Annotated in this window: 108 protein-coding genes and 1 pseudogene (2 of these 109 only partly in view); 45 read left to right on the top strand and 64 right to left on the bottom strand. The window is 70.7% G+C overall.

From position 1 onward, the window contains the following. The 3 genes in view from ABD830_RS32215 to dmpG are tightly spaced (each overlapping or abutting the next) and all read left to right on the top strand, a layout consistent with a single transcriptional unit that may run on beyond the window. Positions 1-284, top strand: partial view of a 2-keto-4-pentenoate hydratase gene (locus tag ABD830_RS32215; protein ID WP_344995773.1) — the end only. 481 nt of this gene lie to the left of the window's left edge; only the last 284 of its 765 coding nucleotides appear in the window; its start codon lies off the left edge, out of view; its stop codon occupies positions 282-284. Next, complete coding sequence (locus ABD830_RS32210; RefSeq protein ID WP_344995770.1) at positions 281-1,195, top strand: acetaldehyde dehydrogenase (acetylating); 915 nt, start codon at positions 281-283, stop codon at positions 1,193-1,195. The genes ABD830_RS32215 and ABD830_RS32210 overlap by 4 nt, the downstream gene beginning before the upstream one ends. After that, positions 1,192-2,193 (top strand): 4-hydroxy-2-oxovalerate aldolase, encoded by a 1,002-nt coding sequence (gene dmpG, locus ABD830_RS32205; protein WP_344995767.1) that lies wholly within the window; start codon positions 1,192-1,194, stop codon positions 2,191-2,193. Before ABD830_RS32210 ends, dmpG begins: the two co-directional genes overlap by 4 nt. 718 nt (positions 2,194-2,911) lie before the next feature. On the opposite strand, the gene ABD830_RS32200 is transcribed toward dmpG, so the two are convergent. The 3 genes from ABD830_RS32200 to ABD830_RS32190 are packed head-to-tail and all read right to left on the bottom strand — an operon-like array spanning position 2,912 to position 5,684. Further along, entirely contained in the window at positions 2,912-3,667 is a 756-nt protein-coding gene (locus ABD830_RS32200; RefSeq protein ID WP_344995764.1) for an ATP-binding cassette domain-containing protein, read from the bottom strand. After that, on the bottom strand, positions 3,664-4,695 hold the full coding sequence (locus tag ABD830_RS32195) for an ABC transporter permease (RefSeq protein ID WP_344995761.1): 1,032 nt from the start codon (positions 4,693-4,695) through the stop codon (positions 3,664-3,666). The genes ABD830_RS32200 and ABD830_RS32195 overlap by 4 nt, the downstream gene beginning before the upstream one ends. Beyond that, entirely contained in the window at positions 4,692-5,684 is a 993-nt protein-coding gene (locus tag ABD830_RS32190) for a sugar ABC transporter substrate-binding protein (protein WP_344995758.1), read from the bottom strand. The genes ABD830_RS32195 and ABD830_RS32190 overlap by 4 nt, the downstream gene beginning before the upstream one ends. Before the next feature lie 116 nt (positions 5,685-5,800). Between ABD830_RS32190 and ABD830_RS32185 the strand changes: the two genes are divergently transcribed. Continuing rightward, the gene (locus ABD830_RS32185) at positions 5,801-6,436 is read left to right on the top strand and encodes a TetR/AcrR family transcriptional regulator (RefSeq protein WP_344995755.1); all 636 of its coding nucleotides are present in this window, start codon (positions 5,801-5,803) and stop codon (positions 6,434-6,436) included. Between the two features lie 137 nt (positions 6,437-6,573). Here the strand turns inward: ABD830_RS32185 and ABD830_RS32180 are convergent, their stop codons facing one another. Continuing rightward, positions 6,574-7,446, bottom strand: coding sequence for an HpcH/HpaI aldolase/citrate lyase family protein (locus ABD830_RS32180; protein WP_344995752.1), 873 nt, complete (start codon positions 7,444-7,446; stop codon positions 6,574-6,576). Beyond that, positions 7,443-8,630, bottom strand: coding sequence for a CaiB/BaiF CoA transferase family protein (locus ABD830_RS32175; protein ID WP_344995749.1), 1,188 nt, complete (start codon positions 8,628-8,630; stop codon positions 7,443-7,445). The genes ABD830_RS32180 and ABD830_RS32175 overlap by 4 nt, the downstream gene beginning before the upstream one ends. Positions 8,631-8,725: 95 nt before the next feature. Between ABD830_RS32175 and ABD830_RS32170 the strand changes: the two genes are divergently transcribed. Both ABD830_RS32170 and ABD830_RS32165 read left to right on the top strand, forming a co-directional pair. Further along, on the top strand, positions 8,726-9,352 hold the full coding sequence (locus ABD830_RS32170; protein ID WP_344995745.1) for a GntR family transcriptional regulator: 627 nt from the start codon (positions 8,726-8,728) through the stop codon (positions 9,350-9,352). A gap of 122 nt (positions 9,353-9,474) precedes the next feature. Beyond that, complete coding sequence (locus ABD830_RS32165) at positions 9,475-10,176, top strand: HAD family hydrolase (protein ID WP_344995742.1); 702 nt, start codon at positions 9,475-9,477, stop codon at positions 10,174-10,176. A gap of 42 nt (positions 10,177-10,218) precedes the next feature. Here the strand turns inward: ABD830_RS32165 and ABD830_RS32160 are convergent, their stop codons facing one another. Beyond that, complete coding sequence (locus ABD830_RS32160) at positions 10,219-10,992, bottom strand: inositol monophosphatase family protein (RefSeq protein WP_344995739.1); 774 nt, start codon at positions 10,990-10,992, stop codon at positions 10,219-10,221. 94 nt (positions 10,993-11,086) lie between these two features. Further along, a complete protein-coding gene (locus tag ABD830_RS32155; RefSeq protein ID WP_344995736.1) occupies positions 11,087-12,016 on the bottom strand; it encodes an RNA polymerase sigma-70 factor in 930 nt (309 codons plus the stop codon). Positions 12,017-12,165: 149 nt separating this feature from the next. Here ABD830_RS32155 and ABD830_RS32150 point away from each other — a divergent pair, with 149 nt between their 5' ends. Continuing rightward, a complete protein-coding gene (locus ABD830_RS32150) occupies positions 12,166-13,515 on the top strand; it encodes an FAD-binding oxidoreductase (protein ID WP_344995733.1) in 1,350 nt (449 codons plus the stop codon). Between the two features lie 111 nt (positions 13,516-13,626). Next, the gene (locus tag ABD830_RS32145; protein WP_344995731.1) at positions 13,627-14,367 is read left to right on the top strand and encodes a GntR family transcriptional regulator; all 741 of its coding nucleotides are present in this window, start codon (positions 13,627-13,629) and stop codon (positions 14,365-14,367) included. Here ABD830_RS32145 and ABD830_RS32140 read toward each other — a convergent pair. Continuing rightward, positions 14,311-14,958 (bottom strand): DedA family protein, encoded by a 648-nt coding sequence (locus ABD830_RS32140; protein ID WP_344995728.1) that lies wholly within the window; start codon positions 14,956-14,958, stop codon positions 14,311-14,313. The two genes, ABD830_RS32145 and ABD830_RS32140, sit on opposite strands and share 57 nt — an antisense overlap. A 65-nt stretch (positions 14,959-15,023) precedes the next feature. Further along, a complete protein-coding gene (locus tag ABD830_RS32135; RefSeq protein ID WP_344995726.1) occupies positions 15,024-16,013 on the bottom strand; it encodes an aldo/keto reductase in 990 nt (329 codons plus the stop codon). 639 nt (positions 16,014-16,652) lie between these two features. Between ABD830_RS32135 and ABD830_RS32130 the strand changes: the two genes are divergently transcribed. Genes ABD830_RS32130 through ABD830_RS32095 form a run of 8 tightly spaced genes read left to right on the top strand, consistent with a single transcriptional unit; the run spans position 16,653 to position 26,389 of the window. After that, positions 16,653-18,542 carry a glycoside hydrolase family 127 protein gene (locus tag ABD830_RS32130; protein ID WP_344995723.1) on the top strand — a complete coding sequence of 630 codons (1,890 nt, stop codon included), beginning with the start codon at positions 16,653-16,655 and terminating at the stop codon, positions 18,540-18,542. A gap of 20 nt (positions 18,543-18,562) precedes the next feature. Continuing rightward, positions 18,563-20,269: an ABC transporter substrate-binding protein gene (locus ABD830_RS32125; protein ID WP_344995721.1), complete on the top strand. Its 1,707-nt coding sequence runs from the start codon at positions 18,563-18,565 to the stop codon at positions 20,267-20,269. Continuing rightward, the gene (locus ABD830_RS32120) at positions 20,270-21,184 is read left to right on the top strand and encodes an ABC transporter permease (RefSeq protein ID WP_344995718.1); all 915 of its coding nucleotides are present in this window, start codon (positions 20,270-20,272) and stop codon (positions 21,182-21,184) included. Then, positions 21,184-22,179, top strand: coding sequence for an ABC transporter permease (locus tag ABD830_RS32115; RefSeq protein WP_344995715.1), 996 nt, complete (start codon positions 21,184-21,186; stop codon positions 22,177-22,179). The genes ABD830_RS32120 and ABD830_RS32115 overlap by 1 nt, the downstream gene beginning before the upstream one ends. Next, positions 22,176-22,976 carry an ABC transporter ATP-binding protein gene (locus ABD830_RS32110; protein WP_344995712.1) on the top strand — a complete coding sequence of 267 codons (801 nt, stop codon included), beginning with the start codon at positions 22,176-22,178 and terminating at the stop codon, positions 22,974-22,976. Before ABD830_RS32115 ends, ABD830_RS32110 begins: the two co-directional genes overlap by 4 nt. Further along, positions 22,973-23,785, top strand: coding sequence for an ATP-binding cassette domain-containing protein (locus ABD830_RS32105; protein WP_344995709.1), 813 nt, complete (start codon positions 22,973-22,975; stop codon positions 23,783-23,785). The genes ABD830_RS32110 and ABD830_RS32105 overlap by 4 nt, the downstream gene beginning before the upstream one ends. Further along, positions 23,782-25,071, top strand: a complete 1,290-nt coding sequence (locus ABD830_RS32100) for an alpha/beta fold hydrolase (RefSeq protein ID WP_344995707.1) — start codon at positions 23,782-23,784, stop codon at positions 25,069-25,071. The genes ABD830_RS32105 and ABD830_RS32100 overlap by 4 nt, the downstream gene beginning before the upstream one ends. Continuing rightward, entirely contained in the window at positions 25,064-26,389 is a 1,326-nt protein-coding gene (locus ABD830_RS32095) for an aminopeptidase P family protein (protein ID WP_344995704.1), read from the top strand. Before ABD830_RS32100 ends, ABD830_RS32095 begins: the two co-directional genes overlap by 8 nt. A gap of 28 nt (positions 26,390-26,417) precedes the next feature. Here the strand turns inward: ABD830_RS32095 and ABD830_RS32090 are convergent, their stop codons facing one another. The 3 genes from ABD830_RS32090 to ABD830_RS32080 form a co-directional block, all read right to left on the bottom strand. Continuing rightward, entirely contained in the window at positions 26,418-27,236 is an 819-nt protein-coding gene (locus ABD830_RS32090) for an ACT domain-containing protein (protein ID WP_344995701.1), read from the bottom strand. 98 nt (positions 27,237-27,334) lie between these two features. Beyond that, a complete protein-coding gene (locus ABD830_RS32085; protein ID WP_344995698.1) occupies positions 27,335-29,416 on the bottom strand; it encodes an alpha-galactosidase in 2,082 nt (693 codons plus the stop codon). Positions 29,417-29,527: 111 nt separating this feature from the next. Beyond that, positions 29,528-30,214, bottom strand: coding sequence for a hypothetical protein (locus ABD830_RS32080; RefSeq protein ID WP_344995695.1), 687 nt, complete (start codon positions 30,212-30,214; stop codon positions 29,528-29,530). Positions 30,215-30,344: 130 nt separating this feature from the next. On the opposite strand from ABD830_RS32080, the gene ABD830_RS32075 reads away from it, so the two are divergent. From ABD830_RS32075 to ABD830_RS32065, 3 genes are all read left to right on the top strand, one after another. Next, positions 30,345-30,929, top strand: coding sequence for a TetR/AcrR family transcriptional regulator (locus tag ABD830_RS32075; RefSeq protein WP_344995693.1), 585 nt, complete (start codon positions 30,345-30,347; stop codon positions 30,927-30,929). 211 nt (positions 30,930-31,140) lie between these two features. Continuing rightward, positions 31,141-31,464 (top strand): STAS domain-containing protein, encoded by a 324-nt coding sequence (locus tag ABD830_RS32070; RefSeq protein ID WP_344995689.1) that lies wholly within the window; start codon positions 31,141-31,143, stop codon positions 31,462-31,464. A 24-nt stretch (positions 31,465-31,488) separates the two neighbouring features. Beyond that, on the top strand, positions 31,489-32,907 hold the full coding sequence (locus ABD830_RS32065; protein WP_344995686.1) for an RNB domain-containing ribonuclease: 1,419 nt from the start codon (positions 31,489-31,491) through the stop codon (positions 32,905-32,907). A gap of 51 nt (positions 32,908-32,958) precedes the next feature. Here the strand turns inward: ABD830_RS32065 and ABD830_RS32060 are convergent, their stop codons facing one another. Further along, entirely contained in the window at positions 32,959-33,129 is a 171-nt protein-coding gene (locus ABD830_RS32060) for a hypothetical protein (RefSeq protein ID WP_344995683.1), read from the bottom strand. 886 nt (positions 33,130-34,015) lie between these two features. Here ABD830_RS32060 and ABD830_RS32055 point away from each other — a divergent pair. Then, positions 34,016-34,426: a hypothetical protein gene (locus tag ABD830_RS32055; protein ID WP_344995680.1), complete on the top strand. Its 411-nt coding sequence runs from the start codon at positions 34,016-34,018 to the stop codon at positions 34,424-34,426. 190 nt (positions 34,427-34,616) lie between these two features. Here the strand turns inward: ABD830_RS32055 and ABD830_RS32050 are convergent, their stop codons facing one another. Then, complete coding sequence (locus ABD830_RS32050) at positions 34,617-36,416, bottom strand: ABC transporter ATP-binding protein (protein ID WP_344995677.1); 1,800 nt, start codon at positions 36,414-36,416, stop codon at positions 34,617-34,619. Positions 36,417-36,822: 406 nt separating this feature from the next. Here ABD830_RS32050 and ABD830_RS32045 point away from each other — a divergent pair, with 406 nt between their 5' ends. Continuing rightward, the gene (locus ABD830_RS32045) at positions 36,823-37,011 is read left to right on the top strand and encodes a hypothetical protein (protein ID WP_344995674.1); all 189 of its coding nucleotides are present in this window, start codon (positions 36,823-36,825) and stop codon (positions 37,009-37,011) included. Between the two features lie 119 nt (positions 37,012-37,130). Here ABD830_RS32045 and ABD830_RS32040 read toward each other — a convergent pair whose 3' ends face one another. The 7 genes from ABD830_RS32040 to ABD830_RS32010 form a co-directional block, all read right to left on the bottom strand. Then, the gene (locus ABD830_RS32040; protein WP_344995671.1) at positions 37,131-39,866 is read right to left on the bottom strand and encodes a DEAD/DEAH box helicase; all 2,736 of its coding nucleotides are present in this window, start codon (positions 39,864-39,866) and stop codon (positions 37,131-37,133) included. Positions 39,867-39,972: 106 nt separating this feature from the next. Then, on the bottom strand, positions 39,973-40,860 hold the full coding sequence (locus ABD830_RS32035; RefSeq protein WP_344995668.1) for a diacylglycerol/lipid kinase family protein: 888 nt from the start codon (positions 40,858-40,860) through the stop codon (positions 39,973-39,975). Positions 40,861-40,876: 16 nt separating this feature from the next. Then, positions 40,877-41,761 (bottom strand): twin-arginine translocase subunit TatC, encoded by an 885-nt coding sequence (tatC, locus tag ABD830_RS32030; protein ID WP_344995665.1) that lies wholly within the window; start codon positions 41,759-41,761, stop codon positions 40,877-40,879. A 35-nt stretch (positions 41,762-41,796) separates the two neighbouring features. Beyond that, the gene (gene tatA, locus ABD830_RS32025; protein ID WP_344995662.1) at positions 41,797-42,129 is read right to left on the bottom strand and encodes a Sec-independent protein translocase subunit TatA; all 333 of its coding nucleotides are present in this window, start codon (positions 42,127-42,129) and stop codon (positions 41,797-41,799) included. Positions 42,130-42,158: 29 nt separating this feature from the next. Beyond that, the gene (locus tag ABD830_RS32020) at positions 42,159-42,359 is read right to left on the bottom strand and encodes a hypothetical protein (RefSeq protein ID WP_344995659.1); all 201 of its coding nucleotides are present in this window, start codon (positions 42,357-42,359) and stop codon (positions 42,159-42,161) included. Beyond that, positions 42,356-43,321 carry a helix-turn-helix transcriptional regulator gene (locus ABD830_RS32015; RefSeq protein ID WP_344995656.1) on the bottom strand — a complete coding sequence of 322 codons (966 nt, stop codon included), beginning with the start codon at positions 43,319-43,321 and terminating at the stop codon, positions 42,356-42,358. The genes ABD830_RS32020 and ABD830_RS32015 overlap by 4 nt, the downstream gene beginning before the upstream one ends. A 66-nt stretch (positions 43,322-43,387) precedes the next feature. Further along, positions 43,388-44,341, bottom strand: coding sequence for a helix-turn-helix transcriptional regulator (locus ABD830_RS32010; protein ID WP_344995653.1), 954 nt, complete (start codon positions 44,339-44,341; stop codon positions 43,388-43,390). Between the two features lie 38 nt (positions 44,342-44,379). On the opposite strand from ABD830_RS32010, the gene ABD830_RS32005 reads away from it, so the two are divergent. After that, positions 44,380-45,447, top strand: a complete 1,068-nt coding sequence (locus tag ABD830_RS32005; protein ID WP_344995650.1) for a DUF3866 family protein — start codon at positions 44,380-44,382, stop codon at positions 45,445-45,447. Here the strand turns inward: ABD830_RS32005 and ABD830_RS32000 are convergent. From ABD830_RS32000 to prcB, 9 genes are all read right to left on the bottom strand, one after another. Next, on the bottom strand, positions 45,393-45,872 hold the full coding sequence (locus ABD830_RS32000; RefSeq protein ID WP_344995647.1) for a DUF3291 domain-containing protein: 480 nt from the start codon (positions 45,870-45,872) through the stop codon (positions 45,393-45,395). The genes ABD830_RS32005 and ABD830_RS32000 overlap by 55 nt on opposite strands. 16 nt (positions 45,873-45,888) lie before the next feature. Then, positions 45,889-46,545 (bottom strand): helix-turn-helix transcriptional regulator, encoded by a 657-nt coding sequence (locus tag ABD830_RS31995; RefSeq protein WP_344995644.1) that lies wholly within the window; start codon positions 46,543-46,545, stop codon positions 45,889-45,891. 9 nt (positions 46,546-46,554) lie between these two features. Next, entirely contained in the window at positions 46,555-46,908 is a 354-nt protein-coding gene (locus ABD830_RS31990; protein WP_344995641.1) for a hypothetical protein, read from the bottom strand. Between the two features lie 15 nt (positions 46,909-46,923). Further along, entirely contained in the window at positions 46,924-47,841 is a 918-nt protein-coding gene (locus ABD830_RS31985; RefSeq protein ID WP_344995638.1) for an FKBP-type peptidyl-prolyl cis-trans isomerase, read from the bottom strand. Positions 47,842-47,898: 57 nt separating this feature from the next. After that, a complete protein-coding gene (locus ABD830_RS31980) occupies positions 47,899-48,810 on the bottom strand; it encodes an FKBP-type peptidyl-prolyl cis-trans isomerase (RefSeq protein ID WP_344995635.1) in 912 nt (303 codons plus the stop codon). Between the two features lie 104 nt (positions 48,811-48,914). Continuing rightward, positions 48,915-50,273 carry a Pup--protein ligase gene (gene pafA, locus ABD830_RS31975; RefSeq protein ID WP_344995632.1) on the bottom strand — a complete coding sequence of 453 codons (1,359 nt, stop codon included), beginning with the start codon at positions 50,271-50,273 and terminating at the stop codon, positions 48,915-48,917. A 114-nt stretch (positions 50,274-50,387) separates the two neighbouring features. Further along, on the bottom strand, positions 50,388-50,921 hold the full coding sequence (locus ABD830_RS31970) for a hypothetical protein (RefSeq protein WP_344995629.1): 534 nt from the start codon (positions 50,919-50,921) through the stop codon (positions 50,388-50,390). 342 nt (positions 50,922-51,263) lie between these two features. Beyond that, positions 51,264-52,061, bottom strand: a complete 798-nt coding sequence (prcA, locus tag ABD830_RS31965; RefSeq protein WP_344995626.1) for a proteasome subunit alpha — start codon at positions 52,059-52,061, stop codon at positions 51,264-51,266. Positions 52,062-52,081: 20 nt separating this feature from the next. Then, complete coding sequence (gene prcB / locus ABD830_RS31960) at positions 52,082-52,930, bottom strand: proteasome subunit beta (RefSeq protein ID WP_344995623.1); 849 nt, start codon at positions 52,928-52,930, stop codon at positions 52,082-52,084. A 195-nt stretch (positions 52,931-53,125) separates the two neighbouring features. On the opposite strand from prcB, the gene ABD830_RS31955 reads away from it, so the two are divergent. After that, positions 53,126-54,493 (top strand): extracellular solute-binding protein, encoded by a 1,368-nt coding sequence (locus tag ABD830_RS31955; RefSeq protein WP_344995620.1) that lies wholly within the window; start codon positions 53,126-53,128, stop codon positions 54,491-54,493. Between the two features lie 166 nt (positions 54,494-54,659). Next, the gene (locus ABD830_RS31950; protein ID WP_344995617.1) at positions 54,660-55,724 is read left to right on the top strand and encodes a DNA polymerase IV; all 1,065 of its coding nucleotides are present in this window, start codon (positions 54,660-54,662) and stop codon (positions 55,722-55,724) included. Here the strand turns inward: ABD830_RS31950 and ABD830_RS31945 are convergent. Both ABD830_RS31945 and ABD830_RS31940 read right to left on the bottom strand, forming a co-directional pair. Further along, the gene (locus tag ABD830_RS31945) at positions 55,697-56,695 is read right to left on the bottom strand and encodes an endonuclease VII domain-containing protein (RefSeq protein WP_344995614.1); all 999 of its coding nucleotides are present in this window, start codon (positions 56,693-56,695) and stop codon (positions 55,697-55,699) included. The two genes, ABD830_RS31950 and ABD830_RS31945, sit on opposite strands and share 28 nt — an antisense overlap. Before the next feature lie 32 nt (positions 56,696-56,727). Continuing rightward, positions 56,728-56,937, bottom strand: coding sequence for a ubiquitin-like protein Pup (locus ABD830_RS31940; RefSeq protein WP_344995612.1), 210 nt, complete (start codon positions 56,935-56,937; stop codon positions 56,728-56,730). Between the two features lie 146 nt (positions 56,938-57,083). Between ABD830_RS31940 and ABD830_RS31935 the strand changes: the two genes are divergently transcribed. Then, positions 57,084-57,488 carry a hypothetical protein gene (locus tag ABD830_RS31935; protein ID WP_344995610.1) on the top strand — a complete coding sequence of 135 codons (405 nt, stop codon included), beginning with the start codon at positions 57,084-57,086 and terminating at the stop codon, positions 57,486-57,488. A gap of 70 nt (positions 57,489-57,558) precedes the next feature. On the opposite strand, the gene dop is transcribed toward ABD830_RS31935, so the two are convergent. The 4 genes from dop to ABD830_RS31915 all read right to left on the bottom strand — a co-directional run bounded on the left by dop (position 57,559) and on the right by ABD830_RS31915 (position 63,513). After that, positions 57,559-59,073 (bottom strand): depupylase/deamidase Dop, encoded by a 1,515-nt coding sequence (gene dop, locus ABD830_RS31930; RefSeq protein ID WP_344995607.1) that lies wholly within the window; start codon positions 59,071-59,073, stop codon positions 57,559-57,561. Positions 59,074-59,159: 86 nt separating this feature from the next. After that, positions 59,160-60,257: an acyltransferase family protein gene (locus ABD830_RS31925; RefSeq protein WP_344995604.1), complete on the bottom strand. Its 1,098-nt coding sequence runs from the start codon at positions 60,255-60,257 to the stop codon at positions 59,160-59,162. A 436-nt stretch (positions 60,258-60,693) separates the two neighbouring features. Then, positions 60,694-62,457 carry a proteasome ATPase gene (arc, locus tag ABD830_RS31920; protein ID WP_344995601.1) on the bottom strand — a complete coding sequence of 588 codons (1,764 nt, stop codon included), beginning with the start codon at positions 62,455-62,457 and terminating at the stop codon, positions 60,694-60,696. 204 nt (positions 62,458-62,661) lie between these two features. Further along, complete coding sequence (locus ABD830_RS31915) at positions 62,662-63,513, bottom strand: tRNA (adenine-N1)-methyltransferase (protein WP_344995598.1); 852 nt, start codon at positions 63,511-63,513, stop codon at positions 62,662-62,664. 55 nt (positions 63,514-63,568) lie between these two features. Between ABD830_RS31915 and ABD830_RS31910 the strand changes: the two genes are divergently transcribed. Both ABD830_RS31910 and ABD830_RS31905 read left to right on the top strand, forming a co-directional pair. Then, positions 63,569-64,660: a GNAT family N-acetyltransferase gene (locus ABD830_RS31910; RefSeq protein WP_344995595.1), complete on the top strand. Its 1,092-nt coding sequence runs from the start codon at positions 63,569-63,571 to the stop codon at positions 64,658-64,660. Positions 64,661-64,837: 177 nt separating this feature from the next. Next, positions 64,838-65,335 carry a hypothetical protein gene (locus ABD830_RS31905; RefSeq protein WP_344995592.1) on the top strand — a complete coding sequence of 166 codons (498 nt, stop codon included), beginning with the start codon at positions 64,838-64,840 and terminating at the stop codon, positions 65,333-65,335. A gap of 206 nt (positions 65,336-65,541) precedes the next feature. Here ABD830_RS31905 and ABD830_RS31900 read toward each other — a convergent pair whose 3' ends face one another. Further along, positions 65,542-67,029 carry an FHA domain-containing protein gene (locus tag ABD830_RS31900; protein WP_344995590.1) on the bottom strand — a complete coding sequence of 496 codons (1,488 nt, stop codon included), beginning with the start codon at positions 67,027-67,029 and terminating at the stop codon, positions 65,542-65,544. A gap of 345 nt (positions 67,030-67,374) precedes the next feature. Then, the gene (locus ABD830_RS31895) at positions 67,375-68,469 is read right to left on the bottom strand and encodes a site-2 protease family protein (protein ID WP_344995587.1); all 1,095 of its coding nucleotides are present in this window, start codon (positions 68,467-68,469) and stop codon (positions 67,375-67,377) included. Between the two features lie 157 nt (positions 68,470-68,626). Between ABD830_RS31895 and ABD830_RS31890 the strand changes: the two genes are divergently transcribed. From ABD830_RS31890 to ABD830_RS31875, 4 genes are all read left to right on the top strand, one after another. Further along, a complete protein-coding gene (locus tag ABD830_RS31890; RefSeq protein WP_344995585.1) occupies positions 68,627-69,487 on the top strand; it encodes a RecB family exonuclease in 861 nt (286 codons plus the stop codon). Between the two features lie 181 nt (positions 69,488-69,668). Beyond that, complete coding sequence (locus ABD830_RS31885) at positions 69,669-70,862, top strand: sensor histidine kinase (RefSeq protein WP_344995582.1); 1,194 nt, start codon at positions 69,669-69,671, stop codon at positions 70,860-70,862. Between the two features lie 68 nt (positions 70,863-70,930). Next, complete coding sequence (gene iscB / locus ABD830_RS31880) at positions 70,931-72,043, top strand: RNA-guided endonuclease IscB (RefSeq protein ID WP_344995579.1); 1,113 nt, start codon at positions 70,931-70,933, stop codon at positions 72,041-72,043. A gap of 100 nt (positions 72,044-72,143) precedes the next feature. Beyond that, positions 72,144-72,827 (top strand): response regulator, encoded by a 684-nt coding sequence (locus tag ABD830_RS31875; protein ID WP_344995576.1) that lies wholly within the window; start codon positions 72,144-72,146, stop codon positions 72,825-72,827. 194 nt (positions 72,828-73,021) lie between these two features. Here the strand turns inward: ABD830_RS31875 and ABD830_RS31870 are convergent, their stop codons facing one another. The 8 genes from ABD830_RS31870 to metH all read right to left on the bottom strand — a co-directional run bounded on the left by ABD830_RS31870 (position 73,022) and on the right by metH (position 84,496). Continuing rightward, entirely contained in the window at positions 73,022-74,005 is a 984-nt protein-coding gene (locus tag ABD830_RS31870; RefSeq protein ID WP_344996050.1) for an ABC transporter ATP-binding protein, read from the bottom strand. 38 nt (positions 74,006-74,043) lie between these two features. Further along, the gene (locus ABD830_RS31865) at positions 74,044-75,072 is read right to left on the bottom strand and encodes an ABC transporter ATP-binding protein (protein ID WP_344995573.1); all 1,029 of its coding nucleotides are present in this window, start codon (positions 75,070-75,072) and stop codon (positions 74,044-74,046) included. Next, on the bottom strand, positions 75,069-76,082 hold the full coding sequence (locus tag ABD830_RS31860) for an ABC transporter permease (protein ID WP_344995570.1): 1,014 nt from the start codon (positions 76,080-76,082) through the stop codon (positions 75,069-75,071). The genes ABD830_RS31865 and ABD830_RS31860 overlap by 4 nt, the downstream gene beginning before the upstream one ends. 93 nt (positions 76,083-76,175) lie before the next feature. After that, positions 76,176-77,942 (bottom strand): ABC transporter substrate-binding protein, encoded by a 1,767-nt coding sequence (locus ABD830_RS31855; RefSeq protein ID WP_344995567.1) that lies wholly within the window; start codon positions 77,940-77,942, stop codon positions 76,176-76,178. A gap of 56 nt (positions 77,943-77,998) precedes the next feature. Continuing rightward, the gene (locus tag ABD830_RS31850) at positions 77,999-78,997 is read right to left on the bottom strand and encodes an ABC transporter permease (RefSeq protein WP_344995564.1); all 999 of its coding nucleotides are present in this window, start codon (positions 78,995-78,997) and stop codon (positions 77,999-78,001) included. Positions 78,998-79,263: 266 nt separating this feature from the next. Then, positions 79,264-79,740 carry a cellulose synthase gene (locus ABD830_RS31845; protein ID WP_344995561.1) on the bottom strand — a complete coding sequence of 159 codons (477 nt, stop codon included), beginning with the start codon at positions 79,738-79,740 and terminating at the stop codon, positions 79,264-79,266. Between the two features lie 500 nt (positions 79,741-80,240). Continuing rightward, positions 80,241-80,885 carry an HAD family hydrolase gene (locus ABD830_RS31840; protein ID WP_344995558.1) on the bottom strand — a complete coding sequence of 215 codons (645 nt, stop codon included), beginning with the start codon at positions 80,883-80,885 and terminating at the stop codon, positions 80,241-80,243. Positions 80,886-81,031: 146 nt separating this feature from the next. Next, complete coding sequence (gene metH / locus ABD830_RS31835) at positions 81,032-84,496, bottom strand: methionine synthase (protein WP_344995555.1); 3,465 nt, start codon at positions 84,494-84,496, stop codon at positions 81,032-81,034. A 130-nt stretch (positions 84,497-84,626) separates the two neighbouring features. On the opposite strand from metH, the pseudogene ABD830_RS54380 reads away from it, so the two are divergent. The 5 genes and pseudogenes from ABD830_RS54380 to ABD830_RS31815 form a co-directional block, all read left to right on the top strand. Next, positions 84,627-84,794 (top strand): annotated as a pseudogene (locus ABD830_RS54380) (universal stress protein); the annotation flags it as partial. A gap of 121 nt (positions 84,795-84,915) precedes the next feature. Next, positions 84,916-85,086 carry a universal stress protein gene (locus tag ABD830_RS54375; protein ID WP_425567192.1) on the top strand — a complete coding sequence of 57 codons (171 nt, stop codon included), beginning with the start codon at positions 84,916-84,918 and terminating at the stop codon, positions 85,084-85,086. Positions 85,087-85,318: 232 nt separating this feature from the next. Continuing rightward, positions 85,319-86,173 (top strand): PAC2 family protein, encoded by an 855-nt coding sequence (locus ABD830_RS31825; RefSeq protein WP_344995552.1) that lies wholly within the window; start codon positions 85,319-85,321, stop codon positions 86,171-86,173. A 194-nt stretch (positions 86,174-86,367) separates the two neighbouring features. Further along, entirely contained in the window at positions 86,368-86,859 is a 492-nt protein-coding gene (locus ABD830_RS31820) for a hypothetical protein (protein WP_344995549.1), read from the top strand. 80 nt (positions 86,860-86,939) lie between these two features. Next, positions 86,940-87,902, top strand: a complete 963-nt coding sequence (locus ABD830_RS31815) for an NAD-dependent epimerase/dehydratase family protein (protein ID WP_344995546.1) — start codon at positions 86,940-86,942, stop codon at positions 87,900-87,902. Here ABD830_RS31815 and ABD830_RS31810 read toward each other — a convergent pair. From ABD830_RS31810 to ABD830_RS31765, 10 genes are read right to left on the bottom strand one after another with little or no spacing between them, the layout of a single operon-like run. Then, entirely contained in the window at positions 87,866-88,438 is a 573-nt protein-coding gene (locus ABD830_RS31810; protein ID WP_344995543.1) for a cysteine hydrolase family protein, read from the bottom strand. The genes ABD830_RS31815 and ABD830_RS31810 overlap by 37 nt on opposite strands. A 2-nt stretch (positions 88,439-88,440) precedes the next feature. Beyond that, on the bottom strand, positions 88,441-89,403 hold the full coding sequence (locus tag ABD830_RS31805; protein WP_344995541.1) for a UDP-glucuronic acid decarboxylase family protein: 963 nt from the start codon (positions 89,401-89,403) through the stop codon (positions 88,441-88,443). Next, complete coding sequence (locus ABD830_RS31800) at positions 89,400-90,272, bottom strand: glycosyltransferase family 9 protein (RefSeq protein WP_344995539.1); 873 nt, start codon at positions 90,270-90,272, stop codon at positions 89,400-89,402. Before ABD830_RS31800 ends, ABD830_RS31805 begins: the two co-directional genes overlap by 4 nt. Continuing rightward, positions 90,263-90,937, bottom strand: a complete 675-nt coding sequence (locus ABD830_RS31795) for an SDR family oxidoreductase (protein ID WP_344995536.1) — start codon at positions 90,935-90,937, stop codon at positions 90,263-90,265. The genes ABD830_RS31800 and ABD830_RS31795 overlap by 10 nt, the downstream gene beginning before the upstream one ends. Further along, entirely contained in the window at positions 90,934-92,283 is a 1,350-nt protein-coding gene (locus tag ABD830_RS31790; RefSeq protein WP_344995533.1) for a PfkB family carbohydrate kinase, read from the bottom strand. Before ABD830_RS31790 ends, ABD830_RS31795 begins: the two co-directional genes overlap by 4 nt. Continuing rightward, entirely contained in the window at positions 92,280-92,828 is a 549-nt protein-coding gene (locus ABD830_RS31785) for a D-sedoheptulose-7-phosphate isomerase (protein WP_344995530.1), read from the bottom strand. The genes ABD830_RS31790 and ABD830_RS31785 overlap by 4 nt, the downstream gene beginning before the upstream one ends. Positions 92,829-92,830: 2 nt before the next feature. Beyond that, on the bottom strand, positions 92,831-94,018 hold the full coding sequence (locus ABD830_RS31780) for a glycosyltransferase (RefSeq protein WP_344995527.1): 1,188 nt from the start codon (positions 94,016-94,018) through the stop codon (positions 92,831-92,833). After that, positions 94,015-95,190, bottom strand: coding sequence for a glycosyltransferase family 9 protein (locus ABD830_RS31775; RefSeq protein ID WP_344995525.1), 1,176 nt, complete (start codon positions 95,188-95,190; stop codon positions 94,015-94,017). The genes ABD830_RS31780 and ABD830_RS31775 overlap by 4 nt, the downstream gene beginning before the upstream one ends. Then, complete coding sequence (locus ABD830_RS31770) at positions 95,187-96,305, bottom strand: glycosyltransferase family 2 protein (RefSeq protein ID WP_344995522.1); 1,119 nt, start codon at positions 96,303-96,305, stop codon at positions 95,187-95,189. The genes ABD830_RS31775 and ABD830_RS31770 overlap by 4 nt, the downstream gene beginning before the upstream one ends. After that, on the bottom strand, positions 96,302-97,933 hold the full coding sequence (locus ABD830_RS31765; protein ID WP_344995519.1) for a carbamoyltransferase family protein: 1,632 nt from the start codon (positions 97,931-97,933) through the stop codon (positions 96,302-96,304). Before ABD830_RS31765 ends, ABD830_RS31770 begins: the two co-directional genes overlap by 4 nt. Positions 97,934-98,106: 173 nt before the next feature. Here ABD830_RS31765 and ABD830_RS31760 point away from each other — a divergent pair, with 173 nt between their 5' ends. The 3 genes from ABD830_RS31760 to ABD830_RS31750 are packed head-to-tail and all read left to right on the top strand — an operon-like array spanning position 98,107 to position 99,893. Continuing rightward, positions 98,107-98,697 carry a D-glycero-alpha-D-manno-heptose-1,7-bisphosphate 7-phosphatase gene (locus ABD830_RS31760; RefSeq protein ID WP_344995516.1) on the top strand — a complete coding sequence of 197 codons (591 nt, stop codon included), beginning with the start codon at positions 98,107-98,109 and terminating at the stop codon, positions 98,695-98,697. Then, positions 98,694-99,614, top strand: a complete 921-nt coding sequence (locus tag ABD830_RS31755) for a glycosyltransferase (RefSeq protein ID WP_344995513.1) — start codon at positions 98,694-98,696, stop codon at positions 99,612-99,614. The genes ABD830_RS31760 and ABD830_RS31755 overlap by 4 nt, the downstream gene beginning before the upstream one ends. 30 nt (positions 99,615-99,644) lie before the next feature. Continuing rightward, positions 99,645-99,893, top strand: a complete 249-nt coding sequence (locus ABD830_RS31750) for a WhiB family transcriptional regulator (protein ID WP_344995510.1) — start codon at positions 99,645-99,647, stop codon at positions 99,891-99,893. Position 99,894: 1 nt separating this feature from the next. On the opposite strand, the gene ABD830_RS31745 is transcribed toward ABD830_RS31750, so the two are convergent. Beyond that, on the bottom strand, positions 99,895-100,356 hold the full coding sequence (locus ABD830_RS31745) for a peptide deformylase (protein WP_378520780.1): 462 nt from the start codon (positions 100,354-100,356) through the stop codon (positions 99,895-99,897). Between the two features lie 250 nt (positions 100,357-100,606). Between ABD830_RS31745 and ABD830_RS31740 the strand changes: the two genes are divergently transcribed. Both ABD830_RS31740 and ABD830_RS31735 read left to right on the top strand, forming a co-directional pair. Continuing rightward, positions 100,607-101,773, top strand: a complete 1,167-nt coding sequence (locus tag ABD830_RS31740) for a uroporphyrinogen-III synthase (protein WP_344995504.1) — start codon at positions 100,607-100,609, stop codon at positions 101,771-101,773. Further along, positions 101,770-102,513, top strand: a complete 744-nt coding sequence (locus tag ABD830_RS31735; protein ID WP_344995501.1) for a sirohydrochlorin chelatase — start codon at positions 101,770-101,772, stop codon at positions 102,511-102,513. The genes ABD830_RS31740 and ABD830_RS31735 overlap by 4 nt, the downstream gene beginning before the upstream one ends. 85 nt (positions 102,514-102,598) lie before the next feature. Here ABD830_RS31735 and mshC read toward each other — a convergent pair whose 3' ends face one another. The 5 genes from mshC to ABD830_RS31710 are packed head-to-tail and all read right to left on the bottom strand — an operon-like array spanning position 102,599 to position 106,522. Next, complete coding sequence (gene mshC / locus ABD830_RS31730; protein WP_344995498.1) at positions 102,599-103,822, bottom strand: cysteine--1-D-myo-inosityl 2-amino-2-deoxy-alpha-D-glucopyranoside ligase; 1,224 nt, start codon at positions 103,820-103,822, stop codon at positions 102,599-102,601. 10 nt (positions 103,823-103,832) lie between these two features. Further along, complete coding sequence (locus tag ABD830_RS31725; protein ID WP_344995495.1) at positions 103,833-104,480, bottom strand: NRDE family protein; 648 nt, start codon at positions 104,478-104,480, stop codon at positions 103,833-103,835. A 33-nt stretch (positions 104,481-104,513) separates the two neighbouring features. Then, on the bottom strand, positions 104,514-105,281 hold the full coding sequence (locus tag ABD830_RS31720; RefSeq protein WP_344995492.1) for an SCO1664 family protein: 768 nt from the start codon (positions 105,279-105,281) through the stop codon (positions 104,514-104,516). Then, positions 105,278-105,826: a DUF3090 domain-containing protein gene (locus ABD830_RS31715; protein ID WP_344995489.1), complete on the bottom strand. Its 549-nt coding sequence runs from the start codon at positions 105,824-105,826 to the stop codon at positions 105,278-105,280. Before ABD830_RS31715 ends, ABD830_RS31720 begins: the two co-directional genes overlap by 4 nt. A 9-nt stretch (positions 105,827-105,835) precedes the next feature. After that, positions 105,836-106,522 carry an MSMEG_4193 family putative phosphomutase gene (locus ABD830_RS31710; protein WP_344996047.1) on the bottom strand — a complete coding sequence of 229 codons (687 nt, stop codon included), beginning with the start codon at positions 106,520-106,522 and terminating at the stop codon, positions 105,836-105,838. 154 nt (positions 106,523-106,676) lie between these two features. Between ABD830_RS31710 and ABD830_RS31705 the strand changes: the two genes are divergently transcribed. Both ABD830_RS31705 and ABD830_RS31700 read left to right on the top strand, forming a co-directional pair. After that, the gene (locus ABD830_RS31705) at positions 106,677-107,624 is read left to right on the top strand and encodes an aldo/keto reductase (protein ID WP_344995487.1); all 948 of its coding nucleotides are present in this window, start codon (positions 106,677-106,679) and stop codon (positions 107,622-107,624) included. 136 nt (positions 107,625-107,760) lie between these two features. Beyond that, positions 107,761-108,576: a hypothetical protein gene (locus ABD830_RS31700; RefSeq protein WP_344995485.1), complete on the top strand. Its 816-nt coding sequence runs from the start codon at positions 107,761-107,763 to the stop codon at positions 108,574-108,576. A gap of 263 nt (positions 108,577-108,839) precedes the next feature. Here ABD830_RS31700 and fabI read toward each other — a convergent pair whose 3' ends face one another. Together fabI and fabG are read right to left on the bottom strand one after the other, a co-directional pair. After that, on the bottom strand, positions 108,840-109,604 hold the full coding sequence (gene fabI, locus ABD830_RS31695) for an enoyl-ACP reductase FabI (RefSeq protein WP_344995482.1): 765 nt from the start codon (positions 109,602-109,604) through the stop codon (positions 108,840-108,842). A gap of 1 nt (position 109,605) precedes the next feature. Next, entirely contained in the window at positions 109,606-110,301 is a 696-nt protein-coding gene (gene fabG, locus ABD830_RS31690) for a 3-oxoacyl-ACP reductase FabG (protein WP_344995479.1), read from the bottom strand. Between the two features lie 77 nt (positions 110,302-110,378). On the opposite strand from fabG, the gene ABD830_RS31685 reads away from it, so the two are divergent. Further along, on the top strand, positions 110,379-111,872 hold the full coding sequence (locus tag ABD830_RS31685; protein WP_344995476.1) for a TldD/PmbA family protein: 1,494 nt from the start codon (positions 110,379-110,381) through the stop codon (positions 111,870-111,872). Further along, positions 111,869-113,146, top strand: the 5' portion of a protein-coding gene (locus ABD830_RS31680) for a metallopeptidase TldD-related protein (protein ID WP_344995472.1). The gene runs 93 nt beyond the window's last position; only the first 1,278 of its 1,371 coding nucleotides appear in the window; it begins with the start codon at positions 111,869-111,871; the stop codon falls past the right edge of the window. The genes ABD830_RS31685 and ABD830_RS31680 overlap by 4 nt, the downstream gene beginning before the upstream one ends.

Raw genomic sequence — 113,146 nt, 5'->3', positions numbered from 1 at the left:
TGCCGCTGACCGCGTTCGAGCCGGTCGAAACCACTATGCGGATGTACGCAGGCGACGCGCTAGTCTCCCAGGGCACCGGCGCCGCCTGCCTCGGCGACCCGCTCAACGCACTGCTGTGGCTGGCCCGCACCGCCCGCGACTTCGACGATCCACTACGCGCGGGCCAGGTGATCCTGTCCGGCGCCTTGGGACCAATGGCCCCCATCTCCCCCGGTGTCACCGTAAGGGCAGAAATTTCTGGACTCGGCACGGTGTCTGTGACCTTCGAGGACGATCCTTCATGAACAACACCAAAGTGGCTGTGATCGGCTCCGGAAACATCGGCACCGATCTAATGATCAAGGTGCTCCGGCTCTCCGCCGCCCTGGAGATGGGCGCCATGGTCGGCATCGACCCGTCCTCGGATGGCCTCGCCCGCGCCCGCCGTCTCAAGGTGCCCACCACCCACGAGGGTGTGGACGGCCTGATCGCCATGGACGGCTTCGCCGACATCGACATCGTCTTCGACGCCACCTCTGCCAAGGCCCACATCGCCAACGCCGCCAAACTGGAGCCCTACGGCAAGACCCTCATCGACCTCACTCCCGCCGCCATCGGCCCGTTCGTCGTCCCGCCGGTCAACCTCGATGCCCACCTCGGCGCTGACAATCTCAACATGGTCACCTGCGGCGGCCAGGCCACCATCCCCGTCGTGCACGCCGTCTCCCGCGTCACCCCTGTCACGTACGCCGAAATCGTCGCCTCCATCGCCTCGAAGTCGGCCGGGCCCGGTACCCGCGCCAACATCGACGAGTTCACCGAGACCACCTCCGCCGCCATCGAGAGTGTCGGTGGCGCCGCCCGTGGCAAGGCGATCATCATCCTCAACCCCGCCGACCCGCCACTCATCATGCGCGACACTGTCTTCTGCCTGACCGGCGACGCCGACCACGACGCCATCAGGGCCTCGGTTGAGGAGATGGTCGCCGAGGTCGCCAAGTACGTCCCCGGCTACCGCCTCAAGCAGGAGGTGCAGTTCACCCCCATCGACGAGCCGGTCACCACGCTCACCCTCGAGCCGGTCACCACCCGCGTGTCAGTGTTCCTGGAGGTGGAGGGCGCCGCCCACTACCTGCCCGCCTACGCCGGCAACCTCGACATCATGACCTCGGCCGCGCTGCGCGTCGCCGAGCGCATCGCAGGAGCGCACGCGTGAACCTCTACATCCAGGACGTCACCCTGCGGGATGGCATGCACGCCGTACGCCACCGCGTCTCCCCCGCTGACGTCGGCCGCATCGTCACCGCCCTCGACACCGCCGGCGTGGACGCCATCGAGGTCGCCCACGGTGACGGCCTGGCCGGCGCGTCGGTCACCTATGGCCCCGGCAGCCACACCGACTGGGAATGGATCGAGGCCGCCGCAGCCAACATCAAACACGCCAAACTCACCACTCTCCTGCTCCCCGGGATCGGCACCATCGCCGAGCTCAAGCACGCCTACTCCATGGGCATCCGCTCCATCCGCATCGCCACCCACTGCACCGAGGCCGACGTCGCCGCCCAGCACATCGCCACCGCCCGCGAGATCGGCATGGACGTGGCCGGCTTCCTCATGCTCAGCCACATGGCGCCCCCAGCCGAGCTCGCGCGCCAGGCCAAACTCATGGAGTCCTACGGCGCCCACTGCGTCTACGTCACCGACTCCGGCGGCCGCCTCACCATGGAGGGTGTGCGCGACCGCGTCCGCGCCTATCGCGACGCTCTCGACCCCGGCACCCAACTCGGCATCCACGCCCACCAGAACCTCTCCCTCGCCGTGGCCAACTCCGTCGTCGCCGTCGAAGAAGGCGTCACCCGCGTGGACGCCTCCCTGGCCGGGCACGGCGCAGGGGCGGGCAACTGCCCCATCGAGCCGTTCATCGCCGTGGCCAACCTCAACGAGTGGAAGCACGGCTGCGACCTGTTCGCCCTGCAGGACGCCGCCGACGACATCGTCCGCCCGCTCCAGGACCGCCCGGTCCAGGTTGACCGCGAAACGCTCACCCTCGGCTACGCCGGCGCCTACTCCAGCTTCCTGCGCCACGCCGAAGCGGCCTCCCGCCAGTACGGCATCGACGTGCGCACCATCCTGCTGGAAGTGGGCAGGCGCCGCCTTGTCGGCGGCCAGGAGGACATGATCGTCGACATCGCCCTCGACCTGCTCGGCAAGTGAGGTTTGATTCCTCAACACCTCCGGCGACCACCCCACGGGCGGTCGTCCTCGGATGGTGTCGGTATCGGCGAGGCGGAACCTGCCCAGCCGTACGGAGGCACCCCATGCCGACCGGGCGATGGGGCACTGGGTGGCGACCTTGTCCCGGCACCAGGAGCCCACGGTCCGGTGGCCGATGAGGGCTCAGCGGCGGAGGACGCGGCAGGCGAGCTGGAGGGCCAGGTGCGTGGCGGCGTCGTCCAGGTCGAAGCCCACCGACGCACGACGTAGGCCGGGGCGCGCAGGGCGCCTGGCCGTCCGGCAGGTACGACAGCGGGTTCGCCGTGGTCTCCGCGATCCGGCCCGCCTCGGGGCAGAGGGCCGCGTTGCGGATGGCGCCCTGCTCCCGTTCGCGCAGCCCCGGCGTCCCGAACTCGTACGACAGCGTGATCCGCGCGCAGCTCCTCGAGGGGCGAGCCGAGTACTGGCCGCACCATAGGCGGTGCCCATTGCGACGGACCGGTGCATGCCGCAGGGCGGGCCAACGATCTGTGCGGCCCGCCCTGCGGCTCGACTCAAGGGCGTAATAACGGTCCTGGGGGCACCGCCGCGGGCGCGTACATCAAGTACGCCCTGATCTGCCGCACGGTGACCTCCCGGGTGCAGGTACATGTAAGGGATTTGTGCCTTTTTGCGCCCCCAGTCCACCGCCAGAAATCGTCAAGTTCTGGCCAAAAATTCACTCCCGCCGCAGCTCGTGCGCCAGCTCCTCCAGCTCCGCCCCGCCCGCCATGAGGGAGGTCAGCTCCTGCGGGGTGATGTCGGCCCTGCCGTACTCGCCCAGGCTGGCGCCCCGGTTGAGCAGCAGGAACCGGTCCCCCACCGGGTAGGCGTGGTGGGGGTTGTGGGTGATGAACACGACGCCGAGCCCGCGGTCGCGGGCCCTGGCGATGTAGCGCAGCACGACGCCGGCCTGTTTGACGCCGAGCGCGGAGGTGGGCTCGTCGAGGATGAGGACGCGGGCGCCGAAGTGGACGGCCCTGGCGATGGCCACCGACTGCCGCTCGCCGCCGGACAGCGTGCCGACCGGCTGGTCCACATCGCGGATGTCGATGCCCATGGCCCGCAGCTCCTCGCGCGCCACGCGCCGCGCCTGGGCCACGTCGAAGGCGAGGCCCTTCCGGGGTTCGGAGCCGAGGAAGAAGTTACGCCAGACCGACATGAGCGGGATCATCGCCAGGTCCTGGTAGACCGTGGCGATGCCGCGGTCGAGCGCGTCGCGCGGACTGGCGAAGCGCACCTCCTGCCCGTCCACCAGGAACGTGCCCGCGTCGTGCCGGTGCACCCCGGCGAGGATCTTGATGAGCGTGGACTTGCCCGCACCGTTGTCGCCGAGCACGCAGGTGACCTCGCCGGCGCGCACGCCCATCGACACCTCGCGCAGCGCCAGCACCGAGCCGAACGTCTTGCCGATGCCCCTGGTCTCGAGTATCAATGCTTCACCTCCTCGGCGTACCGCCTGACCAGGCGGTTGGCCAGCGTCGCCAGCAGCAGCATCGCGCCCAGGAAGAACTTGAACCAGTCGGCGTTCCAGCCCAGGAAGACGATGCCCTTGTCGGCCATGCCGAAGATGACCGCGCCGATGGCCGCCCCGACGGCGGAGCCGTACCCGCCGGTGAGCAGGCAGCCGCCGATGACGGCGGCGATGATGTAGATGAACTCCTGCCCGATACCGATGTTGGCCTGGACGGACGTGTAGCGCAGCGCCAGGATCGAGCCGACCAGCCAGGCGGCGAACGCCGTGGTCATGAAGAGCGCGATCTTCGTACGGGCGGCGGGCACGCCGACCGCGCGGGCGGCCTGCTCGTTGCCGCCCACCGCGAAGATCCAGTTGCCGGCCTTGGAGCGCATGAGCACCCAGGTGGCCACGGCGGTCGCCAGGACCCACCACAGGATCGCCACCCGGAACGAGGTGCCGCCGATCTCGACGGTCCCCGCGAAGACCGCGTTCGCGCCCTCGAACCCGGCGGCCCGGCGCAGGCCGCTGACCTGCACGGTCCCGGTGATCGCCTTGGTGACGCCGAGGTTGACTCCTTGGAGCATGAGGAACGTGCCCAGCGTGACGATGAAGCTGGGCAGCCTGGTCCTGGTGACGACCAGGCCGTTGGCGAACCCGATGCCCAGCGCCACCACCAGCCCGACCAGCATGGCCGTCCACACGTCGAACCCGAAGCGGGTGGCCAGCGTGACGAGGATCAGCCCGCTCGTGCCGGTCAGCACGCCCGCCGACAGGTCGAACTCGCCGCCGATCATCAGCAGCGCGACCGCGACCGCCATGATGCCGAGCGTGGCGGCCGGGTCGAGCCAGTTCGCGATGCCGGCCGGCGACCGGAACACCGGCGACTGGGAGGCGAAGAACACGAACACCACGACCAGGCCGACCACCGCGCCCAGCTCGGGCCTGATCAGCAGGCGGCGGGCCAGGCCGACGTCGGTGACCCGCTCGTCGGCCGCGATCGTCATCGCGTGCCCGCCTCGGCCAGCTTGGCCACCTGGTCGGCGTTGTCCTTGGTCACGAAGCCCGGGCCGGTGTTGACGGGCAGCCCGCCGCCGACGGCGTTGAGGTTGTTCTTGTACAGGTTGAGGAACGTGATCGGCAGGTAACCCTGCAGGTACTGCTGCTGGTCCACGGCGAACAGGATGTCCCCGTCCTTGATCGCGGACACCACGTCGGCCGACAGGTCGAACGTGGCCAGCTTCACCTGCGACCCCGCGTCCTTGATCGCGTCCCTGGCGGCGACCGCGACGGCCGGGTTGAGCGCGAGCACGCCGTTGACCTGCTTGTCCGACTGGAGCTTGGCGGTGACCTTGGAGGTGACGTCGGCCAGGTTGCTCACATCCACCTGCAGCCGCTCGACCGTGCCGCCCAGCGTCTGCTCGGCGCCCTTGCAGCGCTGGTCGAGGCCGACGTTGCCGGCCTCGTGGATGACGCACAGCAGCTTGGTGACGCCGGCGGCCTTGAGCTGCTCGCCCGCGCCGCGCCCGGCCACCTCCTCCGACTGGCCCACGTGGGTGATGGCGCCGAACGCCTTGGACGAGTCGGCGCCCGAGTTGATGGTGATGACCGGGATCTTGGCCGTGACGGCCTTGCCGATGGCCTCCTTCAGCGCGTCGGGGTTGGCCATGGAGACCACGATGCCGTCCACCTTCTCCGAGACGGCCTGGTCGATGAGCTGCGACTGTTTGGCGGGGTCGCCGTCGCCCTGGTAGGTGACCTTCACGCCGTACTGCTTGCCCGCGGCCTCGGCGCCGTTCTTGACCACGTCCCAGAAGGAGTCGCCCGGCGAGGCGTGGGTGATGACGGCGTAGGTGGCGCTCGCGGGGGCCTCCTGTCCTTGGAGCGCGGCGGCGGAGCTCGCCGGGGCGCTCTGCGCGCTCTGCCCTCCCGAGGAGGAGCAGCCGGCGACGGTGAGCGCGCCCAGCAGGGCCAGCACGATCGGGGTACGTCTCATAGGACACCTCCAAGACCAACGGGCTCGCCCCGGTTGTACCCCAATATCATCTCTATGTATAGACATGCTGACTATCCCCCATAGAACGGAACCATACGTTCCGATATGATGGGGATATGACGAGCGCACCCATGAGTGGCCGCAAGGCGCAGGCGGCCCGCAACGACGAGTTGATCCTGCAGGCGGCGCGGGCGGTCTTCACCGCCGATCCCGGCGCGCCCATCGCCGCCGTGGCCGAGAAGGCGGGCGTCGGGATCAGCGCACTCTACCGCCGCTACCCCAGCAAGGAGGCACTGCTGCAGAAGCTGTGCGGCGACGGACTCAAGCTCTACATCGAGGTCGCAGAGCGGGCTCTGGCCGACGACGGCGACCCCTGGGAGGCGTTCGCCGGCTACATGCGCGGCATCGTCGACGCCGACACCAATTCACTGACGATCAAGCTGGCGGGCACGTTCACGCCGACCGAGGAGCTGGGCCGCGACGCGGTCAGGGCCTCGGAGCTGGCCACCGAGGTCCACCGCCGTGCCGTGGCGGCCGGCGTGCTGCGGCCGGACGTGACGGTGGCGGACATCGCGCTGCTGTTCGAGCAGATGGCCTCGATCAAGCTCGGCGGCGAGGAGCGCACCTCCCAGCTGCGCCACCGTTACCTGGCCCTGGTGATGGACTCGCTGCGGATCCCACCGGTCCACCGGGACCTGCCGGGGCCTGCTCCGGTGGACGAGGAGCTGTCGGTCCGCTGGTACCCGTCCTAGTCCTCGCCGGCCTTCCAGCAGCCCGGTCGCCTGGGTTGTTGCACACGAACACCGTCCCCGCCCGATTGGCGGGGTCGCGGTGACCGCACTGGTCCCCACGCCTGCCCGGCGATCATCCTCGCGCCGACTTGGTCTTTTCATGAGATACCGCTGAACCGGTCGCTCGCACGCCCGGGCGGTTCGGCGCTTGGGGGCGGATCGGCCAGCCGGTGGGCCAGGGCGAGCGTGCGGCGGGCCCTGGCCACGATGGGGGCGTCCACGAAGCGTCCGTCGGGCAGGGCGACCGCGCCGGCGCCCGACCGCTCGGCCTGTTCGGCCGCCTCGACGATCTCGGCCGCCCTGGCCGCCTCCTCCTCGGAGGGGCGGAACGCGCGCCTGATCACGGGGATCTGGCGAGGATGGATCGCGGTCCTGCCGAACAGGCCGAGCGCGCGGCCCGCCAGGCAGGAGGCGAGCAGCCCGGCCTCGTCCTTGACGTTCGGGAAGACGGACATGGGCAGCGGCGGCAGTCCCGCCGCGGCGGCGGCGAGGACCACCTGGAGTCTGAGGTGGTCCATGGCCCGCTCGTCGGTGACGGCCAGCTCGGCGGCGAGGTCCTGCTCGCCGAGCGCGACGCCGGCCACCTTGGGGTGCGCCGCGATCTCCCGGGCCGCGAGGATCCCGGCCGCCGACTCCAGCAGCGCGTACGCGGGGGCGCCGGTGACCGCGTCGAGCACGGCGGCCGACTCCACCTTGGGCAGCCGCACGCCGTCGGCGAGGTCCCCGACGGCCTCGAGGTCGGCCCGCCCGCGCTCGGAGCCCAGGTCGTTGACGCGTACGTGCACGGCGACGCGGGCGTCCGGGCGGGCGCGCAGGTAGGCGACGGCGTTGGCGCGGGCCTCGTCCTTGCGGGCGGGCGCGACCGCGTCCTCCAGGTCGATGATGACCACGTCCGCCCCCGAGCCGACGGCCTTGTCGAACCGCTCGGGCCGGTCACCGGGCACGTACAGCCAGGTCACGGGGGTGTTCACGCGATCACCCCGGCCTCGCGCAGGGCGGCGATCCGCTCGTCCGGGTAGTCGAGCTCGCCGAGCACCTCGTCGGTGTCGCGCCCGAGCCGCCGCCCCGGCCAGCGGATCTCCCCGGGCGTGTCCGACAGGCGGAAGAAGACGTTCTGCATGGTGAGCGGGCCGAGCTCCTCGTCGGGCACCTCCTGGAACGTCCCGAGCGCCGCGTACTGCGGGTCCTCGGCGATGTCACTGACGTCGTAGATGGGTGCGACGGCGGCCTGCACCTCCTCGAAACGGGCGATGACCTCCTCGGCGTCCCGCTCGGCGATCCAGGAGGCGACCGCCTCGTCCAGCTCGTCCACGTGCTGCACGCGCCCGTGCCCGCTGGCGAACCACGGCTGCGCGACCAGGTCGGGCCGCCCCACCAGGGTGACCACCCGCTCGGCGATGGGCTGGGCGCTGGTGGAGACGGCCAGCCACCGCCCGTCGCGGGTCCGGTACGTGTTGCGCGGCGCGTTGCTGCTGGACCGGTTGCCGGTCCGCCGCGGCACCACCCCGAGCGCCTTGTACGCGGTCATCTGCGGCCCGAGCAGGCCCATGATGGGCTCGATGATCGCCAGGTCGATGACCTGCCCGCGGCCGGTCCGCTCACGGGCGCGCAGGGCCACCATGATCGCGTACGACATGGCGAGACCCGCGATGCCGTCGGCCAGGGCCAGCGGCGGCAGCGTGGGCGGCCCGTCGGGTTCCCCGGTCATGGCCGCGAACCCGCTCATGGCCTCGGCCAGCGTCCCGAACCCCGGCTGCTTGGCCATCGGCCCGAACTGCCCGAACCCGGTCATCCTCGCCACGATCAGCCGCGGATTGACCTTGAGGAGGTCTTCCGGGGCGAGGTTCCACCGCTCCAGGGTGCCGGGGCGGAAGTTCTCGATCAGCACGTCGGACCGCTCGGCCAGGCGGCGCAGGATCTCCTGCCCTTCGGCCTGCGACAGGTCCACGGCCGCGGTGCGCTTGTTGCGCGAGAGCGTCTTCCACCACAGCCCCACCCCGTTCAGGGAGGCGCCGTGCCCGCGCGAGGGGTCGCCGCGCCGGGGGTGCTCGATTTTGATCACGTCGGCGCCGAAGTCGCCCAGCATCATCGCGGCGGAGGGACCGGCGAACAGCGTCGCCGCGTCGATGACCCGCAGGTCGGCGAGGCTCGTCATGGGTATGTAACTTATAAGAAATATGTCATAGGTCAACCAGCTGACCGATCTGCGAGACACTTATGGGCATGTCTCCCACGGAGCCGCGGCCGCCCATGAGCAAGGCCGATTACGTCTACAGCGTGCTGCTCGACGAGATCCGTACCGGGCGGATCCCGGGCGGCACGGCGCTGCGGGCCGGGGAGGTGGCCCGCCGGCTGGGTGTCTCGGTCACGCCCGTGCGCGAGGCGCTGCGCAGGCTGGAGAAGGACCGGCTGATCAGCTACGAGGCGCATCACGGCGCGACCGTCGTGGACCTCGGCGACGAGGCCCTGGCCGAGTACTACGGCCTGCGCGCGGTGGTCGAGGGTCTGGGGGCGCGCCTGGCGGCGGAGAAGATCACCCCCGAGGAGCTGGCCGGGCTGCGCGAGCTGCACGCCGCGATGGCCGACGACGCCGCGCACGGCCGGCACGACCGGCTGGGGGATCAGAGCAGGCGCTTCCACCTGCGCATCGTGGACATCGGCGGCCCCGCCTTCCTGGGCGAGCACGCCAGGTCGGTGCGCAACAGCTTCCCCGTGCCCGCCGAGGCGTCGCTGTGGCTGGACGACACCCAGGTCAAGGCGCAGCTCGAGGCGCACGAAGGCATCCTGGCCGCCCTGGAGTCCGGCGACGCCGAGACCGCCGAACGCATCATGATCGATCACGTGCGCCGGGCCGGGGACTTCCGCAAGCAGCACTGACTCCCGGGCGCGGGGCCGCTTCCTCCTAAGATGGGCAGCATGTCCCTTCCCCACCGGAGCCTCGCCGACGGCCGCCGCCATAGGAGCGCCGCCGCCATCTCGTCCACCCCCGGAGGCCGGCCGTGACCGTGGCCCTGCCGGGCATCAAGGGCGTGCTGTTCGACCTGGACGACACGCTGCTCGACCACCGGGGCGCCGCCGACGCCGCGATCGTCGCCTGGGTGTCGGCGCACTCGCCCGGCCACCCGCGCCTGGACGAGGTGGCCGTGCTCTGGGCCGGGCTGGAGGGGCCGTACCTGGCGATGTGGCACGCGGGCACGTGCTCGCTGCAGGAGCAGCGGCGGCTCCGCCTGCGCGCGCTCTGCCAGGAGCTGGCCGTGCCGGCGCCCGTCGATCTGGACGCGGCCTACGCGGACTTCTCCGAACGCTACCGGCAGAACTGGACGGCCCACCGCGACGTGACGCAGGCGCTGGCGGAGCTGGACGGGCTCACCCTCGGGGTGCTGACGAACGGGACGCAGCGGCTGCAGGAGGCGAAGGTCCACGCGATCGGGCTGGCCGGGCTGGTCGGGCCGGTACTGACGGGCGAGGTGCTGGGCGGCCACTTCAAGCCGTCGCCCGCCGCGTACACGGGCGCGGCGGCGGCGCTCGGGCTGGCGCCGGAAGAGGTGCTGCTGGTGGGCGACGACGTGGACAAGGACGTGACGGGGCCGGCGCCGACCGGGATGCGGTCGGTCTGGCTCGACCGGCTCGGTGCCGAGCCCGCGCCCGCCGGCTTCCCCCGCATCACCACGCTGGCCGAGCTGGCCCCGCTCATCCGCTGACCCTGTGGCCCAGGCAGGCGCCACCTCACCCCAGCGGCCACCTCATCTGGGCGCCACCTCGGCCAGCACCGAGCCGTCCAGGTCGAACCCGCCCACATGGGCCAGATAGTCGCCCTGGACCAGCGGATCGCCGAGGTAAACGCCGCCGGCCTGGCGCACCAGCAGCGCACCCGCCGCCACGTCCCAGGGATGGGCCCGGGTGCCGTACGCGGCGTCCGACCAGCCGGCGGCCACGTGCGCGAGCGTGAGCGCGGCGCTGCCCGGCCGGCGCACGGCGGAGAACGACGCCAGGAACCGCCCGTAGCGCCGCAGCGCCACCTCCGCGTCCACCTCCATGTCGCGGGGCGTCGGGTAGCTCGTCAGCAGCATCGCCTCCCGGTCGCTCGAGGCTCCCCCGCTGCGCAGCGGCGTGCCGTTGCACCAGGCGCCCTCCGTGGTGGCGCTGAACTCGTCCTCGCGTACGGGGTCGTACACCACACCGGCCACCAGTTCGCCGCGCACGGCGGCGGCGATGGACACGCAGAAGAACGGCAGCCCGGTGGCGAAGTTCGCGGTGCCGTCAATGGGGTCGACGTACCAGACGAGGTCTCCTGAGCCGGTGGAGCCGCCCTCCTCGCCGACGATCGCGCTCTCGGGCAGGCGGGCGGTGATGACCGCGCGGATGGTCTCCTCCGCGGCCCGGTCGTGCTCGGTCACGGGGTCGTGGAAGTCGCTCTTGGTGGCCACGTCGGGCCGGGATCTGAACGCCTTGCGCAGCCGCGGGCCGACGGCTCTGGCCGCCTCGGTGGCGATGTCGAGCAGGTGTGTCGCGTCCATGTCTTCTCCAGCACGGGGTTCAGCAGGTCGTGAAGTCATCACGACCCACTATGCCCACTCCGCACCCACGCACCGGCCGCCACCCGTCCCGGGCTCAGCGGTGCAGTGCGGTCTCCTGCTCCAGGTGCGACAGCTTCTCGGGATTGCGTACGGCGTAGAGCCCGGTGATGAGGCCGTCCTCGATGCGCATCGCCAGCACGCCGTCGATCTCGCCGTCGATCCGGACGATCAGCGCCGGGTAGCCGTTGACCTGTGCCGGCAGCAGCGACGCCACCTTGGCGATCCTGCCCATCACCTGGACCACCTGGTCGGCTCCCACGACGGGCTCCAGCGCGGCCCGCTTGATCCCGCCGCCGTCGGCCAGCAGCACGACTTCCGGCGCGAGGACGTCGAGCAGGCGCTGCAGGTCGCCCGTTTCGATCGCCCGCTGGAACGCCGTGAGCGCGTCCCGGGTCTCGGCCGGGGAGACGACCCCGCGCGGCCGGCGCGCGGCGACGTGTGCCCGCGCCCGGTGGGCGATCTGGCGTACCGCGGCCGGGGTCTTGTCGACGGATTCGGCGATCTCGTCGTAGTCCAGGTCGAACACCTCGCGCAGCACGAACACCGCCCGCTCGGTCGGCTGAAGCGTCTCCATGACCAGCAGCATCGCCATCGAGACGCTGTCGGCCAACTCGACGTCCTCGGCCACATCGGGCGCGGTCAGCAGCGGCTCGGGCAGCCAGGGGCCGACGTAGGACTCCTTGCGCCGGCCCAGCGTACGCAGCCGGCTCAGCGCCTGCCGGGTGACGATCCGGACCAGGTACGCACGCTGATCCCGCACCGCGTCGAGGTCGACGCCCGTCCACCGCAGCCAGGTCTCCTGCAGGACGTCCTCGGCGTCGGCGGCCGAGCCCAGCATCTCGTAGGCCACGGTGAACAGCAGGTTGCGGTGGGCGACGAACGCCTCGGTGGCGGAGTCGACGCGGTCCTCCCCTTCCCTGCCCTCGCCGTGATCTCCAGGCGTGGTCTGCGACGTACCGGCCATGAGCGGCTCCACTTCACTCTCGACTGTGTCATCCACCAGACGCCGGACCCCGCCGTTCTGTGACACCGAGACGATAGCCAAATCGTGCATGTGGCTCACGTCACAGAACCGTTCTGTCACAGGAACCGGGCCGTCGGCATCTTGTGGTCATGAGTTCAACGCGTGAAATCCTTGAGACCCTTCGCCGCGACTTCGGCGGCGACATCATCGAACCCGGCGCGGCGGAGTACGAGTCGGCCAGCCGCTCCGTACTGGCCACGGGCAGCCCGGCCTGTGTCCTGCGGCCCAAGAGCGTCGGGGACGTGCGAGCAAGTGTCAGATTCGCCGCCGGCACAGGGCTTGCGCTGTCCGTGCGGGGCGGCGGCCACGCCTTCGCGGGCTTCGGCACCAACGACGGCGGCGTCGTGATCGACCTCAGCCTGCTCGCGAACGTGGAGATCATCGACAAGGAACACCACCTGGTGCGCATCGGCGGCGGCGCCACCTGGGGTCAGGTCGCGGCCGCCCTGGCCCCGCACGGCCTGGCGATCTCCTCGGGCGACACCAAGAGCGTCGGTGTCGGTGGGCTGACGTTGAGCGGCGGCATCGGCTGGAAGGTCAGGAAGTACGGCCTGGCCCTGGACAACGTGGTGGCCGCGGAGGTGGTCACCGCCGGCGGAGAGGTCGTGCGGGCGAGCGCGGAGGAGAACCCGGAGCTGTTCTGGGCGATCCGCGGCGGCGGCGGCAATGTCGGGATCGTGACCGCCTTCGAGTTCGCGGCCCATCCGACGACGGACGTCTTCTACGGCAAGATCGTCTTCCCGGCCTCGGAGGCGGCCACCGTGCTCCAGGGGTGGGCGGACCACCTGCGCACCGCCCCGGAAGAGCTCACCTCCATCGTGAGTTTCGCCAATCCCATGGCCGGCGGACCCGAGGCGCCAATCGAGATCCAGGTCGCCTTCGACGGCGACGACCCGGAGCTCGCGGCCGCGGCCATCGACCCGATCCGCCGGCTCGGCACGGTGATCGGCGACGACGTCGCGCTGAAGCCCTATGCGGACACGCTCGTGGACGGGATGGTCCCGCCGCCCGGCATCCGGCTGGTCACCCGGAGCGCCTTCGTCGACCAGGAATCGGTGCCGGCGGTCCTGCGGATCCTGGCCGAGGTCGGGGCGTCGCAGGGGTCGCCGTTCATCGCCGTCCGCAGCGTCGGCGGTGCGGTGTCCCGCGTCCCCGACGACGCCACCGCCTACGCGCATCGCCGGGCGGAGCTGATGGTCGTGACGACCACCCTGGGTCCGCAGCCGGTCGTCGAGGCCGCCGCCCCTGCTCTGGCAGCGATCTGGGAGAGGCTCGCACCGCACGTCAACGGCGCGTACGCCAACTTCCTCGCCTCCGCCACCGAGGAGGACGTCGCCGCGATCTATCCGGCGCAGACCTATGAGCGGCTCGCGGCGGTCAAGCGTCAGTACGACCCCGGCAACCTGTTCGCCGGCAACCACAACGTCCGGCCTCGGTAGGGCGCGCGGCCCCCACCCCGGAGACGCAGGAGTGGGGGCCGCGGGCGTCCTTGCTTATCCGCTGCTCGGATCATTTGTCTGGACATTCTGACCTGGGCTAAGCTGATCAGCATGACCGCGAACCTGGCCATCGACCTGGATCGATCCAGCCCCGTGCCGCTTTATTTCCAGGTGGCCGAGCAGATCGCCGAGGCGATCCGGCGAGGGGACCTGGCGCCCGGCTCCCGGCTGGACAACGAGATCCTGCTGGCCGACAAGCTGGGCCTGTCGCGGCCGACGATCCGCCAGGCCATCCAGTATCTCGTGGACAAGGGCCTGCTGGTGCGCAAGCGCGGCGTGGGCACGCAGGTCGTGCACGGGCAGGTCAAGCGCTCGGTCGAGCTGACGAGCCTCTACGACGACCTGCGCAGGGCGGGCCAGGAGCCGGCCACGCAGGTGCTGGCGCTGGAGCCGCGCCCGGTCGAGGAGGAGATCGCCCCCATTCTGGGTGTGGAGCCGGGCACCGAGGTCCTCTACCTCGAGCGGCTGCGGTTCGCGGCCGGGGAGCCGCTGGCGGTCCTGCACAACTGGCTGCCGCTCGGCCTGGCCCAGCTGAGCGCCGCCGATCTGGAGGGCCGCGGCCTGTACGAGCTGCTGCGCGCCGCGGGCGTGCGGATGCGGGTGGCCAACCAGCGCATCGGCGCGCGGGCCGCGACCCAGGCCGAGGCCAGGCTCCTGGAGGAGCGCCGCGGCGCGCCGCTGCTCACCATGGTCCGCACCACGTACGACGACCAGGGCAGGGCCGTCGAGCACGGCTCACACGTCTACCGGGCCTCGCACTACTCCCTCGAGGTCACCCTCATCGAGCGCTGACGCGGCCCGCCGCTTGAGGTAGAGCGTGGTGCAGATCCCGAACACCACGGCCACCGCGAGCCCCACCCAGGAGAAGCCCTTCAACCACTTCTCGGCGACGAGCCCGAGATAGAAGATCACCGTGGTGGTGCCGCCCGCCCACACGATCCCGCCGAGCACGTTGGCGACGGCGAACTTCCAGTACGGCATGTGCAGCGCCCCCGCCAGCGGTCCGGCCAGGATGCGCAGCAGTGCGATGAACCGGCCGACGAAGACCGCCCACACGCCGAACCGCTGGAAGTACTGCTCGGCCTTGGCCACGTGCCGCGGGCCGAAGTGCTTGGGGAAGCGCCGCCCGAGCCGCGCGAACAGCGGCGCGCCCCCCTTGCGCCCGATCGCGTACCCGGCCGAGTCGCCCACGATCGCCCCGGCGCTCGCGCACACGCCCACCCAGACCGGGTGCACCACGCCCTTGGAGGCCAGGATCGCGGCGCTGACCAGCACGATCTCACCGGGCAGCGGGATGCCGAGGCTCTCGAGCCCGATCACGAGCGCGACCATGGCGTAGATCCATCCGGCCGGGACCGCCTCCAACCACACGTCGATATGCACGCGCGCAACCCTAGCGCCGCCACATCACCACAAGGACCGCCATTGAGACCTTCCGCACCGGATGGTCAGCGTTCACTGTCGAGCATGGCCAGCTGCGCCTCGCCGTAGCGCTCGCCCGCGGCCGCCCCGGCGGGTACGGCGGTCTCGATCGCCGCCAGCTCCTCCGCCGTCAACGCGATGTTCAGAGCTCCGAGCGCCTCGGCCAGCCGCTCGCGCCGCCGTGCCCCGATGAGCGGGACGATGTCGTCGCCCTGGGCCAGCACCCAGGCGATGGCCAGCTGCGCGACCGTGACCTCCTTGGCCTCGGCCAGCGCGCGGAGCCCGTCCACCAGTGTCAGGTTGTGCGCGAGGTTGTCGCCGGAGAAGCGCGGGCTGACGGCGCGGAAATCTCCCTTGCCCAGCTCGCGCTCCTTGGACCAGTGCCCGCTGAGCAGGCCCCTGGACAGCACCCCGTACGCGGTGACCGCGATGCCGAGCTCGCGGCAGGCGGGCAGGATGTCCCGCTCGATCCCCCTGGACAGCAGGGAGTATTCGAGCTGCACGTCGGCGATCGGATAGACGGCGTTGGCCCGCCGGATGGTCTCGGCCCCGGCCTCGGACAGCCCGATGTGGCGGACGTGCCCCTTCCGGACCTCCTCGGCGATGGCCCCGACGGTCTCCTCGATGGGCACGTCCGGGTCCACCCGGGCGATCCGATAGACGTCCACGTGGTCGGTGTCGAGGCGGCGCAGCGTGTAGGCGAGCGAGGTCTTGACGGCCGAAGGCCGGCCGTCATAGCCGAGCCAGTTGCCGTCGTAGTCGCGCTGCGCGCCGAACTTCACGCTGATCGTCACGTCGTCGCGCGAGCGGCTCTTGAGCGCCTCGCGGATGAGCAGCTCGTTGTGGCCCATCCCGTAGAAGTCGCCGGTGTCGAGCAGCGTGATGCCGGCGTCGAGAGCGGCGTGGATGGTGGCGATGGACTCGGACGCGTCGGCCGGGCCGTACAGGTCCGACATTCCCATGCAACCCAGCCCGAGGTCGGAGACGACCGGACCGCCGGTTCCCAAAGTTCTCATGGGGCCAGCATGCCACATTGGACTGACAGATTTCAATTTCTGTCAGTCGTCGCCACTTTCGGCGATCGATCGCATCCACCGCGTCACAGCGGCTTCAGGGTGTTGTCCCAGAAGCTGTCCCGCACGACCGCGGCCTTACGGCAGTCGGTCCACGCCCCATACGCGCTGCTCTTGAGGGAGAAATTGCGCCCGAACCGATTTCCGATGACACGGTGGTCGCGACTGTGGTCGCGCGGGCAATACAGCGTGTACGCGCCCCCGGCCAGCAGGTTGTTCTCGACGAGGACGTTGGAATTGTTCGTGGGATGACTGATGATCGCCGAGGTGCCAACGGGCGCACGTGACCTTGGAGCGGCGGATGGTCAGCACAATGGCGGCGGCGGGTCGTAAGCCGAGCGGCATGATCGGCTCCGGTGAAGGCGAACAGCGGGGATGTCGCACACCGTAGAACGCATCCATCTCAATGGGCTCGAAAACGCGGCTTTTCATCTGATACGCAGGAGCGCCACCCGCCTTGGCCAGCACCCTTAGATGGTTTCGGTCCTGTTACGTTCGCGCGAAGCCCCATCCGTAACCCTTGGCAACAGGGCTCCCCGGCCCTAAGGTGCAGTGCAATGCCACACATTACTGGGATGGTTCATGACGTCTAAGCAGGTCAAGCCCCTGACCGGCGCCGTACGCGCTGTGTCCGGGGCCGTGCGGCCGGTGTCCGGGGTGCGCATCACCGGCGGTCTGCTCCACCACTGGCAGCGTCGAAACAGCACGGCCACGATCCCGCACACCATCGAGCAGCTCCGCGCCGCGGGCAACGTGGCCAACCTGAGCCGCCTGCTGGAGGATGACCCCGCTCCCTACCGGGGCCGGTACCCCTTCCTGGACACCGACCTGTACAAGACCCTGGAGGGCCTGGCGTACGAGCTGGGCGACGGCGACCCCGCCACCAGGGAGTTCTTCGACGAGGTCGTCGGCCTCCTCGAACGGGTCCAGGCCGAGGACGGCTACCTCAACTCCTTCTTCCAGGATCCGGCCTCGGCCAAGAAGCCGTGGGAGGACCTGACCTGGGGGCACGAGCTGTACAACCTGGGCCACCTCATCCAGGCCGCCGTCGCCGCCAACCGGCGGATGGGCGACGACCGGCTGCTGCGCGTGGCGGTGCGCTTCGCCGACCTGGTGCTGGACAGGTTCCGCGAAAGAGGCGTCTGCGGGCATCCCGAGGTGGAGATGGCCCTGGTCGAGCTGTTCAGGGAGACCGGCGAGCGCGGCTACCTGGCCATGGCGGCGGCGTTCGTCGACCGCAGGGGCACGGGGCAGCTCGAGCACCGCACGTTCTCCGGCGAATACTTCCAGGACCACGTGCCCTTCCGCGAGCTGCCGTCGGTGACCGGCCACGCCGTGCGCATGGCGTACCTGGCGGCGGGCGCGACCGACGTCCTCCTGGAGACCGGTGACCGGTCGCTGCTGGAGGCGCTGGAGCGGCTCTGGGACGACATGGTGGCGACCAAGCTGTACATCACGGGCGGCCTGGGCAGCCGGCACTCCGACGAGGCGATCGGCGACAGGTACGAGCTGCCCTCCGAGCGCGCCTACAGCGAGACCTGCGCGGCCATCGCCGTCATGCAGTGGGCCTGGCGGATGTTCCTGGCCACCGGCGGCGCGAAATACCTCGACGTGTTCGAGCGCGTGCTCTACAACGCCTACGCCGTGGGCCTGTCGGCGGACGGCAGGGCGTTCTTCTACGACAACCCGCTCCAGCGCCGCCCCGACCACGAGCAGCGCAGCGGCGCGGAGCCGGACGGCGAGCCGCTGCGGCGCGCCTGGTTCGGCTGCCCGTGCTGCCCGCCGAACATCGTGCGCTGGATGGCCCAGCTCGCCGACTACGTGGCGGCCGAGCGGGACGACGCCGTGCTGGTCGCCGCCTACACCGAGGCCACGATCCGGACCGATGAGCTGGACCTGGCGATGGAGAGCGCCTACCCGTGGGACGGCGACGTGCGCATCGCCGTCGAGCGGGCCCCCGACCGCCCGTACGGGCTGGTGCTGCGGATCCCCGGCTGGGCCAGGGACGTGACGATCACCGTCAACGGCGAGCCCTGCGACGTGCGGGAGTCCGGCGGCTGGGCCACCCTCCACCGCGACTGGTCGGCGGGCGACGAGGTACGCCTCACCCTGCCCATGCCGGTCAGGGCGCACGGCTCCCACCCCTACCTCGACGCCACCAGAGGCGCGGCCGGCCTGGCCCGCGGGCCGCTGGTGTACTGCGTCGAGCAGCACGACAGCCCCGAGGCTCCGGTCGACGACCTGGTGGTCCGGGCCCACGACGCTGTTGGCGCGAACACCGAGCGGCGGGACGAGACCGTCGTGCTGCGCGTGGACGCGGGCGCGGCTCCCCCGCGCTCCGCCGAGCTCTACCCCGAGCTCCCCCTTGACGATGCGCTCCCGGAGACGAGGGTCGCGGCGACCTTCGTCCCCTACTTCCTGTGGGGCAACCGCGGACCCCAAGCCATGCGGGTCTGGGTCAGAACCCCCTGAACCAACGGAAAGAAGGCAACATGAGGAGATCTGCGGCGCTCGCGAGCGTCACCATGACCGCCGTGCTGGCGCTCACCGCATGTGGCGGAGGCGGCGGCGCGGGGGGCACCGGCACGGGAGCGGGCACGGGTACGGGCGCGTCGGGCGGGCCGGGCGCGCCCGCCGCCACGGGCGGCACCGTGCACAGCCTGGCCAAGGCGGACTTCTCCCACCTGGACCCGGTGCGCGGCTGGGACGGCGGCGTCAACAACTTCTACCGGCTCATCTACCGGGGGTTGACGATGTTCGGCGCGGGTCCGGGCGCCGAGGGCACGAAGGTCGTGCCCGACCTGGCCACCGACACGGGCACCCCGTCCGACGGCGGCAAGACCTGGACGTTCAAACTCAAGGACAACCTGTTCTTCGAGGACGGCACCCCGATCAACAGCGAGGCCGTGAAGTTCGGCTTCTCCCGCACGTTCGACCCCGAGGCCGGGATCGGCTCGCCGTACGGCAAACTGCTGCTGGACGCGCCGAAGGACTACAAGGGCCCGTACCTGGACGGCGACCTGAAGACCATCGAGACGCCCGACGACAAGACGGTCGTCTTCCACCTGAAGAAGCCCTTCGCCGACTTCCCGAGCGCGCTGGCGATGGCCAACTTCACGCCCTTCCCCAAGGGCACGGGGGCGGGCGCGGCGTTCGACACCAAGCCGATCGCGAGCGGGCCGTACAAGGTGGCGAGCTACCAGCGCGGCGTGTCGCTGAAGCTGGTACGCAACCCGCAGTGGAAGCGTGAGACCGACAGCGTGCGGGCGGCCAAGCCGGACGCGTTCGAGTGGACGTTCGGCCTGGACCCCGCCACGATCGACGAGCGCATGCTGGCCGGGCAGGGCGCCGACGCCGACGCCCTCGGTCCGTCGATCCAGGCGGCGACCGTGGCGCGGGTGCAGCAGCCGCAGATCAAGCAGCGCACGCTGTCCGGGCTCAACGGCTGCACCACGTACATGGGCCTGAACACCACCAAGAAGCCCCTGAACGACGTGCGGGTGCGCCAGGCGATCAACTACGCGATCAACAAGGACACCGTGGTCGCGGGGATGGGCGGCGGCGCACTGGCCGCCAAGGGCACCTCGATCCAGCCGCCCACGATCGCGGGCCGGGTCGACTACGACCTGTACCCGTACAACCCCGAGGAGGCCAAGAAGCTGCTGGCCGAGGCCGGCCTCGCGGACGGGTTCTCCCTGACGCTGGACACCCGCCCGGACCCGAAGATGGCCGCGGTGGCGGTGGCGATCCAGGACGCGCTCAAGCAGGTGAAGATCGACGTCAAGATCAACAACATCGACACCTCGACGTACTACGAGGTCATCGGCACGCCGGCGCAGCAGCACGACGCCGCCGTCACCGGCTGGTGCCCCGACTGGGCCTCCGGCGCGACGTTCCTGCCGCCGCTGTTCGACGGCCGCAACATCACGCCCAAGGGCAACTCGAACCTGGCGCAGATCAACGACAAGGGGATCAACCAGCGGATCGACGAGATCGCCGCGATGACGGACGTCAACCAGGCCAACGCGGCCTACGGCGAGCTGGACAAGGAGATCATGAAGCTGGCGCCGGTGGTGCCGCTGGCGTACGAGAAGCTCATCCTCCTCGCCGGCTCGAACATCGCGGGCGCCTACCAGTCCAACTCGTTCTCCGGCGGCATCGACCTGATCTCCGTCGGACTGGCGAAGCCGACGAAGTAGATGACCGTCGCAGCTCTTTCCCCTGCCACGTCGGGCCGACGGGTCGCGGGCGCGCTGCTGCGTGATCGGGGCGCGGTGCTGAGCACCGCGTTCCTCACGCTGATCGTGCTGATGGCGATCTGCGCGCCGCTGATCAGCGCGATCACCGGTCACGGGCCGAACGACTTCGACACCGCCGCCGTCAACACCGACCTGGGCGGTGTGCCGCGCGGGTCGCTCGGCGGCATCAGCGCCGACCACCTGCTGGGTGTCGAGCCGCAGAACGGCCGCGACATCCTGGCGCGCATCGCCTACGGCGCGCGCGTCTCACTGCTGATCGCGGTCTCCGCCACGGCGCTGACGACCCTGCTGGGCGTGGTGCTGGGCATGCTGGCCGGGTTCTACCAGGGCTGGGTGGACCAGGCGATCTGCCGGCTCATGGACTTCCTCATGGCCTTCCCCGCGCTCATCTTCATGATCGCGATCCTGTCCTCGCTTCCGCAGGGCAACCGGCCAGTGCTGCTGGTCCTGGTGATCAGCTTCTTCGGCTGGCCGTACCTGGCGCGGGTGGTGCGCGGGCAGACGCTGACGCTGGTGAACAGGGAGTTCGTGGAGGCCGCCCGCGCGTCGGGCGCCTCCACGGGCGCGCTGGTGTTCAAGGAGATCCTGCCCAACCTGCGCAGCTCGCTGATCGTGATGACCACCCTGGCCGTGCCCGGCTACGTCGGCACCGAGGCCGGACTGTCGTTCCTGGGCGTCGGCGTGACGCCGCCGACGCCGTCGTGGGGGCAGATGATCTTCAGCTCGGTCGGCTGGTACGCCGTCGATCCGATGTACTTCGCGATCCCCGGCGCATTCCTGTTCCTCACCGTGCTGTCGCTGACGGTCCTCGGCGACCGGCTGCGGGCCACGCTCGACGCCGGGGAGGCCTCCTGATGGCGCGTTACTTGGCCGGACGGCTCGCCTGGGTGGTGCTGATCCTCTTCATGGTGTGCCTGTTCACGTTCATCATCTTCTTCACGCTCCAGCCCGACCCGGCCGTGATGATCTGCGGGAAGACGTGCACGCAGGAGCGCATCGACCAGATCCACACCGTGCTGGGGCTGGACAAGCCGCTCCTGACGCAGTTCTTCGACTTCCTCATCGGGATCTTCGCCGGGCGCGACTACGGCGAGGGCGCGAACCTGGTGCACTGCGGCGCCCCCTGCCTGGGCTACAGCTTCCAGACCGGCCAGTCCGTATGGGACATGGTGGTCGACCGGCTGCCGGTCAGCGCCACGGTCGCGATCGGTGCCGCGGTGCTGTGGCTGCTCATCGGCGTCACCGCGGGCCTGGTCAGCGCCGTCAAGGAGGGCACCTGGTGGGATCGCGCCGCCATGGGGCTGGCGCTGGGCGGCTCCAGCATCCCCAACTACGTGCTGGCGCTGGCGCTGCAGTACGTGCTGGTGGTGCAGCTGCAGGTGCTGCCGTTCCCGCAGGCGGTGGCATTCGGCGACGATCCGGTGCTCTGGTTCGAGTCGTACCTGATGCCGTGGGTCGTGCTGGCCACCGTCTACGCCTGCCTGTACGCCCGGCTGACCAGGGCGAACGTGATCGACACCCTCGCCGAGAACTTCATGCGCACGGCCAGGTCCAAGGGGCTGAGCCCGGCCCTGACTCTGCGCAGGCACGCCCTGCGCCCGGCGCTGACGCCGATCGCCACGATCTTCGGCATGGACTTCGCCGCGCTGCTGGGCGGCGCGCTGATCACCGAGACGGTGTTCGGGTTGAACGGGGTCGGCAAGATGGCCGCCGACTCGATCTACAAGAACGACCAGCCAGTGATCATGGCGGTGACCCTGCTGGCGGCCTTCTTCGTGGTGGTCGGCAACCTCGTGGTGGACATCGTCTACGCGAGGCTGGACCCGAGAGTGAGGATCGCGGGGAAATGAGCGAACTGCTTGTCGTGGAGGACCTCACCGTCACCTTCCCGACCACGCGCGGCCCGGTGGACGTGGTCAAAGGCGTGTCCTTCACGGTCGGCCAGGACGAGACGGTCGGGATCGTCGGCGAGTCGGGCTCCGGCAAGTCGATGACGAGCCTGGCGGTCATGGGGCTGCTGCCCAAGGGCGCCAGGACCAGCGGGAGCATCCGCCTGGACGGCATCGAGCTGCTCGGCCGCCCCGACCGTGACCTGCGGCGGCTGCGCGGCGAACGGATGTCGATGATCTTCCAGGACCCGCTGTCGTCTCTCAACCCGTACTACACGGTCGGCCTGCAGATCGAGGAGATGTACCGCGCGCACCGCGGCGGCTCCCGCGGCGCGGCCAGGAAGGTCACGATCGACGCGCTCGACCAGGTGGGCCTGCCGGACGCGGAGCAGCGGGTGGATTACTACCCGCACCAGTTCTCCGGCGGGCAGCGGCAGCGCATCATGATCGCCATGGCCCTGGTGTGCTCCCCCGAGCTGCTGATCGCCGACGAGCCGACCACGGCGCTGGACGTGACCGTGCAGGCGCAGATCCTGAAGCTGCTGGCCCGCCTGCGCGAGGAGCGCGGCATGGGCATGGTGTTCATCACGCACGACCTGGCCGTGATCAGCTCGATCGCCACCCGCGTGCTGGTGATGCGCCAGGGCGAGCAGGTCGAGTACGGCACGGCCGAGCAGGTGTTCGCCGAGCCGGCCCACGACTACACCAGGATGCTGCTGGAGAGCATCCCGCGCATCGACGATGAGGTGAAGGCATGACGCTGCTGCGCGCCCGTGATCTGACCAAGCGGTTCGTCTCGCGCGGGCCGCTGGGCGCGAAGGCCGAGTTCACGGCGGTCGACCAGGTCAGCTTCGAGGTACGGCTCGGCGAGACGCTCGCGGTGGTCGGCGAGTCCGGCAGCGGCAAGTCGACGACCGCCCGCATGATCGCCAAGCTGATGGACCCGAGCGAGGGCACGCTGGAGTTCGACGGCGAGGACATCACCCACGCCAAGGGGGCCGACCTGGCCCGCTTCCGCGCCAACGTCCAGGTCGTCTTCCAGGACCCGTTCTCCTCGCTCAACCCCCGTCACACGGTGGAGCGGATCCTGATGGCGCCCCTGGTCTACCAGGGCATCGCGCCCAACGGCAGCCGCCGGGCGCACGCCAAGGAGCTGATGGAGCGCGTCGGCCTGAACCCCGACCACTCCCTGCGCTACCCCGCGCAGTTCTCCGGCGGGCAGGCCCAGCGCATCGGCATCGCCCGCGCGCTGGCCGTCAACCCCAAGCTGGTGATCTGCGACGAAGCCGTCTCGGCGCTCGACGTGTCGGTGCAGGCCCAGGTGCTCGAACTGCTGCGGCGGCTGCAGCGCGAGAGCGGCTTCAGCTACGTGTTCATCGCCCACGACCTGGCCGTCGTCCGGCAGATCGCCCAGCGGGTCGCGGTGATGAGCAAGGGGAAGATCGTCGAACTGGGGGACACCGAGCAGGTCTTCGGCGCCCCGCAGGACGAGTACACGCGGACGCTGCTGGCGGCCATCCCGCGCATCAACCCGGAGTGGGACCGCCGCAGGAGGGAGAAGGTGTGATCACCGCGACCTACACGATCCCCGGGATGCGGGTACGCGACCATGTCGTCGAGGTACCGCTCGACTGGTCCGATCCCGAGGCCACGATCAGGGTGTTCGCCAGGGAACTGGTGGATCCCGTGCGGGACGGCGACGACCTGCCGTGCCTGCTCTACCTGCAGGGCGGGCCCGGCGGCAAGGGTCCGCGCCCCGTCGGCACGGCGGGCTGGCTCGGCAAGGCGCTGGAGACGTACCGGGTGATCCTGCTCGACCAGCGCGGCACGGGCCGCAGCTCGCGGATCGACGGGCGGGTGATGAGCGCGCTCGACCCGCAGGAGGGCGCCGACTACCTGGCCCGCTTCCGCGCGGACTCGATCGTGGCCGACGCCGAGCACCTGCGCAAGACCGTCTTCGGCGGCCGGCGCTGGTCGACGCTCGGGCAGAGCTACGGCGGCTTCCTGACGCTGACGTACCTGTCGAACGCGCCCGAGGGCCTGAGCGCCTGCTACGTGGCGGGCGGCCTGCCTTCCGTGGACCCCGACGCCACGGAGGTCTACCGGCGCACCTATCCGCGGGTCGCGGCCAAGAACGCCGAGTTCTACCGCCGCTACCCGCACCACGTGGAGACCGTGGCCCGCCTGGCCGACCGGCTGTCCCACGGCGACGTCCTGCTGCCCGACGGCGACGTGCTGACCGTACGGCGGCTGCAGTCGCTGGGGATCGACTTCGGCATGAAGCCGGGCTACGAGCGCATGCACTGGCTCCTCGACGAATCCCTGCAAGACAGAGGCGGCGAGCTGCCCGAGACGTTCCTGCACCAGGTGCTGGCCCGCTCCTCCTACACCGACAACCCGCTCTTCGCCGCGCTGCAGGAGAGCATCTACGGCTCCGGGCCCGGCGCGACGGCCTGGGCGGCGCAGCGTGAGCGCGCCCGCCACCCCGCCTTCGCCGAGGACGCCAGGCCGCTGCTGTTCACCGGCGAGATGATCTACCCCTGGATGTTCGAGGAGATCCGCGCGCTGCGCCCGTTCCGCGCCGCCGTCGAGCTCCTCTCCGAGCGTGCCGACTGGCCCGTGCTGTACGACCTGGACCGCCTGGCGGCCAACGAGGTGCCGGTGGCGGCGGCCGTGTACTTCGACGACATGTACGTCGACTCCGGCCTGCAACTGGACACCGCGTCCAGGGTCGGCAACACGCAGGCCTGGGTCACCAACGAGTACGAGCACGACGGCATCGGCGAGGAACGGGTCTTCGCCCGGCTGACCGGGCTCGTACGCGACATAGGAGGAGGAGTCACGGGTGAGTGATGGCAACCCCCCCAGGCTGAGCGAGATCCCCGCATTCTTGGACTACATCGCCCAGGACTGGGACACCCCTGCCCGCACCCCCACGTTGGTGCCCGGCGCGGCCGAGGCCGCCGCCGCGCACCGTCGGCGCCTGGCCGCCGCGCTCCCCGGCAGGACCGTGGTCGTGCAGGCCGGGCGGGCTCCGGTGCGCAACAACGACACGTACTACGACTTCCGCGTGGACAGCGACTTCTACTGGCTCACCGGCTGCGCGGTGGAGAACGCCGTGGCCGTGATCGTGGACGGCGCCGCCACCCTGTACCTTCCCCCGCCCGCCCGCCCCGGCGAGATCGGCTTCTTCGCCGACGCGGCATACGGGGAGCTGTGGGTGGGCCCGTCCCCGTCACTCGCGGAGTGGTCGGTGGCGCTCGGCGCCGAGGTGCGGCCGCTGAGCGACTTCACCGACCCCGCGCAGCCGCAGGACGACGTCCCGCGCGTGCTGGCCGAGCTGCGCATGATCAAGGACGAGTGGGAGATCGGCCAGCTCCGCGAGGCCGTGGACCGTACCGTCGAGGGCTTCGCGGCGGTGCTGGCCGAGCTCCCGGCGGCCGTCGAGGGCGCGGGCGAGCGGTGGCTGCAGGGCACGTTCGACCGGTACGCCAGGGCGTACGGCAACGGCCCCGGCTACCCCACCATCGTCGGCAGCGGCCCGCACGCCCCCACCCTGCACTGGGTCCGCTGCGACGGTCCCGTCCTGCCCGACGAGCTGCTCCTGCTCGACATGGGTCTGGAGGTACGCAGCGGCTACACCGCCGACGTCACCCGCACCTTCCCCGCCTCGGGCACCTTCTCCCCCGCCCAGCGGCAGGTGCACGACCTGGTGGAGAAGGCGCACCGGGCGGGCATGGCGCAGGTCGGCCCCGGCCACCGCTTCACCGACTTCCACCACGCGGCCATGGAGGTCATCGCGCGCGGCCTGGACGACTGGGGGCTGCTGCCGGTCTCGGTGGACGAGGCCCTGTCGGACCAGGGCCAGCACCACCGCCGCTACCTGATCTGCGGCATCGGCCACCACCTGGGCCTCGACGTGCACGACTGCGCCCAGTCCCGCCCGGAGGCGTACCACGGGGCGGTCATGGAGGCCGGGATGGTGCTCACCGTCGAGCCCGGCCTCTACTTCCACGCCCACGACCGCACGCTCCCGCCGGAGCTGCGCGGGATCGGCGTACGGATCGAGGACGACCTGCTGGTCACCGCGTCCGGCGCCGAGATCCTCTCGGACGCCCTGCCCATCGACGCGAGCGGCCTGGAACGCTGGACCAAGGAGGTTTCCAGGTAGACCCCGGACCCCCACCCGCCGCACCCGATCAACCGGAGGCGCTGTAGCGGGCCTCGCGGGCCGTCGCCGTCAGGGCGGCGGCACGGGCGGCCTCGGTGGGGGTGAACGGCAACTCCGGACGCCGGATCAGCAGGGCGCGGTCCGGGTTGACAGAGATCACCATGGTGGTGTTGAGCTCGGCTCCATCATCCACGGTGTCGCCCGGCCGCCGCCACTCGACCTGCGGGACCCGCAGCAGCTCCGCCATGGCCTCGGGCAGCCGGTCAGGGTCCGCGCTCACCCGCTGCGCCAGGACAAGAGCCTGCACGCCGGGGTCGGTGAGATCCTTGACCTGGGCCGGCACGATCACCACGTCCAGCCCGCCGGCCCCGGTCAGCGCCCCGGCCAGCACATCACGGGCCAGCCCCCGCGGCGCCTCGATGACGAACTCGTCCAGCGCGTCACATCCGGCGGGCGTGATGGCGCTGCTGCCCGTCGGCGCGATGTGCAGCGCCAGGATGTTGCAGCCCAGCCGCCCGAACGCGCCCGCCACGGCGGCGAGCCGGCCCGGCCGCTCCACCACCCGCATGCGAATGCGCCACAACATCATGGGCGGGCCCGCGCCGCCCTCCACGGGCAGCGGGGCCGCCTTCCGTACGCTCCGTCGGCCCAGCCGTTTGTGCAGCGCCGTCCCGGCGATCAACGCCGCTCCCAGCCCCACCAGCACGGCAGGGCCGGGCTCCTGGCGGCCGAGCAGGGTCGCGAGCAGGTGCGCCAGGCCGACCGCGAGGAACAGCGCGGCCAACTCGACGACCTCCCGCCACCAGGAGCTCCGGTTTCCGTTCGACACCTTGGGTGCATCGCTCATGCCGCCCAGTGTGTCCACGGCGTGTTACCTGATCACGAACGGCGCGATTGCGGCGCCATTAAAGCGCCTTCACCGTATGACCCGTACGTGACCTGGCTCTAGACCTTCTCGACCTCGATGACGAGCGCGGTGGTGGGCCGCAGCGCCGGGGCGGGCAGACCCAGCTCGCCCAGGACCGCGCCGCTCAGCCGTACCGGACCGGCCATCCACTGCGGTGTCGACCACTGCGGCATGTTCGACGCGGGGGTCTTGGGCACGGCGACGCGCACCTCGTACGTGCCGGCCGGGTCGAGCCCGGGCAGGCGCAGCGGCGCGGGGCCGATGGCCACTCTCGAGGTGAGCTGGGCGTACGCGAACACGCCGCGCTCGGGCAGCACCACCCCGTGCAGCAGCGCCGTCGGGTCGGGATGGTCGGCCCGCACCACCCGGCCCGCGTGCAGCACCGGCCGCAGCCGCTTGTGCAGCGCGATCCACTCGGCCAGCTCCTCCAGCTCGGCCTCGCTCGCCGAGGTCAGGTCCCACTCCACGCCCATGTGCCCGAACAGCGCGGTCGCGGCGCGGAAGGCCAGCGGCAGCGAGCGCCCCGAGTTGTGGTCCTGCGGGGCGCCGACGTGGCTGCCCATCCGCTCCGGCGGCACGAGCAGCCCGGTCCAGCGCTGGATGGCCTGCCGGTCGAACGCGTCGTTGCTGTCGGAGGTCCACACCCGGTCGGTACGCGCCAGGATGCCGAAGTCGATGCGCGCGCCGCCCGACGAGCACGACTCGATCTCCAGCCCGGGGTGGCGGGCACGCAGCTCGTCCAGCAGCCGGTACGTGGCCAGCGTCTGCGCGTGCACTCCGGGCACCCCGTCGTGGACGGGCTCGGCGATGTCGCGGTTGTGGTCCCACTTGATGTAGTCGAGCTCGTACTCGCTGACCAGGCTGTCCAGGCGCTCCAGCAGGTAGTCGTACGCCTCGGGCCTGGCCAGGTCGAGCACCTGCTGGTGGCGCTGCGGCGGCGGCATGCGCTCGGACTGGCCGAGCACCCAGTCGGGGTGCGCGCGCAGCAGGTCGGAGTCCGGGTTGACCATCTCGGGCTCGAACCAGAGCCCGAACTGCATGCCGAGCTTGCGCACGTGCTCGGCCAGCGGGTGCAGGCCGTTCGGCCACACGCCCTCGTCGACGTACCAGTCGCCGAGCCCCGCCCCGTCGTCGCGGCGGTGGCGGAACCAGCCGTCGTCGAGCACGAACCGCTCGATGCCGGCCGCCGCGGCCTTGTCGGCCAGCTCCAGCAGCCGGTCGAGGCCGTGGTCGAAGTAGGTGGCCTCCCAGTTGTTCAGTGTGACGGGCCGGACCGGCAGCGGCCGGGCGGCGCGCAGGTGGTCGTGGAGCCGGGTGCTCGCCTCGTCCAGACCGCTGCCCGACCAGGTGAAGTACACCAGCGGCGTGCGGTAGCTCTCCCCCTCGGCCAGGACGATCTCGCCGGGCTCGAGCAGCTCGCCCGCCGCCAGCAGCGCCGGCCCCTCGGGTACCCGCTCGGCGTAGTGGACGTGGTTGCCGCTCCAGGCGGCGTGCACCGCCCACACCTCGCCGGCTCTGAACCCGAACCCCTCGGTCCCGGCCACCAGCAGCCCCGTGCCGTCGTGCCCGGTCCGGCCGCGCCGGTTCTCCCTGGACCACACGCCCTGGGCGAACGCCGTGCGCTGCGGCACCTTCTCCAGCGCCCACCGCCCGGTGAAGTCCAGCAGCTCGCCGGCGCGCGCCGGCACCGGCAGGGCGCAGGTCAACCCCTCCAGCCGGTACGGCGAGGCGGCGGTGTTCGTGACCGTGTGCCGCATCGTCACCAGGCCGCCGGCGTCCATGGCCAGCTCGCTCACCAGCTCCAGACCCGCCCGGGCGTCGGAGGCCACGACGGTCACCGTGCCTCCCCGCCCGGGGGTGGCGTCCACGTCGAGCCGGTCCAGCGTCCAGCGCACCGGCCAGTGCTCGCCGGCCCGGCCGCCCGACAGGCCCGGCCGGCCGTACCAGTTGTCCGCCTGGGCGGGCAGCAGCGGCAGCGCGGGGGTCAAGGACGCCAGTGCGGGCAGCAGGTCGGACCCGGCGGCGGGTCCGAGGTCGGCGCCGAAGTGGCGTACCCGCGGCAGCCCAGGTCCGTCGAGGACGAGGGCAGTGCCTGCGGCGGACAAGATGAGGGGTGTCAAGTCGGGCTCCTCAGTCAGCAGACGCTCGTCGATACCACGCGAACCTACAGGAATGAGGCACTTGACCTGATCACGGGGATGCCTCTTCGGCAGAGGCGCCCGTTTCCCGCCTCACCGGGGCTGGAGCACTGTGGTCAGGTCGTCCTGGGTGGGCGGCTTCGTCCAGGTGAGCCCGGGACCGCCGGCGGCGATCAGGCGCGGCGCGACGTCACGCAGCAGCTCCTCCACCGCGGCCTCCGGCTGCTTCTCGCGGGCCTCCCGGTAGAGGTCGAGCAGCCGGGCCAGGTCCAGCATCATCGTGTTGGCCTCGCCGGTGGCGACCTGCAACGCTCCAATGGCCTCATGGGCGGACCAGACGCCGCCGGGGCACACGACCTCGCGCACCGCCTCGGCGAAGCGGGCCCGGTCCATACCGTCCACCTCGCCGTCCAGCCAGTCCGCGCGCAGGTGCAGCACCCCAGGCCGCTCCACTGCAGTGAGCTGCGCGACCAGGGCCGCGACCGCGCCCTGCGGATCATGCAACGCGGCGTTCCCCCTGGCCGCGAAGGCGTCGGCGAGCAGGTGCAAAGAGATCAGCCGGGGCGGCTCGTACGTCGTGAGCACCCCGCGCGACACCTCCGCCCGTAGCGGGTAGGCCCGCAGGCCCTCCATGAACGCGGGCTCGGTCTCGGGCGCGAGCCCGAGATCCACGTCCATCTCGAACCGGTCGCCCGCCCCACCGGCGACCGGGTCACGACGGAACCACCAGACCACCGCGCCCACGACGGCGGCCCCCAAGACTGCGACGGCGATCCACACGATGTCGTCTGCTTCCCCCTCGTACCTGATAGCGGTAGCAGCGTAGTGTCACCGACCACGATTCAGTGCCATTTATCCGCATACGAACCGCCGCATCACGCACAGCCAATCGGCTGACAGAATTGGAAATATGACAGACGGCATCCTGACGGCGGATCAGATTCTCACGGCGGCCCAGGACGTCCTGCGCCGCTACGGTCCCGCCAAGGCGACGGTCGTCGACGTCGCGCGGGCGCTCGGCGTCAGCCACGGCAGCGTCTACCGGCACTTCCCCAGCAAGGCGGCCCTGCGCGAGGCCGTCACCCAGCGCTGGCTGGACGAGTCGCACGCCGAGCTGGGCATCGTCCTGGCCTCCGACGCGCCGGCCCCCGTGCGGCTGCGCGAGTGGCTGAGCACCCTGTTCCGCGCCAAGCGCAAGAAGGCCCTCGGCGACCCCGAGCTGTTCGCCACGTACACGGTGCTGGTGGGCGAGTCCAGCAAGGTCATCGAGCGGCACATCGCCGACCTGGTCGGCCAGGTCCAGCAGATCGTCGAGGCCGGCGTCGCCCGGGGCGAGTTCGCCGCTCCCGACCCGGCCGCCGCGGCCCGTGCCGTGTTCGACGCCTTCGGCCGCTTCCACAACCCGGCGCACGCCGCCGACTGGAGCCTGCCGGACATCGAGGACGACTTCGCCGCATTGTGCGATCTCATCCTTCGCGGGCTGGAGCCCCGCTGATTGGTGTGATGTTTTTACATCTGGGTAATCGGAACTGATCCTCGCGGATCCGTTCTGTCCCCCCGAATCACGGTTCACGCCTGACCCGGCATGTACACTTAGCGTCAAACATCGTCGCACTACGTGACGCGTCATGACTCTGGTGCCCACGGCAAGGGCTGGCCCGCGCAACCGGCAGGAGGTTCCGGCCCTGACAGAGCGCGGAGCCGACATGCAGCCACTGCACCTGACCACCAGCCGCCGCAATGAGACCCTGACCGTCAGCGTGTCCGGAGACCTCGACATCGCCACCACCGAGCAGCTTCGCGGTTACCTGTTCGGGCTGCTGAGGGAGGCGGGAGGCGCCTCGCGAAGACAGGCCACGCTCCTCATCGAGGTGAGCGGGCTCACCTTCATCGACGCGGCCGGGCTCGGCATCCTCGTCTCGGTCCGCAACCACGCCGCGCGCCGGCACACCGCGATGCGCCTCACCGGCGTCCCGCCCACGATGCGGCGGCTGCTGCGGATCACCGGCCTGGAGGGCCACCTCACCTGATCGGCCGCCCTGTAGGTTGGCAGAGTGATTCAGGTTCCCGATCAGATACCCCTGAAGCTGGAGGACGGGTTCGCGCGCGTCGGGCGGGAGCTCGGCCTCCCGGCCGACTTCCCCAGCGCCGTGCTCGACGAGGCCGCAGGGGTGGCGCGAGCGCCCCGGCTCGACGCCGAGGACCTGTCCGAGGTGCCGTTCGTCACCATCGACCCGCCCGGCTCGATGGACCTCGACCAGGCCGTCCACCTGGAGCGGGTGCGCGGCGGCTACCGTGTCTGGTACGCGATCGCGGACGTCGGCGCGTTCGTGCGCCCCGGCGGCGTCATCGACACCGAGGCCCGCTCCAGGGGCGAGACCGTCTACCTGCCCGCGGACAAGGTGCCGCTGCACCCCAAGGTCCTGTCGGAGGACGCGGCCAGCCTGCTGCCCGGCGCGCTGCGCCCGGCCGCGGTGTGGCGGATCGACCTCGACGCCGACGGCCGCACGGTCGGCGCCGACGTGCAGCGAGCGCTCGTGCGCAGCCGCGAGCGCCTGGACTACGCCTACGTGCAGGCGGCGGTCGACACGGGCACGGCCGACGGCGTGCTGGGGCTGCTGGCCGAGATCGGCCGTCTCCGGCTGGCGCTCGAGCGTGAGCGCGGCGGTGTCACCCTGCCCACGCCCGAGCAGGAGGTCGTCCCCGGGGACGATGGCGCCTACCGGCTGGAGTTCCGGCTGCCGCTGCCCGCCGAGGCGTGGAACGCGCAGATCTCGCTGCTGACCGGCATGGCCGCGGCCGCGATGATGCTGGACGCCGAGATCGGCATCCTTCGCGTGCTGCCCCAGCCGCACGCCGACGACCTGGCGAAGGTCCGCAGGGTGGCCCAGGCACTGGACGTTCCGTGGCCCGACGGCGCCTCCTACGGCGCCGTGGTGCACGACCTGGACCCGAAGAACGCGCAGCAGGCGGCGTTCCTGCACGAGTCGAAGGTGCTGCTGCGCGGCGCGGGCTACGTGGCCTTCGACGGTGCCCCGCCCAAGCTGGCCGAGCATGCGGCGGTGGCGGCGCCGTACACGCACGTCACGGCGCCGCTGCGGCGCCTGGCCGACCGCTACGCGACGGAGGTGTGCCTGGCCGTGGCGGCCGGCGAGCCGGTGCCGTCCGACATCAGGGCGGCGCTTGCGAGCCTGCCCGGCATCATGACCGCGACCGGGCGGCGGGCCGGGGCGGTGGAGCGCGCGTGCGTGGACCTGGTGGAGGCGTTCCTGCTGCGGGAGCGGATCGGGCAGGCGTTCGAGGCGGTGGTGATCGACGTGGACGAGCGGCGCGGCGGCGGGCAGGTGCAGCTCGCCGACCCGGCCGTGATCGCCCGCTGCGAGGGCCCGCTCCCCCTGGGCGAGCAGGTCACGGTACGCCTGACGCAGGCGGACCCGGCGACCCGCGAGGTCCGTTTCACGCTGGCGACCTGACTCATCGAGAAGCCGCGCACGGACGCTCCGTGCGCGGCCCTCGACCAGGCATCACTTCTTCAGCGGGGTCCATCCCGCGCCCACGCCCATCAGGTGGAGCGCGACGCAGAGCAGCCCGGCGGTGCCGAGCGTGGCGACCGTGATCACGCTGCCGACGGCGAGACCGGCGATCTCGAAGATGAGCGCGAGCACGAACAGTACGGCGGCGACGAGGGCGAACATGGCTACCTCCAACGGGCCGGCCCGGACGCCGCGCATCCGAGGGGACTGGCCTCGGCGGGTGCGTCCGAGGATGTCTCTGACATGGAGATTTCCAGCGCCATCGCCCGAAAAACTGCCCCGAAGGTGACGATGTGTGAGCGTCTGACAACACCACCTTGACCGACCGGTCAGTGCTCCTGGCGCGGCGGGGCCGTCGTCGCGGTAAAGACTCGCCGGCGCCTCCGGTCACGCCCGCCACTGCCGGACTGCGCCATGGTCTACCCTCGCATCACTTGACGGGGCGGCCCGAAGACCTGAACGGCGCGGACTGTCCGCCGCCGCCTTTTCCACCGGCATTCGCGGCGCACGGCGGGACGGCGGGGCACTTTACCCGCGCCCCGTCTGCGGCCGAGAAGCCCCGCCGTGGGCGGGGGGACGGCAAAAAGCTGGACCGCCGCCCTGGAAGTCCCTTTAGCAAACATAACGGCGCATGTCAGTGATGTAGCGCACCGTAGCGGAGGGCCTTCCGTCCATTCCTGTAACGCGCTCCTGAGCAATTTCTGACTGCCGGGAGTTTTGCCTCTGCCGGATGACTTCGCCCACCGCCGCAACCTAGCTTGAAAGGTGATCCGCAGCCCATATCGATGTCTTTCGGGACTGATATGGCGCTCCGCAGAGAGATCCGGGCACCGCCCGGAGTTCCCAACCCTCAAGAGGAGATCTCTCATGATCAACACTCGCAACCTTCTTGCCGCCGCCGCGATGGCGGCCACGGCCCTTACCGCTCCTGTGGCGGCATCGGCTCAATCTGCCGTCGCCCAGCCCTCCTTCCAGCAGAGCCACAAGCCCAAAGTCGAGAAGCAGCAGCAGCAGCCGTGCCGCCACGGGCGTTGCCGTCGCTTCGGCGGTGGCGGTGGTGGTGGAGGTGGCGGCGGCGGCGGTGGCGGCGGCGGCGGTGGAGGCGGCGGCGGCGGCGGTGGCGGTGGAGGCGGCGGAGGCGGCGGTGAGCACCGTCGTCACCACGGCGGCGGCGGAGGCGGCGGTGGCGGCGGCGGCGGTGGCGGCGGAGGTGGAGGCGGCGGCGGTGGAGGCGGCGGCGGTGAGCACCGTCGTCACCACGGCGGCGGCGGAGGCGGCGGCGGTGGCGGCGGCGGTGGAGGCGGCGGCGGCGGTGGAGGCGGCGGCGGCTTCGAGCACGGCGGCGGCGGAGGTGGTGGAGGTGGCGGCGGCGACTTCGGCGGCGGAGGCGGTGGAGGCGGTGGAGGTGGCTGATCCATCACCCGCACCGGTCCGAGCGCTCCGCCTCTGCGACACCTGAGCCGTCGAGCCTAGGTGTTCCAGGCCAGCCGCCCACACCGGAATAGCAGGAAATGAGGGCCGCACCGGGTTCCGGTGCGGCCCTCCTCACGTGCTGGTGCTGAACGGGCCTCCCGAAAACCAGCACACCCGCCCCGTAGGGCGGGTGTGCCGGCTCGGGTGCGGGCAGTTTGGACCCGGCGGTAGTGAGGTCAGGTGGCGCGGGACAGCGAGTGCGGGCGATGGGCGACGCGCTTCAGCCGGATGCGGTCCGGCGGCCGGGGCACGGGCGACAGCTCCACCACCCGCGCCCCCTCCGGCAGGTGCCGCAGGTCGTGCGTGATCAGGAGCGTCGTCCGGCCGGCCATGAGCCGCAGCAGCGGCCGCATGACCTGCGTGGCCGTGGCCTCGTCCAAGCCGGTCATGGGCTCGTCGAGCACCAGCACCGGTGTGTCGCGCAGGATGGCCCTGGCGATCGCGATCCGCTGCCGCTGCCCGCCGGACAGGAGCCGGCCGCGCTGTCCCACCGGCGTGTCGTACCCCTGGGGCAGCGCCTTGACGAAGTCGTGCACGCCCGCCGCCCGAGCCGCCTCCACAACCTCGTCGAGCGAGGCGTCGGGCCGCCCGTAGGCGATGTTGTCGCGTACCGAGCCCGAGAACAGCAGCATCTCCTGGTGCAGGACCGTGACGTTCTCCCGCAGCGACTGCCGCGTCAGGCCCCGGATGTCGGCCCCGTCCAGCAGGATGCGGCCCGCGCCCGGGTCGTAGAACCGCAGCAGCAGCTTGACCAGCGTGGACTTGCCGACCCCGCTGGGCCCGGCCACGACGACGACCTCTCCGGGCGAGGCGGTGAACGACAGCTCCCGCAGCACCTGCCGTCCCCGCCTCGGGTAGGCGAACCCGACCCGGTCGAACTCGACCAGGCCGCGGCTCCTGCCCGCGGACACGGCGCCGGCGGCGTCGGTGACGGCGGGTTCCACCCGTAGGATCTCGATGACCCGGTCGGCCCCGGCGGCCGCCTCGGACACCGTCAGCGCCAGCTCGCCCAGTGCCTGCACCGCCGGATACAGCAGTGCCAGGTACGCGGCGAAGGCGAGCAGGCCGCCCAGCGTCAACCGGCCGGCGGCGATCTCCCATGCGCCGAACCCGAGGATGACGATCAGGCAGACGGTCTCGATGACCTGGACGGCGGGGCCGTACAGGCTGGACAGCCAGGCCTGGGCCATGTTGGCGCGCAGCCATGTGCGGCCCTCGCCGTGCAGGCGCCGCGACTCGGTCTGCTGCCGGTTGTACGCCTGCACGAGTGGCTGGTTGGCCAGCCCCTCCTCCAGGACGCTGTTCATGGCGCCGTTGCTGGCGCGCTCCTGCGCCGCGGCGGTCCTGAACCTGGCCGCGAACGCCCTGGAGACGACCAGGAACAGCGGGATCAGCGCCATCGTGACGAGCGCGAGGTCCCAGCGGATGAAGAAGGCCGCCCCGGCGAAGAACACCACGCTGGCAGCGGTGGTGAGCGCCTTGACCAGCCCGGACCCGACGAGCTCCTCGATGGCCTCGATGTCGTCGGTCAGCCGTGCCATCAGGTCGCCGAGGCGCCGGTTCTCCGAGAAGTCCGGCGCGAGCGTCTGGACGTGCGCGTACACGCGGTCGCGCAGGGCCAGCAGGAACCGTTCCGCGCCCAGCGCGGTGACGTACGTCGCCACGAACGACGTCACCCCGGCGACCGCGGCCAGCCCCAGCCAGGCCAGCGCCGGAACCCAGAACTCGGCCAGCCGCCGGGTGGCGAGCACCTCGTCGGTGATGTGGCCGAACAGGCGGATGGCGGCGACCTCGCAGAGCGCGGCGAGGACGGCGAAGACGACGCCGGCCGCGAACAGCCGCCGCAACCCGCGGGTGTCCGGCCAGAACTCGCGGAAAGTCCGGCGAAGGGAAATCGCCGGTGCGAGTTCGCGGCCGGAGACAGTCAATGAGAGCCGACGGCTGTGCCGCCGGCCCTCAAGGGTGTTGTTCGACACCCTCACCTAGCACCCCCACCACTGTCGGCGGCAGCACCCGCCGTCCCACCACCTACGGCGCCAGCAACGCCTGCGGCGGTGACAGCCCCAACCCTGCTGGAAGTCGACGCGTGCGAGCTGAGTGCCGGCCATGATTCCTCCCCCGTTTGGCGACTTGCACAAATCGCACGTTATCACCAGATTTGCGATAAAGCAGTTGAATTCGACAATTCCAAAGAGATTTGACCGGCAGAACCAGAAGACAACGGCCATTCAGCGCACCCGTTAAATCACTTGTAAAAGAACACAACCGCTAAACGGAGTAACGGGAACGCCAAAGATGCTTGTCAGAACTGGTTCCAAGGTGTAGGTCGCCCGATACTTTGGTCCGATGGATCCGGAGGGCCACGGCCGGGATCATCGACGCATGGCATTCATCGGCGTTCTTCTCATGATCCAGGGCTTCGGCGGCCTCATCGCCGAGCATGTCTTCGGCCAGAGCTTCGGCCTGCTGCACCGCTGGCTCGACGGCACCGCGCTGACCATCTCGAGCGCGGTGACAGGCGTCGCGGGCCTGGCGCTGACAATCTACGGCGTGCGCAAGGAGGAGTCCTAGAGGAGTCCTAGCGGCGCCGGGGGCCTTCAGAGAGGCCCGGTGGCCCTCAGAGAGGCCGGGCCGGCCTACGGGGAGGCTGGAGGACGCCCGCCGGGCGAGCGGCGCCTCCAGCCGTGTGCTCAGGTGAGCGAGGAGTAGGCCACCACGCCGCGCCGCATCCCGTCGATCGCCTTGCCCGCCGTCTGCTTGATCTTGCTGCCTGCCGGCGCCGCGTCGCCGAGCTGGCTGAGCAGGTCCATGAGCTGCTTGATCCACCGTACGAAGTCGCCGGCCGCCAGCTCGTTGCCGTTGACGCCGTCCCTGAGCACCGCGTCGAGGGTGTGCCCCTTCGTCCACCGGAAGGCCGCCCAGGCGAACGCCATGTCGGGCTCCCTGATCGTGGAGAGCCCGTGGTCGGACTCGATGCCCTCCAGCTCGCCCCACAGCCGGACCATCGCCGACAGCGCCTCCTGGGTGTGCCCGGCGGGGACCTTGGGACGGCGCGCGTCGTCGGACGCCCGCGACTCGAACACCAGCGCCGACACGCACGCCGCCAGCTCGGCCGGGTCGAGCTCCTCCCACAGGCCCTGGCGCAGGCACTCGGCGGTCAGCAGGTCCAGCTCGGTGTAGATGCGGCCCAGGCGGCGGCCCTCGTCGGTGACGGCCTCGCCCTCGAGGTAGCCCAGCTGCTCCAGCACCGAGCAGATGCGGTCGAACGTACGCGAGATGACATGCGAGCGGCCCTCGACGCGGCGGCGCAGCCCTTCGGTCTCACGCAGCAGCTTGTAGTAGCGCTCGGCCCAGCGGGCGTGGTCCTCGCGCTCGTCGCAGCCGTGGCACGGGTGCTGGCGGATGCGCCGGCGCAGCTCGTTGACCTCCTCGTCCTCCACCGTGTGGTCGCGCGCCCTGACCGGCTTGCCCAGGTCGCGGTCGCCGATCTTGGCGAGCAGCGTGGAGACGAGGTTGGCGCGCTCCTTGGGCGAGCGGCCGTTGAAGTTCTTCGGGATGCGCAGCTTCTCGAGGGGCTCGACCGGGACGGGGAAGTCGGAGGGGTCGAGCTTCTTCACCTGCTTGCCGATGGTCAGCACGAGCGGGCTCGGCCCGGTGTCGGCGCCACGGCCGCGCGGGTTGCGGCCGGGGTCGAGCACGATCGCCAGCCCCGCCCTGCGCCCGCCGGGCACCCGGATGACGTCGCCCGGCTCCAGCGCCTCCAGCGACCGCACGGCGGCGGCCCGGCGCGCCGCACCGCGCTGCTTGGCCAGCTCTGCCTCCCGGTCGGTGAGCCTGCGGCGCAGCGCCGCGTACTCGGGGAAGTCGCCCAGGTGGCAGGTCATCGCCTCCTGGTAGCCCTCCAGGGCCTCCTCGTGCTTGCGCAGCTGCTTGGCCAGCCCCACGACCGCCCGGTCGGCCTGGAACTGCGCGAACGACTCCTCCAGCAGCGTCCTGGCGCGCTCCCTGCCGAACTGGCCGACGAGGTTGACCGCCATGTTGTAGGAGGGCTGGAAGCTGGAGCGCAGCGGGTACGTACGCGTGCCGGCCAGGCCCGCCACCGACAGCGGATCCATGCCCACCTGCCACAGCACCACCGCGTGGCCCTCGACGTCGATGCCCCGCCGCCCGGCCCGCCCGGTGAGCTGGGTGTACTCGCCGGGCGTCAGGTCGGCGTGGGTCTCGCCGTTCCACTTGTCGAGTTTCTCGATCACCACGCTGCGGGCCGGCATGTTGATGCCCAGGGCGAGCGTCTCGGTGGCGAACACGGCCTTGACCAGCCCGCGCGTGAACAGCTCCTCCACGACCTCCTTGAACGCCGGCAGCATCCCCGCGTGGTGCGCCGCCAGCCCGCGCTCGAGGCAGTCACGCCACTCCAGGTAGCCCAGGACGGCCAGGTCCTCGTCGGGCAGGTGCGCGGTGCGCTCGTCCACGAGCTGCCTGATCTCGTGCTGCTCGCGGTCGGTGGTGAGCCGGATCCCGGCGTACAGGCACTGCTGGACGGCGGCGTCGCAGCCGGCGCGGGAGAAGATGAACGTGATCGCCGGCAGCAGCCCCTCGGCGTCGAGCTTCTCGATCACCTGCACCCGGTCCGGCGGCCGCGAGCGCTGCGGCCGGCCGTAGCCGCGCCTGCCCCGGCCCGCCATCAGCCGCTCGGCGTCGCGCGTCACCCGCATCAGCGTGGGGTTGATGCGCAGCGTCAGGTCGTCGTTCATGAACATGTCGTAGAGGCGGTTGCCGACCATCATGTGCTGCCACAGCGGCACAGGACGGTGCTCGTCCACGATCACCGTGGTGTCGCCGCGCACCTCGCCCATCCACTCGCCGAACTCCTCGGCGTTGCTCACGGTCGCCGACAGCGCCACCAGACGCACCGACTCCGGCAGGTGGATGATCACCTCTTCCCAGACCGCGCCGCGGAACCGGTCGGCCAGGTAGTGGACCTCGTCCATCACCACGAACCCGAGCCCGGCCAGCGTCGCCGACCCGGCGTAGAGCATGTTGCGCAGCACCTCGGTGGTCATGACCACGATGGGGGCCTCGCCGTTGACGCTGTTGTCGCCGGTCAGCAGGCCGACCTTGGCGGTGCCGTAGCGCTTGACCAGGTCGTTGTACTTCTGGTTGGACAGCGCCTTGATGGGGGTGGTGTAGAAGCATTTGCGGCCCTGCTCCAGGGCCAGGTGAACGGCGAACTCGCCGACGACCGTCTTGCCCGACCCCGTGGGCGCCGCCACCAGGACTCCGTCACCGGCCTCCAGGGCTCGGCAGGCGTCCAGCTGGAAGTCGTCCAGCTCGAAGTCGTAGAGACCTCGGAACGATCTCAGCGCGGCCCCGTCGTCCCCATGTCTCTGACGGAAGGCCGCATAGCGTTCCGCTGGCGTTGTCATACCCGCCAGCCTACCGAAATCGCCATTCCGGTCGGTCCCACCGTGCTCCGCAAGGTCATCCGGCTCCCCCGGGCCACCCCGGCCAGGCGCCTTTACAATGTAGATCTCAAACGAGCACGCGCAGCGCTCCGGGGCGCACCTCGCAGTGCACCGGCGCCGATCCCACGCGCTCACCGTCGGCGTAGGCGACCACGTCGGGAGCCTCCAGCCGCACGCTGCGCACCCGCCGCACCGACACCGCCGGATGCCCCACGTGCGTCCCCCGGTACACGCTCGGGAACACCCGCACGAACTCGGCCTTCGACACGGCGTCCAGCATCATCACGTCCAGCAGCCCGTCGTCGGGCCGCGCGTCCGGGCACACCCGCATGCCCGCCCCGTAGGAGCGCGTGTTGCCCACGGCGACCAGCATGACCTCCCGCTCGACGACCTCGTCCTCGTCGAGGGTCACCCGGAACGGGATCGGCCGGAAGGACCGCAGCTCCTGCGCCGTGGCCAGCACGTACCGGCCCATGCCGGGCGGCCAGGTCAGGCGGTTGGCCCGCTCGTTCACGCGGGAGTCGAAGCCGCAGCACATCACCCCCGCGAACAGCTCGTCGGCGGATCCGGCCACGATCCGGGCGGCGTCGAACAGGCGCGGCTTCATGCGCAGCACCGTGCGGGCGGCGGCGACGGGGTCATCGCAGGGCAGCCCGAGCGCGGCCGCGATGTCGTTGCCGGTGCCGGCCGGGATGATGCCGAGCGGCACGCCGGTGCCGGCCACGGCCTGGACGGCCAGGTGGACCAGCCCGTCGCCGCCGAAGGCCACGAGCGCGTCGGGGCGCTCGACCACGGCGGTGCAGGCGCGTTCCAGCGCGTCGGCGGCGTCGTCGCCGACGATCACCGACAGCTCGGCCCCTCCGGCACGCAGCCGCCGCGCCACGGGCTCCAGCAGGCGCACCGTGCGGCCGCCGCGGGCGGCGGGGTTGACGAGCAGGGCGAGTTGAGGGGACACGCCCGGAACTTATCGCCTATCGCGCCGAACCGGAATCCTCCCCGGGGCGCTCGTCATCGAGCGAGGCGGAGTCCTCAACCAGCGGCGAGGCCTCGTCGTCGGACAGATGGGAGAAGTCCTCGGTGGCGGGCATGCGCTTCTCGCGCATGTACATGAAGAACTCGGCCAGGAAGTAGAGCACGACCATGGGCGCGGCCAGCGCCATCATCGTCAGCGGATCGCCGCCGGGCGTGATGACCGCGCCGAAGACGAACATGGCGAAGACCACCCAGCGGCGGTGCTTCTTGACCGTGGCGTGGGGAAGCACGCCGATGATGTTGAGGAACACCAGGAGCAACGGCAGCTCGAACGAGACGCCGAAGATCACGATCATGATGAGTACGTAGTTGACGTACTCGTCGATCTGGATGACTGGCAAGGTGTCGCTCGGTGCGAACCCGAGCAGGATGGCCAGGCTGGTGTCCATGATCACGTACGCGAGCACGGCGCCGACCCCGAACAGCGGGATGGCCAGCCCGAGGAAGGCGATCGAGTAACGCTTCTCGTTACGGTAGAGGGCCGGGGTGACGAAGGCCCAGATCTGGTAGAGCCAGACGGGTGAGGACACGAGGACGCCGACCAGCGCCGAGATCTTCAGTGTCAGGAAGAACGACTGGAAGATGCCGCCGTAGGTCAGCGTGCACTGGCCTGGGCGCAACTGCTGGGCTTGCGGCGTCTCGCAGAACGGCTCCTTGATGAACGCCCAGACCGGATCGAAGAAGATCCACCCGATGATGATGCCCACGACGACGGCGATAGCCGCGATGAGCAGCCGGTTGCGCAGCTCGCGCAGGTGCTCCATGAGGGGCATGCGGCCCTCGGGGTCAGGCGCGGGCTGGCTTGACCGTTTGAGCAGCGCCATCTAGCAGTCCAGGTGACGAGGAGGGATGGGGGTGGTCAGGCGTGCTTGTCGGCCTGGGCGGCGCTGGCGCGCAGCTTGGCGGCCTGCTCCTCCAGCTGCCTGGCCTGCTCCTCGACCGAGAGCGCGGGCGGGGCCTGGATCTGCGGCGCGGGCTGCGGCTGGGCGGGCTGCGGCTGAGCGGGTGCCTGTGCCTGGGCCTGGACGGTGTGGGTGTCGTCGTCGTCCTCGCGCAGCTTGGCCGTCTCGGACTTGAAGATGCGCAGCGACCTGCCGACGCCGCGGGCCATCTCGGGCAGCTTCTTGGCACCGAACAGCAACACGAGCACCAGCGCGATGATCAGAAGTTCGGGAACTCCGAGATTCGACATGAAACGCCCTTTTCTAGCGAGTGCCTGTTTCAGCCACGATCGTACGCTGCCTGGGGCATGGTCTCATCCCCTCGGCCCGTCAATCTGACCCGCCTCGGCTCCAGCTGGGCTGTCGCCTCAGCGATTTCCCCCTTCAGAGTACGTGCCGCCACGACGACCCGGGCACCCGCGATCCCGAGCACCGCCAGCCCGCACACGCCCAGCCCGATCGCCACGTAGATCCACGTCATGACTGGTGAGCGTACAGGGCCAGGGCGCGCTCGGCCTCCTGCCGTACGGTCTCGGCCATCTCCGGCGGCGAGACGACCCGGCCGGTGTCGCCCAGGCGCAGCGCCAGCTTGAGTATCCAGTCCTCGTCGCGGGCCCGCAGCGCCACCCGCAGGCGCCCCTCGCCCAGCTCGGTGACCTGCTCGCACGGGTAGTACTCGGCCACCCACCGTCCGGCGGCGCTGAGCTCCAGCTCGACCAGCTCGTCGGTGGGCGACGGACGGAAGACGCCCCGGGTGACGTCGATGGGCTCGGCCTCCTCCGGCGGATCGGCGGGCACGTCGAGCACGTCCACGCCGAGCATCCGGTCGAGCCTGAACAGCCGCATCGCCTCGGCGCGGTAGCACCATCCCTCGAGGTAGGTCCGGCCGTCCACGACCACGATCCGCATGGGGTCGACCTCGCGCGGCGTCACCTCGTCGCGCCCCGGCACGTAGTAGCGCAGCGACAGCCGCCGTCCCCTGGTGAGCCCTTCGCGCACGCGCGGCAGCGCGTCGGGGGCGGCGTCCACGTCGACGGCGAGCTGGCTGCTGACGGTGGCGGCGCCCTCGCCCGCGGCCCGCTCGAGCTTGGCCGTCACCCGGGGCAGCGCGTCGCCGGGCACTTCGGCGAGCTCGGGGGTGGCGGCGAGCATGCGCAGGGCGACCAGCAGCGCGCTGGCCTCGTCGATGCCGAGCCGCAGCGGCCTGGCGATGGTGTCGGCGTTGTCGATGATGATCTCGCCGCCGTCCCAGGAGACGTCGATGAGGTCGCCCGGGGTGTGGCCCGGCAGGCCGCACATCCACACGAGCTGCAGGTCGTCGATGAGCTGCTTCTCGCTCAGCCCGAACACCGCGGCCACCTCGCCGACCTGCGCCCCCGGATGGGACATCAGGTACGGCACGAGCGCCAGCAACCTCGGCAGCCTGTCAGCGGACCCACTCATGCGTCCTCCTTCGTCGGTCGCATGAGTGACCACTGCTGCGTCCATTGGTTCGTTCGCTGCGCTCACTCACGATGCTGCTGCCCCTTTCAGTCGGCGGATGACGGCCTCGCGGGCGTCCGGCGGCTCGACGACCTCCACGTCGGCGCCGAGGCTGGCCATCCAGCCGGCCAGGCGTTCGGGGTCGAAGAAGGACAGCTCGGCCTCGTCCCAGCCGCCGTCGCCCGCGCGCACGGCCGTGGCCAGCTGGCGCAGCCCTTCGCACGTCCCGCGGCGTACGCGGATGACGGCCACGCGCTCGTCCGGCGAGTCGTCGGGAAAGCCGACCATACCCCGCAGATCCACCCCTTCGGGCACCTCGAACGCCCCCGCCTTGCCCAGGACGGTGACCTGCCCAGGGATCCGGCTGAGCCGGAAGACGCGCGGCGCCTGCCTGCCGCGGTCGAACCCGGCGAGGTACCAGCGGCCGTTGCGGCTGACCACGCCCCACGGCTCCACGGTGCGGGCGCGCACGTTCTCGCTGCCGGCGCTGCGGTAGTCGAAGCGGACCGCGCGCCGGTCGCGCACGGCGTCCCACAGCGCGGGGAAGGCCGGGTCGCGGGTGTCGACGCGCAGCTCCAGCGCCCCGGCGCCGAGCGGCTGGTCGGTGGCCACGCCGCCGGCGCGCAGCTTCAGCAGCGCCCCGGAGGCGGCCTCGGCCAGGCTGGCCCGCTGCCACACCTGCGCGGCCAGGCCCAGCACGGCGGCCTCGTCGGGCTCCAGGGTGATCTCGGGCAGCTCGTACGACTGCCGCTCGATCCGGTAGCCCGGCTCGTCCTCCCAGGGATCGCGCACCACGTCGATGGGGATGCCGATCTCGCGCAGCTCGTTCTTGTCGCGCTCGAACATGCGCTGGAACGCCTCGTCGCCGTCGCGGTCGTAGCCGGGCACCACGTGGCGGATCTGCTCGGCCGACAACGGCCGCCGGGTGGCGAGCAGGCAGATAACCAGATTGAGCAACCGTTCCGTCTTCCGGCGCGACATCTGCCTCACTCCTCCTGCATCGACGCTACCCTGCCCCCGTGATCAGATGGCGCAAGGGCGAGGTTGTACGGATCCGACGCGAGTGGCCGGGAGCGGTGGAGCTCGACGTCGCCGTCCCCGAGGGGGAGTGCCGGGCGCTGGCGTATCCGCCGTTGGTCGGCCGCCCGGAACCCGGCGACGAGGTGCTGCTCAACACGACCGCACTCGCGATGGGTCTCGGTACGGGAGGTTACGCCATGGTGGTGGCCGTCCCTAACCGTTTGCCGCAAGATCCTGCGGGTCCCGGGCACCTGGTGAAGGCCAGGTACACGCCGCTGCAGGCCACCGTGCTCGGCGCCGACGAGCAGGACTCCCCGCATCACGAGCGGTTGCGCGAGGCCGACTCGCTCGACGGCATGCCCGTCGTCGTGGCCGACCTGCACTCGGCGCTGCCGCCCGTCCTGTGCGGCCTGTACGCCGACCGGCCCGGCACGCGGGTGGCGTACGTGATGCAGGACGGCGGGGCGCTGCCGGCGTGGTTCTCGATGGCCGCGGCCCGGCTGCGGGAGATCGGCTGGCTGGCGGGCGTGGTGACGGTCGGGCAGTCGTTCGGCGGGGACGTGGAGGCGGTCACCGTCCACACCGGGCTGCTGGCGGCCAAGCACGTGCTGGAGGCCGACGTGGCGGTCGTCGCGCAGGGCCCCGGCAACCTGGGCACGGGCACCCGGTGGGGCTTCTCCGGCGTGTCGGCCGGCGAGGCGGTGAACGCGGCGGGCGTGCTGCTCGGCCGGCCTGTGGCGGCGCTGCGCGTCAGCGAGGGCGACCAGCGCGAGCGCCACTACGGCGTCTCACACCACTCGCTGACCGCCTACGGCCGCGTCGCGCTCTCCCCCGCCGACGTGCCGGTGCCCGTGCTGCCCGGGGACTTCGGCGAGCGGGTCAGGGACCAGGCCGAGCTGCTGGCCGTGCGGCACCGCCTGGTGCCGGTGCCGGTGGACGGCCTGCACGAGGCGCTGCGCGAGTCCCCGGTGCGGCTCTCGACGATGGGCAGGGGTCTGGAGGAGGACCTGGCCTACTTCGTGGCCTCGGCGGCGGCCGGCAGGCTGGCGGCCTCGCTGCTGTCGTAGGAGTCCTTGAACGTGAACGCCTCGGGGCTCGGGCCTTCGGCCTTGAGGCGTTCCAGCCGCCGCATGCCCTCGGCCAGGGTGGGGATGTGGCCCTCGGGGATCCACCACATCACCATGTACGGCTCGGCCATGCGCAGGAACCACTCCCTGCGCCGGCGCAGCACGTCCAGGTGGGCGCTGCGGTAGACGTAGTTCCACAGGGTGTCCAGCGACTCCCACACCGAGAAGTTGATCAGCAGGTGGTCGCCGTACTCGTGGATGACGGTGGCGGTGGGGTCGTCCTCGCTCTCCTTCAGCCGCCACACGAACCCCGGCGCCTCGTCGGCGAGGGCGTTGATGGGCTCCAGGAGTGCGACGAACTCGGCGAGCTCGGGGCTGTCGGTGGGCGCGCGGAGGTGGGCGAGGTTCATTTCGGCGAGATGCATGACGCTCAGCACACCATCAGCCGCCTTCTATGTCAATATCCGTTTGTTTTAGAGTGACGCAGCACTCCCCCGGCCGCGGGTCGAGCGCGGCCCTGGCCGGGTCATCGCCGAGGCCTTCCAGCAGGCCCTGGCACAGGGCCAGGTTCATGGAGCACACCAGCAGCGGCTGCTCCTCGGCCAGCACGTGGAAGGGGCAGTTGCGCAGCCGCAGCGCGCCGCCCTCCTCGTACGGCTCGTAGCCGCGCGCCTCGAGCACCTGCCCGACCGGCTCTCCGGCGTGCTTGCCGGCCATCCTGGCGCCCGCCGCGCGCGCGGCCTGCTCGGCCTGCTCCTCGGCGCCCAGGGCGTCCACGACTCCGGCCAGGACGGAGGCGAGCGCGGCGTAGTCGCGCGGCGGCAGGCTCACCGACCGCTCGCCCCTGGCCCTGCGATAGACCTTGGCGGGCCGGCCGCTGCCCGGCCCCTTCTTCTCCTGCGGGCGGAAGCCGCTCTCGAGCAGCCCGGCCTCCACGAGCTTGTCGAGGTGGTGGCCCGCCAGGGTCCTGGACACGCCCGCGGCCTCGGCCGCCTCTCCCCTGCCCACGTCGCCGCCGCGGGCCGCGACGACCGCGTACAGGCTGCGGCGGACGGGGTCGTGCAGAAGGGCCAGCGCGTCGAGGTCGTCGCTACTCACAACGGGAGTCTATGAAAGCTTCCGCTCAAGGTGCTTGTAGGTGCAGGCGCGGCTGGGCCTGATCTCGGCGTCGCCGTACTTCCGCCAGCACGCGCCCTTCTTGACGACCCAGATCTCGATCCACTCCGGAGCGTGGTAGCGGCGGTGGACGGTCCCGGCGTTACGCAGCAGCCGGGCGGCCACGACGCGTGCCCCGGCCTTGGAGGAGGCGGAGGCGTGCAGCCACGTCCGCCCGGCGTCCCCGCCGATGACGCAGGGCTTGACGCCTTTGCAGAAGGGGGGATTGGCGGTGGCGGAGACAGCGGGCGCCACACCGAGCAGGACGGTTAAAGCGGACGATATGACGATGAATGCACGGATCATGGGGTCCATCGTGCCTCAGTACGCGGCCAGCACGTCCACGACGAAGACCAGCGTGTCGGAGGCCGTGATGCCGTGGGCGGGGTCGCCGGCAGTGCCGTACCCGTAGGAGGGCGGCACGATCATCAGGACCCGGCTGCCGGCGGGCACGCCCACCAGGGCCCGGTCCCAGCCCTTGATCACGCTGCCGTCGCCGATCCTGAACGCCTTCGGCCGGCCGGTCGTCCAGGTCGTGTCGAAGACGCGGCGGCTGCTCCAGAGCGCGCCCTCGTACTGGGCGACGACGAGCTGCCCCGCCTGCGTCGCGTGCCCGTCGCCCCTGGCCAGCACCTTGACCGCGAACGCGGCGGGCGGCGGGCCGGTGGGCACCGCCAGGGCGGGCCGGGCGCCGCCGGTGACGCGCACGCCGGCCAGCGTGCCGCCGCCCGCCTCGAGCGAGGCGCCCGTGGGATGGGCGCCGAGGACGTCGACGACGTACAGCAGCTCCTCGCCCGGGCCGGCGCCGCCCGTCCGGGGCGGGACCGCGGCGACGACCCTGCTGCCCACCCGGTGGCCCCGCAGCGCCCCGCCGAGCCCCTCGCCCGCCGGGAAGGCGGCGGGCGTGCCGCGGTCGAAGGTGGAGTCGACCAGGCGGTTGTCCTTGCCGTCCCAGACGTGCGCGGTGTACTGGACGATCGCCACGTCGTCCGCCGCGAGCGGCGGGCCGGCGCCGGTGGCCGGCTCGTCCACCTGGAGCCCGGCGGCGGGCCTGCCGCCGGTGAAGGCGATCGTCGGCCTGGCGCCGAACGGGCCGCCCACTGTCACGTCGAGACCGCCCACTGTCACGTCGAGACCCGCCGCCATGTCCGGGCCGCCCGCAGTCGCCTGCGGGCCGCCCGCGCAGCCGGCCAGCAGCACAAGGGCCGGCAGCAACGCGGCGGTACGGCGGCGGCGCATCGTTCCTCCCAGGCGGCCGGGGTGGCTGGCGATGCTACCGCCTTGCCGCAGCCCGCGTCAGTAGGCCGCCAGGACGTCCACCACGAACACGAGGGTGCTCTTGGCGGGAATGCCCTGCTGCGCCTGGTCACCGTAGCCCAGCGCCGGCGGGATGCTCATCACGACCCGGCTGCCGACCGGCACCCCGGCCAGGCCCTGCTGCCAGCCCTGGATGACGTTCCCGAGCGGGAACTCGGCCGGCTGGCCCCGCTCCCAGCTGGAGTCGAACTGCTTGTCGGTGCCCCAGATCTTGCCGGTGTAGTTGACGGTGAGCGTCTGGCCCGGCTGCACCTTCGGGCCGGTGCCCTGGATCAGGGTCTTGACGACCAGCTTGTCCGAGGGCTTGTCCTTGGTCTTCGTGGAGAGCGTGGGCGGCTTCTCCCCGCCCGGGCTCTCCACCTTGACGCCCTTGATGCTCTCGCCGGTCTCCTTGCCGGCGGCGGCCTTCAGCGGCGCCGGCGCGGTGCCGACGACGTCGAACACGAACACCTTGGTCGGCTCGGCCGGCGCGGTCGCCTGCTGCTGCGGGGCGGAGTCGCTCGCCAGCACGGCCAGCAGCCGGCCGCCGTGCTTGACCTTGGTGAAGCCCTCCTGCAGCACCTGCGGAATCTGCTCGTTGACCGCGATCGTCTCGGGCCGCTTGGTGTCGTAGGAGGAGCCCTGGACGGCGTTGCCCTTGCCGTCCCAGTTGTAGACGGTCAGGTTGACGATCACGCGGTCGCCCGACTTGATCCCGTTGCCGGCGCCCGGCTGGATGACCTCGTACGAGGACTTCGTGGCGGGCGTGCCGGAGGGGAAGGTCACCGTGGGCTTGCCCCCCACGTTCCCGGTGACCTTGACCCCCGACCCCGACGCACCCGGCCCGCCGGACGCGCCGGTGCTCGCGCTGTCGTCGGATCCGCACGCGGCGGCGAACAAGATCAAAGGCACGGCAGCCAGTACGGCCAGAGCGCGGCGCATGGGTTTCCCTCGGAAAGACGGCAGATTCGCGTCACCCTATCCGACTTCCGGGTAGGCCCGAGGTAAACGCCGAGCTACATCCCTGCTATGAGCTTGTCCACCCTCTCGTCCACGCTGCGGAACGGGTCCTTGCACAGGACCGTGCGCTGCGCCTGGTCGTTCAGCTTGAGATGCACCCAGTCGACGGTGAAGTCGCGCCGCTTCTCCTGCGCCTTGCGGATGAACTCGCCGCGCAGCCGCGCCCTCGTGGTCTGCGGCGGCACCGACTTGGCCTCGAAGATCTTCAGGTCGGACGCCACCCGCTCCACCGAGCCGCGCTTCTGCAGCAGGTAGTACAGGCCGCGCTTGCGGTGCACGTCGTGGTAGGCCAGGTCGAGCTGGGCCACCCGCGGCGAGGACAGCGGCAGGTCGTACTTCTTCCGGTAACGCTCGATGAGCTGGTATTTCGTCACCCAGTCGATCTCCCGCGAGACCAGGTCGAGGTTGCCGGTGTCGACCGCGTTCAGCGTCCGCTCCCACAGCTCCAGCACCCGGTGGGCGATGGCGTCGCCGCCGCGGCGGTCGACGAAGTCCTTCGCCTTGGACAGGTATTCCTGCTGGATCTCCAGGCTCGAGGCCTCTCGCCCGTTGGCCAGGCGCACCCTGCGCCGGCCCGTCATGTCGTGGGAGACCTCGCGGATGGCCCTGATCGGGTTCTCCAGCGACAGGTCGCGCATCACGGTGCCCGACTCGATCATGCGTAGCACCAGGTCGGTGGCGCCGACCTTGAGCAGCATGGTGGTCTCGCTCATGTTGGAGTCGCCCACGATGACGTGCAGGCGGCGGAACCGCTCGGCGTCGGCGTGCGGCTCGTCCCGCGTGTTGATGATGGGCCTGGAACGGGTGGTGGCGCTGGAGACACCCTCCCAGATGTGCTCGGCCCGCTGCGAGACGCAGTAGACGGCGCCGCGCGGCGTCTGCAGGACCTTGCCGGCCCCGCACACGATCTGACGCGTCACCAGGAACGGGATCAGCACGTCCGCCAGCCGCCCGAACTCCCCGTGCCTGCCGACCAGGTAGTTCTCGTGGCAGCCGTAGGAGTTGCCGGCCGAGTCCGTGTTGTTCTTGAACAGGTAGATGTCACCGGCGATGCCCTCTTCGCGCAGCCGTTTCTCGGCGTCGACCAGAAGGCCCTCGAGAATGCGCTCACCCGCCTTGTCGTGGGTGACGAGCTCGATGACGTTGTCACACTCGGGTGTTGCGTATTCAGGATGGCTGCCCACGTCCAGATAGAGACGTGCGCCGTTGCGGAGGAAGACGTTGCTCGATCGGCCCCAGGACACGACCCGCCGGAACAAGTAGCGCGCGACCTCGTCGGGCGACAGCCTGCGCTGCCCCCTGAACGTGCAGGTCACACCGTACTCGTTCTCCAGCCCGAAGATGCGACGATCCATCACCTCACACTATGCCCATGGATCCATGAGCGGGAGGGATCTTCCCAGGTGTTTTCGCTTCGCGCCCCGTTCCCGCGCCCGCCCCCACGGGGCGCGGGTCGTCGCCGCTCGCGATCAGGGGGTATAGATCTCCTGAACTTTGACGATTTTTCCCTTGTACACGGTGATGAGCGAGGGATGGCCGTGGGCGTGGTGCCGCTTGAGCAGCACACTCCTCGAGCACCGCTTGTTGCCGAGGCCGTTGTTCCTGTTGACCGTCATGTCCCCCATCGACGCCTTGCAGCCGTACGCGGACAGGTAGACCACGTCCTTGGCGATGGGCGAGGCGTACGCCATGACGTCGCCCTTGGGCGGGCCGACGAAGAGGCCCTCGGTCTCGGTGCCCTTCTTCCACTTGATCGGCTCGTACTCGGCCACATCGCCCCGGATGAGGGTGATCCAGCCGCGCAGGATGCCGTTGTGGCGGGAGTGGATCCCCTTGGTGAAGTCGTGCTTCGGGTCCGCCTGGAAGGTCGTACCGAAGGTCTTGGGCGCCTTGTAGTCGGGGACCGCGGCCGCCGCCGTCGCGGCCTGGGCCGCCGCACCCGAGCTCAGCACCACGGCCACGGCGGCACCGGCCGCCAGGAGGCCACGCATGGGAGTGTTCACGGATGCTGAGATCCTCGGCAATCCTCTGAAGTTCTCCCAAACCATTGTGAAACAGATCACACTACGCCACAGCTGCGGCACCGGACGCCGCCGCACCGCACCTCGTCACACCGACGCCGACCCTTGGGAGGGGTCGCGCACCCGATCATCACGCCCCTGAACCCGGGCGCCAAACGCCGCCACGCACACCCGGCGCCCACCACGGCACCGGGACAGCCCTGTAGCGGGCCACGGACAACGCGAAGACCCGCCACCTCTCCCGTAGCGGGTCCGAAAACACCGTCAGGGGCCGCCGTGACGGCCCCTGACGGTGTGCAGCCTGAAGACGCCTGAGGCGCGGACCTACAGCGGCGAGGAGCCGTCGTCCACGTCGCCGTCAGGGGCCGTCGGCGGCGGCGTGTCCCCCGACGCAGAGGGAGCGGCGGGCGCCGACGGAGTGGACGGAGCAGACGGAGCAGACGTCTGGGCCAGCAGACGCTCCAGGCGCGCGCCCGTGAGACGGAGGAACTTGCGGTGCTCACGGTTGCGGTCGAGCACCGCGACCTCCAGCTGCCCCACCGGCGGCCGCTCGCCGCCCGGCTCCGTGAGCGCCGTCAGCGCCACCTCCAGCGCGTCCGCCAGCGACATCGACTCGCGGTAACGCTCCTTGAGCCGCGTGGCCACCGCCTCGGCCTGGCCGCCCATCGCGGCGAAGCCGTGCTCGTCGAAGACCGACCCGTCGAAAGTGAGTCGGTAGATCGCGTCGCCGTCCTTGGTCTCGCCCACCTCGGCGACGACGACCTCCACCTCCAGCGACTTGATCGACTCGGTGAAGATGCGGCCCAGATTGGAGGCGTAGAGGTTGGCCAGGCCACGGCCCGTCACGTCGGAGCGGTCGTAGGTGTAGCCGTTGATGTCGGCGTAGCGGATGCCGCCGAGCCGCAGCTCCTCGAACTCGTTGTAGCGGCCCACGGCCGCGAACCCGATCCGGTCGTAGATCTCGCTGATCTTGTGCAGCGCCCGGGACGGGTTGGGCGCGACGAACAGGATGCCGTCGACGTACTGGAGCACGACGACAGAACGGCCCCGCGCGATGCCCTTGCGCGCGTAGTCGGCCTTGTCCCGCATGATCTGCTCAGGGGACGCATATCCGAAAGGCATGGACACGTGGTGATCCCTTTCTAGCGCAGCGGGGCGATGGGGCCGTCGGGCGAGATCAGGCGGGCCTCGAGCATCTGCTCGACGTACGCGGAGACCTGCTCCTCCGTCAGCCTGCGGAAACCATCGGCGTCGATCACCGACACGATCGGCCAGATCTTCCTGGTGACGTCGGGCCCACCGGTCGCCGAGTCATCGTCGGCGGCGTCGTAGAGCGCCTGGATGAGCGTCATCGCCATGTCGTCGGCCGAGGCGCCGTCGCGGTAGAGCTTCTTCAGCGACCCACGCGCGAAGATCGAACCCGAGCCGATGGCGTCGAATCTCTCCCGCTCGTAAGGTCCGCCCGCCACGTCGTAGCTGAAGATGCGGCCCTCGTCCTTGTCAGGGTCGTACGCGGAGAACAGCGGCACCACCACCAGCCCCTGCATCGCCATGGCGAGGTTGCCCCTGATCATGGTGGCCAGCCGGTTGGCCTTGCCCGCCACCGACATCGTGCGGCCCTCGAGCTTCTCGTAGTGCTCCAGCTCCACGCGGAACAGCCGGGCGAACTCGATGCCGGTGCTGGCCGTGCCCGCGATGCCCATGCACGAGTAGTCGTCGGTGCGGAACACCTTCTCCACGTCGCGCTGCGAGATGATGTTGCCCGACGTGGCACGCCGGTCGCCCGCCATGACCACGCCGCCGGCGAAGGTGGCGGCCACGATCGTGGTCGCGTGCGGAACCTGGTCGCTGATCGGGGTGGCCAGCACCTCATCCCGCTGCGGCAGCAACTCGGGCGCATACGAGCCGACAAACTCCGTGAACGAGGAACTTCCGGTGTTGAGGAAAAGCTGGTTGACCAAGCCGACGGGCAGATCCCTGTGCGATGCCACGCGACTCCCTCCAAACGTCAATGTTCCTAGGGCGACCCTACTCATGTTGCGTCGCTGTCTGCACTTCCCACGATCAGCTCACGGCGAACCCCCACGGACACGCACCGCCGCGTTCCGTGCCCAGATCGTTTCTTTACGGGCGCCGGCCGCCATGCGACCGTCGGTATGTCCGCACGTCCTGAACAGGAGGCCGACATGAGATTACCCAGCCGACCTGCGGTGATCGGGGCCACCATCCTCCTGGCGCTCACGTCCTGCGGCACCGGCACGGAGACCGGCGGAGGCAGCGTCACCCTGACGATCGCGGCCAACTCCATCTCCGGCGGCAAGAACGCCGAGACGGCCGCCTGGATCAAGCAGTGGGTGATCCCCGAGTTCGAGAAGACCCACGCCCACGTCAAGGTGCTCTTCCAGCCCAGCGGCGTCGACGACGAGCAGTACAAGACCAGGATCGCGCTCGACCTCAAGTCCAGGCGCGGCGCCGACGTCATCGACCTCGACGGCATCTGGGTCGGCGAATTCGCCCAGGCCGGCTACATCAAACCGCTCTCCGAGGTCGGCGGCGCCACCGTCGAACAGTGGGAGGGCTGGTCCCAGATCCCGGAGGCCGTCCAGGGCCTCGGCGTCTTCGACGGCAAGAAGTACGGCCTGCCGCAGGGCACCGACGGCCGCGTCCTGTTCTACAACAAGACCCTGTTCACCAAGGCCGGCCTGCCCGCGACCTGGCAGCCCAAGAGCTGGCAGGAGATCATCGACGCCGGCACCAGACTCAAGGCCGCCGGCGTGCCCGTCCCGATCCAGATCAACGCGGGCACCGCCATGGGCGAGGCCACCACCATGCAAGGCCTCCTCCCCCTGCTCGCCGGCGCCGGATCCGAGATCTACACGGCAGGCAAGTGGACCGGCGCCTCCCAGGCACTGAAGGACGCACTCGGCTTCTACCGGCAGATCTACGGCGGCAGCGGCCTCGGCGACCCCAAGCTGCAGCAGGAGGCCAAAGGCCGCGACAAGTCGTTCACCCAGTTCGCCGCCGGCAAGATCGGCATCCTGGCCGAGAGCGACTACTTCTGGCGCTCCGTCGTCGAACCCCGGGCCGGCGTCGCCCCCATGAAGGACCGCGACCAGGTCGTCGGCTACGCCAAGATCCCCGCCAGACAGCCCGGCGGCGGCATCCACGGCCAGGACTTCGTCAGCATGTCCGGCGGCGCCGTACGCGTGCTCAACCCCAACTCCAAGAACCCCGAACTCGCCTGGGACCTGCTCGCCTTCATGCACTCGGCCCCCGCCACCAAGGCGCAGCTGTCCGGCCAGGCACGCATCAGCTCGCGCACCGACGTCAACGACGAGCTGCTCACCGCCGACCCCATGCTCAAGTTCGTCGCCGACGAGGTGCTGCCCATCACCGCCTACCGCCCCGGACTGGCCGTCTACCCCCAGGTGTCGGCCGCGCTCCAAGAGGCCACCGCCGCCGTCGTCAGCGGCAGGAGCCCCGACGAGGCGGCCACCGCGTACCAGGCGAAACTCGAAGGAATCGTCGGCGGCCCGGCCAACATCGGCGGGTGAACGAGCCCCCTGACACCCCACCGGCCAGGCAGGGCCCGGCTCCACCCCGTCCCGGACCCTGCAGGCCCGTCGAAGGCTTCGCGCCGACGACGTGGACCCCGCCCAGCACGGCCATCGGGCGCCCGCGACAACCAACCGCTCACCCCATCACGACATACTGAGAAACATGAGGGACTGGATCCTCCACGTCGACCTCGACCAGTTCATCGCCGCCGTCGAGCTCCTCCGCCACCCGGAACTCCGCGGCAGACCCGTCGTCGTCGGCGGCTCAGGAGACCCCACCCAGCCCCGCACCGTCGCCGCCACCGCCACCTACGAAGCCCGCGAACACGGCATCCACTCCGGCATGCCACTCCGCACCGCACTCAAACGCTGCCCAGACGCGATCTTCCTGCCCAGCGACCCACCCGCCTACGAAGCCGCCTCCACCCGCGTCATGGCCGTCCTCCGCGAATTCCCCGTCCTCGTCGAAATATGGGGCTGGGACGAAGCCTTCATCGGCGCCACCACCGACGACCCCGAAACCCTCGCCGCCGCCATCCAGCAGGCCGTACGCGACCGCACCCAGCTCACCTGCTCCGTCGGCATCGGCGACAACAAACACCAGGCCAAACTCGCCTCAGGCCTCGCCAAACCCGCCGGGATCCACCGCCTCACCAGCGACAACTGGGCCGAGACCATGAACCACCGGCCCACCGACGCCCTCTGGGGCATCGGCGCCAGAACCGCCAAGAAACTCGCCGCCCTCGGACTCCATACCGTCGCCCAGCTCGCCGCCGCCGACCCCGCCCACCTGGCCCGCCACTTCGGCCCCACCAACGGCCCCTGGTACCGCTACCTCGCACTCGGCAAAGGCGAAGCCGAAGTCGTCACCACACCCTGGATCGCCCGCGGCCACAGCCGCGAAACCACCTTCCAGCACGACCTCACCGACCGAACCGACATCGCCCACCACGTCGCCACCCTCGCCACCCAAGTGGCCCACGACGCCGACGAAGCCGGCCGCCAGATCGCCCGGGTATCGGTCAAGGTCCGCTTCACCCCGTTCCTCACCCGCACCCGCCAGTCAAAACTCCCCACCCCCACCACCGACCCGGCCACCGTCGAACAGACGGCCCTCACCATCCTCGACCGCTTCGACCTCACCCGACCCGTCCGCCTCCTCGGCGTCGCCGTCGACTACACCCTCCCGCCCAGCGACGATCAGCCCACCCTCGAGGCCCTGGAATAGAAATCCGCCCGAAGCTCCTCCTCGGCCCGGATCAACTCCCGCAGCTCCTCCTCCGAAACCTCGACCTCGTCGAATTCCCCAAGAGACGCCTCGACATACGAAAGCGCCCGCCACACCACCCCGGGATCATCCCTGAACTGCCCGATCCCGGTATTGCACGGCAAGCACAGCGCATATCGCACATCACCGGTGCGATGACAATGATCCACATGCTCCGGCGGCCGACCCCAGCACACCACACACAAACCGTGCTGAGCCGAGATCATCCGCTCGACATCCTCATGCCGCAATTGATAGCGCCGCGCGAGGTGATAGCTCCTCATCCGCGTGGTTGCGCCAGCGGCACGCTGCTCCGGAAGAATCACGAACTCCGGCCAGAGAATCTCCCCGTCAAGATATAGAGCCGCCGACTCCAGCAGCACGAGACTGTCGCCGAAGTGACCGAGCCCGTTGTTGCAGTTGAAACAGAGAATGCCCCGGACCTGGCCGGTCTCGTGGCTGTGATCGACGAAGGTGCCCGGCACGACCTTGCAGACGGCGCAGAGCCCGCCCTGACGGGCGAGCATGCGCTCAAAGTCGTCCTCAGTGATGCCATAGCGGTAGGTGAGAAGGTAGTTCCGCTCACTACCGTATTTCTTGATTTTGTTCTCGCGCGTCACCACCGTATGACACGGCTTGCAGTAGGCAGTGAGCCCATCTTTGGCGGACCGATTGCTACCGAACTCGGCACGGGGCCTGATCTCACCACAGCGAGGACAGAATTTCTGCCCGTCGGGCACTTCAGCCCGCTCGCGCACGGTCTTTCCCTGTTCTTCCATGCGCTTGCGATAGCTCTGCGTATGACGCCGCCGGAAACAGGCCTTGCAATATCGCGCCAGCCCATCGGCCATGCGCTTATTGCGCCCGAACTCGGAGATATTCTTTTCTTCCCCGCAGTCCGAGCACCGCTTAAACCCTTCCGGCGTTTCCACCGACCCCTCCTTTTCGATGTCCGATTTATTCCCTATTGCCCGCCTTTCTGGACGTATGACCTGACAAATTCCTCTGCGTTCTCTTCGAGAACTTCGTCTATTTCGTCCAGAATTGCATCGACATCGTCCGTGAGCTTCTCCTGCCGCTCCTGAACGTCCGGCGTCGCCGAGGCCTCGGTCTCCTCGACTTCGCTCTCGCGCCGCCCGGCCTGCTTCTGGCCGCCGGTGTCCTTGGTTGCCATGTCCTACCTCCACTTGGGGGACGTGCCTCTAGGCATATCTTCCCCGAACCGGGCGACATTTCGCGCCGATCGCCCAGCGATCTTGCCGTCTTGACTAGATAGCAAAACTATCTAATATGGGAGGCCGTACCCACAAGGAGGTTCGGATGTCCCCCCAGTCCCTGAGCATGGCAGGTGTGCTCCTCATCACAGTCCCGGGCGTGGCCTTCGGCGGCGTCACGCTGCTCAAGTTCCTGATGCGGAACGTCCCCGGTTACCTGGACAACCCCGTCCGGCGTGGCCTGTGGCGTGCAGGGCATGCCCATGCGGGCGTGCTGGTGCTGTTCGCGCTGGTGGCGATGCTGTACGTGGACCAGGCGGGCCTGCCGGACGGCGTCAAGGCTCTGACGCGGGTGTTGATCGTGGCCGCGCCGATTCTGATGCCGCTGGGTTTCTTCCTGTCGGTGGTGCGTCCGGGTGACACGAAGCCGAGCAGGTTGATCTGGTTGACGGTGGCGGGTGGGGTGTGCCTGGCGGCGGGCACGCTGACGCTGGGTGTGGGGCTGCTGTGAGGCGCGGCCGCCGGTCAGTCGCCGCCGGTCAGTCGCCGCCGGTCAGTCGCCGCCGGTCAGTCGCCGCCGGTCAGTCGCCGCCGGTGAGGGCGGCGACGAGGTCGGCGGCGGTGCGGCAGCGGTCGAAGAGTTCGCCGACGTGGGCTTTGGTGCCGCGCAGGGGCTCCAGGGTCGGCACGCGCTGCAGGGATTCGCGGCCGGGGATGTCGAAGATGACGGAGTCCCAGGATGCGGCGGCGACGGATTCGCTGTATTGGCGTAGGCAGCGGCCGCGGAAGTAGGCGCGGGTGTCGGTGGGCGGGCTTTCGACGGCGCGCTGGACTTCTTCCTCGGTGACGAGGCGCTGCATGCGTCCGCGGGCGACGAGGCGGTTGTAGAGGCCGCGGTCGGGCCGGATGTCGGAGTACTGCAGGTCGACGAGTTGGAGTCGGGGGTGGGACCAGGAGAGGCCGTCGCGGGAGCGGTAGCCTTCGAGGAGTTCGAGTTTGGCGACCCAGTCGAGCTCGCGGGAGAGCTGCATGGGGTCTTCGGCGAGGCGGGTGAGCACGGATTCCCAGCGGTCGAGGATGTCTTTGTTCATCTCTTCCTGGGCGGTGCCGCGCTCTTCGACGTATTTGCGGGCCTGCTCGAGGTATTCCATCTGGAGCTGGACGGCGGTGAGTTTGCGGCCGTCGCGCATGGCGATCTCGTAGCGGCAGGTGGGGTCGTGGGAGACGGCTCTGAGGGCTTGTACGGGGTTCTCGACGGCGAGGTCGCGGGTGAGGAAGCCGTCTTCGATCATGGCGAGGACGAGGGCGGTGGTGCCCAGCTTCAGGTATGTCGAGATTTCCGACATGTTGGCGTCGCCGATGATCACGTGGAGTCGCCGGTACTTCTCGGGGTCGGCGTGCGGTTCGTCCCGGGTGTTGATGATGGGCCGCTTGAGCGTGGTCTCGAGGCCGACTTCGACCTCGAAGAAGTCGGCCCGCTGGCTGATCTGGAAGCCTTCGCCGCGTGAGTCCTGGCCGATGCCGACTTTGCCGGCGCCGACGACGATCTGGCGGGAGACGAAGAAGGGGGTGAGGTGCCTGACGATGTCGGCGAAGGGGGTGGCGCGCCGCATGAGGTAGTTCTCGTGGCAGCCGTAGGAGGCGCCTTTGGCGTCGGTGTTGTTCTTGTAGAGCTGGATGGGCGCGTTGGAGGGGATGGCGGAGGCGCGGGTGGCGGCGTCGTACATGACGCGCTCGCCTGCCTTGTCCCAGATGACGGCTGCCCGGGGGTTGGTGCATTCGGGCGAGCTGTATTCGGGGTGGGCGTGGTCGACGTAGAGCCTGGCGCCGTTGGTGAGGATGACGTTGGCGAGGCCGAGGTCCTCGTCGGTGAGCTGGGTGGGGTCGGCGACCTCTCTGGCGAGGTCGAAGCCGCGCGCGTCGCGGAGCGGGTTCTCCTCTTCGAAGTCCCACCGTGCCCTGCGCGCGCGGGCCGCCGATGCGGCCAGGTAGGCGTTCACGACCTGTGAGGAGGTCACCATCGCGTTGGCGCCTGGCTGGCCGGGTACGGAGATGCCGTACTCGGTCTCGATGCCCATCACCCGACGCACCGTCATGCAACACCCTCTGTTCGTCCGGATCTGCCTATCCGCCGTTTATATGCCCGAGCCTATGCCCTTCACAGTGCCCCAGGGTCACAGAGTTATGGCACCGACGCCTTTTCAACCTGTACGGCGGGAGTTGTTGGGGTTTGTGTGCGTCTGCGGGGCTTGAGTAGCCGCTGGATGGGCCGTTCGGCAAAGGAGTACACGAGATACGACACCAGCACGGACGTCAGCACGGTCACGGTGGCGGTGGCCCAGGGGGGCAGGTGGCCGGTGAGCAAAGGGATGAGGGCCACGGCGAGCACGCTATGGAGGAGGTAAAGCGGGTATGTCGTGCCGCCGAGCGCGGTGAGCATTTTGGACGTTTTGAGCCTGAGTAGTCCGAGCGCGACGAGCGACATCAGCACGAAGATCAACGTGAGGGTGATGATGACGCTGATGTCGGTGACGGGCATGTTCTTGAACCCGGCCTGATCGATGCGCCGGTGGACGCGGCCGAGCGCGGAGTCGATGGACAGGCCGTATCCGGCGGCGACGTAGAGCCAGGGCAGCCAGGAGCTGCCGTGTTTGTGGATGAGGTACAGGGCCATGCCGGCGGCGAAGTAGGGCGCGTAGTCGGGCATGACGATCTCGCGGACGACCTCGTTGTCGAAGAGCTGGGCCTCCGCGAGCAGTTTGACGGCCAGGGCGGCGACCAGCCAGAGGCCAGTGAACGCGAGCACGCGCCCGTACGTGACCCCGACGATCACGAGGATGGCCATCAGCAGGTAGAAGCGGAGCTCGGCCCAGAGCGACCAGTAGACGCCGCTGGCGTCGGTGACCTTGAACAACCGCTGGAACATGGTGGCGTTCAGCAGGTATTCGCCTGGTGAAAGTTTTGGGTCGAGCGCCTTGGCGCCGGTGAGCCCGTAGACGGCCGCGACGGCGCCGAGGCTGAGCCAGTACGCGGGGTACAGGCGGACGAACCGGGACCGGGCGAACCCGCCGAGCCCGCGCCCCCAGACGGTCATGAGGATGACGAACCCGCTGATGATGAAGAACAGCTCGACGCCGAGGATGCCTAACCCCGCGATGGGCGCCAGCGCCGGGAACAGCTCGGCGGGCCGGTCTCCCCAGACGGAGGCGTACGCGACCAGGTAGTGGAAGGCGACGACGGCCAGGGCGGCGAGGAAGCGCAGCAGGTCGAGCTCGGCCAACCGGCCGCCCCCCCGAGCATGCTTGGGCCGGTTGGGTGCGTGCACGCCCCTTTTGACGTCACATCGATCACTTTGGTTCCAAAAACCTCACGAGTAACCGCTCTGCCTGCGCGATCACGTATGACGGCCTCCAGGGCCCGCTGTGAGCCTCGGCCACGCCCGAAGGTCTTGGGGCCTGCGCTCGGCACCCCGCCGCGCCCTGTGCGGCTTCCAGAAGCCCGCGATGGCCGCTGAGGGCGGCGCCCCCATGAGCGGGTGCTGAAGGCACGGCACGGGCCGAGGCTGACACCGCCGTCGCCGGGCGGCAGCCGGATGTGCCTGAGCGTGCCTGAGCTCGGGCAGGCGGGACGCGTCGCGTTCTTCCGGCCACGGCCACAGGCTCAGTGTGCGGACACGCGAACGGGAGGGCCGTGGCAGGCCCTCCCGTTGGGCGGTGTTACAGGTACTGGCCGGTGTTGGCGACGGTGTCGATGGACCGGCCGGCTTCGGTGCCCTGCTTGCCGGAGACCAGCGTGCGGATGTAGACGATCCGCTCGCCCTTCTTGCCGGAGATGCGGGCCCAGTCGTCGGGGTTGGTGGTGTTGGGCAGGTCCTCGTTCTCGGAGAACTCGTCCACACAGGCCGTGAGCAGGTGCTGCACCCGCAGGCCCTTCTTGCCGGTCTCGAGGAACTGCTTGATGGCCATCTTCTTGCCCCGGTCGACGATGTTCTGGATCATCGCACCGGAGTTGAAGTCCTTGAAGTAGAGGACTTCCTTGTCGCCGTTGGCGTAGGTCACCTCGAGGAAGCGATTCTCCTCGCTCTCGGTGTACATGCGCTCGACGACGCTCTGGATCATGCCCTGGATGGTGCCCTCGCGGGAGTCGGAGTGCTCCGCCAGGTCGTCCGGGTGCAGCGGGAGGTCGGCGATGAGGTACTTGGAGAAGATGTCCTTGGCCGCCTCGGCGTCCGGCCGCTCGATCTTGATCTTGACGTCCAGGCGGCCGGGCCGCAGGATCGCCGGGTCGATCATGTCCTCGCGGTTGGAGGCGCCGATGACGATGACGTTCTCCAGGCCCTCGACGCCGTCGATCTCCGACAGCAGCTGAGGGACGATGGTGTTCTCCACGTCGGAGGACACGCCGGAGCCTCGGGTGCGGAAGATCGAGTCCATCTCGTCGAAGAACACGATCACCGGGGTGCCCTCTGAGGCCTTCTCACGGGCCCGCTGGAAGACCAGGCGGATGTGCCGCTCGGTCTCGCCGACGTACTTGTTGAGCAGCTCGGGGCCCTTGATGTTGAGGAAGAAGCTCTTGCCTGACTGGCCGGTCTTCTCCGCGACCTGCTTGGCCAGGGAGTTGGCGACGGCCTTGGCGATGAGCGTCTTGCCGCAGCCGGGCGGGCCGTACAGCAGCACGCCCTTGGGGGGCCGGAGCTTGTGCTCGCGGAACAGGTCGGCGTGCAGGTAGGGCAGCTCGATGGCGTCCCTGATCTGCTCGATCTGCCTGCTGAGGCCGCCGATCTCCTCGTAGGAGATGTCGGGGACCTCCTCCAGCACGAGCTCTTCGACTTCGGACTTGGGTATGCGCTCGTAGACGTAGCCGGAGCGGGGCTCGAGCAGGAGCGAGTCGCCGGCCCTGATGGGCTGGCCGACCAGCGACTCGGCCAGTCGCACGACGCGCTCTTCGTCGGCGTGCGAGATGACCAGGGCCCGCTTGCCCTCGTCGAGCAGTTCTTTGAGCATCACGATCTCGCCGACCTCTTCGTAGCCGAGGGCCTCGACCACGTTGAGTGCCTCGTTGAGCATGACCTCCTGGCCACGCCGCAGCGAGTCGACGTCGACGGCAGGGCTGACGTTCACGCGGAGCTTGCGGCCGCCGGTGAACACCTCGATGGTGCCGTCTTCTCTGGCCTCGAGGAAGGTGCCGAAGCCGGATGGCGGCTGCGCCAGCCGGTCGACCTCCTCCTTGAGAGCTACGATTTGGTCCCTGGCCTCCTTGAGTGTGGCCACCAGGCGCTCGTTCTGGCCGGTCACGGCCGCGAGATTCGCCTGTGCCTCATGGAGACGCTCTTCGAGGACCCTGGCCTGACGGGGTGACTCGGCCAGCTTCCGCCTCAGCGCGGTGATCTCCTCCTGGAGGAAGGAGACCTGTGTTGAAAGATCAGCGACCTCCCGTTCGCGCTGCGCGGCTCGAGCCTCAGCATCATCGCGAGCTGCCACGCCCCGTCACCTCCTTCCCAGTCGAGGGCGACTACTTAGGACCTTACCTATCTCGGGCCCCTCCGTAACCTGGCCGGGCAGTGTTCGTAGAGTGACATTCAGTATTCGGTGATTAATCCTCAATCGTGCGTTTAATACTCCCAGCACATGAACACGGCAATCTGTTCCCGTGTCACGCACCAACGCACCCCCGTGGCCAAATTGTCATAGTTCTTCGGTGGTCCCCTTCGGTCGACGGCGTCTCGGCGGGGGTGTCACTCCGTCCGCCATGCGGCGGGCGGAGACGAGGAACCCCGTGTGGCCGATCATCCGATGATCCGGTCTTACCGCGAGTCCTTCGACATGCCAGTCGCGAACCAGGGTCTCCCACGCATGTGGCTCGGTGAAACACCCGTGATCGCGAATCGTCTCGACCGTCTTGGACATCTGCGTGGTCGTGGCGACATAACAGCAGATCACACCGCCTGGCGTGAGCGCCTTGGCGGCGGCGTCGACGCACTCCCACGGAGCGAGCATGTCGAGGATCACCCGGTCGACGTCGACCTCGTCGATGGAGGCCACGAGGTCGCCGACGACCAGGCGCCAGTTGGCGTCCATGGGGTCGGCGAAGAACCTCTCGACGTTCTTGCGCGCCACGTCCGCGAACTCCTGGCGCCGCTCGTACGAGGTGACGTGTCCGTCGGGGCCGACGGCGCGCAGCAGGAAGCACGTCAGCGCGCCGGAGCCGACCCCGGCCTCGATCACCCGCGCGCCCGGGAAGATGTCGGCCATGCCGACGATCATCGAGGCGTCCTTGGGGTAGATGACGGCCGCGCCGCGCGGCATGGCGAGCGTGTAGTCCTGCAGCAGGTGGCGGAAGGCGAGGTACTGAGTGCCCCCCGAGGAGCGCACGACGGAGCCTTCAGGCTGCCCGATCAGGTCGCTGTGCGGGATGGCGCCCTTGTGGGTGTGGAAGACGCCGTCCTCTTTGAGCGTGATCGTGTGGCGTTTGTTCTTGGGGTCGGTGAGCTGCACCTGATCCCCTGCCCGGAAAGGCCCATGCCTGCGGAAACCCATGGTCGCAAGGTTATAGGGCTTTCGGGTGGCCGCGGACGCACGGTATCTATGGGGGATGCTACCGCGTGATGTGGTCTCGACAGGTCCCCTGATTCTGCGGCCTCCCATGGATGAGGACACCGAGGGGATCGTCAGGACGTGTGATGATCCGGTGACCGCCCGGTTCCTGCCGAGGCTGCCGTCGCCGTTCGGGCCGGAGGACGCGCGCGGCTACTTCGACCTGGCCGCGCAGAAGTGGGCGGGCGGCGGCGCGGAGTTCGCGATCACGGAGAACGGCCAGTACGTCGGCTCCGTCGGCGTCCGGCCGCCGGACCACTGGGGCGTGGCCGAGATCGGCTACATGGTGGCGCCGTGGGCCAGGGGCAAGAACGTGGCGGGCACGGCGGTCAGGGCGGTCACCGACTGGGTGTTCGACCACGGCGTGCGCAGGGTGGAGCTGCAGACCGCGGTGGAGAACGTCGCGAGCCTGCGCGTGGCGTACAAGACGGGCTTCCACGAGGAGGGGCGGCGGCGGGACGCCAAGCGGCTGCGGGACGGGCGCTACGTCGACATGGTCACCTTCGCCCGCCTGGAGGGGGACGCGGCACCGGCGGCGGAGCCGTACCTGCCGTTCTTCGAGGGCGGGGAGCTGAGCGACGGGGTGGTGCGGCTGGTGCCGATCGCCGTGGAGGACGCGGCCGACTACCACCGCATGCTGGCCGATCCGAGCGTGGCGCGGTACCACGTGGGGCCGCCGAGCACGCTGGAGGAGGACGAGCGCCGCTGCCGGTACACCGGCTACTGGTGGGCCTCGGGTCAGCGGATCGAGCTGGCGATCAGGGACGCGGCCTCGGGGGCGTTCGCGGGGCACGTGCAGCTGACGCAGGTCGTTCCGGTGCTGGGGCAGGCCATGGTGGGCTACTCCCTGGTGCCCGAGTACCGGGGGAAGGGGTTCATGACGCGGGCGGTCACGCTGCTGGTGGACTGGGCGTTCGCGAACACGCCCCTGCACCGGGTCGTGGCCGGCACCGACACGGAGAACACGGGCTCGCACCGGGTCCTGGAGCGTTCCGGGTTCAGCAGGGAGGGCGTGCACCGGGAGCTGTTCGTCAGGGCGGACGGGACGCGGGCCGACGACGTGGCGTGGTCGCGTCTGCGGCCCTCGTGACAGAGTCGTGACAGAGCGGTAGAGATACGGTGCCTGCGGTCGTTCAGGGTAAAAATCCGGATTTCCGGTTGAGGGCTAGTCAAGGGGCGCGTCGGGGGCGATAGTCAGGGCACCCGCCCTTGAGGTCGCGTGATCGGGCCGCGCGATCCCATCCCCCTCCCCGGAGGGACCACCGCGATGCCATACAACCGTGCCGATGTCGCCATGCGTGAACTCATCGCCTCGTTCTCCTGTCTGGAGGCCGCGGACCTCGTCGATCGGCTGGCGAGAGGCGCCGCCGCCGTCACGGGCTCGGCCTACGCGGGGTTCGTGCGCGTGGACGCGCTGCGGCTGGAGGCGGAGCCCATCCACATGCACGGGCCTGCGGGCGATCCGCTGCGCGTGCGCCGGTGGCTGGCCGAGTCGGGGGTGCTGAAGGAGCTCGCGACGTCGCCGGCGGCCGTGCGGCTGGCGCACGACGTGACCGTGGGCGAGCCGGGTTTCCTCGCCGCTCCCGTGCCGCTGGCGACGCGGGACCACACGTTCGTGTGGGTCGCGGGGCGGGCGTTCGGGGACGCGGACGAGCATCTGCTGAGCCGCTTCGCCACGGCCGCGGGGCGGGCGCTGGAGGCGGCGAGCGGGCTGGAGGCGGCTGTGCGGCTGCTGCGCGGCGTACGGGCCTTCCGGCCCCGCTAGCCGCCCGCCGGCGTACAGTACGAGCCTTCCGCCCCCTGGCCGCCCGCCGGCGTACGGTACGAGCCTCCCTGTCCCGTTGGCCGCCCGCCGGCCGCGCTGTCACGCCACACGAGACCGCCGGCCGCTGTCCTGACCGGCGGCACGAGTCGTACGCATGCGAAACGCCCGCGCCCCGAGGCTCGGGACGCGGGCGTTCGGGTGAGGTCTTACCCCCGGTGCGCCTCGAAGCGGAGGGTACGGGAGACGCCCACCCGGACCGTCGTCCCGGGGGCGATGGTGACCGGTTCGTTCGGCGGGATGTCGTAGAAGTTAGGGTCGCCCGGCGGCTGGATCTGGGTGCCGTTGACCGAGCCCAGGTCGACCAGGTTGACGTCCCACCCGTCCAGCGCCACCCGCAGGTGGCGGCGCGAGACGGAGCCGTCCGGGCTCGTCACCTTGGCGGGCCTGGCACTGCCGCCGGCCACCTCGGGCGCCCGCTCCGGGTCGCGGCCCAGCAGGTAGTCGCTCTCCAGCGGCAGCGCGGTGCCGTCGTCGAGGATGAGGACGCCGAGCGACGGGCGCGGCCCCTTGTAGGGGACGAGGGTGCGCTGGACCAGCGCGATGCCGCAGACGGCGCAGTAGGGCGAGCGGGGGTCGTTGAAGTGGTCGTTCTTGCAGTCGACGCCGTAGACCAGGGGGCGGTCGCCGTGCTCCTGCTGCTCCTGCGGCGGCGGGCCCGGCTGGTCGAAGTGGTCGGGGGTGCCGAGCACGGGCGGCGCGGGCTGGTCGAAGTGGTCGGGCGCGCCCATGGGCTGCGGAATCGGCTGGTCGGGGACGCCGTTGCCGGGGGGCGGCGGCTCGTCGTACGAGGGGAACTGCTGCTCCGGCAAGGGCAGCGGCTGCTCGTGCGGCGGCGGGAAGAAGGGCGGGGGTTGGTCCTGCGGCATGCCGAACGGCGGCTGGTCCTGCGGCGCGCCGAACGGCGGCTGGTCCTGCGGCATGCCGAACGGCGGCTGGTCCTGCGGCGCGCCGAAGGACGACGGCTGCTCCACGGGCGCGGGCTGTGGGCCCGACGGCGCCCCCTGCACGACCGGCGGCTGGTCGGCCAGCGGGTAGGGAGGCCGTTCGACCGGCGGGGGCGGCTGGATCAGGTCGGCCTCGATGTGGATGGCCGTGGCGGGCATCTCGCTGGTCAGCGCTCTGGACGGGGCGGACGCCGCGGGCGCCGCGGGCGCCGCGGGCTGGTCGGTGAAGTCGCCGATGAGGCCGCCGCCGTGCACCACGCCGCCTTCGAAGCGGACCGCGGGGTGCGGGCTGCCGGCGCCGGGCAGGCTCAGCTCGACCCGCTCGACAGGGCCGGAGACGAGCCGGTCGGCCCAGGTGAGCGAGTCGCTGCCGGCCAGCCGCGTGTCACCGCCCAGGGTGGCGATGTTGGCCGCGGCCGAGCCGCTGACCAGGACGGCCACTCCCCCGCCCACGGGGCCCGCGACCGCGCACGTCGCCGGGTCGCCCGCCATGTTGGCCGCCAGCACCTGCGCGGCGCGGCGGGCTAGCGCCCTGCCGTCGCCGCCGGACGCGGCCGTCTCGCGCAGCGCGTCGAGCAGGTCGTCGGCGATGGACTCGCCGGCGTCGCAGACCAGCAGCAGCCCGCCCACGTAGGCGACCAGCCCGTCCCCAGGAAGCGGACGCACCACTCCGAAGCCTTGGTCGGTCATGCGTCCTCCCTCATGACGACCGCGCTGCGCTGCTCATAGGTGCCCTCGCTGCGCTCGGTCACTCATCTCTCCTCCCCGGAAGCCGGCGATGTTACGGCACCCGCACTGCCGTGCCGGCCACCAGCCATACGCATACCCAGACGAAGAGGCCGTGTCCCGGCCTCCTCGTCTCCATTCGGTGAACAGGGTGGGCCGCAACAAACCCCTCAACTGTGCAAGTTTGGCCAAACAGAACACTATCGGCCAGTCGTCGCATCGCAGAAATCGCCGGAGTCGGCTCCGGGCCACCCGAAACTGCTGGACACGACCCTAGCCCGGGGTCGCCGCTTAAACGAGTGGGACAAATCAGACGCCCGCGAACACCCGGTTCACATCCGCCGTGGAGAGCACGCCGTAGATCTCGCCGCCGCTCTCCACGAGCAGGTACTCGCTGCCCGGGGCCTCGCGCATGGCGTCGATGAGCGGCTCGCCGGTCAGGTCGGCCGGGAGCATCATGGCGGGCTCCAGGGACTTGGCGACGGAGCCGACGTTCACCCAGGGGCGGCGGTGCTCGGGGGTGGCCTGCACGGCGGCCTCGTGGACGATGGCGAGGGGCTCGCCCTCGTGGCCGATCACGACGATCGCGCCCGCGCCGCGCTCGGCGGCCTGCCGCAGCGCCTCGGCCAGCGGCGTCTCGGCGGTCACCGGGATCGCCCTGCGGGCCAGGGCGCGCGCGTTGACGCGCGGGATCCTCGCCCGGATCTTGGCCACGCGCAGCGACTGTGAGGCGCCGAGCCAGATGAAGGCGGCCAGCACGAACGGCCAGACCAGGCCCGTGAGAGCGAGCTCCTCGCCGGCTCCCAGCGTCGTGGCGATCGAGAACACGACGAGCGCCACGGCCAGCACCCGCCCGCCCCAGGCGGCCACGACGGTGCCGGAACCGGGGCTCTTGGTGAGCTTCCACACCCCGGCGCGCAGCATCCTGCCGCCGTCGAGCGGCAGCCCGGGCAGCAGGTTGAAGACGCCGACGATGAGGTTGGAGACCCACAGCTGCCAGATGAGCACCTCGGCGATGCCGCCGCTGTTGATCACGTACACGTCGGCGGCCAGGCCGAGCCCGCCGAGGCCGAGCGAGAGCGCCGGCCCCGCGGCGGCGACCATGAACTCCTTGCCCGGCGTGGGCGGCTCCTTCTCGATCTCCGACACGCCGCCGAGCAGGTAGAGGGTGATCCTGCGCACCGGGAGGCCGTACCCCTTGGCGAGCAGGCTGTGGGCCAGCTCGTGCAGCAGCACCGACACGTACAGGAGCACCGCGAACACCAGCGCCATCGCGTACGCGGCCAGGTCGTCGAGGTCGGGCAGCATCTCTTGGAAGCGCGAGCGGAAGATCACCGTGATGAACACCGCGACGATGAACCACGACCACGAGACGTAGACCGGAATGCCGAACGGCTTCCCCATCCGAAGACCGGAGAATTCCTGTTGGGGGCTCTGCTCGCTCACCGCACTCCTCGAGCGTCCATTACGTGCTGTTGCTGCCTTGATGCTACGCGCCTGACGGAGCGATCATCGTTTCGCGGAGGCCATTCTGTCGTGGTCTTGACCTAGAGTGCGGTGCATGACGTTGACCGAACCGGTGATCATCGGAGCTCTCTCCCCGTCCCGGGCGGGCGACTTCATGACATGTCCGCTGCTCTACCGCTTCCGGGTGATCGATCAGCTCCCCGAGAAGCCGTCGCCGGCGGCGGTGCGCGGCACGATGGTGCACGCGGTCCTGGAGCGCCTCTACGACCTTCCGGCGCCGCGGCGTTCGGTCCAGGCGGCGATGGAGCTGCTGGAGCCGCAGTGGCAGCGGCTGCTGGCCGAGGACCCGCAGTACGCGCAGATGTTCGCCGACGAGGCCGAGCAGGCGGAGTGGCTGACGCAGGCGCGCGGCATGCTGGAGCGCTACTTCACGCTGGAGGACCCGACGCGGCTCGAGCCCGCCGAGCGGGAGCTCTACGTGGAGGCGGTCCTCGACGGCGGGCTGATGCTGCGGGGCTACGTCGACCGGCTCGATGTGGCGCCGACCGGCGAGGTCCGGGTGGTCGACTACAAGACGGGCAGCGCGCCGGGGCCCGACTTCGAGGCCAAGGCGCTGTTCCAGATGAAGTTCTACGCGCTGGTGCTGTGGCGGCTGCGCGGCCGGGTGCCGCGGCTGCTGCAGCTGGTCTATCTGGGCGGGCAGGGCGAGGTGCTGCGGTACGCGCCGGACGAGGCCGACCTGCTGGCCACCGAGCGCAAGGTGATGGCGCTGTGGACGGCGATCGAGCGGTCGCTGGAGTCGGGCGAGTGGCGGGCGCGACGGAGCCGGCTGTGCGACTGGTGCGATCACCAGGCGCTGTGCCCGGAGTTCGGCGGCACCCCGCCCCCGGTGCCCGACCGCCGGCCCGGCGACACGGTGCGCGGCCACCGCCGCTCGGCCACCGACGAGCTCTGACCCCCACCTGAGGTCCTGCGGGGTATGCGCCCGTCCGCCCTGGTCCTGGCGGCCGCGGCGTGCCGGCCACCGCCGGGGGCGCTGGTTGCCGGCGGGTGGCCAGGAGCAGGGAGGAGCGTACGGGCGGCAATCCTCCCGAGGGAGGAGGTTACGGGCTCTCACCTCGCCCTACAGTGAAGCGGTGCGCATAGACCGGACCACGTTCCACGACACGGTGCTCGCCGGAGTGGTGGCCGCGGCGTCGGTGGCGCTGTTCGTGCTCTACGTCCCGGACCGGCCCCAGGCGGAGGGCCTGCCGGTCGAGGGCGTGCGGATGCCGGACCCGCTCGGCGGGGTGCTGCTGGTGCTGGCGTGCGTTCCGGTGGCGATGCGCAGGCGGTGGCCGCTGGCGGCCCTGTGTGCGTGGCTGGTCCCGGAGACGTTGCTGGCCGTGCTCGGCTACGGGACCGGCGTGTCCGGGCTGGCCGGGCTGCTGCTGCTCTACACGGTGGCGTCCTGTCGCGGGCTGGCGGTCGCGCTGGGCGGGCTGCTGGTCTCGCTGGCGGCGTACACGCTCGGCGCGCTGGCGGGCCCGGTCAGGGCGGCGAGCTGGAGCGAGCACGTCGTGGTGGCCGTGGTGCTGGTGGCGGTGTGGGGTGCGGGCCGGAGTCTGCGGCTGCGCCGGGCGTACCTGGACGAGCTCAAGGACCGGGCCGAACGGCTGGAGCGGGCGCACGCCGCCGACACGAGGGCGGCCAGGGCCGAGGAGCGCTCCCGGATCGCCCGCGAGCTGCACGACGTGGTCGCCCACCACGTGAGCGTGATGACCGTGCAGGCCGCCGCGGCGCGCCGGGTGCTGGCCTCCGATCCCGACCTGGCGCAAGAGGCGCTGTCGGCGATCGAGCACACGGGCCGGATGGCGATGACCGAGATGCGCAACATCGTCGGCGTGCTGCGTACCGACGCCCGGGCCGAGCTGGGCCCGCAGCCCGGCGTGCGGGACCTGCCCGCGCTGGCCGAGCAGATGCGCGAGGCCGGGCTGCCCACGCGGCTGCTGGTGGAGGGAGAGCCGCTGCCGCTGCCCGCCGGCGTCGATCTGGCCGCCTACCGGCTGGTCCAGGAGGGGTTGACGAACAGCCTGCGGCACGCCGGGCCGGGGGCGAAGGCGGTGGTGACCGTCCGCCACGACCCCCATGAGCTGGACGTACGGGTCGAGGACGACGGGCTGGGCGCGGCCGGACCGTCCTCGCGGTCAGGGCACGGTCTGGTGGGGATTCGCGAGCGGGTCGAGCTCTATGGTGGAATCCTGAGCATCGGTCCGCTACCGAGCGGGGGTTTCGAAGTGCGGGCGAAGTTCCCGTTGAAGGATGGCCAGTCACTCGCTCCTCCGGCATGAAGGCTGGAGCCTGCCCTACTGACTGGGGCGGGCAGGAGTGACCAGACCCAGCCACCACGTACAAGGAGGTGACCTTGGTGGCTACGTTGGACACACGTCAGCAGATCCACTCCGCCGTGCTTCCTCAGCGGCGGACCCTGGAATCCGCGTCAGCAGACAACCCCGGAGCAGGGACGAAACGGGACGCGGAGGCCTTCAGGCAGCGGAGTGCCCAACATGGTCAAGGGGAGACTCACCGCGCATCACCTGGCGTGGCGGGCGTCACCCGCGCAAGCGGAGCACGCGGTCGTGAGACCGTGGAACGGCTGCGCCGCCTGGCTCCCGTGCGGGCCATCCATATAGAAACGGTGCGGTTCGACACTCACGCCTTGGCCGCGGGCCGGCCGCTGGAAGGCGTGGAGTATCAGCACGGCACCTTGCACGGTTATGAGGTGCGCGAGTACCTGCTGGAGAAGTGGGGCCGGGCGTGCGCCTACTGCGCGGCGGAAAACACTCCGCTGAACATCGACCACATCCAGCCGCGTTCCCGAGGCGGCTCTGACCGGATCAGCAACCTGACCGTAGCATGCGTGCCGTGCAACCAGTCCAAGAACAACATGCCAGTCACCGAGTTCCTTGCCAGGCGCCCGGCGATCCTGGCCCGGCTGCTCGCCCAAGCCAAGACACCGCTGCGGGATGCGGCCGCTGTCAATGCCACCAGGCGGGCTCTATACGCGTCGTTGACAGCGACCGGCCTGCCCGTGCGCCGCGGCAGCGGCGGCCGCACGAAATGGAACCGGCACCGCACCGGTGCCCCCAAATCCCACACCCTCGATGCCCTCCACGTGGGGCAACTCGATCACGTGGCGTCCTGGCCGAGCCGGATGCTCGTCGTCGCCGCCACCGGCAGAGGCACCTACTGCCGGACCCGCACCGACGCCTTCGGCTTTCCCCGGCTGCGCCTGCCCCGCACCAAGCAAATCCACGGCTACCAGACCGGAGACCTCGTACGCGCGATCGTGCCAAAGGGCAAGCACGCCGGAACCCACACCGGGCGAGTCGCCGTCCGCACCTCCGGCAGCCACACCGTCCAGACCACCACCGGCCCCATCAAGACCTTGTACAAGCACCTCCGCCTGCTCCAGCGAGCCGACGGCTACGGCTACACGACCCAGAGAGAACAACACCCGTGCGCACCCTGACGGCGGTCCGCCTGGCGACGCAGCGTCTGGCCCTGTCCCACAACGCGGCAGTCGGTTATCTGTCCGGCCTGAAGGCCAAAGTATTCACCAAGAAGGTCCAATGACGATCAGAGTGCTGCTGGTGGACGACCAGCCGCTGCTGCGTACGGGATTTCGCCTGATTCTGGAGGCCGAGCCCGACATCACGGTGGTGGGCCAGGCCGGCGACGGCAAGGACGCGATGGAGCAGACGCGCGCGCTGCTGCCCGACGTGGTCCTCATGGACATCCGGATGCCCGGGGTCGACGGCATCGAGGCGACCCGCAGGATCGTGCGGGAGGCGGCGCCCACGGCGCATGTGCCCAAGGTGCTGGTGCTGACGACGTTCGACCTGGACGAGTACATCGTGGAGGCGCTGCGCTCGGGGGCCTCCGGGTTCCTGCTGAAGGACGTGCCGCCCGATGAGCTGGTGCAGGCGATCCGGGTGGTGGCGGCCGGGGACGCGATCGTCGCGCCGAGTGTGACGCGGCGGCTGCTCGACAGGTTCGCCACACGCCTTCCCTCGGCCTACGAACAGCCCGCTCCGGCGCGGCTCGACCGGCTGACCGAGCGGGAGCTGGAGGTCCTGCGGCTGATCGCCAAGGGCATGTCCAACGCGGAGATCGCGGCCAAGCTCGTGGTGAGTGAGACGACGGTCAAGACACACGTCGGGAACGTGCTGACCAAGCTGGGGCTGCGCGATCGCGTACAGGCCGTGGTGCTGGCCTACGAGACGGGGCTGATCACCCCGGGCACCTATTCCTGATCCGGGGCGCCGCGCCGGGTGCTCAGCGCCCTGAGCGGGGGCCTGGCGCCGCGTGCTCAGCGACCTGAGCGCGGGCCGCGGCCCCCACACAGCCCATCGGGCCACGGCCCCCCACGGCCCAACGGGCTACAGCCTGCACCCGGCCCGATCAGGGCCCGCGCCGCGGCCGGCGCGGGCGGGCCCGGGAGCCGAGGTCAGGAGGCGGTGGCGGTGGCGGCGGCGGGCGCCGGGGCGTTCTCCGGGAAGTGGCACGCGACGCGGTGGCCGCCGGCCAGCTCCTCCAGCGGCGGCTCGACCTTCTTGCAGATCTCCTGCGCCTTCCAGCACCGCGTGTGGAAGCGGCACGCCGGCGGCGGGTTGAGCGGGCTGGGCACGTCGCCCGTCAGGCGGATGCGCTCGCGTTCCTTGCGCGCCTTCGGGTCCGGCACGGGCACGGCCGACAGCAGGGCGTTCGTGTACGGGTGCATCGGCGAGGCGTAGAGCTGCTTCCGCTCGGCGATCTCGACGATCTTGCCCAGGTACATGACGGCCACCCGGTCGCTGATGTGCCGCACCACCGACAGGTCGTGGGCGATCACGACGTAGGTGAGGTCCAGCTCGTTCTGCAGGTCCTCGAGCAGGTTGACGACCTGGGCCTGGATGGACACGTCGAGCGCGGAGACCGGCTCGTCGGCGATGATCAGCTTGGGCTTGAGCGCGAGCGTGCGGGCGATGCCGATGCGCTGCCGCTGGCCGCCGGAGAACTCGTGCGGGTAGCGGTTGTAGTGCTCGGGGTTGAGCCCGACCAGGGCGAGGATGTCCTGGACTGCCCGCTTGATGCCGTGCTCGGTCTGCACACCCTGGATGCGGAACGGCGCGCCGACGATGGTGCCGACCGTGTGGCGGGGATTGAGCGACGAGTACGGGTCCTGGAAGATCATCTGCATGTCGCGGCGGAGCGGCCTGAGCCTGCCCTGCCCCATGTGCGTGATGTCCTGGCCCTCGAAGATCACCTTGCCCGCGGTGGGCTCGATGAGGCGGGTGACCAGGCGGCCGGTGGTGGACTTGCCGCAGCCGGACTCCCCCACCAGGCCGAGCGTCTCGCCCTTGAACACGTCGAAGCTGATCCCGTCAACGGCCTTGACGGCCCCGACCTGGCGCTTGAGGAGGCCCTTGGTGACAGGGAAGTGCTTCTCCATGCTCTGCACGGAAAGCAGCGGCTCTTTCGTCGGCTCGGTCACTGGGTCTCCAGCAGTGGCTTGATCTCGTTCTCCCACAGCTCCCGCCGCTCCGTCCTGTCCATGTGGCAGCGCACCAGGTGGCCGCCCTCGGTCTGGAGCAGGCCGGGCGCCTCGGTCTTGGCCTTGCCCCCGGTGCGCTCGGCGTACGGGCAGCGGGGGTGGAAGGCGCAGCCCGACGGCACGTTGATCAGGGACGGCGGGGAGCCCTTGATCGGCAGCAGCCGCTCGGTGGGCTCCCGGTCGAGCCGGGGCATCGATCCCAGTAGACCCCATGTGTAGGGGTGCTCGGGACGGTAGAAGATGTCGTCGGCGCTGCCGTACTCGATGCACTTGCCGGCGTACATGACCAGGATGTCGTCGGACAGCTCGGCCACCACGCCGAGGTCGTGCGTGATGATGATCAGCGCGGAGTTGAACTCGCGCTGCAGGTCGACCATGAGGTCGAGGATCTGGGCCTGCACGGTCACGTCGAGCGCGGTGGTCGGCTCGTCGGCGATGAGCAGCTCGGGGTCGCACGACAGCGCCATGGCGATCATGGCGCGCTGGCGCATGCCGCCGGAGAACTCGTGCGGGTAGGAGTCGACGCGGCGCTGCGGCTCGGGGATGCCGACGCGGCCGAGCATGTCGATGGCGTGCTTCTTGGCCACGGCCTTGGTGACCTTGTGGTGGATGCGGTACGCCTCGATGATCTGGTCGCCGACCGTGTAGAAGGGGTGCATCGACGACAGCGGGTCCTGGAAGATCATCGACATCTTCTTGCCGCGCAGCCCGCGCACGTGCTCCTGGGAGGCGCCGACGAGCTCCTCGCCGTCGAGCCAGATCTCCCCGGAGATGTTGGCGCCCTTGCCCTTGTGCAGTCCGAGGATGCCGAGGCTGGTGACCGACTTGCCGGAGCCGGACTCGCCGACGATGCCGAGCGTCTTGCCACGCTCGAGGTCGAACGTCAGCCCGTCGACGGACTTGACCAGGCCGTCGTCGGTCGGAAAGTGGATCTTGAGGTCCTTGACCTGCAGAAAAGCGGTCACGTCAGCCTCACCCTCGGGTCCACGACCGCGTAGAGCAGGTCGACGATCAGGTTGGCGATGATGATGAAGGCGGCCGCGACCAGGGTGACGCCCATCACCTGGGGAAGGTCGTTGCGCTCGATGGCGTCCCTGGCGTACTTGCCGATGCCGGGCAGCGAGAAGGTGCTCTCGGTCAGCACGGCGCCGCCGAGCAGCAGGCCGAGGTCCAGGCCGAACATGGTCAGCACCGGGGTGAGCGTGGCTCTCAGCCCGTGTTTGAGCACCACGGCCCGTTCGGGCAGGCCCTTGGCTCTGGCCGTGCGTATGTAGTCCTCGGACATGGTCTCGAGCATGCCCGCCCTGGTGAGCCGGGCGTAACCGGCGGCGTACAGGAAGGCGAGCGTGATCCAGGGCAGCATGAGGTTGCTGGCCCAGGTGAGCGGGTCCTCGCTGAAGGGGACCCAGTCGGCGACGTCGCCGACGAGGCCGAGCTGGTCGCGGAAGATGGCCAGCGACACGATGCCGGTGAAGAAGATCGGCAGCGACACGCCGGCCAAGGCGACGCCCATGGAGAGGCGGTCGAAGAAGCTGCCGCGCCGCAGCGCGGACACCACGCCGGTGGCCACGCCGAAGATCACCCACACCACGGCCGCGCCGAGCGCCAGCGACAGGGTGATCGGTATGCGGTCGAGCAGGTCGGGAAGGACCGGGTTCTGCGTGACGTACGAGTAGCCGAGGCAGGGCGCCGGGCACAGCTCGACGCCGGGGCCGTAGTTGCGCTCCACGCCGACGAAGATGCCCTTCACGAACCGCCCGTACTGGACGACCAGCGGGTCGTAGAACCCCAGCCGGATCGCGGTCTCGTGGATGACCTGGTCGTTGGCGGCCTTGCCGACGTACCGCGAGGCGAGGTTGTCAGCGGACATCCCAGCGAGCCGAGGCACGAGGAAGAAGATGGCGAACGTCGCGATGCTCACCACGAAGAGCAGCATGACGGCCGCTATCAACCGTCTGAGAATGTATGTGAACACTGATCTCGGCCATGGCGGCCGGGCCTCGTGAGCCCGGCCGCCGGAGCCTTCACCTGCTTTCGACGTACGTGTCCGGCGAGGCCGCCTGACCTGCTACTTGGTGCCGAGCGTGAGGTACTCGTACATGCCCCAGTTCTGGCTGACGAAGACGTTCTTCAGCGTGGGCGGCCGGTAGAACAGGCCGTGCGCCCAGACGTAGGGGAGGATGTACGCGGAGTCCATGACCTCCTTGTCGACCGCCGCCCAGATCGCGTTGCGCTTGGTGGCGTCGGTCTCCGCGGCCGCCTGGTCGATGAGCGTGTCGATCTTGGGGTCCTTCACGCTCAGGTTGGTGTTGCCGGCGTCGCGGATGACGCGGCTGTCGACGATCTGCTGGAAGAAGCCGAAGCCCTCGGGGTAGTCGGCGCCCCAGCCGTAGACCATGAGGCCGAGGTTGTTCTTCTTGGCGAAGTCGGGCTTGCCGGCGTACAGCTTGAAGTAGTCACCCTGCGGGTAACCCTTGATCTCCAGCTTGATGCCGACGCGGCCGAGCGACTGCTGCAGCGACTCGGCGGTCAGCTTCTCGGCGGCGCGCTCGTTGCGGTAGGAGATGGTGGTGCTGAAGCCGTTGGGCTGGCCACAGGCCGTCAGCTCCTCCTTGGCCTTGGCGATGTCGCCGGTCGGGTTCGCCTCGACGCCGTACGGGTCGATCTTCTGGTAGCCGGTCATCTTCGACGGCATGAGGCTCAGCGCGATGTCGCCACCGGCGTCCGGGCCGCCGTAGGCGCCCTGGAGGGCGGAGCGGTCGGCCGCGTACATCACGGCCTTGCGGCAGTGGATGTTGTCGAACGGCTTGACGTCACCGTTGATGTTGGTGAACCAGGTCCGGTCGATCGGGGCCGAGTCGGCGTACTGCTTGACCTTGGGGTCGGTCAGGACCGTCTTGCGGGCGTTGGCCGCGACACCGGTGCTGTTGATCTTGATGTCGATCTTGCCGGACAGCAGACGCTGGTCGAGGTCGTCCTCGTTCTGGCCGAGCAGCACCTCGACGGAGTCGTTGAGCTGCTTGCGGTTGGGGTCGGTGGCCGGGTCCCAGTTGGGGTTCTTCACGAGCTCGATGCGCTTGGTGAGCTCGTGCGACTTGAACATGTAGGGGCCGGTCGAGACCGGGTGCTCCTTGTACTTCGAGCCGGTGTCCTTGGCCGCGGGCACGGGGGCCGTCTGCGGGAGCATGGCGAAGTAGTCGAAGCCGCCGTAGGCCTTCTTCAGGTGGAAGACCACGGTGTAGTCGTCAGGCGTCTCGACGGCCTTGAAGTCGTCGAGCTTGTCCTTCATCTTGTATGGGCCGGTGTAGCCCTGCAGGTCGAGCCAGTCGTTGAAGTAGGTCGGGCCGCTGGGCAGGATGTCCTTGTCCAGGGAGCGGGCCACGGCGTACTTGACGTCCTTGGCGGTGACGGGGCTGCCGTCCTCGAACTTGATGCCCTTGCGCAGCTTGTACGTCCACGTCTTGCCGCCATCGCTGGGCTTGCCCAGGTCCTCGGCCAGGTCGCCGACGAGCTGCAGGCCCTCCTCACCCGGCACCGGCTTGAACATGGTCAGCGCGCGCGTGTAGAAGCGGGAGAAGTTCCAGGCGTAGCCGTAGTACTGGTCACCCGGGTCCACCGAGTCGAAGTCGCCGGGCATGCCCATGTGGAGCGTGCCGCCGGTCTTGTCCGACGGGTTGACGACCTGCGTGACGCCCGCGTTGTACTGGCTGGCGGGCTTGTCGTCACTGCCGCTGCCGCCGGTGCTCTTGCTGCCACCACCGCCGCCGCACGCGGACACGACCACGGCGAGAGTGGCGGTCATCGCCACCGCCGACGCCTTTGATCTTATCTTCATCGACCTGACACACCCCTTGTATCTAGGAGTTAGAACTTGCTGAAAACTCACGAGGGCTATCGGGCCTTGGGATCGAAGGCGTCCCTGAGGCCGTCACCGAGCAGGTTGAACGCCAGCACGGTGATGAAGATCGCGAGACCGGGGAAGATCATGAAGTTGGGCGCCACCTGGTAGTTGTGGACGGCGTCCGACAGCATGCCTCCCCACGTGGGAGTCGGCGGCCGTACGCCCACGCCGAGGAAGGACAGCGCGGCCTCGAACAGGATGTTCGAGGGGATCAGCAGCGTCGAGTAGACGAGGATCGGCGCCAGGAGGTTCGGCAGGATCTCCTTGAACAGGATGGTGTGGTTGCGCGCGCCCAGGCTCCTGGACGCGTCGACGAACTCCCGTTCGCGGAGAGACAGCGTCTGACCTCGGATGATACGCCCGATATAGGGCCAGTTGAAAAATCCGATGATGAACACCAGCAGGCTGATCCTCAGCGTGTCGCCCGACAGGCCGAACGCCGTGTCGGGGATGACGCCGGCCAGCGCCAGCGCGAACACCAGCAGCGGGAAGGCCAGGAAGATGTCCATCAGGCGGCTGATGACGGTGTCGACCCAGCCGCCGAAGAAGCCGGCGATCATGCCGAGCACGGTGCCGAGCACGACGCAGAGCAGGGTCGCGAAGAACGCGATCAGCAGCGAGATGCGGGCCCCGTACAGGACGCGGCTGAACAGGTCGCGGCCCGAGTCCGGCTCCACGCCGAACAGGAAGTCCTTGCTGATGCCCCCGAAGGTGCCCAGCGGCGCTCCGATGGAGGGGTCGAGCTTCTCCCGGTGCCATTCCGCCGGCGGGTGCCCGAACCACGACACCAGCAGCGGGGCGAAGATCGCGACGAGGATGAGCAGCAGGATGACGATGCCGCCGATCATCGCGATGCGGTCGCGCCGCAGGCGCATCCACGCGATCTGCCCCAGGGAACGGCCCCGGATGACTGAAGACCCCGCCCCCTCAAGAACGGTCTCCGGCCCGGCTTCGACTTCCGAGCCCGGAATATCGAGCGGTGCGGTCATGCCAGTAAGCCCCCTGGATTCCAGACGACGTCGTCCGTGTCGGCGCGGTCCCGGTCAGGGTAGTGCGCCCATGCTTGCATGGACCGCGCGTCGCGGCCCCAGGAGGCAGAATCTATGGCCTGAGCTGGTGTGACTAGTCCCTCAGTGCTCTATGTGGCTCAACTGTGATTGACCAGAAACTCATTCGTATCGATCTTGAGGAGAATGTCTACGAGTCGTCCCGGTTGCGTCTCAGAACTGTGACAGAGCTGGGTTTTGCCGTGCTATCAGCTGATGCCGCGGCGCTTGAGCAGCTCTTCGATGTCAGAGAAGTCGTCGTCGCCCTTCGGTTTCTGCTGCGCGGCGACGGCGGGCCGCTGCGGCTTGGTGGGCGTTTTGTTCGCTGAAGGCGGAATTTCCGGAGCCTCGCCGGCGGTCTTCTTCCGTGCGCTCGAGAGCTTCCTGCCGCGGATGACGCCCGACACGACGAACAGCACCGCGGACAGCCCGGCCACGGCGATGCCCGCCCAGACGAACGGGTTGAGCACCAGCCCGGTGACGAAGCCGACGGCGGTCGCGCCGATGTTCCACAGCGCCTGCAGCGCCCCCGTCAGGTAGGCGGCCACCGGCAGCAAGGCCCACGCCGCCACCCGCATACCCGCGGCCACTCCCCTGCGCCTGAAGGCCAGGAAGCTGAGCCCCAGGCCGAGCGCGGTCACGCCCGCGCACAGCGGCAACCACAACGCCGCGAGCTGTTCGTACATCACGTCGCCCCTCGTGTCGACTACGTCTCCATCCTGGCACGCGAAACGCGACCCGCCCCTCCTCCGCGAGGACCACTTGCCCCCTAGGGGTCGTGATCGCCGCCGTCGGTGTGTCACCGGTCGAGGGGCGGGCGCGTGGACAACCGCCCGGGCTGTGCTCGGGGCCGCCGCCGCCCGTGCGCACCCGCGCCGCCTCGGCCCCTTCCGGTGCCGGAGGACGGCGTCGCGCTCCAGCTCGTACGTGGGGGGCGCAGCGGCGGACGCGGATATGGAGGGGCTGCGGCGTCAGATGCGGTGCGGCGCGGCAGGCGAGTGGCTGCAGCGCAGGCGGTTCCGCGGTGCCAGGCATGAGCATGGCGGACGGGACGCGGTGCGAGCCGTGCGCATGGCGCGCGTGACGCAATGCCAGGCGTGAGCATGACCCGCGGGACGGAGTGCGAGACCTGAGCGTGGCGGGCACGTCCGTGGTGCCAGGGGTGAGCGCGGCAGGCGGGACGGGTTCAGACCGTGATGAGGGCGCGCAGGTCGGCGACGCCGAGGAGCTCCAGCGACGGGACCACCAGGCGGCCGGGCGCGGGATCGATGGCCAGCAGGCTCGGGACCGCCACCACCGCGCAGCCCGCCGCCGTGGCGGCCGCGACGCCGTTGGGCGAGTCCTCCAGCACCACGCACCGCACCGGCTCCACTCCCAGCAGCCGCGCGGCCGTCAGGTACGGCTCCGGGTCCGGCTTGGTGCGTACGACGTCGTCGGCCGTGACCACCACATCGAACCGGTCTCGCCCCACACCCTTCAGCACCGCGTCCGCGATCTCCTTCAGCGACGAGGTGACCAGCCCCACCGGCACGTCCTCGGCCCGCAGCGCGTCGAGCAGCTCGCAGGCCCCGGGCATGACGTGGACGCCCGCCGACAGGCGTCGCACCATCCCGCCGGTCATCCACTCCCGTACGGTCTCGACGGGCACGTCGGCCCCGGACACGGCCAGCATGTAGTCGACCGTGCGCTCCATCGACCCGCCCAGCAGGTGGGCCTGGTGGGCGGGCGTCCACGGGGCGCCGAGCCGGGCCATCACGTCCGTCTCGATCTCCAACCAGACCCGCTCGCTGTCGACCAGTAGCCCATCCATGTCGAAGAAGACCGCTTCCACAACCGCCCCCGATCAGTAGTGCTTCCCGGCCCGCCGGTGAACGGCGAGCCCCCTCGGCGCCGGAGACCCTCCCGCTCTCGGCACCGGACACCCGCCGTTGTCCCCGCCCGCCGCTGAACGGCGGGCGAGCGGCGCGGGCCGGCGGGTCAGACGTTGAAGTATTTCGCCTCGGGATGGTGGGCGACCAGCGCGGAGGTGGCCTGCTCGGGGTGGAGCTGGAACTCCTCCGACAGCGTCACCCCGATGCGCTCGGGGTCGAGCAGCTCGAACAGCTGCTTCTGGTCCTCCAGGTTGGGGCAGGCGGGGTAGCCGAAGGAGTAGCGGCAGCCCTGGATGTTGACCTTGAGCATGTCGTCGAGCGACTCCTCGCCGCCGATCCCCCACTCCGAGCGCACCCTGGCGTGCCAGTATTCGGCCAGCGCCTCGGTGAGCTGCACCGACAGGCCGTGCAGCTCGAGGTAGTCGCGGTAGGCGTCCTTGGCGAACAGCTCGGCCGTGGCCTCGGAGATCTTCGAGCCCATGGTGGCCACCTGGAAGCCGACCACGTCGACCTCGCCGGAGTCCTTGGCGCGGAAGAAGTCGGACAGGCACAGGTGGCGGTCGCGGCGCTGGCGCGGGAACGTGAAGCGGGTGCGTTCGCCGCCGTTCTCGTCGAGGATGATCAGCGAGTCGCCCTCGGAGACGCACGGGAAGTAGCCGTAGACGACGGCCGCCTCCAGCAGGCCCTCGGTCTGGATGCGGTCGAGCCACATGCGCAGCCGCGGCCGCCCCTCGGTCTCGACCAGCTCGTCGTAGTCGGGACCGCTGCCGCCCCTGGTGGGCTTGAGGCCCCACTGGCCGAGGAACAGGGCCCGCTCGTCGAGAAAGGCGGCGTACTCGGTCAGCGAGATGCCCTTGACCACGCGGTCGCCGTGGAAGGGCGCCGTGGGGACGGGGTTGTCGGCGGCCACGTCGGAGCGGGCGGGCAGCTCCTCGACGGGGGTGCGCTGCAGCACCGCGCCGGTCTTGACGCGCCGCTCGCGCAGCGGCGGCAGCGTCGCGCCCTTGTCGCCGCGCTTGACGGCCATGAACGCGTCCATCAGCCGCAGCCCCTCGAACGCGTCGCGCGCGTAGCGCACCTCGCCCGCGAAGAGCTCGGCCAGGTCCTGCTCGACGTAGGCGCGGGTCAGGGCGGCGCCGCCGAGCAGGACGGGGTATCTCTCCGACAGCCCCCTGGAGTTCATCTCCTCCAGGTTCTCCTTCATGATGACCGTCGACTTCACCAGCAGGCCTGACATGCCGATGACGTCGGCCTTCTGCTCGTCGGCGGCCTCCAGGATGGCCGAGACCGGCTGCTTGATGCCGAGGTTGACCACCTGGTAGCCGTTGTTGGACAGGATGATGTCGACGAGGTTCTTGCCGATGTCGTGGACGTCGCCCTTGACGGTGGCCAGCACGATGCGGCCCTTCGTCTCGCCCTCGACGCGGTCCATGTGGGGCTCGAGGTAGGCGACGGCGGTCTTCATCACCTCGGCCGACTGCAGCACGAACGGCAGCTGCATCTGCCCCGACCCGAACAGCTCGCCCACGGTCTTCATGCCGTCGAGCAGCACGTCGTTGATGATCTCGAGGGCCGGCCGCTGGTCCAGCGCGGTGTCGAGGTCGGCCTCGAGGCCCTTGCGCTCGCCGTCGATGATGCGCCGCTTGAGCCGCTCCCACAGCGGCAGCGCGGCCAGCTCCTCGGCCTTGCCCGCGCGCATGGCGGCCGCGTCGACGCCCTCGAACAGCTCCATGAAGCGCTGCAGCGGGTCGTAGCCCTCGCGGCGCCGGTCGTAGACCATGTCGAGCGCGACCTGGCGCTGCTCGTCGGGGATGCGGGCCATCGGCAGGATCTTGGAGGCGTGCACGATGGCGGAGTCGAGCCCGGCGTTGACGCACTCGTTGAGGAAGACCGAGTTGAGGACCATGCGGGCGGCCGGGTTGAGGCCGAAGCTGATGTTGGACAGGCCCAGCGTGGTCTGCACGCCCGGGTAGCGCCGCTTGAGCTCGCGGATGGCCTCGATGGTCTCCAGGCCGTCGCGCCGGGTCTCCTCCTGGCCGGTGGCGATGGGGAAGGTCAGGCAGTCGACGATGATGTCCTCGACCCGCATGCCCCAGTTGGTGGTCAGGTCCTCCACCAGGCGGGTGGCCACGCGTACCTTCCACTCGGCGGTGCGGGCCTGGCCCTCCTCGTCGATGGTCAGCGCGACGACGGCCGAGCCGTGCTCGCGCACGAGGCGCATGATCTTCTGGAAGCGGGAGTCGGGGCCGTCGCCGTCCTCGTAGTTGACGGAGTTGACCGCGGCGCGGCCGCCGAGCATCTCGAGGCCGGCCTGCAGCACGGCGGGCTCGGTCGAGTCGAGCATGATCGGCAGCGTGGACGCGGTGGCGAACCGGAACGCCAGCTCCTTCATGTCGGCCACGCCGTCGCGGCCGACGTAGTCGACGCACAGGTCGAGCATGTGGGCGCCGTCGCGGGCCTGGTCGCGGGCCGTCTCGACGCAGTCGTCCCAGCGGCCCGCCAGCATGGCCTCGCGGAAGGCCTTGGAGCCGTTGGTGTTGCAGCGCTCGCCGATGGCCAGGTAGGAGGTGTCCTGCCGGAACGGCACCGTCTGGTAGAGCGAGGACGCGCCCGGCTCGGGATGCGGGCGGCGCGGCGCGACCTGCTTGCCCCGCACCCGCTCGACCACCTGGCGCAGGTGCTCGGGCGTGGTGCCGCAGCAGCCGCCGACCAGCGACAGGCCGTAGTCGCGGGTGAACGTGCCGTGCGCGTCGGCCAGCTCCTGCGCCGACAGCGGATAGTACGCGCCGTCGGCCGTCAGCACCGGCAGCCCGGCGTTGGGCATGCAGGACAGCTTGAGCCGCGAGTGGCGGGCGAGGTAGCGCAGGTGCTCGCTCATCTCGGCGGGGCCGGTCGCGCAGTTGAGGCCCACGATGTCGACGCCGAGCGGCTCGATCGCGGTCAGCGCGGCGCCGATCTCGGAGCCGAGCAGCATGGCGCCGTTGGTCTCGATGGTCACCTGGGCGATGATCGGGATGTCGCGGCCGGAGGCCTCGATGGCACGCTTGGCGCCGACGACGGCGGCCTTGACCTGGAGCAGGTCCTGGCAGGTCTCGATGATCAGCGCGTCGGCGCCGCCCGCGATCAGGCCCGCCGCGTTGTCGCGGTAGGCGTCGCGCAGGCTCGCGTACGGCAGGTGGCCGAGCGTGGGGAGCTTGGTGCCGGGGCCCATGGAGCCGAGGACGAAGCGCGGCTGGTCGGGCGTGGACCAGTGGTCGGCGGCCTCGCGGGCGATCCTGGCCCCCGCCTCGGAGTATTCGTGGACGCGGTCGGCGATGTCGTACTCGCCGAGCGCGGCGAGGTTGGCGCCGAAGGTGTTGGTCTCGACGCAGTCGACGCCGACGGCGAAGTAGGCGTCGTGGACGCCGCGCACGATGTCGGGCCTGGTGACGTTGAGCACCTCGTTGCAGCCCTCGTGGCCGTGGAAGTCGTCGAGTGTCGGGTCCTGGGCCTGGAGCATCGTGCCCATCGCCCCGTCGGCCACGATGACGCGCTGGGACAACACTTCGCGGAAGGACGAGGAGATGCTCATGGGGTAGAGCTTATCGGGTGCGCCTCGAGCGCCACTCGCAAGCGGCTCGCACACTCGTTCAAGGACCGGCGTCCGCGGCCCACGCTATCGTACTGAGCGTCAATTGACATCGCGTCCAATTGGGGGCTCCATGGCCTACCGCACCGTCATCGTCGGCACCGACGGCTCGGCCTCCTCCTTCCGCGCCGTCTCCGCGGCGGCGTCCCTGGCCGCGGCGACCGGCGCCACTCTCGTGCTGGCCTGCGCGTACCTGCCCATGCGGGAGAGCGAGCGTGTCGCGGCGGCCGACCGGCTGGGCGCGCTCGCGTACAAGGTGAGCGGCTCCACCCCCGCGGACGACGCCCTGCGGGCGGCGCGCGGGCACGCCGCGGCGGCGGGCGCCTCCGACGTCGTGCTGGCGGCCGAGCAGGGGGGACGCGGTGGACGTGCTCGTCTCGCTGGCCGCCAGGCACCGCGCCGACCTGCTCGTGGTGGGCAACCGCGGCCTCAACAGCCTGGCGGGGCGGCTGCTCGGGTCCGTGCCGTCCGCCGTCTCCCACCGCGCCTCGTGCGACGTGCTGATCGTCCGCACCACCGACGGCGGCCGCTGATCCGGGCTCCTCACTCTCTCGCGCGCCCGCGCACCCGCGCGCGGGACCTTTCACGCGCTCGCGCGAGCGCGTGAGCGGCATCGGGTGTACCGCGGCCCGCGCCGGGGGACGAAGGCGGCGCGGTACGCGGACGCGCCCGGCAGGGCGAGGCCCGGGTTCGCGGAGAGATCGGTGACGCTGACCCCTCCCGACCGCATAGGCTTAGCGAGACGATGGAGAGAGGAGGCGACACGTGATAGAGCTCGACAGGCTCCCCGAGCTCGTGGACCCGGTGCTCATAGCCGCGTTCGAGGGGTGGAACGACGCGGGTGAGGCTTCCAGCGGTGTGATCGCCCATCTCGAGTCGGCGTGGAAGGCCGAGCCGCTGATCGCGCTCGACCCCGACGACTACTACGACTTCCAGGTGACCCGTCCCGTGGTGGAGATGAACGACGGGCTGACGCGGTCGATCGTGTGGCCGACCACGCGGCTGCTGCGCGCCCGCCCGCCGGGCCTGGAGCGCGACGTCGTGCTGCTGCGCGGCATCGAGCCCAACATGCGCTGGCGCTCGTTCTGCGCCGACATCATCGAGGTCTGCCGCGAGCTGGGCGTCGAGCTGGCCGTGATGCTGGGCGCGCTGCTCAACGACTCGCCGCACACCCGGCCCGTGCCGATCCTCGGGAGCGCGACGGACGCGGGGCTCGCGCGCTCGACCAACCTCGAGCTGAGCCGCTACGAGGGCCCGACGGGCATCGTCGGGGTGCTGCAGCACGCGTTCGGTGAGGCGGGGCTCGACGCCGTCTCGCTGTGGGCGTCGGTGCCGCACTACGTCGCCCAGCCGCCCAACCCGAAGGCGACGCTGGCGCTGCTGCGCCGCCTGGAGGACCTGCTGGAGATCCCGATGCCCCTGGGCGACCTCGACGAGGAGGCCCGCGCGTGGGAGCGCGGCGTCGACGAGCTGGCCTCGCAGGACAGCGAGGTCGCCGAGTACGTCAAGGAGCTGGAGGAGCGCAAGGACGCCGCCGAGCTGCCCGAGGCGAGCGGCGACGCGATCGCGGCCGAGTTCGAGCGTTACCTCAGGCGCAGAGATCGGGATACTGACAGCTAACGCTCAGCGATAAAGTCCGCCATTTTTTCGGGATTTCGAGTAATAATCGGGGCCAACAAGATGTGCAGCCCTGAAAACCTCGGCTTCGCGCCGTGATGCCTACTCAACTGACCGCGCACGTTAGGCACGCCATGGCGACTTCCCATGTAGACCCGCACCAAAGAAGTCAGGACGCCAGGCGCCGCGTCCTCCAGATGGCCGTCTCCCTCCGGGAAGACCGCCCGGGCGGCTCCGTGGACTACTTCCTCGCACTGCTGCAGGACCGGCTCCCGTTCTGGCTGAGCATTCTCCACGATCTTTCCCACCGAGTCGGGAAAGGGTGCGTAGCGGATAATCTCCTCCCCGTTGCGCGAGCAGGTATCGAGTACTACATCGACGTACAGAGCGCGGCGCTGCCCGCTTTCACCTCGCCCGACGTGACGGTCCGCTTCCGCGAGGCCGTCCGGGACACGGGTCTCGGGCCGCGCACCGAAACGGCGCCGCTGGCGGCGTACCTGGCGGCCGAGCAGGAGCTGGGCCGGGTGGGGCCGGACGTGGACCCGGAGGCGAGCGCGCGGCTGCTGATCGCGGGCTGCTTCCACCGGGCCTACATCGAGATGTTCATCGGCCGCGACGCGGGCCCGTCCCTCGACGCCAGCGCCGAGGAGATCGTTCGCGAGCTGCGGCTCGAGCCCGTCGCCGCCTGAGGCCGGAGGTTCTTTGACGCCACCGCCAGATCTAGGGCTACACTGATCGTCAGTACTACTGATGATTTGTGGAGCTGACCATGATTCTGATCACCGGCGGGCTGGGCTTCATCGGCACGCACACCACCCGGACCCTGCTCGACCTGGGCGAGTCCTGTCTGCTCGTCCAGCGCAGGCCCGCCGTGGTGCCGGAGAGGTTCGCCGGCGAGGCCGTCGTCGTCGAGCAGGCCGACCTCACCGACGAGTCGGCGCTGCTGGAGCTCGGCAAGCGCCACGAGATCACCGGCATCGTGCACCTCGCCGGCTCCATGCCCTGGCCGCCCGGCGCGTACGAGCCGCTGGAAGGCGCGGACAAGGCCCTGCGTAGTCTCCTGAACGTGTTCCGGGCCGCGGGCGAGTGGCAGGTGGCGCGGGTCGGCGTGGCCAGCACGATCGGCGTGTACGGCGGCGTCACCGGCCAGGTCGCCGGTGAGGGCGCGCTCAAGGAGGACGTGCCGCTGCCGATGACGGCCGGCCACCCGATCCCGGCGTTCAAGAAGATCGGCGAGCTCCTCGGCGACCACCTCGCCGGAACCATGGGCCTCGACGTGGTCAACTACCGCATCGGCGCCATCTGGGGCCCGCTCGGCCATGCCGCGTCGCCGTTCTTCCCCGCGCCCCAGCTCGTGCACGCCGCCGCCCGCGGCACCGAGCCCGACCTGTCCACGCTGCGCGGCGGCGGGCGCCTGGGCGACGGCATCGACCTGTGCTACGCCGAGGACTGCGGCCGCGCGATCGCGCTGCTCCAGGTCGCCGGCCGGCTGGGGCACCGCACGTACAACGTGGCCTCCGGGAGGCTGACGACCAACGAGGAGGTCGTCGCCGCGATCAGGAAGCTGGTCCCCGACGCCCGCGCCGACCTCCCCGAGGGGCGCGACCCCGCGCCCGCCTTCTGGCTGGACACCACCCGGCTGCGCGAGGACACGGGGTTCGAGCCCGCGTACGACACCGAGCGGGCGGTCGCCGGCTACCTCGCGTGGCTGCGCGCGGGTAACGAGCGCTGAGCGAGGCACTCGCGGGACGGGACGATCGCGGCCGACATGTTGCGCTCCATCATGCGCAGCGCCGCCCGCCCCAGGTCGTCGTGGATCGCCGCCACGCAGTCGGGCGGCACCATGATGGAGAAGTCCCGAATGTAGGCGTCCAGCGCGCTGTACAGGATGCACTGCTCGGTCACCTGGCCGGTCAGCAGCACCGTCCGCACGTCCCGCTGCCGCAGCACGTACTCCAGCGACGTCCCGTAGAAGGCGCTGTGGCGCACCTTGGGCAGGAACGCGCAGTCGGCGGGCGGCGCGACCGGCTCGACGAGATCGGGGCGGGCGCCTTTGAGCGCCCGCGCCACGAGGTCGTCCCGGGTCGCGGTGAAGTCCCCGTAGTTGTCGTTGACGTAGATCAGGTCCACGTCGTCCCGGTGGCGCGCCCGGCCGATCAGCTCGGCCAGCCGCGGCACGACGGGTTCGACGCTCCGCTGCAGTTGCTCGGCGTCCTGGTGCTGGAAGGGGTTGAGCATGTCCACGACGACCAGTGCGGTCCGCGGCATGCTCAGACCTGGACCTGCTCGAGCTGCTCGGCAGTGGCGAGCTCCGCCGAGAACCACTCGATCGTGCGGCGCAGGCCCTCGGCGGCGGGCACCTGCGCGCGCCAGCCGAGCCGCTCGGCGGCCAGCGCGGTGTCGGGGCGGCGGACCTTGGGGTCGTCGGCGGGCCGGTCGATGAACTCGATCTCCGACGACGAGCCGGCCAGGTCCCGGATCATGGTGGCCAGCTCCAGCATGGTCAGCTCGTCCGGGTTGCCGATGTTGACGGGTCCGGCGAAGTCGCTGCGGGCCATGGCGAGGATCCCGGACACGGTGTCGTCCACGTAGCAGATGGAGCGCGTCTGCGAGCCGTCGCCGGTGATCGTGATGGGCTCGCCCTTCAACGACTGCCGGATGAACGTCGGGATGGCCCGGCCGTCGAAGGGGCGCATGCGCGGCCCGTACGTGTTGAAGATGCGCACGATCCCGGTGTCGGTGCCGCGCGAGTGCCGGTAGGCGGTGGTCAGGGACTCGGCGAAGCGCTTGGCCTCGTCGTAGACGCTGCGCGGGCCGACCGGGTTGACGTTGCCCCAGTACGTCTCGCGCTGCGGATGCTCGAGCGGGTCGCCGTACACCTCGCTGGTGGAGGCGAGGATGAACCTGGCGCCCTTCTCCCTGGCCAGGCCCAGCGCGTGCAGTGTGCCGGCGCTGCCGACCCGCAGGGTCTCGATCGGATAGCGCAGGTAGTCGGCCGGCGAGGCGGCCGAGGCGAAGTGCAGGACGAGATCCAGCCGGTCCGGCACGTGCACGTACCCGGTCAGGTCGCACTCGATGATCCGGAACTCGGGCCGGTCGATCAGGTGCTCGACGTTGCGCGGGCCGCCGGTGAGGAAGCTGTCCATGCAGACCACCTCCGCACCCTCCTCCAGCAGCCGCTCGCACAGGTAGGAGCCGAGGAACCCGGCGCCCCCGGTGACCAGAGCCCTCATGACGTGACCTCCAAGACAGCGTCTACGACTTCGGAAACCTCGATCTTCAGCAGGCCGGGATCGGGCCGCAGCCCGTGCGGATCCCCGTTCCTGCCCGCCCACAGCGCCACGTGGCGCCAGCCGGGCGGCGGCCCCCACAACGCGGGTGACACCGGCCCGAACAGCACCACCGACGGCACGCAGAACGCCGTCGCCAGGTGCGCGACGCCGGTGTCCCCGCAGACCACCAGCCGCGCCCTGCTCACCAGGTCGATCAGGTCGGCCAGCCCGGTCCGCCCGGCCATCATCCGCTCCGGGGGCAGGCCCGCCAGCCGGGCCACCTCGCCGGCGATCGGCACCTCGTCGGCGTTGCCCGTGACGACCACGTCCTCGAGCGCCGCCGCCACTTCGGCGAACCGCTCGGGCGGCCAGCGCCGCGCGGGATAGGCGGCGCCCGGATGGACGATCGCGGGCCCCGTACGGTCGGAGATGCCGAGCGTCAGGTCCGCGGGATCGGTCGCGATGCCGTGCCATTCGAGCAGGCCGCACCAGCGCCGGACCTCGTGCACACCCTCCGGGTACGGCGGGCCGGTGCCGAAGCTGATCAGCCGGCCCGGGTCGGTGCGCCGCAGCGCCTCGATGCTCTGCGGCCCTTTGCCGTGCAGGTTCACCGCGATGTCGGGCCGCTCGAACGGCACGGGTCCAGGACCCGACACGTCGATCTGGTCGTCCACCGCGGCGGTCAGCGGCAGCAGGGCCTCCAGCGCCCGCGGCGCGGCCAGCGTGATCCGGTGCCTGGGAAAGGCCTGGCGCAGCGCCCGCAGCGCGGGCACGGCCGTGAGCAGGTCGCCCAGGCCGAGCCCGCGCAGGGCGACGAGTTCTAGGGCCATGACGTCTCCGTGGACGGGCAGACCACGAGCTCTCTCACCTCGCATCCGACCGGCTGCCGCAGCGCGAAGACGACGGTCTGGGCGACGTCGGCGGGGTCGTTCAGCCCGGCTTCGGGTCCCGGTTTGTACTGGTCAGGACGGCCGTCGAAGAAGGCCGTGCGCATGCCGCCCGGGACGAGCAGCGTCACGCCGACCTCGCCGCGCAGCTCGACGGCGAGGGCTCTGGTGAGGCCGACGACGCCGAACTTCGACGCCGAGTACGCCGAGGCGTCGCTGAGCGGCCGCAGCCCGAGCGTGGACGCGCAGGTGATGATCTTGCCGCGGGTGTGCTTGAGGTACGGCAGCGCCGCCCGCACGATCGAGGCGGTGCCGAGCAGGTTCACCCGGATGACCCGCTCCCAGTCGTCGGCCGCGACGTCCTCCAGCCGCCCGCAGGCGTCGATGCCGGCCGCCGTGACCACGCCGTCCAGTCCGCCGGCCCGTTCGGCCAGCTCGCGTACCGCCCGCTCGGCCTCCCCCCGGTCGGCCAGGTCGGCCGTGACGTGCTCGAAGGGCTGTCCTGGCGGGCGCTTGTCGACGACGAGCGCCCGCCAGCCCTCCTTCTCCACGGCTTCGGCGGTGGCCAGGCCCAGCCCGGAGGCTCCCCCGGTGATCAAAATATTCACTGGATCTCCCTGATCAGATTCGTTGTCGAACGTCCCGGCAGCGTGCTCAGCACGACGGTCTCCGCGCCGATCGCGGCCAGGACCTCGGATTCGGGCAGCTTCTCCCCCTCGTAGTCGCCGCCCTTCACCCACACGTCGGGGCGCAGCAGCCCGATGGCGTGGGCCGGGGTGTCCTCGTCGAACACCAGCACCGCGTCCACGCAGCCCAGCGCCCGCAGCACCTCGACCCGGTCGCGCACGTCCACGATGGGCCTGGACGGGCCCTTCAGCCTGCGTACCGAGGTGTCGGAGTTGACGCAGACGACGAGCGCGTCGCCCAGGGCCCTGGCCCGCCGCAGCAGGCTCACGTGCCCGGCGTGCAGCAGGTCGAAGCAGCCGCCGGTCGCGATCAGGCGGCCGCCGTAGGCGCGGGTGAGCCTGGCGACCTCGAGGGCGGTGCGCGGCCGGTCGCCGAGCCGCTGTTCGTGGATCTTCACGCCGGCGGACCCGCCGCGTTCCACGAAGCGCGAGGCCTCGCCGACGCCGATGATGACCGCCTCCTGGATGCCGGAGCCGTCGCGCAGCGCGTTCGCGGCGGCGGAGGCGAGCCGGTCGCCCGCGCCGCAGGCGTCGCGGTTGCCGGCCAGGACCGGCGGCGGGATCTGGGTGAGCGGGCCGCCCTGGACGGCGAGCGCGGCCCCGCGCTCGCCGGTCGTGACGGCCACCGCCCCGGCCCGCAGCTCCCGCACCAGGCGGCGGGCCGCCTGGTCGGGGCCCTGATAGCCGGACCGGCAGAGCATCTTCGCCTCCGCCTCGCTCGGTGTCAGCAGCGCGCAGCCGGGCATCGGCTGGGCGCCTCTGGGGTGCGGGTCCCACACGACCGGCACGTCGGCGTCGCGCAGCAGCTCGCGGGCCATCCGGGCCACGCCCCTGCCGTAGTCGGAGACCAGCACCGCGCCGGCCTGCTCGACGGCCCGCGCGGCCTCCTCCGTGGGGGCGTACCTGGCGGTGCCGTCGCCGGAGTCCAGCCGGACCAGGGTCTGGCCGCGCGCCCTGACCCTGGTCTTGCGCACGGTGCCGCCGCGCAGCGGCAGGCGTACCAGGTCGACCTCCTCCGACAGCAGGCCGCACAGGCGGCGGCCGTCGGGGTCGTCGCCGATCGCCGTGATCAGCACGACGTCGGCGCCGTCGCGCGCGGCCAGCAGCGCCGCCAGCCCCGCCCCGCCGGGACGGGCCTGCTCGGAGGAGACCTCCACCACGGGAACGGGGGCGTCCGGGCAGAGCCGCTCAGTGTCGCCCTCGACGTCCACGTCCAGCAGGGTGTCCCCGATGACGACGAGCGGGCCCGGGTTGCGCGGCGCCCTCACAGTGCCTCCTCGACCGCGTCGCACAGCAGGTGGATGAGGGCGAGGTGCACCTCCTGCACCGTGGCCGTCTCCTCCCCCGGCACGGCGACCGCCTCGTCGCAGAGCTCGGCCAGCGGGTTCGGCGCGGGCCCCGTCATGGCCCAGGCGAGGACGCCGGCCTCCTGCGCGGCCCCGGCCGCGGCCAGCACGTTCGGGCTGGTGCCGCTGGTGGACAGGCAGAGCAGCACGTCGCCCGGCCTGCCGTGGGCGCGCACCTGGCGGGCGTAGACCGCCTCGGCGCCGAAGTCGTTGGCGATCGCCGTCAGCGACGAGCCGTCGGCGTGCAACGGGATCGCCGCGTACGGCCGCCTGTCGTCCCTGAACCTGCCGACGAGCTCGGCCGTCAGGTGCTGCGCCTCGGCGGCCGAGCCGCCGTTGCCGCAGGCCAGCAGCCTGCCCCCGGCGGACAGAACGCCGGCCAGCTTCCCACCCCAGGCCCGGACGGTGACCGCCTGGTCATCGACCTTCTCCAGGGTCGTCCAGAGCTTTTCCAGATGTGCGTCCACGATCAACCCCCCAGAGCGGCCAGGCGGCATACCTTGCCGTCGATGACTTGCGTGTACACGGCCTCGGTCAGCTCGGCCACGCGCGGCCAGCCGTATCGGTGATGTGCCCTGCGCGCCCCCGCCGCGCCGAGCGCCGCCCGTTTGTCCGGGTTGCCGAGCAGGTCGCGCAGCGCCCTGGCCAGGGCCCGAGGACGGCGCGGCGGCACCAGCACGCCGCAGCCGGCGACGGTGTCCAGGTGCCCGCCCACCGCCGAGGCCACGACCGGCACGCCGCACGCCATCGCCTCGACCGGCACCATGCCGAACGGCTCGTACCACGGCACCGTCACCACGACGTCGGCCGAGCGCATCAGCGCGGGCACGTGCTCGCGCGGCACGCTGCCGATCACGTGCACCCGGTCGTCGAGCCCGTACGCCTGCGCCAGCTCGCGCAGCCTGACCGCCTCGTCGTCGTCCTCGCTGCCGCCCGCGATCACCAGCTCCGCGCCGGAGACCTGGCGCAGCGCCCTGATCACGGTGTCCACGCCCTTGCGCGGCACCATCCTGCCGATGCAGAGGATCATCTTGTCGGCGGTGCGCGGCGCCACCGGCCCCTCGGGGCAGAACGCCCCCAGGTCCACCCCGCACGGCACGACGGTGATGCGCTGCTCGGGGATGCCCATCGCGCGCAGTTCGTTCACCTCGTCGCGGCAGGTGGCCAGCACGGCGTCGGCGCGCTTGCCGATCTCGCACTCGGTGGGGATCCGGTGCCCGGGGCTGGTGTCTGCGTCGCCCTGCCAGCGCCGCTTGACCGTCCCCAGCGCGTGGAACGTCTGCACCACCGGCACCCCGTCGGCCGCCTGCAGCGCGGCCTGGCCGCTCATCCAGAAGTGCGCGTGCACGACGTCCGGCGGGCTCGCGGCCCAGCGGTCGGCCAGGCGCTCGGTGAACTCCGCCATGTACGGGGGCAGCTCGTCTTTGGGAAGGGGGGACGGGGGACCGGCCGGGACGTACTCGACCGTGACGCCCGGCGCCATGGTCACCGACTCGGGTTGCCGCTCGGATGAGCGCCGGGTGTGCACGACGATCGTGTGCCCGCGATCGGCCAGCGCGAGCGCCAGGGCGGCGACGTGGACGTTCTGGCCGCCCGCGTCTACACCGCCGATCGCCGCCAGCGGATCCGCGTGCTCAGAGATGAGATCGACCTTCACGGAGTCAGCTCCCTCACTGCCTTGACCACCTGCTCACTTGTCACATGGGACAGGCACGGGTGTCCGGGTACCGGGCAGACGCGCGCCCTGCTTGCGCGGCAGGGCGCTTCCTGGTCGCCGAGCAGCACCGTGGGCACCCCGTAGGGGGCCCACCGCGCCGCGGGGACGACGGGGGCGAACAGGCTCACGACCGGGGTCCCGACCGCCGCCGCCAGGTGCGCGGGGCCGGTGTTGCCTGCCACGAGCACGCCGGCACGCTCGATCACGGCGGCCAGTTGGGCGAAAGTGGTCACGCCGCCGAGGTCGGCCGCGAGGTCGCCGGCCACGTAGGCGGTGAGATCACGTTCAGTGCCGGTCACGACGACCTGGTGCCCGTCTTCGACGAGCTCCCGCACGGTCTGCCGGTGCCGGTCGGCCGGCCAGGTTCGTGCGGGGGCCGATGTCCCGGGGTGGACCACGACATACGCGCCTTTGCCGGCATCGGCGCCGACGCCTAGTAGGTGCCCTATTTCTTTACCTATATCCGGCAATGGCCGCTGAACAGCGAGTTTGCCGTCATCGCCCTCCGGCAGTTCGAAGCCTGCCGCCCTGGCGACCGCCAGTGCCCGCTCGGCCTCCGGGACGTCGACGCTCTCGTCCACGACGTGCCGGACGTCCAGGAGCGAGCCGGGGTAGTCGTTGCTGATGGCGCTGATCCTGCGGACGCCCGCCAGCCTGAGCAGGAGGGCGAGCGGGAGCGCCGACTGGTGGAACGAGGTGAGGATCAACGCCTCGTCGATGTCGGAGAGCTTGGCCACCAGCTCGGCGACCTGGCCTTTGCTGACCGACTGGGGGGTGTGATCGATCCACGGAGCTCGCCACTCGATGACCTGGTCCACGCCGGGCAGGAGCTCGGCGGCCTGCCTGCCGTTCGGGCCGGACAGGAAGACGAGCTCGCGGGCCAGCGTGCGCACGGCCCTGACCGCCGGGCCGCTCAGCAGCACGTCGCCCGCGTCGTCCAGGCGGGCCACCAGCACCCGGCCCCGGTCCTGCGCGTCCCGGCGCCGCTCGGGCCGGGCCGCCGCCGCCGTGGCGGGCTCGCGTGCGGCTTCGGCGGTGGCCACGCGCGCGGCCGCCTCCGCCGTCGTGCACCGCCTCGAACCGCAGAGCGTTCCAGGCATGCGACCGCTCATCGGCGCGCCCTCCATTCCCCTCGCAGCCGGTGCACGCAGGCGACCGGCGGGATCACGACGCTGGTGACGACCATCCGCCACACTTCCTCGGGGGTACGGGGGCCGGGCGCGATGCGCCGCCACGCGAACTCGGCGGTCATCGCGGCCCACGCGGCACCGGCCAGCGCGGCCAGCACCCCTGCCTGCCGGGACCGCGCATCTCGTCCACCGGCACCGGGCCGCTGCGTCAACGCACCGCCGACCAGCCCTCGAACCGGCGGCTGCCTCAGGACGCCGTTGACCAGCCCTCGGCCGGGCCGGCTGGCCTGCCGGCTGAGCAGCCGCCCACCGGCTCGCCGCGACCACGCGTCGGCTCGTCTCAGGGCGCGGCGGGCGCGGGCGGCGGCGGTGGCGGCCAGGGTCAGGGCGGTGAGCGCGGCGGCCGTGGTGGCGGCGTGCACCCGCAGGCGGCCCCGCCCCCCGCCGATGGCGGTGCGCCAGCCGGGCCCGTGCAGGCGGCGCATGAGGGCGTCGTCCGCGTTGCCCCGCTGGAAGCGCACGCTCGCCCAGAACCCGTCGTCGCGCACCGGATGCGTGGTCACCCGGTCGCCCTTGACGAGCCGGTGCCCCGCCTGTGACACCCGCAGCGCAAGGTCGGCGTCCTCCCGGTACGCCCGGGGGAAGCGCTCGTCGAACCCCCCTACCGACTCCAGCACCGACCGCCGGTAGGCCATGTCCGCGGTCACCCAGAGCGCGTCGGCGAGCCCGGCGGTGTGCCGCTCCGCGTCGGTGGGCTCACGGTCGTCAGGCAGCGGCACCTCGATGCGCCCCTGGCTGCCGGCCACGTCGTCGGGCAGGTCGGCCAGGTCCTTCACGACCGCCTCGGCCCAGCCGGGCGACGGGACCACGTCGTCGTCCAGGAACACCACCCACGGCGTGGTCGAGGCCCGCCATCCGGCGTTGCGCGCCGCCGCGGGCCCGCGCCCGCCGGAGCGCACGACCCGTACCGGAGCGGGTACGGAGAGCTCGGCCGCGGGGGTGTCGTCCACCACGATCACCGGCACGCCGGAGCCGACGCCCGCCAGCGTGTCGCGCAGCGTGGGCCGCCCCACGGTGGGGATCACCACGGTGATCACGATGCGAACACCTCCCCGCGCCGCACCAGGTACGGCCCCAGGACCAGCACGTCCACCGGTGAGGACCCGAAGCACTCCAGGGCGTCACGGGGATCGTCGACCATGGGCCGCCCGGCGGTGTTGAGGCTCGTGTTGACCACCACGGGCAGCCCCGTACGCGCCTCGAACTCGCTCAGCACCCGCGCCATCATCGGATGGGCGTCGGGCGAGACGGTCTGGACGCGCGCGGTCCCGTCCACGTGCACCACCGCGGGGATGCGCGGCGCCCAGTCGGGGTGCACGTCGTGGACGAACAGCATGTACGGCGAGGGCACCGGCCCCCGCCCGAAGATCTCACGGGCCCGCGACTCCAGCACCATCGGCGCGATGGGCCTGAACTGCTCACGTCCCTTGACGTCGTTGAGCCGCTCGGTGTTGCGGGCGTGCCCGGGATGGGCCAGCAGGGACCGGTGCCCGAGCGCCCGCGGCCCGTACTCCGACCGGCCCTGGAACCAGGCCACGATCTTGTCGGCGGCCAGCTCGGCGGCCACCGCGGCGGCCAGGTCGGCGGGGCGGGTATGCGGCACGCGGGCCACGTCGAGCCAGGCGCCCAACTCCTCCTCGGTGAAGCCGCGCCCCAGCGCCGCGCCGGGCATGGGCCCGGCCGGCTCGCCGTGGGCCTGGGCGAGGTGGAGCGCCCCGCCCAGCGCGGTGCCGGAGTCGCCCGCCGCCGGCTGCACCCACACCTCGTCGAACGGCCCCTCGTCCAGCAGGCGCGTGTTGGCCACGCAGTTCAGCGCCACGCCGCCGGCCAGGGCGAGCCGTCGCTCGCCGGTGCGTTCGTGCAGCCAGCGCACCAGCTCCAGCAGCACCTCCTCCAGCCGGGCCTGCACGCTGGCGGCCAGGTCGGCGTGGTCGGAGGTCCAGGGGGCGCCCTTGCGCAGGGCCTTGGCGTAGCCGTTCCAGTCGACCGGTTCGACGCGGAACCCGCCGTCCCCGGTCGTGTAGATCACCTCGCGCAGCGCCTCCAGGTGCCGCGGCCGGCCGTACGAGGCCAGCGCCATGACCTTGTACTCGTCGCTGGAGCGCAGGAAGCCCAGATGCTGGGTGACGTCCTCGTACATCAGGCCGAGCGAGTGCGGCAGCTCCTGGGCGGCCAGCACCTCCAGGTCTCCGTCCCGGTAGCGGCCCGCCAGGTGCGAGACGTTCTCGCCCCGGCCGTCGCACACCAGCACCGCGCAGTCCCGCCAGGGCGAGGCCAGCCCCGCCGACGCGGCGTGGGCCACGTGGTGCGGCACGTACGTGACCTGACCGGGGTCGAGTCCGGGCAGCGCCGTGGCGAGGAACGCCGGGGCGCGTACGGCGTACTTCGTGCGCAGGTCCTCCCAGTCGCCCTCCGGCCGCTGGACGACCAGCGACGGGTCGTAGGAGTAGGCGACGGCGTCGATGTCCTCCGGGGAGAGCCCCGCCTCACGCAGGCACCAGGCGGCGGCCTGCTCCGGCAGCTCCCACGCCGAGAACGCCAGCGGCCGCTTGCCGTGTTTGCGGCGGCTGAAGCGCTCCTCCTCCGCGGCGGCCACGATCTTCCCGTCGACCACCAGGGCGGCGGCCGGGTCGTGGAAGATCGCGTTGATGCCGAGAAACCTCATGTGTTCCTCCCCCAGAAGATGTCGAGAACCGCTACCGAGAGAAGCGGCTCCCAAACCTGCCGCAGGCCGCCGAGGTGGGAAAACAGGCGCAGCCGCCTGGCATTCGTCACTCTAAGTAGTTGTTTGTAGGGTCGGGCCCCGGGTAGCTGGCGGACACGCGACGGAGGTGAAAGGTGTTCGAAAAGCGACGTCCCGGCGCCGTGCTCTTCGACAGGGACGGGACCTTGATCAGGGACGTGCCGTACAACGGCGACCCGGCCCTCGTCGAACCCATGCCGGGTGCGATGGAGGCGGTGGCCCGGCTCAGACGGGCCGACGTTCCGGTCGCCGTGGTCACCAATCAGTCGGGGGTGGCCAAGGGCCTGCTGTCCCCGGACGAGATGGACCAGGTGAACGCCAGGGTGGAGGAGCTGCTCGGCCCGTTCGACGCGTGGGCGATCTGTGTGCACGACGACGCCGACGGCTGCACCTGCCGCAAACCCGCGCCCGGGCTCGTGATCAGGGCCGCGGCCATTCTGGACGTCAGCCCCCGCGACTGCGTGGTCGTGGGCGACATCGGCAGGGACATGGACGCGGCCAGGGCCGCCGGAGCCAGGGGCATCCTGGTGCCGACCCAGCAGACGCGGCTGGAGGAGGTCGAGCAGGCCGCCGAGGTCGCGGACGACCTGACCGACGTCGTGGACCGCGTGCTGAGCGACATGGAGGGCCCCGTGCCGGCCGCCTCGGCGCCGTGGGCCCGGGCGCTCGGCTGGAGCCGCTGGTGAGGATCCTCATCTGGCACGTGCACGGCTCGTGGATCAGCGCCTTCATCAGGGGCGATCACGAATACGTCCTCCCGCTCGTCCCCGGCCGTGGTCCCGACGGCCGGGGACGCGCCCAGACGTTCGACTGGCCGGAGAGCGCCCGCGAGGTGCCCTTCGACCGGCTCCGCCAGGAGCCCGTCGACGTGGTCGTCTACCAGCGCCCGCACGAGATCGAGCTGGCCCGCGAGTGGCTCGGTCGCGACGTGCCCGGCCTGTACGTGGAGCACAACACCCCGGCGGGCGACGTGCCGCGCACCCGGCACCCGCTGGCCGGCCAGAGCGACATCACGCTGGTGCACGTCACCCACTTCAACGAGCTGTACTGGGACAACGGCCGCGCGCGCACCCGCGTCATCGAGCACGGCGTCCCCGACCCCGGCCACCTGTACACGGGCGAGCTGCCCCGGGCGGGCGTGGTGGTCAACGAGCCGGTACGCCGCACCCGTGTCGCCGGGACCGACCTGCTGCCGCGCTTCGCCGAGCGGGTGCCACTCGACGTGTTCGGGATGAAGGTGGACGGGCTGCCGTACGGCACCTATGAGGACCTGCCGCAGCACGTCATGCACGCCGAGCTGGCCCGGCGCCGGGTCTACCTGCACCCCTACCGGTGGACGTCGCTCGGGCTCGCCCTGATCGAGGCCATGACCCTCGGCCTGCCTGTCGTCGCGCTGGCCGCCACCGAGGCGATCGAGGCCGTGCCGCAGGAGGCCGGCGTGCTGTCCACGAAGGTGAACGTGCTGGCCGACGCGCTGCACGCGTTCGTGGCGGACCCGGAGGGCGCCGCGCAGGCGGGCAAGGCCGCGCGGGCGGCGGCACTGGCCCGTTACGGGCTCGGCCGGTTCCTGTCGGACTGGGATCGGCTGCTCGCCGAGGTATGAGAGCTGGTCGAGTGGGTAGGCGCGAACGTCATGATGATGCTCGACTGGTCCCGAAGGGCCGCCTGCCTCGACTTGGACCCGGAATTGTTCTTCCCGATCTCCGTGGAAGGGCCGAGCCAATCCCAAGTCGCGCAGGCCAAGCATGTGTGCGCCGGCTGCCCCGTACGTGAGCCGTGCCTGGAGTACGCGCTGGACACCAGGCAGGCCTACGGCGTGTGGGGTGGCACCGATCCCCTGCAGCGAAGGGAGCTGAGCCTGACCTCGGCGAACCACAGGTGACTCAGGTCGGCAGGGCCTCCGCGAGAAAGCGTTCGCGCTCGGCCGCTTCGAGGTGATCGCTGAACAGCACGCCGTCGAGATGGTCGGTTTCGTGCTGCAGCACCCGGGCCAGCACCCCCAGCGCGCGCACCGTCACGGGCTTGCCGAACATGTCGCGGCCACGCGCCGTGACCATGTAGGAACGTTCCAGTGGCCACCACACCCCCGGCGCCGACAGGCACGCCTCATCGGCGGTCACCCGGCGCTCCGACAACTCCAGGCGTGGATTGACCAGATGGCCGGACTTGCCGTCGTACGAGTAGACCACCACCCGTACCGGCTCCCCGATCTGCGGCGCCGCCAGGCCCGCCCGGCCCGCGCCCGCGCGCATGGTGGCGGTCAGCGATTTGACCAGTTGCCGCAGCTCACGGTCGAAGTCATGGACCGGTGCCGCGACCGAGCGGAGCACCGGATCATCGAACATGCGAATAGGCCGGACCGTCACCCGTAACTCCCCGATAGGCGGCGTCGTCACGCTGAACGTTTCCCGCGACCGCGCCTCGCCAATCCCCAACCCTCCGCCATGTAGCACAGCGGTAACAGAAGAGACCCGTAGGCGAAACCACCCCAAAGCAGTATCGGAGGGTGATCTCACTTGCGTCACACGTGCCTGTGATGCCTGGCCGGGTGCTCGGGGCCCGGCCAGGCATCACCGACTACCTGGAGGTGCCGGCATGAGCGTGCCTGCCCTTGACGGCGGGTCTTCCCCGGAGACGGCGCCCGACGCCCTGGCGGGCTTCACGGTCGGGGTGACCGCGACGAGGCGGCGGGAGGAGTTCGGCGCGCTGCTGGAGCGGCGCGGCGCGCGCGTGGTCAGCGCCCCCGCGATCCGGCTGGTCCCGCTGGCGGAGGACGCCGACCTGCTCGCCGCGACCCGGGAGAGCCTGTCGGGGCCGCTCGACGACGTGGTGGTCACCACCGGCGTCGGGTTCCGCGGCTGGATGGCCGCCGCCGAGGGCTGGGGCCTGTCGGCCGACCTGGGCGAGCACCTGTCCAGAGCACGCCTGCTGACCCGCGGCCCCAAGGCCAGGGGCGCGGTGCGCGCCGCCGGGCTGAACGACCACTGGACGCCTCCCACGGAGTCGTGCGAGGAGGTCAAGCAGTACCTCCTCGCCCAGGACCTGCGCGGGCGGCGCATCGCGGTGCAGCAGCACGGCGAGCCGCTCAGAGACTTCGTGGCCGACCTGCGCCAGGCGGGGGCCGAGGTGATCGAGATCCCGGTCTACCGGTGGCTGCCGTACCGCGACATCTCGCCGCTGCGCCGGCTGATCAGCCAGACCATCTCCGGCTCGGTGGACGCGGTCGCCTTCACCAGCGCGCCCGCCGTCCACGCCATGCTGGGGGCGGCCCGCGCCGAGGGGCTGGAGGAGGCGCTGCTGGCGGCGTTCGGCGGGAGGGTCGTGGCCGCCTGCGTGGGACCCGTCACGGCCGAGCCGCTGACCTCGCGCGGCGTGGAGACCCTGCAGCCGGAGCGCTCGCGCCTCGGCGCGCTGGCCCGCGCCCTGGCCCGGCACCTGCCCGAGCACGGCGTCACCCGCCTGGTGGCGGGCGATCACCGGCTGGAGATCCGCGGTCACGCCGTGGTGGTGGACGGGGAGCTGCGCCCGCTGCCCCCGGCCCCGATGGCGGTGCTCAAGCGCCTGGCGGACAAGCCGGGTCACGTGGTGACCCGCGCCGACCTGCGTACCGTGCTGCCGGGCAGCATCGCGCGCGAATCGGCCGAGCACGCGGTGGAGATGGCGATCACGCGGCTGCGCCGGGCACTCGGGCCCAGCGGGATCGTGGAGACGGTGGTCAAGCGCGGATACCGCCTGGCCTGCCTGTACGAGGTGGGCCAGTGAACGGTGGCACTCTCGCTCCGAGGCCCGCGCTCGTCCTGGCCGCGCACGGCACGCGCAGCGCGGCCGGGGAACAGACCCTGTCGGCCCTGGCGGAGACCGTCAGAAGTGCCCGTCCCGGGCAGCGCGTCGAGCTGAGCTACCTCGAGATCAGCTCGCCCCTGCTGTCCGACGTGCTGAGCGCGGTCCGCGGCCCGGTGGTCGTGGTGCCGCTGCTGCTGGCGGGCGGCTACCACGTCCACATCGACCTGCCCGAGGTCATCGCCGCGTGCCGTCCCGACGCCGTGGTGGCCGGCTGGCTGGGGCCGCACCGGCTGCTGACGTCGGCGCTGGCGCGCAAGCTGGCCCGGGCCGGCCTGCGCTCCACGGACGCCGTGATCCTGGGCGCCGCCGGCTCCTCCGACCCGGCGGCGCTGGCCGACGTCCGCGCCGCCGCCCATCTGCTGGCCGTACGCCTTGCCCGCCCGGTCACGGCGGCCTTCGCCTCGGCCGGGTCGCCGTCGCTCGAGGAGGCCATGGAACGGCTCGGCTCGACCCCGGCCGCCCGCGTGGCCATCGCCTCGTACGTCCTCGCGCCCGGGTTCTTCCACGGCCGGCTGGCGGCCGCGGGGGCCGGGCTGGTGAGCGACCCGCTGGGCGCGGACCCGGACGTGGCGGCGCTGATCTGGCACCGCTACGACATCGCCCTCGCCGGCCGCCCGTCCCTCCCGCACACTCCGGGCCTGCACGAGGCGTCCCTCTGACCGCTCCCCCCGGGACGCGCCCCGCCACCATCACGCGTCCCACTCACCGCCCCTCCCCCGGGACGCCGTCAGAGGGCAAGCACCGTCAGAGTGCGACGCCCAGGAGGGCGTCGGCCAGGTCGCGGACCAGACCGGGGGCGTCGGGGTCGTGGCCGCCGGTGGTGAGGGCTTCGGCCACCCACGCGTCGATGGCGGCCACGGCGCCCGGTGAGTCGAGGTCGTCGGCCATCCGGGCACGCACCGTGGCCAGCAGGTCGTCGGCGCGCGGGCCCGAGGACAGCGCGACCGCGGAGCGCCACGTCGCCAGCCGGCGTTCGGCGTCGGCCATCATCGACGGGACGTACTCCCAGTCGGCGCGGTAGTGCCGGGCCAGCAGCACGAGCCGGACCGCCATCGGGTCGTGCGCCTGCCGCAGCTTCGACACGAACACCAGGTTGCCCTTGGACTTGGACATCTTGTCGCCGTCGAGCGCCACCATGCCCGCGTGCGTGTAGAACTTGGCGAACGGCCACTCGCCCGTGAGCGCGTGGCCCTCGGAGGCGCCGCACTCGTGGTGCGGGAAGATCAGGTCGGAGCCGCCGCCCGCCACGTCGAAGCCCGCGCCCAGGCTGTCGAGGGCGATCGCGGTGCACTCGATGTGCCAGCCGGGGCGGCCCCGGCCCAGGGGGGACTCCCAAACCGGCTCGCCGGGCCGCTCGGCCCGCCACAGCAGCCAGTCGAGGGGATGACGCTTGCCGGGCCTGCCGGGGTCGCCTCCGCGCTCGGCGAACAGGGCCGTCATCTCGGCCTCGTCGTAGCCGGACACCTGGCCGAACTTGGGGGCGTCGGCCACGCTGAAGTAGACGTCGCCGTCGAGGACGTACGTGACGCCCTTGGCGGACAGCTTGGCGATCACGTCGGCGACGCGGCCGACGACCTCGGTGACGCCGACGTACTCGCGGGGCGGCAGGATCCGCAGCGCCTCCATGTCGCCGCGGAACAGCTCGATCTCCCGCTCGGCCAGGTCCCGCCAGTCGACACCGGTCTCCGCGGCCCGCTCCAGCAGCGGATCGTCCACGTCGGTGGCGTTCTGCGTGTAGTGCACCTCGTGGCCCGCGTCGCGCCACATCCGGCCGACGAGATCGAAGGCGTGGTACGTGTTGGCGTGGCCGAGATGGGTGGCGTCGTAGGGGGTGATGCCGCAGACGTAGATCCTGGCGGTCGGCCCCGGATCGGTCTGCCTTACCTGCCTGGCCGACGTGTCGTAGAGACTCAGCGGAATGCTCTCACCTGGGAGCTTGGGAACGTTCTGGGCAGCCCACGATCTCATGTGTTTGAGCCTATCCGTCCCGATCAGCGGTCAGGTCGGCGAAGTCGTACGTCACCGCGTCCGGCGCGAGTGTGACCTCCATCACCGACAGGGAGGTGAAGATCCGGCCGTCGGGCAGTTCGTGCCGGACGATGAGCGCGGCCGGGTCGGCGGACGGCTCCGCCTTGATCAGTTCGTCCCACGGCTCGCTCTCGAATCTGGGCAGGTACGCGGCCACCCGCTCGTCCGCCGGGTCGAGCCCCGTGTTCACCACCATGCTGGTGCCCTCGGGCAGGTCGGTGGTGGCCAGCCGGTCGCCGTCCCAGCTGAACAGGCGGACGCGCGTCAGATCGGCGAGCACCAGGTGGAAGGGGTCGTAGCGGGTGAGGTCGCCGCCGGGTGCCTGCCCGGTGTACGCCGCCCGCAGCGCCAGATCTCCCCGGGAGATCCTGGTCGTCTCCTCGGCCGCCTTGCCGCGCCCGTTGAGCAGCGCGGCGGCGCGGCGGGCCGAAGGGTTGACGGCCAGCCAGGTGCCGCCGGCCTTGAGGTCGCGCCCGCCGACCACCCCCGGGTAGTCCGGCCAGTGCTCCCCCGGACCCTCCCATGGGCGATCGGCGTACTCGTCCCTCACGCCCATGAGGGCCAGCGGCCGCCCGGTTCTCACGATCAGCGTGCACATGGCGCAAAGAGTAATAAACGGGCGACGAACGCTTTAGATCGGGGGCCAGGGGATGGCGGGCCATCCTTCCGACGGGTACGGGTGGACGCCCGTGTCGAGCAGCCGCCTGACCCGCTGCCAGGTGGCCTCCACCTCCGGCAGCGTCAGCAGCTCGCGCAGCCTGCGCCCGAGCGAGCCCGACTCGATGTCGCGCTCGAGCTTGGCCAGCACGGCCACCGCCTCGCGGGCCAGAGGCTTGCCGCGCCATTGCCAGAGCACGGTGCGGAGTTTGTCCTCGACGGAGAAGCAGACCCCGTGATCGACCCCGTAGACGTGCCCCGTGGGCAGGGGCAGCAGGTGCCCGCCCTTGCGGTCGGCGTTGTTGACCACCGCGTCGAACACCGCCATCCGGCGCACCAGCGGGTTGCGGCTCTTGACCAGCCGCGTGAGGTCGATCTCCCGCTCGGTGTCGATCCAGAGCTGGACCATGCCCGGCCCGAAGGGTCCGTCGCGGTAGACCGTGGGCGGCACGATGTTCCAGCCGGTGGCCTGCGACACCTCGAACGCGGCCACCTCACGGGCGGCGAGGGTGCCGTCGGGGAAGTCCCACAGCGGACGCTCGCCGCGTACCGGCTTGTAGACGCAGGCGGCCGTGCGGGAGCCGAGCTTGACCGAGCAGTACAGCGTCATGTTGGTGGCCTCGACCAGCCGGCCGGCCACCTCCAGGCGGCCGTCGCGCAGCAACGCGAGAGCCTCATCGTCTTGTATGGACGGCGGTTGTCGGGACGGCTTGATGGCCGGTTCGCTCTCAGGAGCGGTCATGAAGCCGCCTCACCCCCGCGGTATCCGTTGAGACGCACGCACACGTGACCGGTGGCATCGAGCGGCTGTCCGCACAGAGGGCAGGGCGGTCGGCCCGCCGCGACGATCTGGAGGGCCCGCTGGGTGAAGGCGCGAGCGGCTCCCGCGCTGATGCGCACGCGCAGGACCGCCGGGTCCGGGCCGTCGACGTCGTCCTCGTCGACGACCTCCTGCGCCTCTATCACCACCTGCGATCTCTCCGCGTCCCAGGCCAGCGCCATCGTGCCCACGCGGAAGTCCTCCGCGACCGGGGTCTCGAGAGGAGCGTCGTCGGTCAGGTCGGCAGGGGCCAGCGCGGGGACGTGCGCGGAGCCCCCGCTGAGCCGCAGCACCTCGTCGAGCAGCTCGTCCAGCCTGCCCGCGAGCGCGGCGACCTGCAGTTTCTCCAGCGCCACCGTGGTCAGTCTGCCCTCGGCCCTGGCCTGCAGAAAAAAGGCCCGCGCGCCCGGCTGCCCCAAGGCACCGGCGACGAACCTCTCTGGTGGGTCGTAGTCGAAGACCGGCATACGCTGACCTTACGTGGTTCCGGGTCCACCGCCGACGGCGGCATCGCTCCCGGTGATGTTTTCTCCCCCGTCTTTCTCCTCCGAATCCTCGGGGAGCCTCAATTCCCCCATATCGTTAAGCCTGAGAACAAAGGGTCGCAAGGGGGCATAGCGAATGACGGTGAGGGCCGCCGGATCAGCTGTTATCCGCTGAAAGTGATCGAGATGGAGGCCCAGAGCGTCCGCGACGATCGACTTGATCACGTCGCCGTGGCTGCAAACCAGGTAGACACCCTTCTCACCGAGACGTTGATTCCACTCCCTGATCGCGGAGACGGCCCGATGTTGCATACCGGCCAGCGACTCCCCTTGCGGGAATGTGGCCGCGCTCGGGTGCGCCTGCACCACCTGCCACAACGGCTCCTTGGCGAGCTCCTTCAGCGGCCGCCCGGTCCAGTCGCCGTACCCGCACTCGATGAAGCGGTCGTCGGTCCGCACCTCCATCTCGCGCCCGCCGGCGACGGCCTGGGCCGTCTCCTGACATCGTTCGAGCGGGCTGGAGACGATGGCGTCGAGCCTGACGCCCGCGAGGCGGCCGGCGAGCGCCGCGGCCTGCGCCCGGCCGGCCTCGCTCAGATGCACGCCCGGTGTTCGCCCGGCCAGCACCGGGCCGGTGAGGTCCGTCAGCCCGTGTCGGGCCAGAAGCAGGGTGGTCACCCGGTAAGTCTCCCAGGCGTCGATCACAACTTTTCACCCGCCTTGATGGCAATCGAGAAACACGCGAGCCGGGCTGCCGCCCCCGCGCTGACCACGAACGACAGTGGAGCGGCAGCCTGATGAGCAGGTCTGTTGTTGGTACCCTGGCGGGATCATGGAGCAGCGCTATGTCGGCCGCAGCGGCCTGTCGGTGTCCCGGCTGGGGCTCGGCACGATGACCTGGGGGCGTGACACCGACGCGGACGAGGCGTCCGCGCAGCTCCGCACGTTCCTGGAGGCCGGCGGCAACCTCATCGACACGGCCGACGTCTACACCGGCGGCGACGCCGAGCGGCTGCTGGGGCGGATGCTGCGCGACTCCGTGCCGCGTTCGGAGCTGGTCATCTCCACCAAGGCCGTGGTGACGCCGGCCGGGCGCAGGCCGCGCGACGCCTCCAGGCGCCACCTGATCGCCGCGGTCGACGAGTCGCTCAACCGGCTCGGGGTCGACTACGTCGACCTGTGGCAGCTGCACACGTACGACGACGAGGTCCCCCTGGAGGAGACCCTGGCCGCGCTCGACGCGATCGTCTCCTCGGGGCGGGCCGTCTACGCGGGCGTGTGCGACTACACCGGCTGGCAGCTGGCCGCGGCCGCGGTCACCCAGAAGTCCGTCCCCGGCCGCATCCCGATCATCTCGGCGCAGGCCGAATACTCGCTGCTGGCCCGCGAGCCCGAGCGCGAGCTGCTGCCCGCCGCCGCCCACCTGGGCGTGGGCGTGCTGGCCTGGTCGCCGCTGGGGCGCGGGGTGCTCACCGGGAAGTACCGCACCGGCATCCCCGCCGACTCCCGGGCCGCTACGCCGCACTTCGCCGACTTCGTCCGGCCTTACCTGGACGATCGCAGCCGCAGCGTCGTGGAGTCGGTCATGACCGCCGCCGACGGGCTCGGCGTGTCGCCGCTGGCGGTCGCCCTGTCCTGGGTGCGCGACCAGCCGGGGGTCACCTCGGCCATCGTCGGCGCCCGTACGCACGCGCAGCTCACGGGGGCCTTGACGGCCGAGGACGTGGTGCTGCCCATAGAGATCCGAGAGGCCCTCGATGACGTGTCGTCACTCGACTGACCGCTCGCTTTCCGAACGAGAGGCTCCCTCGTGTATCACTACTCGATACCGAATCGCAACTTTACCCGGCAAACGCCTGCGTCCCATGCGCGATGTCCATAAAGATTTCCCCTGTAAGCGACGCAGGAGGGGATGGATGGGGAGCAGAGCCGCGATCTCGGCTGGAGTTCTCGCGGTGGCGCTGGCGGCCGTCCCGGTGGCGGCGCCTGCCGCGTCGGCCGCTCCTCAGGACTGCACGCGAGACGGCGGCCTGCTCTCCGGGGTGACCAACACGCTGTGCGACGTGGTGAACGGCATCACCGGCACGGTCGACGACCTGACGGGCGGGACGACCGACAAGGTGACAGACGGCGTCGACAAGACCACCGACGAGGTGCTCGGCCGCGTCGGGGAGGTGGTGCCCACCACCAAGACGACACCGGCCCCCAAGTCCTCCTCGCACGACACGCCCACCCCCTCCTCCACGGGGCTGGACGCCACCCTGGGCGGCGTGTGCCTGCCGGTGCTGGCCTGCCAGGACCAGAGCGGGGTGGAGAAAGTGTCGCCCTCGCCCACCCCCGGCCGCACCTCACGGCCCCGGGAGTGGGGGGTGGAGTCCGTCGTGCCGACGACCGCGCCCACACCGCCGGAGGAGCGGCCGCAACTCATGGACACGGGGCGGCCGGTCTCCGAGGAGAAGACGGTCGTCGACACGGACGAGCCCCGGGTGGATCTGCTGTGGCCCAATCCGTTCGCTCATGAGCTGACGGTCCCGATGCAGGACCAGCGGGTGGTACGGCCCAGCCCGCCGGCCTCGGACGTGCTGGGGACGGCGCTGACGATCGCGCTGCTGGCGTCGGCGGTGCTGGCCACGCGGATCGTGCAGCAACGCCGGCACCGGGCGGAACCGTCGGAGTCGATCCCCTTCGAACCGGCCCACGCCGGCAACAACGGCCGCCACCGCCTGGCCTGACCCCGGACAGCCGCCGGACACACTCGGCCGCCGCACCAGGCGAGCACCGCCCTTCTCCACGGCGCTGCGCCCGTCTACGGTGCACGGCGTGCGAGCCCAGGCAGCACCACCAACGCGGCGGAGGCACCGCCTCCAGCGCGTCACCAACACGACCGCGTCACCGACATGACCGCGTCACCGACACGACTGCGTCACCGACACGGCCAGGAGGCGCCCCCGGTGCCGTGTGCGACGGCGGCCGGGGGGCAAACCCGAGAGGGCGGTCAGGCGCCGATGGCGTGGACGCCGCCGTCCACGTGGACGATTTCGCCGGTCGTGGCCGGGAACCAGTCGGACATGAGGGCCACGCACGCCTTGGCCGCCGGACCCGTGTCCGACAGGTCCCAGCCCAGCGGGGCCTTCTCCGGCCAGCTGTCCTCGAACTCCTTGAAACCGGGGATCGACTTGGCCGCCATCGTGCGCAGCGGGCCGGCCGCCACCAGGTTGACGCGGATGTTGTGCTTGCCCAGGTCACGCGCCAGGTAGCGGCTGCACGACTCCAGGCCGGCCTTGGCCACGCCCATCCAGTCGTAGACCGGCCACGCCTTCGTGGCGTCGAAGTCGAGGCCGACGACCGCCCCGCCCTCCTTCATCAGCGGCAGGCAGGACACGGCGAGGGACTTGAACGAGTAGGTGGACACGTGCAGGGCCGTGGCGACGTCCTCCCACGTGGTGTTGAGGAAGTTGCCGCCGAGCGCCGTCTGGGGGGCGAAGCCGATCGAGTGGACGACCCCGTCGAGGCCGTCCACGTGCTCGCCGACCCGGGCCGCGAGCGTGTCGAGGTGCTCGGTGTTCTGGACGTCGAGCTCCAGCACCGGCGCCGGGCTGGGCAGGCGCTTGGCGATGCGCTCCACCAGGCTCAGCCGGCCGAACCCGGTGAGCACCACCGTGGCGCCCTCCTCCTGGGCCAGCTTGGCCACCGAGAACGCGATCGAGGAGTCGGTGAGCACGCCGGTCACGAGGATCCGCTTGCCTTCGAGAATTCCCACGTCAGTGCCCCATTCCGAGTCCGCCGTCGACCGGGATCACGGCCCCGGTGATGTAGGAGGCGTCGTCGCCTGCCAGGAAGCGTACGACGCGTGCCACCTCCCCGGGCACGGCCTGCCGCCCGAGCGGGATCTGGGAGACGATCGCCTCGGTGTCGAGGTCGGCCGTCATGTCGGTCTTGACGAAGCCGGGCGCGACCACGTTGACCGTGATGTTGCGCGAGCCGTACTCGCGGGCCAGGGAGCGGGCGAAGCCGACGAGCCCGGCCTTGGAGGCGGCGTAGTTGGCCTGGCCGGCCTGGCCGGACAGGCCGACCACCGAGGAGATGAGGATGATCCGGCCGCGCTTGAGCTTCATCATCGGGCGGATGGCCCGCTTGGCGACGCGGTACGCGCCCGTCAGGTTGGCGTCGATGACGTCGGTGAAGGTGTCTTCCTTCATCATCGCCAGCAGCGTGTCCTTGGTGATGCCCGCGTTGGAGACGAGGACCTCGACGGGGCCCTGCTCCGCCTCGACCTTGTCGAACGCGGCCTCGACGTCGGCCATGCTGGTGACGTCGCAGCGCACGCCGAACAGGCCCTCGGGCGGCTCCCCCGATCGGTAGGTGACCGCGACGGCATCGCCGGCCGCGGCGAGTTCACGGGCGATCGCGAGGCCTATGCCGCGATTGCCCCCGGTGACGAGTACAGAGCGTGCCATGGCATCAGACGCTATCTCCTACCGGCGGGTATCCGGTTGTCCGGGTGGCACAAGATCACAGGGTTAGGATCGTGGACATGCGCCAGATCGATCCCGACTTCCTGGAGCTGCCGCTGCGGCAGCTCGCGGACGCCGCCCTGCAACGCGCCCGCGACCTCGGCGCCGAGCACGCCGACTTCCGCCTGGAACGTGTCAGAGCCGAGACGCTCAGCCTCTATGACGCCCGGCTCGAAGGCGCCATGGACGCCGACGACCTGGGCTACGCCGTGCGTGTCGTCAAGGGAGGCACGTGGGGGTTCGCCGCGGGCATCCATCTGACGCCGGAGGCGGCCGCGACGGTCGCCGAGCAGGCGGTGCGGGTGGCCGAGGTGAGCGCCCCGATCAACAGGGAGCCCATCGAGCTCGCCCCCGAGCCGGTGCACGCCGACGCGGTGTGGGTGTCCTCGTACGACGTCGACCCGTTCGATGTGGCCTCGGCCGACAAGGTGAGCCTGCTGGCCGACTGGTCGGCCGGGCTGATGAAGGGCGCCGACCACGTGTCGGCGCGGCTGCTCCAGGTCAAGGAGCAGAAGTTCTACGCCGACACGGCCGGCACGGTCACCACACAGCAGCGGGTGCGGGTGCATCCCAAGCTCAACGCGATGAAGGCCCACGAGAGCGGCTTCGACGACATGTCCACTCTCGCCCCGCCGGTCGGGCGCGGGTACGAATACCTGACGGGCACGGGCTGGGACTGGCAGGCCGAGCTCGGCAGGCTGCCCGAGCTGCTGGCGGAGAAGATCGCGGCGCCCTCGGTCGAGGCGGGCGACTACGACCTGGTCATCGACCCGTCCAACCTGTGGCTGACGATCCACGAGTCGATCGGCCACGCCACCGAGCTGGACCGGGCGCTGGGCTACGAGGCGGCGTACGCGGGCACCAGCTTCGCCACGTTCGACCAGCTCGGCGAGCTGGTGTACGGCTCGCCGGTGATGAACGTGACCGGCGACAGGACGGTCACGCACGGCCTGTCCACGATCGGCTACGACGACGAGGGCGTGCAGGGGCAGAGCTTCGACATCGTCAAGGACGGCATCCTGGTCGGCTACCAGCTCGACCGGCGGATGGCGCTGATGAAGGGGCTCGGCCGGTCCAACGGGTGCGCGTTCGCCGACTCGCCGGGCCACATGCCGATCCAGCGCATGGCCAACGTGTCGCTGGCCCCGGCGCCCGGCGGCCCTTCGACCGACGAGCTGATCGCGGGCGTGGAACGCGGCATCTACATCGTCGGCGACAAGAGCTGGTCGATCGACATGCAGCGCTACAACTTCCAGTTCACCGGGCAGCGGGCGTACCGGATCTCCCACGGGAAGCTGGCCGGCCAGGTCAGGGACTTCGCCTACCAGGCGACCACGACGGACTTCTGGTGGTCAATGGAGGCCCTCGGCGGGCCTGAGACATACGTGCTCGGCGGCGCGTTCAACTGCGGCAAGGGCCAGCCGGGTCAGGTCGCGCCGGTCAGCCACGGCTGCCCGTCGGCGCTCTTCAGGGGCGTGCGGATCCTCAACACCGTTCAGGAGGGCGGCAAGTGACGCCTCAGGAGATGGTCGAGAAGGCTTTGGAGCTCTCGGCGAACGACGACTGCGTGGTGCTCGTGGACGAGGGCTCCACGGCCAACCTGCGCTTCGCGGGCAACACCCTCACCACGAACGGCGTCGCCCGCTCCTCGCGGGTGACCGTGATCTCGATCTCGGGCGGGAGCACCGGGGTCGTGTCGCGGTCGATCGTACGCGACGAGCAGCTCGCGGACGTGGTGGCGGCGGCCGACGCGGCCGCGCGGGACGCCCAGCCGGCCGAGGACGCCCGCCCGCTCGTCGAGGGCGTGCCGGAGTCGCCGCACTGGGGCTCCTCCGTCGAGCCGACCGACATCGGGGTGTTCGAGGGGTTCGCGCCGGCGCTCGGCGAGGCGTTCGCGGCGGCCGAGGCGGGCGGCAGGAAGCTGTACGGCTTCGCGGAGCACTCGCTCAACTCGACGTTCCTCGGCACGTCCACGGGTCTGCGGCTGCGCCACGACCAGCCGACGGGGCGGCTGGAGCTCAACGCCAAGTCGGCCGACCTGAAGCGCTCGGCGTGGACGGGCGTGTCCACGCAGGACTTCACCGATGTGGACGTGGCGGCGCTGGACGCCTCGCTGGCGCGGCGGCTGGAATGGGCCAAGACCCGGGTGGACCTGCCGGCGGGGCGTTACGAGACGCTGCTGCCGCCCAGCGCGGTCGCCGACCTGATGATCTACCTGTTCTGGTCGGCCGGGGCGCGGGACGCCCTCGACGGGCGTTCGGTGTTCTCCAAGCCCGGCGGCGGCACGCGGGTGGGCGAACAGCTGGCCACGCTCCCCGTCACGCTGTCGAGCGATCCGGGGGCGGCGGGCATCGCGTGCGCGCCGTTCGTGAGGGCGCACGCCTCCAGCAGGGAGAGCTCGGTGTTCGACAACGGGCTGCCGCTGGGGCCGACCGACTGGATCAAGGACGGCACGCTGGAGGCGCTGCTGCAGACCCGCTACTCGGCGGAGCTGAGCGGGCTGCGGGTGACGCCGGGGATCGACAACCTGATCATGTCGGGGCCCTCCGGCGGCGGCTCGCTGGAGGACATGATCGCCTCCACGCGGCACGGGCTGCTGGTCACCTGCCTGTGGTACATCCGCGAGGTCGACCCCCAGACGCTGCTGGTGACCGGGCTGACCCGCGACGGGGTGTACCTGATCGAGCACGGTGAGGTCGTGGGCGAGGTGAACAACTTCCGCTTCAACGAGAGCCCGGTGGACCTGCTCGGGCGGCTCAGCGAGGTGGGGGCGGCCGAGCGCACGCTG

Source organism: Nonomuraea helvata (genome assembly GCF_039535785.1).
Taxonomy (GTDB): Bacteria; Actinomycetota; Actinomycetes; order Streptosporangiales; family Streptosporangiaceae; genus Nonomuraea; species Nonomuraea helvata.
This window is presented reverse-complemented; position numbering and strand designations above follow the sequence as displayed.

Coding starts and splice junctions, on each gene's coding strand:
- ABD830_RS32210 (WP_344995770.1), top strand. CDS start 281: ATGAACAACACCAAAGTGGCTGTGATCGGCTCCGGAAACATCGGCACC.
- ABD830_RS32195 (WP_344995761.1), bottom strand. CDS start 4,695: ATGACGATCGCGGCCGACGAGCGGGTCACCGACGTCGGCCTGGCCCGC.
- ABD830_RS32190 (WP_344995758.1), bottom strand. CDS start 5,684: ATGAGACGTACCCCGATCGTGCTGGCCCTGCTGGGCGCGCTCACCGTC.
- ABD830_RS32185 (WP_344995755.1), top strand. CDS start 5,801: ATGACGAGCGCACCCATGAGTGGCCGCAAGGCGCAGGCGGCCCGCAAC.
- ABD830_RS32175 (WP_344995749.1), bottom strand. CDS start 8,630: ATGACGAGCCTCGCCGACCTGCGGGTCATCGACGCGGCGACGCTGTTC.
- ABD830_RS32170 (WP_344995745.1), top strand. CDS start 8,726: ATGAGCAAGGCCGATTACGTCTACAGCGTGCTGCTCGACGAGATCCGT.
- ABD830_RS32160 (WP_344995739.1), bottom strand. CDS start 10,992: ATGGACGCGACACACCTGCTCGACATCGCCACCGAGGCGGCCAGAGCC.
- ABD830_RS32155 (WP_344995736.1), bottom strand. CDS start 12,016: ATGGCCGGTACGTCGCAGACCACGCCTGGAGATCACGGCGAGGGCAGG.
- ABD830_RS32150 (WP_344995733.1), top strand. CDS start 12,166: ATGAGTTCAACGCGTGAAATCCTTGAGACCCTTCGCCGCGACTTCGGC.
- ABD830_RS32145 (WP_344995731.1), top strand. CDS start 13,627: ATGACCGCGAACCTGGCCATCGACCTGGATCGATCCAGCCCCGTGCCG.
- ABD830_RS32135 (WP_344995726.1), bottom strand. CDS start 16,013: ATGAGAACTTTGGGAACCGGCGGTCCGGTCGTCTCCGACCTCGGGCTG.
- ABD830_RS32130 (WP_344995723.1), top strand. CDS start 16,653: ATGACGTCTAAGCAGGTCAAGCCCCTGACCGGCGCCGTACGCGCTGTG.
- ABD830_RS32125 (WP_344995721.1), top strand. CDS start 18,563: ATGAGGAGATCTGCGGCGCTCGCGAGCGTCACCATGACCGCCGTGCTG.
- ABD830_RS32120 (WP_344995718.1), top strand. CDS start 20,270: ATGACCGTCGCAGCTCTTTCCCCTGCCACGTCGGGCCGACGGGTCGCG.
- ABD830_RS32115 (WP_344995715.1), top strand. CDS start 21,184: ATGGCGCGTTACTTGGCCGGACGGCTCGCCTGGGTGGTGCTGATCCTC.
- ABD830_RS32110 (WP_344995712.1), top strand. CDS start 22,176: ATGAGCGAACTGCTTGTCGTGGAGGACCTCACCGTCACCTTCCCGACC.
- ABD830_RS32105 (WP_344995709.1), top strand. CDS start 22,973: ATGACGCTGCTGCGCGCCCGTGATCTGACCAAGCGGTTCGTCTCGCGC.
- ABD830_RS32090 (WP_344995701.1), bottom strand. CDS start 27,236: ATGAGCGATGCACCCAAGGTGTCGAACGGAAACCGGAGCTCCTGGTGG.
- ABD830_RS32075 (WP_344995693.1), top strand. CDS start 30,345: ATGACAGACGGCATCCTGACGGCGGATCAGATTCTCACGGCGGCCCAG.
- ABD830_RS32070 (WP_344995689.1), top strand. CDS start 31,141: ATGCAGCCACTGCACCTGACCACCAGCCGCCGCAATGAGACCCTGACC.
- ABD830_RS32060 (WP_344995683.1), bottom strand. CDS start 33,129: ATGTTCGCCCTCGTCGCCGCCGTACTGTTCGTGCTCGCGCTCATCTTC.
- ABD830_RS32045 (WP_344995674.1), top strand. CDS start 36,823: ATGGCATTCATCGGCGTTCTTCTCATGATCCAGGGCTTCGGCGGCCTC.
- ABD830_RS32040 (WP_344995671.1), bottom strand. CDS start 39,866: ATGACAACGCCAGCGGAACGCTATGCGGCCTTCCGTCAGAGACATGGG.
- tatC (WP_344995665.1), bottom strand. CDS start 41,761: ATGGCGCTGCTCAAACGGTCAAGCCAGCCCGCGCCTGACCCCGAGGGC.
- tatA (WP_344995662.1), bottom strand. CDS start 42,129: ATGTCGAATCTCGGAGTTCCCGAACTTCTGATCATCGCGCTGGTGCTC.
- ABD830_RS32020 (WP_344995659.1), bottom strand. CDS start 42,359: ATGACGTGGATCTACGTGGCGATCGGGCTGGGCGTGTGCGGGCTGGCG.
- ABD830_RS32015 (WP_344995656.1), bottom strand. CDS start 43,321: ATGAGTGGGTCCGCTGACAGGCTGCCGAGGTTGCTGGCGCTCGTGCCG.
- ABD830_RS32010 (WP_344995653.1), bottom strand. CDS start 44,341: ATGTCGCGCCGGAAGACGGAACGGTTGCTCAATCTGGTTATCTGCCTG.
- ABD830_RS32000 (WP_344995647.1), bottom strand. CDS start 45,872: ATGCATCTCGCCGAAATGAACCTCGCCCACCTCCGCGCGCCCACCGAC.
- ABD830_RS31990 (WP_344995641.1), bottom strand. CDS start 46,908: ATGATCCGTGCATTCATCGTCATATCGTCCGCTTTAACCGTCCTGCTC.
- ABD830_RS31985 (WP_344995638.1), bottom strand. CDS start 47,841: ATGCGCCGCCGCCGTACCGCCGCGTTGCTGCCGGCCCTTGTGCTGCTG.
- pafA (WP_344995632.1), bottom strand. CDS start 50,273: ATGGATCGTCGCATCTTCGGGCTGGAGAACGAGTACGGTGTGACCTGC.
- prcA (WP_344995626.1), bottom strand. CDS start 52,061: ATGCCTTTCGGATATGCGTCCCCTGAGCAGATCATGCGGGACAAGGCC.
- ABD830_RS31955 (WP_344995620.1), top strand. CDS start 53,126: ATGAGATTACCCAGCCGACCTGCGGTGATCGGGGCCACCATCCTCCTG.
- ABD830_RS31950 (WP_344995617.1), top strand. CDS start 54,660: ATGAGGGACTGGATCCTCCACGTCGACCTCGACCAGTTCATCGCCGCC.
- ABD830_RS31940 (WP_344995612.1), bottom strand. CDS start 56,937: ATGGCAACCAAGGACACCGGCGGCCAGAAGCAGGCCGGGCGGCGCGAG.
- ABD830_RS31935 (WP_344995610.1), top strand. CDS start 57,084: ATGTCCCCCCAGTCCCTGAGCATGGCAGGTGTGCTCCTCATCACAGTC.
- dop (WP_344995607.1), bottom strand. CDS start 59,073: ATGACGGTGCGTCGGGTGATGGGCATCGAGACCGAGTACGGCATCTCC.
- ABD830_RS31915 (WP_344995598.1), bottom strand. CDS start 63,513: ATGGGTTTCCGCAGGCATGGGCCTTTCCGGGCAGGGGATCAGGTGCAG.
- ABD830_RS31910 (WP_344995595.1), top strand. CDS start 63,569: ATGCTACCGCGTGATGTGGTCTCGACAGGTCCCCTGATTCTGCGGCCT.
- ABD830_RS31905 (WP_344995592.1), top strand. CDS start 64,838: ATGCCATACAACCGTGCCGATGTCGCCATGCGTGAACTCATCGCCTCG.
- ABD830_RS31900 (WP_344995590.1), bottom strand. CDS start 67,029: ATGACCGACCAAGGCTTCGGAGTGGTGCGTCCGCTTCCTGGGGACGGG.
- ABD830_RS31895 (WP_344995587.1), bottom strand. CDS start 68,469: ATGGGGAAGCCGTTCGGCATTCCGGTCTACGTCTCGTGGTCGTGGTTC.
- ABD830_RS31890 (WP_344995585.1), top strand. CDS start 68,627: ATGACGTTGACCGAACCGGTGATCATCGGAGCTCTCTCCCCGTCCCGG.
- ABD830_RS31875 (WP_344995576.1), top strand. CDS start 72,144: ATGACGATCAGAGTGCTGCTGGTGGACGACCAGCCGCTGCTGCGTACG.
- ABD830_RS31870 (WP_344996050.1), bottom strand. CDS start 74,005: ATGGAGAAGCACTTCCCTGTCACCAAGGGCCTCCTCAAGCGCCAGGTC.
- ABD830_RS31855 (WP_344995567.1), bottom strand. CDS start 77,942: ATGAAGATAAGATCAAAGGCGTCGGCGGTGGCGATGACCGCCACTCTC.
- ABD830_RS31850 (WP_344995564.1), bottom strand. CDS start 78,997: ATGACCGCACCGCTCGATATTCCGGGCTCGGAAGTCGAAGCCGGGCCG.
- ABD830_RS31845 (WP_344995561.1), bottom strand. CDS start 79,740: ATGTACGAACAGCTCGCGGCGTTGTGGTTGCCGCTGTGCGCGGGCGTG.
- metH (WP_344995555.1), bottom strand. CDS start 84,496: ATGAGCATCTCCTCGTCCTTCCGCGAAGTGTTGTCCCAGCGCGTCATC.
- ABD830_RS31820 (WP_344995549.1), top strand. CDS start 86,368: ATGGCCGTCTCCCTCCGGGAAGACCGCCCGGGCGGCTCCGTGGACTAC.
- ABD830_RS31815 (WP_344995546.1), top strand. CDS start 86,940: ATGATTCTGATCACCGGCGGGCTGGGCTTCATCGGCACGCACACCACC.
- ABD830_RS31810 (WP_344995543.1), bottom strand. CDS start 88,438: ATGCCGCGGACCGCACTGGTCGTCGTGGACATGCTCAACCCCTTCCAG.
- ABD830_RS31805 (WP_344995541.1), bottom strand. CDS start 89,403: ATGAGGGCTCTGGTCACCGGGGGCGCCGGGTTCCTCGGCTCCTACCTG.
- ABD830_RS31800 (WP_344995539.1), bottom strand. CDS start 90,272: ATGGCCCTAGAACTCGTCGCCCTGCGCGGGCTCGGCCTGGGCGACCTG.
- ABD830_RS31775 (WP_344995525.1), bottom strand. CDS start 95,190: ATGAGCGGTCGCATGCCTGGAACGCTCTGCGGTTCGAGGCGGTGCACG.
- ABD830_RS31765 (WP_344995519.1), bottom strand. CDS start 97,933: ATGAGGTTTCTCGGCATCAACGCGATCTTCCACGACCCGGCCGCCGCC.
- ABD830_RS31750 (WP_344995510.1), top strand. CDS start 99,645: ATGATGATGCTCGACTGGTCCCGAAGGGCCGCCTGCCTCGACTTGGAC.
- ABD830_RS31745 (WP_378520780.1), bottom strand. CDS start 100,356: ATGTTCGATGATCCGGTGCTCCGCTCGGTCGCGGCACCGGTCCATGAC.
- ABD830_RS31740 (WP_344995504.1), top strand. CDS start 100,607: ATGAGCGTGCCTGCCCTTGACGGCGGGTCTTCCCCGGAGACGGCGCCC.
- mshC (WP_344995498.1), bottom strand. CDS start 103,822: ATGAGATCGTGGGCTGCCCAGAACGTTCCCAAGCTCCCAGGTGAGAGC.
- ABD830_RS31725 (WP_344995495.1), bottom strand. CDS start 104,480: ATGTGCACGCTGATCGTGAGAACCGGGCGGCCGCTGGCCCTCATGGGC.
- ABD830_RS31720 (WP_344995492.1), bottom strand. CDS start 105,281: ATGACCGCTCCTGAGAGCGAACCGGCCATCAAGCCGTCCCGACAACCG.
- ABD830_RS31715 (WP_344995489.1), bottom strand. CDS start 105,826: ATGCCGGTCTTCGACTACGACCCACCAGAGAGGTTCGTCGCCGGTGCC.
- ABD830_RS31705 (WP_344995487.1), top strand. CDS start 106,677: ATGGAGCAGCGCTATGTCGGCCGCAGCGGCCTGTCGGTGTCCCGGCTG.
- ABD830_RS31700 (WP_344995485.1), top strand. CDS start 107,761: ATGGGGAGCAGAGCCGCGATCTCGGCTGGAGTTCTCGCGGTGGCGCTG.
- fabG (WP_344995479.1), bottom strand. CDS start 110,301: ATGGCACGCTCTGTACTCGTCACCGGGGGCAATCGCGGCATAGGCCTC.
- ABD830_RS31685 (WP_344995476.1), top strand. CDS start 110,379: ATGCGCCAGATCGATCCCGACTTCCTGGAGCTGCCGCTGCGGCAGCTC.